The sequence below is a fragment of the Ruegeria sp. SCP11 genome, from assembly GCF_040329455.1.
Classification (GTDB): Bacteria; Pseudomonadota; Alphaproteobacteria; order Rhodobacterales; family Rhodobacteraceae; genus Ruegeria; species Ruegeria atlantica_E.
In genome coordinates this window covers 1-112,808 of the sequence record NZ_JBDZYG010000007.1, presented here as the reverse complement: position 1 = coordinate 112,808, position 112,808 = coordinate 1, and the positions used below count along the sequence as shown (strand labels likewise).

116 protein-coding genes and 1 tRNA gene (1 of these 117 running past the window's edge) are annotated in these 112,808 nt (G+C 57.6%); 48 read left to right on the top strand and 69 right to left on the bottom strand.

Translation table 11 applies throughout. The features are described from left to right. The 3 genes from ABLN94_RS12530 to ABLN94_RS12520 form a co-directional block, all read left to right on the top strand. A protein-coding gene (locus tag ABLN94_RS12530; protein ID WP_352992807.1) for a VOC family protein crosses the window boundary here: on the top strand, window positions 1-166 show its 3' end. 215 nt of this gene lie to the left of the window's left edge; only the last 166 of its 381 coding nucleotides appear in the window; its start codon lies off the left edge, out of view; the stop codon is at window positions 164-166. A 140-nt stretch (window positions 167-306) separates the two neighbouring features. Continuing rightward, on the top strand, window positions 307-777 hold the full coding sequence (gene greA, locus ABLN94_RS12525; protein WP_170488630.1) for a transcription elongation factor GreA: 471 nt from the start codon (window positions 307-309) through the stop codon (window positions 775-777). 12 nt (window positions 778-789) lie between these two features. Next, window positions 790-1,782 (top strand): hypothetical protein, encoded by a 993-nt coding sequence (locus ABLN94_RS12520; protein WP_352992805.1) that lies wholly within the window; start codon window positions 790-792, stop codon window positions 1,780-1,782. On the opposite strand, the gene glp is transcribed toward ABLN94_RS12520, so the two are convergent. From glp to fdhD, 5 genes are all read right to left on the bottom strand, one after another. Further along, entirely contained in the window at window positions 1,779-3,854 is a 2,076-nt protein-coding gene (gene glp, locus ABLN94_RS12515) for a gephyrin-like molybdotransferase Glp (RefSeq protein ID WP_352992803.1), read from the bottom strand. The two genes, ABLN94_RS12520 and glp, sit on opposite strands and share 4 nt — an antisense overlap. Beyond that, entirely contained in the window at window positions 3,851-4,342 is a 492-nt protein-coding gene (gene mobB / locus ABLN94_RS12510) for a molybdopterin-guanine dinucleotide biosynthesis protein B (protein WP_352992801.1), read from the bottom strand. Before mobB ends, glp begins: the two co-directional genes overlap by 4 nt. Beyond that, window positions 4,339-4,983 (bottom strand): molybdenum cofactor guanylyltransferase MobA, encoded by a 645-nt coding sequence (gene mobA, locus ABLN94_RS12505; protein WP_352992799.1) that lies wholly within the window; start codon window positions 4,981-4,983, stop codon window positions 4,339-4,341. The genes mobB and mobA overlap by 4 nt, the downstream gene beginning before the upstream one ends. 59 nt (window positions 4,984-5,042) lie before the next feature. Next, the gene (locus ABLN94_RS12500) at window positions 5,043-5,996 is read right to left on the bottom strand and encodes an AEC family transporter (protein WP_352992797.1); all 954 of its coding nucleotides are present in this window, start codon (window positions 5,994-5,996) and stop codon (window positions 5,043-5,045) included. A 111-nt stretch (window positions 5,997-6,107) separates the two neighbouring features. Next, on the bottom strand, window positions 6,108-7,049 hold the full coding sequence (fdhD, locus tag ABLN94_RS12495; RefSeq protein WP_352992795.1) for a formate dehydrogenase accessory sulfurtransferase FdhD: 942 nt from the start codon (window positions 7,047-7,049) through the stop codon (window positions 6,108-6,110). On the opposite strand from fdhD, the gene ABLN94_RS12490 reads away from it, so the two are divergent. Together ABLN94_RS12490 and ABLN94_RS12485 are read left to right on the top strand one after the other, a co-directional pair. Next, window positions 7,048-7,764 carry an AzlC family ABC transporter permease gene (locus ABLN94_RS12490; RefSeq protein ID WP_352992793.1) on the top strand — a complete coding sequence of 239 codons (717 nt, stop codon included), beginning with the start codon at window positions 7,048-7,050 and terminating at the stop codon, window positions 7,762-7,764. The genes fdhD and ABLN94_RS12490 overlap by 2 nt on opposite strands. Next, entirely contained in the window at window positions 7,761-8,093 is a 333-nt protein-coding gene (locus tag ABLN94_RS12485) for an AzlD domain-containing protein (protein WP_170489021.1), read from the top strand. Before ABLN94_RS12490 ends, ABLN94_RS12485 begins: the two co-directional genes overlap by 4 nt. On the opposite strand, the gene ABLN94_RS12480 is transcribed toward ABLN94_RS12485, so the two are convergent. From ABLN94_RS12480 to ABLN94_RS12450, 7 genes are all read right to left on the bottom strand, one after another. After that, window positions 8,082-8,714 carry a hypothetical protein gene (locus tag ABLN94_RS12480; protein ID WP_352992791.1) on the bottom strand — a complete coding sequence of 211 codons (633 nt, stop codon included), beginning with the start codon at window positions 8,712-8,714 and terminating at the stop codon, window positions 8,082-8,084. The genes ABLN94_RS12485 and ABLN94_RS12480 overlap by 12 nt on opposite strands. 18 nt (window positions 8,715-8,732) lie before the next feature. Beyond that, the gene (locus ABLN94_RS12475) at window positions 8,733-8,867 is read right to left on the bottom strand and encodes an aa3-type cytochrome c oxidase subunit IV (RefSeq protein WP_170488616.1); all 135 of its coding nucleotides are present in this window, start codon (window positions 8,865-8,867) and stop codon (window positions 8,733-8,735) included. 68 nt (window positions 8,868-8,935) lie between these two features. Continuing rightward, window positions 8,936-9,496, bottom strand: a complete 561-nt coding sequence (locus tag ABLN94_RS12470; RefSeq protein ID WP_352992789.1) for a hypothetical protein — start codon at window positions 9,494-9,496, stop codon at window positions 8,936-8,938. Further along, window positions 9,483-11,321 carry a glycerophosphodiester phosphodiesterase gene (locus ABLN94_RS12465; RefSeq protein ID WP_352992787.1) on the bottom strand — a complete coding sequence of 613 codons (1,839 nt, stop codon included), beginning with the start codon at window positions 11,319-11,321 and terminating at the stop codon, window positions 9,483-9,485. The genes ABLN94_RS12470 and ABLN94_RS12465 overlap by 14 nt, the downstream gene beginning before the upstream one ends. 62 nt (window positions 11,322-11,383) lie before the next feature. Next, window positions 11,384-11,836: a DUF6173 family protein gene (locus tag ABLN94_RS12460; RefSeq protein ID WP_170488611.1), complete on the bottom strand. Its 453-nt coding sequence runs from the start codon at window positions 11,834-11,836 to the stop codon at window positions 11,384-11,386. Window positions 11,837-11,840: 4 nt separating this feature from the next. Then, complete coding sequence (locus tag ABLN94_RS12455) at window positions 11,841-12,887, bottom strand: MBL fold metallo-hydrolase (RefSeq protein ID WP_352992785.1); 1,047 nt, start codon at window positions 12,885-12,887, stop codon at window positions 11,841-11,843. Further along, entirely contained in the window at window positions 12,887-14,590 is a 1,704-nt protein-coding gene (locus ABLN94_RS12450; protein ID WP_352992783.1) for an acyl-CoA dehydrogenase, read from the bottom strand. Before ABLN94_RS12450 ends, ABLN94_RS12455 begins: the two co-directional genes overlap by 1 nt. A gap of 138 nt (window positions 14,591-14,728) precedes the next feature. On the opposite strand from ABLN94_RS12450, the gene ABLN94_RS12445 reads away from it, so the two are divergent. Next, a complete protein-coding gene (locus ABLN94_RS12445; protein ID WP_352992781.1) occupies window positions 14,729-15,679 on the top strand; it encodes an L-threonylcarbamoyladenylate synthase in 951 nt (316 codons plus the stop codon). Here ABLN94_RS12445 and ABLN94_RS12440 read toward each other — a convergent pair whose 3' ends face one another. Then, window positions 15,680-16,234: a YqgE/AlgH family protein gene (locus ABLN94_RS12440; protein WP_352992779.1), complete on the bottom strand. Its 555-nt coding sequence runs from the start codon at window positions 16,232-16,234 to the stop codon at window positions 15,680-15,682. A gap of 147 nt (window positions 16,235-16,381) precedes the next feature. On the opposite strand from ABLN94_RS12440, the gene ABLN94_RS12435 reads away from it, so the two are divergent. After that, entirely contained in the window at window positions 16,382-17,194 is an 813-nt protein-coding gene (locus tag ABLN94_RS12435) for a protein-disulfide reductase DsbD domain-containing protein (protein WP_352992777.1), read from the top strand. A 3-nt stretch (window positions 17,195-17,197) separates the two neighbouring features. Beyond that, window positions 17,198-17,608 (top strand): NUDIX hydrolase, encoded by a 411-nt coding sequence (locus ABLN94_RS12430; protein ID WP_352992775.1) that lies wholly within the window; start codon window positions 17,198-17,200, stop codon window positions 17,606-17,608. Here the strand turns inward: ABLN94_RS12430 and ABLN94_RS12425 are convergent. The 6 genes from ABLN94_RS12425 to ABLN94_RS12400 all read right to left on the bottom strand — a co-directional run bounded on the left by ABLN94_RS12425 (window position 17,603) and on the right by ABLN94_RS12400 (window position 25,106). After that, the gene (locus ABLN94_RS12425; protein ID WP_352992773.1) at window positions 17,603-21,016 is read right to left on the bottom strand and encodes an efflux RND transporter permease subunit; all 3,414 of its coding nucleotides are present in this window, start codon (window positions 21,014-21,016) and stop codon (window positions 17,603-17,605) included. The genes ABLN94_RS12430 and ABLN94_RS12425 overlap by 6 nt on opposite strands. A gap of 5 nt (window positions 21,017-21,021) precedes the next feature. Further along, window positions 21,022-22,470 (bottom strand): efflux RND transporter periplasmic adaptor subunit, encoded by a 1,449-nt coding sequence (locus ABLN94_RS12420; protein WP_352992771.1) that lies wholly within the window; start codon window positions 22,468-22,470, stop codon window positions 21,022-21,024. Between the two features lie 106 nt (window positions 22,471-22,576). Beyond that, window positions 22,577-23,119 (bottom strand): molybdenum cofactor biosynthesis protein B, encoded by a 543-nt coding sequence (moaB, locus tag ABLN94_RS12415; protein WP_170488594.1) that lies wholly within the window; start codon window positions 23,117-23,119, stop codon window positions 22,577-22,579. 6 nt (window positions 23,120-23,125) lie between these two features. Beyond that, on the bottom strand, window positions 23,126-23,746 hold the full coding sequence (locus tag ABLN94_RS12410) for a LysE family translocator (protein ID WP_352992769.1): 621 nt from the start codon (window positions 23,744-23,746) through the stop codon (window positions 23,126-23,128). Further along, entirely contained in the window at window positions 23,746-24,342 is a 597-nt protein-coding gene (locus ABLN94_RS12405; RefSeq protein ID WP_170488590.1) for a metallophosphoesterase family protein, read from the bottom strand. The genes ABLN94_RS12410 and ABLN94_RS12405 overlap by 1 nt, the downstream gene beginning before the upstream one ends. After that, window positions 24,342-25,106 carry a uracil-DNA glycosylase gene (locus ABLN94_RS12400; protein ID WP_352993081.1) on the bottom strand — a complete coding sequence of 255 codons (765 nt, stop codon included), beginning with the start codon at window positions 25,104-25,106 and terminating at the stop codon, window positions 24,342-24,344. Before ABLN94_RS12400 ends, ABLN94_RS12405 begins: the two co-directional genes overlap by 1 nt. An 85-nt stretch (window positions 25,107-25,191) precedes the next feature. Here ABLN94_RS12400 and ABLN94_RS12395 point away from each other — a divergent pair, with 85 nt between their 5' ends. The 10 genes from ABLN94_RS12395 to ABLN94_RS12350 all read left to right on the top strand — a co-directional run bounded on the left by ABLN94_RS12395 (window position 25,192) and on the right by ABLN94_RS12350 (window position 31,780). Then, the gene (locus tag ABLN94_RS12395; protein WP_352992767.1) at window positions 25,192-25,821 is read left to right on the top strand and encodes a scavenger receptor class F, member 2; all 630 of its coding nucleotides are present in this window, start codon (window positions 25,192-25,194) and stop codon (window positions 25,819-25,821) included. Window positions 25,822-25,880: 59 nt separating this feature from the next. Next, the gene (locus tag ABLN94_RS12390) at window positions 25,881-26,816 is read left to right on the top strand and encodes an aspartate carbamoyltransferase catalytic subunit (protein WP_352992765.1); all 936 of its coding nucleotides are present in this window, start codon (window positions 25,881-25,883) and stop codon (window positions 26,814-26,816) included. Further along, a complete protein-coding gene (locus tag ABLN94_RS12385) occupies window positions 26,813-27,331 on the top strand; it encodes a hypothetical protein (RefSeq protein ID WP_352992764.1) in 519 nt (172 codons plus the stop codon). The genes ABLN94_RS12390 and ABLN94_RS12385 overlap by 4 nt, the downstream gene beginning before the upstream one ends. Further along, a complete protein-coding gene (locus tag ABLN94_RS12380) occupies window positions 27,316-27,702 on the top strand; it encodes a hypothetical protein (protein ID WP_352992762.1) in 387 nt (128 codons plus the stop codon). The genes ABLN94_RS12385 and ABLN94_RS12380 overlap by 16 nt, the downstream gene beginning before the upstream one ends. Beyond that, window positions 27,699-28,160, top strand: coding sequence for a hypothetical protein (locus tag ABLN94_RS12375; protein ID WP_352992760.1), 462 nt, complete (start codon window positions 27,699-27,701; stop codon window positions 28,158-28,160). The genes ABLN94_RS12380 and ABLN94_RS12375 overlap by 4 nt, the downstream gene beginning before the upstream one ends. Then, entirely contained in the window at window positions 28,157-29,437 is a 1,281-nt protein-coding gene (pyrC, locus tag ABLN94_RS12370; protein WP_352992759.1) for a dihydroorotase, read from the top strand. Before ABLN94_RS12375 ends, pyrC begins: the two co-directional genes overlap by 4 nt. Continuing rightward, window positions 29,437-30,042 (top strand): glycerol-3-phosphate 1-O-acyltransferase PlsY, encoded by a 606-nt coding sequence (gene plsY, locus ABLN94_RS12365; protein WP_352992757.1) that lies wholly within the window; start codon window positions 29,437-29,439, stop codon window positions 30,040-30,042. The genes pyrC and plsY overlap by 1 nt, the downstream gene beginning before the upstream one ends. Then, on the top strand, window positions 30,039-30,314 hold the full coding sequence (locus tag ABLN94_RS12360; RefSeq protein ID WP_352992756.1) for a hypothetical protein: 276 nt from the start codon (window positions 30,039-30,041) through the stop codon (window positions 30,312-30,314). The genes plsY and ABLN94_RS12360 overlap by 4 nt, the downstream gene beginning before the upstream one ends. A 188-nt stretch (window positions 30,315-30,502) precedes the next feature. Next, entirely contained in the window at window positions 30,503-30,976 is a 474-nt protein-coding gene (locus ABLN94_RS12355; RefSeq protein WP_352992754.1) for a YHS domain-containing (seleno)protein, read from the top strand. A 270-nt stretch (window positions 30,977-31,246) separates the two neighbouring features. Beyond that, complete coding sequence (locus ABLN94_RS12350; RefSeq protein WP_170488571.1) at window positions 31,247-31,780, top strand: porin family protein; 534 nt, start codon at window positions 31,247-31,249, stop codon at window positions 31,778-31,780. Window positions 31,781-31,829: 49 nt separating this feature from the next. On the opposite strand, the gene ABLN94_RS12345 is transcribed toward ABLN94_RS12350, so the two are convergent. Beyond that, a complete protein-coding gene (locus ABLN94_RS12345; RefSeq protein WP_352992752.1) occupies window positions 31,830-32,813 on the bottom strand; it encodes a quinone oxidoreductase family protein in 984 nt (327 codons plus the stop codon). A 192-nt stretch (window positions 32,814-33,005) separates the two neighbouring features. Here ABLN94_RS12345 and ABLN94_RS12340 point away from each other — a divergent pair, with 192 nt between their 5' ends. Further along, entirely contained in the window at window positions 33,006-33,863 is an 858-nt protein-coding gene (locus tag ABLN94_RS12340; protein WP_352992750.1) for a DUF2189 domain-containing protein, read from the top strand. A 34-nt stretch (window positions 33,864-33,897) separates the two neighbouring features. Here ABLN94_RS12340 and ABLN94_RS12335 read toward each other — a convergent pair whose 3' ends face one another. Together ABLN94_RS12335 and ABLN94_RS12330 are read right to left on the bottom strand one after the other, a co-directional pair. Beyond that, the gene (locus tag ABLN94_RS12335; RefSeq protein WP_352992749.1) at window positions 33,898-34,884 is read right to left on the bottom strand and encodes an NAD(P)H-quinone oxidoreductase; all 987 of its coding nucleotides are present in this window, start codon (window positions 34,882-34,884) and stop codon (window positions 33,898-33,900) included. A gap of 56 nt (window positions 34,885-34,940) precedes the next feature. After that, window positions 34,941-35,633, bottom strand: a complete 693-nt coding sequence (locus ABLN94_RS12330; RefSeq protein WP_352992747.1) for a COQ9 family protein — start codon at window positions 35,631-35,633, stop codon at window positions 34,941-34,943. Between the two features lie 111 nt (window positions 35,634-35,744). Between ABLN94_RS12330 and rpsU the strand changes: the two genes are divergently transcribed. Next, window positions 35,745-35,951 (top strand): 30S ribosomal protein S21, encoded by a 207-nt coding sequence (gene rpsU / locus ABLN94_RS12325; RefSeq protein ID WP_005614280.1) that lies wholly within the window; start codon window positions 35,745-35,747, stop codon window positions 35,949-35,951. Between the two features lie 294 nt (window positions 35,952-36,245). Further along, entirely contained in the window at window positions 36,246-37,196 is a 951-nt protein-coding gene (locus ABLN94_RS12320) for a CAP domain-containing protein (protein WP_352992740.1), read from the top strand. Window positions 37,197-37,338: 142 nt separating this feature from the next. Here ABLN94_RS12320 and ppk2 read toward each other — a convergent pair whose 3' ends face one another. Further along, window positions 37,339-38,262, bottom strand: a complete 924-nt coding sequence (gene ppk2, locus ABLN94_RS12315) for a polyphosphate kinase 2 (RefSeq protein ID WP_352993080.1) — start codon at window positions 38,260-38,262, stop codon at window positions 37,339-37,341. 285 nt (window positions 38,263-38,547) lie between these two features. Here ppk2 and ABLN94_RS12310 point away from each other — a divergent pair, with 285 nt between their 5' ends. Further along, window positions 38,548-39,387, top strand: coding sequence for a CPBP family intramembrane glutamic endopeptidase (locus ABLN94_RS12310; protein WP_352992738.1), 840 nt, complete (start codon window positions 38,548-38,550; stop codon window positions 39,385-39,387). Window positions 39,388-39,390: 3 nt separating this feature from the next. Here the strand turns inward: ABLN94_RS12310 and ABLN94_RS12305 are convergent, their stop codons facing one another. Beyond that, window positions 39,391-39,849: an Lrp/AsnC family transcriptional regulator gene (locus ABLN94_RS12305; RefSeq protein ID WP_170488558.1), complete on the bottom strand. Its 459-nt coding sequence runs from the start codon at window positions 39,847-39,849 to the stop codon at window positions 39,391-39,393. Between the two features lie 138 nt (window positions 39,850-39,987). Here ABLN94_RS12305 and ald point away from each other — a divergent pair, with 138 nt between their 5' ends. Beyond that, window positions 39,988-41,103, top strand: a complete 1,116-nt coding sequence (gene ald / locus ABLN94_RS12300; RefSeq protein ID WP_352992736.1) for an alanine dehydrogenase — start codon at window positions 39,988-39,990, stop codon at window positions 41,101-41,103. A 192-nt stretch (window positions 41,104-41,295) separates the two neighbouring features. Here ald and ABLN94_RS12295 read toward each other — a convergent pair whose 3' ends face one another. Further along, window positions 41,296-42,102, bottom strand: coding sequence for a mechanosensitive ion channel family protein (locus ABLN94_RS12295; protein WP_352992734.1), 807 nt, complete (start codon window positions 42,100-42,102; stop codon window positions 41,296-41,298). Between the two features lie 213 nt (window positions 42,103-42,315). Between ABLN94_RS12295 and ABLN94_RS12290 the strand changes: the two genes are divergently transcribed. Then, window positions 42,316-43,014 carry a glutathione S-transferase family protein gene (locus tag ABLN94_RS12290; protein WP_352992733.1) on the top strand — a complete coding sequence of 233 codons (699 nt, stop codon included), beginning with the start codon at window positions 42,316-42,318 and terminating at the stop codon, window positions 43,012-43,014. Window positions 43,015-43,078: 64 nt separating this feature from the next. Here ABLN94_RS12290 and ABLN94_RS12285 read toward each other — a convergent pair whose 3' ends face one another. From ABLN94_RS12285 to ABLN94_RS12240, 10 genes are all read right to left on the bottom strand, one after another. Next, complete coding sequence (locus ABLN94_RS12285; RefSeq protein ID WP_170488550.1) at window positions 43,079-43,528, bottom strand: YtoQ family protein; 450 nt, start codon at window positions 43,526-43,528, stop codon at window positions 43,079-43,081. Between the two features lie 104 nt (window positions 43,529-43,632). Then, window positions 43,633-46,029, bottom strand: a complete 2,397-nt coding sequence (gene pheT / locus ABLN94_RS12280; protein ID WP_352992732.1) for a phenylalanine--tRNA ligase subunit beta — start codon at window positions 46,027-46,029, stop codon at window positions 43,633-43,635. Between the two features lie 78 nt (window positions 46,030-46,107). Next, entirely contained in the window at window positions 46,108-46,902 is a 795-nt protein-coding gene (locus tag ABLN94_RS12275) for an alpha/beta hydrolase family esterase (protein ID WP_352992731.1), read from the bottom strand. Window positions 46,903-46,982: 80 nt separating this feature from the next. Beyond that, window positions 46,983-47,561 (bottom strand): hypothetical protein, encoded by a 579-nt coding sequence (locus tag ABLN94_RS12270; RefSeq protein ID WP_352992730.1) that lies wholly within the window; start codon window positions 47,559-47,561, stop codon window positions 46,983-46,985. Continuing rightward, a complete protein-coding gene (gene pheS, locus ABLN94_RS12265; RefSeq protein WP_352992728.1) occupies window positions 47,558-48,631 on the bottom strand; it encodes a phenylalanine--tRNA ligase subunit alpha in 1,074 nt (357 codons plus the stop codon). The genes ABLN94_RS12270 and pheS overlap by 4 nt, the downstream gene beginning before the upstream one ends. An 86-nt stretch (window positions 48,632-48,717) precedes the next feature. Beyond that, entirely contained in the window at window positions 48,718-49,785 is a 1,068-nt protein-coding gene (locus ABLN94_RS12260) for a Hint domain-containing protein (protein WP_352992727.1), read from the bottom strand. A gap of 106 nt (window positions 49,786-49,891) precedes the next feature. Then, window positions 49,892-51,262, bottom strand: a complete 1,371-nt coding sequence (locus ABLN94_RS12255) for a glutamate--cysteine ligase (RefSeq protein WP_352992725.1) — start codon at window positions 51,260-51,262, stop codon at window positions 49,892-49,894. Between the two features lie 65 nt (window positions 51,263-51,327). Beyond that, window positions 51,328-51,855 carry a hypothetical protein gene (locus ABLN94_RS12250; RefSeq protein WP_352992723.1) on the bottom strand — a complete coding sequence of 176 codons (528 nt, stop codon included), beginning with the start codon at window positions 51,853-51,855 and terminating at the stop codon, window positions 51,328-51,330. Then, on the bottom strand, window positions 51,852-52,700 hold the full coding sequence (locus tag ABLN94_RS12245; RefSeq protein ID WP_352992722.1) for a GNAT family N-acetyltransferase: 849 nt from the start codon (window positions 52,698-52,700) through the stop codon (window positions 51,852-51,854). The genes ABLN94_RS12250 and ABLN94_RS12245 overlap by 4 nt, the downstream gene beginning before the upstream one ends. Continuing rightward, entirely contained in the window at window positions 52,697-53,422 is a 726-nt protein-coding gene (locus ABLN94_RS12240; protein ID WP_352992721.1) for a 16S rRNA (uracil(1498)-N(3))-methyltransferase, read from the bottom strand. Before ABLN94_RS12240 ends, ABLN94_RS12245 begins: the two co-directional genes overlap by 4 nt. A 12-nt stretch (window positions 53,423-53,434) precedes the next feature. Here ABLN94_RS12240 and ubiA point away from each other — a divergent pair, with 12 nt between their 5' ends. The 4 genes from ubiA (at window position 53,435) to ABLN94_RS12220 (ending at window position 57,405) form a co-directional block, all read left to right on the top strand. Beyond that, window positions 53,435-54,397, top strand: a complete 963-nt coding sequence (gene ubiA / locus ABLN94_RS12235) for a 4-hydroxybenzoate octaprenyltransferase (protein WP_352992720.1) — start codon at window positions 53,435-53,437, stop codon at window positions 54,395-54,397. A gap of 64 nt (window positions 54,398-54,461) precedes the next feature. Next, complete coding sequence (locus ABLN94_RS12230) at window positions 54,462-56,378, top strand: OmpA family protein (RefSeq protein WP_352992718.1); 1,917 nt, start codon at window positions 54,462-54,464, stop codon at window positions 56,376-56,378. 1 nt (window position 56,379) lies between these two features. Beyond that, entirely contained in the window at window positions 56,380-56,700 is a 321-nt protein-coding gene (locus ABLN94_RS12225) for a hypothetical protein (protein WP_170327275.1), read from the top strand. A 174-nt stretch (window positions 56,701-56,874) separates the two neighbouring features. Continuing rightward, entirely contained in the window at window positions 56,875-57,405 is a 531-nt protein-coding gene (locus ABLN94_RS12220) for a hypothetical protein (protein WP_170488528.1), read from the top strand. A gap of 50 nt (window positions 57,406-57,455) precedes the next feature. On the opposite strand, the gene ABLN94_RS12215 is transcribed toward ABLN94_RS12220, so the two are convergent. Genes ABLN94_RS12215 through pgsA form a run of 3 tightly spaced genes read right to left on the bottom strand, consistent with a single transcriptional unit; the run spans window position 57,456 to window position 58,818 of the window. Continuing rightward, entirely contained in the window at window positions 57,456-57,899 is a 444-nt protein-coding gene (locus ABLN94_RS12215; RefSeq protein WP_352992715.1) for a molybdenum cofactor biosynthesis protein MoaE, read from the bottom strand. 1 nt (window position 57,900) lies between these two features. Further along, window positions 57,901-58,146, bottom strand: coding sequence for a molybdopterin converting factor subunit 1 (gene moaD / locus ABLN94_RS12210; RefSeq protein ID WP_170488525.1), 246 nt, complete (start codon window positions 58,144-58,146; stop codon window positions 57,901-57,903). Between the two features lie 3 nt (window positions 58,147-58,149). Next, window positions 58,150-58,818 (bottom strand): CDP-diacylglycerol--glycerol-3-phosphate 3-phosphatidyltransferase, encoded by a 669-nt coding sequence (gene pgsA / locus ABLN94_RS12205; RefSeq protein ID WP_352992713.1) that lies wholly within the window; start codon window positions 58,816-58,818, stop codon window positions 58,150-58,152. A 182-nt stretch (window positions 58,819-59,000) separates the two neighbouring features. Here pgsA and ABLN94_RS12200 point away from each other — a divergent pair, with 182 nt between their 5' ends. After that, window positions 59,001-59,885 (top strand): DMT family transporter, encoded by an 885-nt coding sequence (locus ABLN94_RS12200; protein ID WP_352992711.1) that lies wholly within the window; start codon window positions 59,001-59,003, stop codon window positions 59,883-59,885. On the opposite strand, the gene uvrC is transcribed toward ABLN94_RS12200, so the two are convergent. The 7 genes from uvrC to ABLN94_RS12165 all read right to left on the bottom strand — a co-directional run bounded on the left by uvrC (window position 59,882) and on the right by ABLN94_RS12165 (window position 66,578). Next, window positions 59,882-61,756, bottom strand: coding sequence for an excinuclease ABC subunit UvrC (uvrC, locus tag ABLN94_RS12195; RefSeq protein ID WP_352992709.1), 1,875 nt, complete (start codon window positions 61,754-61,756; stop codon window positions 59,882-59,884). The genes ABLN94_RS12200 and uvrC overlap by 4 nt on opposite strands. 290 nt (window positions 61,757-62,046) lie before the next feature. Beyond that, window positions 62,047-62,826: an SDR family oxidoreductase gene (locus ABLN94_RS12190; RefSeq protein ID WP_352992708.1), complete on the bottom strand. Its 780-nt coding sequence runs from the start codon at window positions 62,824-62,826 to the stop codon at window positions 62,047-62,049. Window positions 62,827-62,847: 21 nt separating this feature from the next. Further along, window positions 62,848-63,810 carry a calcium/sodium antiporter gene (locus ABLN94_RS12185; RefSeq protein ID WP_170488515.1) on the bottom strand — a complete coding sequence of 321 codons (963 nt, stop codon included), beginning with the start codon at window positions 63,808-63,810 and terminating at the stop codon, window positions 62,848-62,850. After that, window positions 63,807-63,977 carry a hypothetical protein gene (locus ABLN94_RS12180; protein WP_352992706.1) on the bottom strand — a complete coding sequence of 57 codons (171 nt, stop codon included), beginning with the start codon at window positions 63,975-63,977 and terminating at the stop codon, window positions 63,807-63,809. The genes ABLN94_RS12185 and ABLN94_RS12180 overlap by 4 nt, the downstream gene beginning before the upstream one ends. A 1-nt stretch (window position 63,978) precedes the next feature. Next, window positions 63,979-64,776 (bottom strand): S49 family peptidase, encoded by a 798-nt coding sequence (locus ABLN94_RS12175; RefSeq protein WP_352992704.1) that lies wholly within the window; start codon window positions 64,774-64,776, stop codon window positions 63,979-63,981. Between the two features lie 114 nt (window positions 64,777-64,890). Further along, entirely contained in the window at window positions 64,891-65,652 is a 762-nt protein-coding gene (locus tag ABLN94_RS12170) for an ABC transporter permease (protein WP_352992702.1), read from the bottom strand. Then, complete coding sequence (locus ABLN94_RS12165; protein WP_352992700.1) at window positions 65,649-66,578, bottom strand: ABC transporter ATP-binding protein; 930 nt, start codon at window positions 66,576-66,578, stop codon at window positions 65,649-65,651. Before ABLN94_RS12165 ends, ABLN94_RS12170 begins: the two co-directional genes overlap by 4 nt. Window positions 66,579-66,749: 171 nt before the next feature. Between ABLN94_RS12165 and ABLN94_RS12160 the strand changes: the two genes are divergently transcribed. Next, complete coding sequence (locus tag ABLN94_RS12160; protein ID WP_352992698.1) at window positions 66,750-67,859, top strand: CaiB/BaiF CoA transferase family protein; 1,110 nt, start codon at window positions 66,750-66,752, stop codon at window positions 67,857-67,859. 56 nt (window positions 67,860-67,915) lie between these two features. Here the strand turns inward: ABLN94_RS12160 and hemE are convergent, their stop codons facing one another. Continuing rightward, the gene (gene hemE, locus ABLN94_RS12155; RefSeq protein ID WP_352992696.1) at window positions 67,916-68,950 is read right to left on the bottom strand and encodes a uroporphyrinogen decarboxylase; all 1,035 of its coding nucleotides are present in this window, start codon (window positions 68,948-68,950) and stop codon (window positions 67,916-67,918) included. A gap of 107 nt (window positions 68,951-69,057) precedes the next feature. Between hemE and hemC the strand changes: the two genes are divergently transcribed. Further along, complete coding sequence (hemC, locus tag ABLN94_RS12150) at window positions 69,058-70,017, top strand: hydroxymethylbilane synthase (protein WP_352992694.1); 960 nt, start codon at window positions 69,058-69,060, stop codon at window positions 70,015-70,017. A 224-nt stretch (window positions 70,018-70,241) separates the two neighbouring features. Here the strand turns inward: hemC and ABLN94_RS12145 are convergent, their stop codons facing one another. The 8 genes from ABLN94_RS12145 to ABLN94_RS12110 are packed head-to-tail and all read right to left on the bottom strand — an operon-like array spanning window position 70,242 to window position 79,218. Continuing rightward, window positions 70,242-71,519 carry an aspartate aminotransferase family protein gene (locus tag ABLN94_RS12145; RefSeq protein ID WP_352992693.1) on the bottom strand — a complete coding sequence of 426 codons (1,278 nt, stop codon included), beginning with the start codon at window positions 71,517-71,519 and terminating at the stop codon, window positions 70,242-70,244. 1 nt (window position 71,520) lies between these two features. Beyond that, window positions 71,521-72,624 (bottom strand): mandelate racemase/muconate lactonizing enzyme family protein, encoded by a 1,104-nt coding sequence (locus ABLN94_RS12140; protein WP_352992691.1) that lies wholly within the window; start codon window positions 72,622-72,624, stop codon window positions 71,521-71,523. Then, window positions 72,621-73,727 (bottom strand): mandelate racemase/muconate lactonizing enzyme family protein, encoded by a 1,107-nt coding sequence (locus tag ABLN94_RS12135; RefSeq protein ID WP_352992689.1) that lies wholly within the window; start codon window positions 73,725-73,727, stop codon window positions 72,621-72,623. Before ABLN94_RS12135 ends, ABLN94_RS12140 begins: the two co-directional genes overlap by 4 nt. Further along, entirely contained in the window at window positions 73,724-73,981 is a 258-nt protein-coding gene (locus tag ABLN94_RS12130; RefSeq protein ID WP_352993078.1) for a cupin domain-containing protein, read from the bottom strand. The genes ABLN94_RS12135 and ABLN94_RS12130 overlap by 4 nt, the downstream gene beginning before the upstream one ends. A 23-nt stretch (window positions 73,982-74,004) precedes the next feature. Further along, the gene (locus ABLN94_RS12125; protein WP_352992687.1) at window positions 74,005-75,111 is read right to left on the bottom strand and encodes a mandelate racemase/muconate lactonizing enzyme family protein; all 1,107 of its coding nucleotides are present in this window, start codon (window positions 75,109-75,111) and stop codon (window positions 74,005-74,007) included. Beyond that, window positions 75,108-75,686, bottom strand: a complete 579-nt coding sequence (locus ABLN94_RS12120; RefSeq protein ID WP_352992685.1) for a dimethylsulfonioproprionate lyase family protein — start codon at window positions 75,684-75,686, stop codon at window positions 75,108-75,110. Before ABLN94_RS12120 ends, ABLN94_RS12125 begins: the two co-directional genes overlap by 4 nt. Beyond that, window positions 75,683-76,765: an alcohol dehydrogenase family protein gene (locus tag ABLN94_RS12115; RefSeq protein WP_352992683.1), complete on the bottom strand. Its 1,083-nt coding sequence runs from the start codon at window positions 76,763-76,765 to the stop codon at window positions 75,683-75,685. Before ABLN94_RS12115 ends, ABLN94_RS12120 begins: the two co-directional genes overlap by 4 nt. Beyond that, complete coding sequence (locus ABLN94_RS12110; RefSeq protein ID WP_352992681.1) at window positions 76,765-79,218, bottom strand: FAD-dependent oxidoreductase; 2,454 nt, start codon at window positions 79,216-79,218, stop codon at window positions 76,765-76,767. The genes ABLN94_RS12115 and ABLN94_RS12110 overlap by 1 nt, the downstream gene beginning before the upstream one ends. A gap of 68 nt (window positions 79,219-79,286) precedes the next feature. Between ABLN94_RS12110 and ABLN94_RS12105 the strand changes: the two genes are divergently transcribed. The 3 genes from ABLN94_RS12105 (at window position 79,287) to ABLN94_RS12095 (ending at window position 82,160) form a co-directional block, all read left to right on the top strand. Further along, a complete protein-coding gene (locus ABLN94_RS12105; RefSeq protein WP_170488492.1) occupies window positions 79,287-80,174 on the top strand; it encodes a MurR/RpiR family transcriptional regulator in 888 nt (295 codons plus the stop codon). Next, complete coding sequence (locus tag ABLN94_RS12100; protein ID WP_352992680.1) at window positions 80,171-81,262, top strand: aromatic ring-hydroxylating oxygenase subunit alpha; 1,092 nt, start codon at window positions 80,171-80,173, stop codon at window positions 81,260-81,262. Before ABLN94_RS12105 ends, ABLN94_RS12100 begins: the two co-directional genes overlap by 4 nt. Window positions 81,263-81,776: 514 nt before the next feature. Continuing rightward, complete coding sequence (locus ABLN94_RS12095; RefSeq protein ID WP_352992678.1) at window positions 81,777-82,160, top strand: carboxymuconolactone decarboxylase family protein; 384 nt, start codon at window positions 81,777-81,779, stop codon at window positions 82,158-82,160. Window positions 82,161-82,174: 14 nt separating this feature from the next. Here the strand turns inward: ABLN94_RS12095 and ABLN94_RS12090 are convergent, their stop codons facing one another. The 10 genes from ABLN94_RS12090 to ABLN94_RS12045 form a co-directional block, all read right to left on the bottom strand. Beyond that, window positions 82,175-83,185, bottom strand: a complete 1,011-nt coding sequence (locus ABLN94_RS12090) for a DUF2955 domain-containing protein (protein WP_352992676.1) — start codon at window positions 83,183-83,185, stop codon at window positions 82,175-82,177. After that, window positions 83,175-84,239 (bottom strand): HlyD family secretion protein, encoded by a 1,065-nt coding sequence (locus ABLN94_RS12085; RefSeq protein ID WP_352992674.1) that lies wholly within the window; start codon window positions 84,237-84,239, stop codon window positions 83,175-83,177. The genes ABLN94_RS12090 and ABLN94_RS12085 overlap by 11 nt, the downstream gene beginning before the upstream one ends. Then, complete coding sequence (locus ABLN94_RS12080; RefSeq protein ID WP_352992672.1) at window positions 84,236-85,315, bottom strand: AI-2E family transporter; 1,080 nt, start codon at window positions 85,313-85,315, stop codon at window positions 84,236-84,238. Before ABLN94_RS12080 ends, ABLN94_RS12085 begins: the two co-directional genes overlap by 4 nt. 170 nt (window positions 85,316-85,485) lie before the next feature. Beyond that, window positions 85,486-85,812: a potassium channel family protein gene (locus ABLN94_RS12075; protein ID WP_352992671.1), complete on the bottom strand. Its 327-nt coding sequence runs from the start codon at window positions 85,810-85,812 to the stop codon at window positions 85,486-85,488. A gap of 542 nt (window positions 85,813-86,354) precedes the next feature. Next, window positions 86,355-86,975 (bottom strand): autotransporter outer membrane beta-barrel domain-containing protein, encoded by a 621-nt coding sequence (locus tag ABLN94_RS12070; RefSeq protein ID WP_352993076.1) that lies wholly within the window; start codon window positions 86,973-86,975, stop codon window positions 86,355-86,357. Window positions 86,976-86,984: 9 nt separating this feature from the next. Then, entirely contained in the window at window positions 86,985-87,125 is a 141-nt protein-coding gene (locus tag ABLN94_RS12065) for a hypothetical protein (RefSeq protein WP_352992669.1), read from the bottom strand. Further along, complete coding sequence (locus tag ABLN94_RS12060) at window positions 87,125-87,310, bottom strand: hypothetical protein (protein ID WP_352992667.1); 186 nt, start codon at window positions 87,308-87,310, stop codon at window positions 87,125-87,127. The genes ABLN94_RS12065 and ABLN94_RS12060 overlap by 1 nt, the downstream gene beginning before the upstream one ends. Beyond that, complete coding sequence (locus tag ABLN94_RS12055; protein ID WP_352992666.1) at window positions 87,271-87,717, bottom strand: hypothetical protein; 447 nt, start codon at window positions 87,715-87,717, stop codon at window positions 87,271-87,273. The genes ABLN94_RS12060 and ABLN94_RS12055 overlap by 40 nt, the downstream gene beginning before the upstream one ends. A gap of 230 nt (window positions 87,718-87,947) precedes the next feature. Further along, window positions 87,948-88,157: a hypothetical protein gene (locus ABLN94_RS12050; RefSeq protein WP_352992664.1), complete on the bottom strand. Its 210-nt coding sequence runs from the start codon at window positions 88,155-88,157 to the stop codon at window positions 87,948-87,950. Continuing rightward, a complete protein-coding gene (locus tag ABLN94_RS12045) occupies window positions 88,154-88,489 on the bottom strand; it encodes a hypothetical protein (RefSeq protein ID WP_352992663.1) in 336 nt (111 codons plus the stop codon). The genes ABLN94_RS12050 and ABLN94_RS12045 overlap by 4 nt, the downstream gene beginning before the upstream one ends. Window positions 88,490-88,754: 265 nt before the next feature. Here ABLN94_RS12045 and ABLN94_RS12040 point away from each other — a divergent pair, with 265 nt between their 5' ends. From ABLN94_RS12040 to ABLN94_RS12000, 9 genes are all read left to right on the top strand, one after another. After that, on the top strand, window positions 88,755-89,825 hold the full coding sequence (locus ABLN94_RS12040) for an agmatine deiminase family protein (RefSeq protein WP_352992661.1): 1,071 nt from the start codon (window positions 88,755-88,757) through the stop codon (window positions 89,823-89,825). A 243-nt stretch (window positions 89,826-90,068) separates the two neighbouring features. Then, on the top strand, window positions 90,069-91,172 hold the full coding sequence (locus tag ABLN94_RS12035) for a branched-chain amino acid ABC transporter substrate-binding protein (protein ID WP_352992659.1): 1,104 nt from the start codon (window positions 90,069-90,071) through the stop codon (window positions 91,170-91,172). 200 nt (window positions 91,173-91,372) lie between these two features. Further along, the gene (locus ABLN94_RS12030; protein ID WP_352992657.1) at window positions 91,373-94,426 is read left to right on the top strand and encodes a response regulator; all 3,054 of its coding nucleotides are present in this window, start codon (window positions 91,373-91,375) and stop codon (window positions 94,424-94,426) included. Next, window positions 94,423-94,800, top strand: coding sequence for a response regulator (locus tag ABLN94_RS12025; RefSeq protein WP_352992656.1), 378 nt, complete (start codon window positions 94,423-94,425; stop codon window positions 94,798-94,800). The genes ABLN94_RS12030 and ABLN94_RS12025 overlap by 4 nt, the downstream gene beginning before the upstream one ends. Next, a complete protein-coding gene (locus tag ABLN94_RS12020) occupies window positions 94,797-95,840 on the top strand; it encodes an adenylate/guanylate cyclase domain-containing protein (protein WP_352992654.1) in 1,044 nt (347 codons plus the stop codon). The genes ABLN94_RS12025 and ABLN94_RS12020 overlap by 4 nt, the downstream gene beginning before the upstream one ends. Before the next feature lie 680 nt (window positions 95,841-96,520). Then, window positions 96,521-96,790 (top strand): spike base protein, RCAP_Rcc01079 family, encoded by a 270-nt coding sequence (locus tag ABLN94_RS12015; protein WP_352992652.1) that lies wholly within the window; start codon window positions 96,521-96,523, stop codon window positions 96,788-96,790. Then, entirely contained in the window at window positions 96,787-97,674 is an 888-nt protein-coding gene (locus ABLN94_RS12010) for a phage head spike fiber domain-containing protein (protein ID WP_352992650.1), read from the top strand. The genes ABLN94_RS12015 and ABLN94_RS12010 overlap by 4 nt, the downstream gene beginning before the upstream one ends. Before the next feature lie 1,487 nt (window positions 97,675-99,161). Then, the gene (locus tag ABLN94_RS12005) at window positions 99,162-100,466 is read left to right on the top strand and encodes a lipopolysaccharide biosynthesis protein (RefSeq protein ID WP_352992648.1); all 1,305 of its coding nucleotides are present in this window, start codon (window positions 99,162-99,164) and stop codon (window positions 100,464-100,466) included. A 4-nt stretch (window positions 100,467-100,470) separates the two neighbouring features. Continuing rightward, window positions 100,471-101,697 (top strand): glycosyltransferase family 4 protein, encoded by a 1,227-nt coding sequence (locus tag ABLN94_RS12000; protein ID WP_352992647.1) that lies wholly within the window; start codon window positions 100,471-100,473, stop codon window positions 101,695-101,697. Between the two features lie 63 nt (window positions 101,698-101,760). Here the strand turns inward: ABLN94_RS12000 and ABLN94_RS11995 are convergent, their stop codons facing one another. Continuing rightward, window positions 101,761-102,624 (bottom strand): sulfotransferase family protein, encoded by an 864-nt coding sequence (locus ABLN94_RS11995; RefSeq protein ID WP_352992645.1) that lies wholly within the window; start codon window positions 102,622-102,624, stop codon window positions 101,761-101,763. After that, the gene (locus ABLN94_RS11990; RefSeq protein WP_352992643.1) at window positions 102,621-103,679 is read right to left on the bottom strand and encodes a glycosyltransferase; all 1,059 of its coding nucleotides are present in this window, start codon (window positions 103,677-103,679) and stop codon (window positions 102,621-102,623) included. The genes ABLN94_RS11995 and ABLN94_RS11990 overlap by 4 nt, the downstream gene beginning before the upstream one ends. An 891-nt stretch (window positions 103,680-104,570) precedes the next feature. Here ABLN94_RS11990 and ABLN94_RS11985 point away from each other — a divergent pair. Continuing rightward, window positions 104,571-105,755: a tyrosine-type recombinase/integrase gene (locus ABLN94_RS11985; protein ID WP_352992641.1), complete on the top strand. Its 1,185-nt coding sequence runs from the start codon at window positions 104,571-104,573 to the stop codon at window positions 105,753-105,755. Between the two features lie 189 nt (window positions 105,756-105,944). On the opposite strand, the gene ABLN94_RS11980 is transcribed toward ABLN94_RS11985, so the two are convergent. Next, window positions 105,945-107,708 carry an AAA family ATPase gene (locus tag ABLN94_RS11980; RefSeq protein WP_352992639.1) on the bottom strand — a complete coding sequence of 588 codons (1,764 nt, stop codon included), beginning with the start codon at window positions 107,706-107,708 and terminating at the stop codon, window positions 105,945-105,947. Between the two features lie 213 nt (window positions 107,709-107,921). Here ABLN94_RS11980 and ABLN94_RS11975 point away from each other — a divergent pair, with 213 nt between their 5' ends. The 4 genes from ABLN94_RS11975 (at window position 107,922) to ABLN94_RS11960 (ending at window position 110,727) form a co-directional block, all read left to right on the top strand. After that, window positions 107,922-108,689, top strand: coding sequence for a hypothetical protein (locus ABLN94_RS11975; protein ID WP_352992637.1), 768 nt, complete (start codon window positions 107,922-107,924; stop codon window positions 108,687-108,689). 120 nt (window positions 108,690-108,809) lie between these two features. Continuing rightward, complete coding sequence (locus ABLN94_RS11970) at window positions 108,810-109,049, top strand: helix-turn-helix domain-containing protein (protein ID WP_352992636.1); 240 nt, start codon at window positions 108,810-108,812, stop codon at window positions 109,047-109,049. Between the two features lie 122 nt (window positions 109,050-109,171). Then, window positions 109,172-109,390 carry a hypothetical protein gene (locus tag ABLN94_RS11965; protein ID WP_352992635.1) on the top strand — a complete coding sequence of 73 codons (219 nt, stop codon included), beginning with the start codon at window positions 109,172-109,174 and terminating at the stop codon, window positions 109,388-109,390. Between the two features lie 188 nt (window positions 109,391-109,578). Continuing rightward, on the top strand, window positions 109,579-110,727 hold the full coding sequence (locus tag ABLN94_RS11960) for a hypothetical protein (protein WP_352992634.1): 1,149 nt from the start codon (window positions 109,579-109,581) through the stop codon (window positions 110,725-110,727). Between the two features lie 146 nt (window positions 110,728-110,873). Here ABLN94_RS11960 and ABLN94_RS11955 read toward each other — a convergent pair whose 3' ends face one another. Beyond that, window positions 110,874-112,352 carry a leishmanolysin-related zinc metalloendopeptidase gene (locus ABLN94_RS11955; protein WP_352992633.1) on the bottom strand — a complete coding sequence of 493 codons (1,479 nt, stop codon included), beginning with the start codon at window positions 112,350-112,352 and terminating at the stop codon, window positions 110,874-110,876. 345 nt (window positions 112,353-112,697) lie between these two features. Continuing rightward, window positions 112,698-112,774, bottom strand: a tRNA-Met gene (locus ABLN94_RS11950). Between the last annotated feature and the right edge of the window lie 34 nt (window positions 112,775-112,808).

Here is a 112,808-nt window from a genome sequence, read left to right as displayed (position 1 = left end):
CGGGCTGAACCATGTAGGTGTTCTGGTCGAAGACATTGACGCCACCGAGCAGAAAGTAATCGACGCAGGCTTCACGCCCAAATCCCACGCTGACTACGAACCCGGCAAGCGGTTCTATTTCGATGATGACAATGGCATCGAGTTCGAGGTGATTAGCTATAACTAGGCCGTAATCCGCGCGTTGTGCGGTCAAGCCCTCTTGCAATTCACGCCTCATTTGGGTCAGGTATTTGCCAACCCATCAAATCGCCCCGACGCTAAACTTCTGCGGCGGGGCGCGTCAATTTATGCGTGGACGACAAGAATATGGAAAAAATTCCAATGACGCCTGCGGGCAATGCCGCGCTCGAGGCGGAACTGAAAAACCTCAAATCCGTCGAGCGCCCAGCGATCATCGAGGCGATCGCCTCGGCGCGCGAACTGGGTGACTTGAAGGAAAACGCCGAGTATCATTCGGCTCGTGAAAAACAGGGCTTTATCGAGGGCCGCATCAAAGAGTTGGAAGGCATCCTGTCGTTGGCCGATGTGATCGACCCGGCCAAACTGTCGGGTGCGATCAAGTTCGGCGCCAAGGTTACGTTGGTGGATGAAGACACCGACGAGGAAAAGACTTGGCAGATCGTAGGTGAATACGAGGCCAATATCGAAAACGGCCTGCTTAACATCAAATCCCCTATCGCCCGCGCCCTGATCGGCAAGGACGAAGGTGACAGTGTCGAAGTACGCACCCCCGGTGGCGTGCGGTCCTACGAAGTTCTGAATATCGAGTACGCTTGATCGGAGCATACCATGTCCGAGCCCACACCTGAGTACGAAACCGAGCGGCCGACTTCGTTGGGCGTCTACGACAAGCCGTCCGAGCCGTCCGTGTCCTCAATCGAGATCGCGGCCTTTGTGCTCAGCGTGATCTGGCTGGTTGTGGCGGTTTTGTTCCTGGTGCTTCCCGACAATGTTCAGGGAGGCGGGTTCGTAATCACGCTACTGGCCGTGTTCATGCCGGTGGCGATGATTTGGGTCGCTGCGATGGCGATGCGCGCCAGCCGCATTATGCGCGAAGAAAGTGAGCGTCTTCAGACCGCCGTTGACGCACTGCGACAGGCCTATGTGGGGCAACAGCAGCGCGCTGCCATTTCCCAGGAACCGACCGTCAGCAAAAAACTGGACGAAATCGCGGAATCCGCAAAAAAGACCGAAAGCGCACTGGCGACTTTTTCGACCAAGCGCACCGAGCCCATGCCCGCGGCAGCGCCAAACGGGGCAGGCGACCAGACTTCACTGGAATTGGGCACCCAGGCCGAGGACATCGCACCGCCTCTAAGCACCGATATCTTCATTCGCGCGCTCAACTTTCCCGAAACACAGGAAGATACCGAAGGCTTCAACGCCCTGCGCATGGCGTTGAAAGACCGAAAGACTGCGCAGCTTGTGCAGGCTTCGCAAGACGTTCTGACCCTGCTGAGCCAGGAAGGCATCTACATGGATGACCTTCGTCCCGACATGGCAAGGCCCGAGATTTGGCGGCAATTCGCCCAAGGGGCTCGTGGCCGCTCGGTGGCGGCATTGGGCGGTATTCGCGACCGGTCCTCGCTGGCGCTGACGGCTGCGCGGATGAAACAGGACCCAATCTTTCGCGACGCCGCGCATCATTTCCTGCGCCGCTTCGACCACATGATTGTGGCTTTTGAACCCGAAGCAAGCGATGCAGACCTTACGGCCCTTGGTGAAACCCGCACCGCGCGGGCCTTCATGCTGTTGGGGCGTGTGGCGGGAACTTTCGACTAAAGCCCGAAACTGCCGTATGGGATAAACCGGACCGCATCGCCCGGTTTGATATGACGCGCGCCGTCCTCAATCTCAACCAGCCCCTCGGCCCAGCTGAGCCCGCTGATCCGCCCCGACCCTTCCGAGGCAAACACCTCGGCCCGGCCATCGCGGACGCGAGCACGGAGGTATTCGCGACGCCCCGGCTTCTTGCGTTTCTCAAAGGCGGCGGGCAGGTCAAACCCCTGCGGCTCCTGCCAACCTTCGCCCGCCATCAGGCCCAGAGCCGGGCGCGCAAAGATCAGCGCGCAGACCATGGCCGCCACCGGATTTCCCGGCAGGCCAAAGACCGGTGTGCCGTCCCACAGGCCCAGCGCCAGCGGACGTCCGGGTTTCAGTGCAATCCGCCATTCCTGCATCGCGCCTACCTCTCGCAACAGGGCCGAGACGTGATCCTCATCCCCTGCCGATGCCCCACCGCTGGTCAGGATTACATCCGCCTGCTTTGCTGCCGCGTTCAGGCAGTCACGCAGGGCTTCGCGGTCATCGACCACGCGCCCCATATCCACCGGGTAAAATCCCATCCGGTTGATCAGGGACAACAGCATCGGACGATTGGCATCGAATATCTGGCCCGGCCCGGCAATTTCTCCGGGTTCAACCAGTTCATCACCAGTCGACAGCACCGCCACGCGCAACGTCTTGCGCACGGAGACTTCTGCAATCCCGGTGGCCGATAACAACGCGAGATCGGCCGGCGTCAGCCTGCGCCCAGCGATCAGCACCAGATCGCCCTCGGCCACATCCTCACCGGCGCGACGTGTGTTGGCGCCGTGTTTCAAAGGACCGTGAAAGGCGATGTGATTATCCTGAAGGTTGACATCTTCTTCCAGGATGACTGTATCCACCCCAGTGGGCAGAGCCGCGCCGGTCAGAACGCGCAACGCGTGACCCTCTGGCACTGTCCCGTCAAACGGAATGCCCGCCGCGGCGCGCCCCGGATGCAAAGGCATCACCTGTGCACCTTCTGGCGCGGCACCTGCAAATCCATAGCCATCCACAGCCGTATTGGGCTGCGGCGGGTTCGAACGTCGCGCGACGATATCTTCAGCCACAATACGCCCCGCAGCCTGCGCCAACGGCTCGGTTTCCGCAGGAGCGATCACCGTCAACCTCTCACGCAGCAACGCCAGGGCGTCGTCCACTGGTGTCCAGTTCACCCCGGCAGGCAGCGCAAAACAATCATTGCGCAGAGGTGGCGGTGCTATATCCGGTTTGCGTTGTGACACTCCCAAAATCCAGCCTTCTTCTGGTGCGGTTACATTCAATTGATTTGCGAGATCTTCGACCGGCATCGCGGCCAGTGACAGCGCTATCTGCTCAACCTGCCAAGCATCTTTGATCCGGCCGTCTGGCCCAGCCCCCAGGGTAAGCGAGGGCCAGATTTCCACGAAGGCAACCGGCTTGTCCAGCACCTCAAACGGCCAAACAGAGACCTTTCCGGCAAAAGCGCGACGCAAGCGAGTCAGCACCGGCAAGCCGGTCATCACCTGACCACCCACCGCTCCGGCGCCTCCCATTTGCCAGCACGAAAAGCTGCCCTTGGTTTCTGGCGCCAATTCCACAACCCGACGTTCTGGGAAAGGGTTTTGATAGTCGGATTTGTCCTTGGGCAAACCGTCAATGCTGCGCTGCAAACCATTGAACCAGAAGGGACCCTTACCGCCAAAGCGGCGGTTGATCTCACCGGCCAGATCGAAACGATTATTGGCTTTGGGTGTGTCCTCTATCCGGCGCTCAAACCACTCCCACAATTGCATCGGATCATCCGATCCGGTGAGCGCGTTGGCAAAACCCCTTGGGTAGCCGAAGGGGAAATCAAACCCCAGACACAGCCGCCGCCCAGTTGCAACTTCACTTGCGATCAAATCACACAGCCATTGCTCGGCGATCTCGCGGTTTCTGAAGTAAGTCGGTTCCTCTGCCCTGCCATTGCGCACAACGCAGGCCCAGATCGCATCCTTGCGCGGTCGGGGACCAGTGTCGTTGCCACCGGACCAGTCGACCATGGCAAAACTGTCGAAACCGGTCACAAACCGACCTCTTGCAGGATGAAATCCGCAATCGATGCAGTGTCGTTCAGATCGAAGGTTGGCACCTGTACGTCCAGCGCGGTATCGCTGGCCACGGCTCGGATCGTTTCGTTTTCCGGTGCCATCAGAGCATTGCCCGCCTCGGCCCGAAACGCCTCGACCTTGGGATGGGCTTCGCGTTTGAACCCCTCGATCAATACCAGATCGACCGGAGACAGTCGCGTCAGCAAATCCGCCAGAGACGGCTCGGGTGCACCACGCAATTCCTGCATGATCGCGATACGCTGACCCGAAGCCAGCAACACCTCGGACGCGCCCGCAACCCGATGGCGGTAACTATCGGTGCCGGGTTGATCGACATCGACGCTGTGATGAGCATGTTTCAAGGTAGAGACGGTAAAGCCACGCCTGGTGATCTCGGTCACAAGCCGCTCCATCAGACCGGTCTTACCCGCGTTTTTCCAGCCGGTGACGCCGTAAACCCTCATGCCTGCTCCGCCAGTTTTTCTGCCCGCGCCAGATCCTCGGGCGTGTTGACGTTGAAAAACGGATCGAACGGATCAGCCGGGAACAGAGCCTCGCGCCCGTCATGCTTGTCAGTCCACAGCACAACCTTGCGCAGCCCACCCTTCAACGCGTCCCGCAAATCATCGCGCAGCGCTACGGGCCATAGGCCAAAGGTCGGGTGCCGGTTGACCCGCTTGCCTCCGCCCGACTTCAGCGCCTCCGCGCCAGTGCGGGGGGTCGTGGCCAGAACCAGTGGATGCGCCTGCCCTGCGGCGGCAAGCGTCAACCGCGCCACCAGATCGCGGGGGAAGAACGGCGTATCGGCGGCAGCGGTGACGATGCTCTCGCCCCCTTGCTCCGCCGCCCAGTCCAGCCCCGCCAGAACACCTGCCAGAGGGCCGGCGAAACCTTCGATCGTATCCGGTAGAACGGGCAGGTTCAGATCAGCGAACCGTTCGGGATCACCATTGGCGTTAAGCGCAAGCGCGTCCACCTGCGGGGCCAGCCGGTCGATCACATGCGCCAGCAGGCTTTGCCCGCCAATCTGCAACAGGCCCTTGTCGCCGCCACCCATCCGGGTAGCGAGACCGCCTGCGAGGATAACACCCAAGGGGTTGCTCATTTTCGCACCTAGTATCTTCTATCCGAGCGATCAGTCATCCGCGACTTTGTAATTCGAACTTAGTTCAATTGAAACGCGGTTGGATACAGATGGTGCAGGACAAACAGCCACAGGATCAACGTCCCCACTGACAGGAACGATGTCGCGGATACAATGTGGGCTGCAAGCTGAGGTTCTTGATCGTAGTGCTTGGCCAGCAGAAATATGTTCTTGGCGGTCGGCACCGCGGAGGAGATGGTCGCCGCGATGGTCCATAGCGGGTCGAGCCCTATGAGGTGCGCAGCCAACAAAACAAGTCCGGGCGCAATGATCAGCTTCACCAAGGTCAAAGACAGGATCAACGGACCTGTCTGAACGATTGTTCGCACACTGGTAGTGAATCCGATCGCAAACAGCGCGACAGCCGCCAATGCCTGACTAAGCAATTCCAGGTAATCCGAAACAGAATCTGAGAACCCTATGCCAGTAAAGGAGTAAGCGACCCCCAACAAAGTCGCCGCAATAATCGGGTTTTTCAGGACATTCAGGAAAATCTTGTAGATTGGGGTTTTGCTATTTGCCTTGTGCCCGGCCACGCTTTCGAGAACCGTAGTCATCAACAGAAGCAAAATCGCGACAACAAGGTTGGCCAGTACAGCCGGCAGTGCGCCTTTGGACCCGAAGATCGCGTGAAGAACTGGCAATGCCACCAGCGCAGTATTCGATGCGACAGCGGCAAACGCTGCCACCGTTGCCGAGCCCACCTGAAAATTCACCACGGACTTCAAACAGACGAACAGCACAGCGAACAAAATCAACAGCGTGCCGCCGTAAGAAAGATAAAACCCATAGTTCAGAAGGTTCTCAAACTTCTCCTGCCCGATCAGATAGAACATGATCGCCGGGATCAGAACATACACTGCAAATTGCACCAGCGCGTCCGATGTGTCTTGGCCCAGAAGTTTGGTCCACGAAAACGCATATCCGGTCAGGATTACCGCAAAGACCGGCGCAATGAGGTTGATCAGTTCCATCGCTCTCCCAAACGAAAATCATTTCAAATCCCAAGTCGTTGCGCCTGATGATAAGACACATCTGTCAGAATTCGCAGGATTTTCTGGGAACATCCTCTCAACGACTGAAATTCAGGACCGAGAGCTTTTTCTTCTGTGCTTTTTATCCTCGACCGCCACACTTGCCGGATCCACGTCGCGCATCAGCCGGTCCTCACCCGACAGACATACAAACCTCTGCCCGCGCATGCGGCCAATCAAGGTTAGGCCAACCTCACGGGCGATCTCGACGCCCCAGGCGGTGAAGCCTGAGCGCGAGGCTAGCACCGGAATGCCCATCATGGCCGTCTTGATCACCATCTCGGATGTCAGACGGCCAGTGGTGTAGAGGATCTTGTCCTCTGCCGCCTCGCCCTCGGACAGCATCCAGCCCGCGATTTTGTCGACCGCGTTGTGGCGGCCAACATCCTCCATATAGACCAGAGGACGGTCTTCGCGACACAGCACGGTACCGTGGATCGCCCCGGCCTCAAGGTACAGCGACGGGGTGCGGTTGATCTTGGCGGCCAGATCGTAAAGCCACGAGGTCCGCACCTGAACCTGCGGCAGGCGCACGTCCTCCAGCCCCTCCATCATGTCGCCAAAAACCGTACCGACCGCGCAGCCACTGGTGCGGGTCTTTTTCTTCAGTTTGTCTTCATAAGAGGTCTCGCGCGCGGTGCGGACCACCACAGTTTCCAGATCATCGTCATAGTCAACGCGGGTGATCTCATCATCTGCCAACAACATCCCCTGATTGCGCAGAAAGCCCAGCGCCAGATACTCGGGGTAGTCGCCAATGGTCATCGCCGTCACGATCTCTTGCGAGTTCAGGAAAATTGTCAGGGGGCGCTCCTCGACCACCGAGATTTGGCTGACCTCGCCATTCTGGTTCACGCCTTCGACAGCACGGGTCAAGCGAGCCGCGCCGGGGTCGGGGGCGATGATGTAGTCCGAGACATCCAGTTCCGTAGCCAATTGAAACCCTTTCCCAAGACCGCTACTGCTGCGGTTGACACCATAGGATTTAGCCATGGCAGACACCACATCCAAGTCATACTATTGGAAGGGTTTTCGCGACGGGACCCCATTCATCTTTGTCGCTATTCCCTTTGGCACCTTGTTCGGGGTCTTTGCCACTGAAACAGGGCTGACAATTGTACAAACGATGGCCTTTACGGCCACTGTCTTTGCCGGGGCGGCACAGTTTGCGGCGCTGCAACTGCTGCAGGACAATGCGCCGACAGTCATCATTCTGGCTTCGGCTCTGGCGGTGAACCTGCGGATGGCGATGTATTCAGCCTCGCTGACTCCTTATCTTGGGGCGGCCCCGCTTTGGCAGCGGGCTTTTGGGGCCTATCTGGTCGTGGATCAATCCTACGCCAGTTGCATGGTCCGGTTCGAGAAAGAGCCCAACATGACCGTGCCCCAACGCATGGCCTATTTCTTTGGTTCGGTCTCACCAATTACACCATTGTGGATATTAGCCACTTATCTGGGGGCTGTGTTGGGCACGCAAATTCCCGAAAGCTGGGCGCTTGATTTTGCGTTGCCAATCACCTTTCTGGCGATGATCGGGCCGATGATGCGCACCATGCCTCATGTGATTGCGGCTTTCGCAGCAATCGTTGTCTCGCTGTTGACGGTTGCGGTGCCTTATAACCTCGGGCTGCTGGTCGCTGGATGCGCTGGCATGATGGCCGGGGCCCAGGCGGAATTGTGGGTCGAACGCAGAAAGGCCACGGCATGAACTCGGTCGATCCGGTCACCATGTGGATCATCATCGTCGGGCTGGCGCTCGGCAGCTATGGCCTGCGATTCGCGTTCCTCGGGTTGGTCGGAGACCGCCCGATGCCGCCTTGGGTACTGCGCCATCTGCGCTATACCGCCGTGGCGATCCTGCCAGCACTGATCGCGCCGCTGGTTGTCTGGCCGACAGCAACCGAGGGCCAGCCGGACATTCCGCGCATGGCGGCGGCATCAGCAGCCTTGGTTGTCGGATTGATCACAAAGAACGTGCTCGCCGCCATCTTTTCCGGAGCTGCAACGCTGTATGGGCTACTATACCTATTGGGATAGCGCACCGTCTTTCTGGTTGAGCAATGCGTTGTTCGCCGCCAAACCCTTTTGCAGATCGGCATCGTCATTCTCGCGGTACTCGGTGGTGGAAACCCCCGGTATCTGACCGAATTGTTCGGACAGTTTAATCGGGTAAAACGTGGTACCGATCCGTTCGAACCCCGGCACCTGCTGCAACAGCCGGGATGTTGAGTTGGCGCAATAAGCACTCGACACCGGCCCCATCTGCTTAGCCAGCTGTAGCGCAACCTCGGCCTGTTGTGGGGTAACCTCGATGGTCTGGATTCGCGCAAAATGCGTCTCGCGCGCGTGGCTGCTACGATAGGCACGTTCCACAGCCGGAGTAATCCCGTACAGCACGTCATTCTTCACCGGCACGATATCCGCACGGAATGAGCCCGCCGGGTCAAAAATCACCCGTTCGCTACCGCTGATCATTAGTGAAGTGTGAGCGCCCGAACCCGTCCGCGTGTTGATCATGGTATACAGGGTCAGCGTCGACGGCCCAGGGTCGCGGTAGGACCGAGCCACGACTTCCGACCGATCTGCCTGTGGGCGCTGCGAACCAGTGCAGCCCGCCACGGTTACTGCCAGAAGGCAGGCAAGCAAAATCCTGATCACGGTCGACCCCGGTATGGATTAAGAGGCGAAGACAGCCAGGAACAGGCAGATGAAGGCGATAGCAACCACACACCATGTGGTGGCCTTGATAAATCCGTGGAAGGTTTTTTCCTGAACGGTAATGTCCATTTCGCCGTGCTTGTGTTCAGCCATAACTCAGAGATTCCTAATTCGCGTGTTTGAGATGTTGGATAATCGAAAATCCAGGGGCTGTCACCACGTCATTCGCGCGCAGAGGTCACAGGTTTGAAAACCGAGCAGCCCGGATATCCGAAACCCCACCGCCATGGCAGGCCCGAGCACGGCCCGCCACCCAGTCGCACTGCGGTATACATGGCCTCGGCAGTCACCGAATGGGCCGTGCGAATCTGGTCGGGCGCCATGTCATAGCGGGCAGCGTATTCGTCGGCGTTATCCTCACCGTGCTGTTTGACGCAGACGCGCAAGGCATCGTCCGCAGACAGACGTGCCTCAAAGCTTTCCTCGGCCTGCGATGCGCCCCCTGCGTTGTGATAGGCATGGTCATGGGTCACGCAACAGTACTCCCAAGGAGGGTGCGCCTCGTAGAGCGCACTGAACTTGGGGAAAGTCTCGGCCACGAAACGCCAACTGGCAGACAGTCCGCCAGAGCATCCGTCGGTTTCGAACGGGATTGGCTCGACATCGCCCCGCTGTGCGAACAGGGCACGGTGGGCGGGCATCTCGATGTTGCGCATGATGTCCTGTGCCATCGCCGGTGCAGCTATCAATCCGAAGACAACGCCTAGGCTACGGGCTTTCATCGCGCATCGCCTGAGTATCAACGGACATCCCAAAGGTGGTTGCCAGCCACAGCAGCAGCCGCTCCGCCGGACCCATCTCGGCGCGCACCCGCAGCACCTCATTGGCCATCGCAGGGCGATCGGTGATTAGCCCGTCCACGCCCATCGATGCCATTGCGGACATCTGCAACGGATCATTGACTGTCCAAACATAGATATCCTTGCCCGCTGCGTGGACCGAGCGCACCAGCCCCGGCGTCGCCATCGCAGCATTAACGGCGATAAAGTCACCTTCCAGCCCCGTCAGATCGCCAACAGCCGTTGCCGCCAAAACCCCGGCGCGCCAGTCGGGGCGAATGGACTTCATCTTTTGCACCGCCGGATATTTCAACGACATGGTGGCGATGTCGTCCTGCATCTCCATTTCTTCGACAATGGCTGCAACGCGGTTTTCCAGATCGACATCATGGCCGTAATACTTCAGCTCGATGAGGACCTTGGATTTCCCTTTTGCGGCCTCAAGCACCTCGCGCAGGGTCGGCGTGCGTTCATCCGCGTATTCAGGCCCGAACCAACTGCCGATGTCGATCTGGGCAATGTCCTCCATCGTTGCATCCCAGACCTTGAGGTTCACGCCCGCCAGTTTCATGAAGTCACTGTCATGAGCGACGATAACCACATCATCCGCTGTCTCTTGCACGTCGATCTCGACCCAATCCGCACCGTCCTCGATCGCCTTCAGCACCGCAGCCATGGTGTTTTCCGGACGCAGCGCTGCGGCACCCCGATGCCCAATCACCTCGGCCCGGTCAGGGGCCTGTACGCGCTCAAGCAAGTGCTGACCAAACCACAACCCGATCAGAACGGCCACTGCAGCCGCGCCCAGGGCCGCGAACAAGGGAATGCGCAGGCTTCCGGGTTCGGGGTGCGGCGGCTCTGAGGTCTTGATCTCAAAAAAACCGTCCAGCAGCACCGCCAAAGCGCCCAGCGCTGTCGCCGCCAGCACCAACCCGGCCAGAGACCAGATCCCTGCTACCAGCAAGCTGTAAGTCATTGCCAAACGTAGATGCGCAGCCTCCTGCAACGGCACCAACGCAAACAAAAGGCCCGCCACCCAGGCGATCAAGCCTGCGATGAGCACCTGCAGGATCAGCCAAATCGCCAGTTCGATCTTGAGGCGCCCGCGTTTGCCCTCCATCCGCGTGGCGCTGATGTTGAACGCATGCGCCGGGTGAACGTTTTCGAAAAGCACCAGATGCAGAGACAATGCCCACGCCGACAGGCGTCGGATCAGCACCCAGGCCATGACCAGGACCACCGCACCGATCAACACCACCGCTATCCAAAAGGATGGCGGGTGGAAGGTCAGGTAATAGTTGATGTCGTATTCAGTCAGCGTCCACCACGCGATCAGCGCGGATACCACTGCAAAGGGCAGAACCAGCAGCAAAACCCGAAGGACAAACCGCACCGCAAAGCCGAACAGTGCAGGCAGGCGCGACAGGATCAGCCAAATGGCGGAACTGCCAGCACGCCACGGGTCAGATTCTCCCATACGCAGGGATCCTGCCATGACCGAGAAAACAAACACCTCGGCCAGCAAGAACAGGCTGAGCACCACAACCGCCGCAATAAACCCGGCGGGTGACAGGATGAAGGCAGCGATGGCTTGATCCGTCAGTGCAGTCTGGTTCGACAGCGATACGGCAAGGTTCACAGTGATCGCGACGCCCGGCGCAATCAGCGCCACCAGCAGCAGGCGCACGGCGATATAGATCGGCACAAAGACGCGGCGACGCGCCCACGCGCGACTGTACGCGGTTGTAACGGCTGAGAAACTGGTCACGTGGCCCCCTTGAATGTTGCACTCATTCAAGGCTGCGCAGACGTGAATTGCAAGTCAGAGGATCAGCTTTCTTCCAGATCCTTGGCCAGCCGGAACCCAATGCGATTGGCGGGCTTGTCCTCGACCGATTTGGGCAGCGCACGCAGCATCACGTTCAACTGGCTGACATGCTGCACAAGCTGGGTTCGCGCCCCGGTCGCATCCGAGCCGTAAAAGGTGATGATATCGGGATCGAAATAACCCATGCCTTCGATCCGCATCACACCCGCATCGCCGCCGGTGAATCCCATGGCGACTTCTTGATCGCCGGTTAGCGTTTGCTCGAAATTCTGGATGTACAGGATCAGCCGCTCATAGGCCCATTGCGCCGGGCTCTTGGTCGCAACCGGTTTTTGCAGTTGCCCGGGCAAATCCTTTGCACCGGACTTGGCATTCGGGTTGGCATGCACCTCATAACACCGGGGCAAAGCCGCCGCTTCCGCCGCCTCGGCCGATGTTTCGATCTGATCTTGCATGGCTTTACCCTTTGCGCTGAAACTCCCACGCCCCATCCGCACGCCGCGTCCGGGTGACATTTCCAATGTGGTAAAGATGGTTCAGATGTGCAACCGCCTCGACCAAGGCAAGCCCATACTCACCTGCGCCGATCTGGCGTTTGAACAAGGGTAGAAAGCACTCAGCAGCAGTTTTGGGCTGGTCGAGAAACTCCTGAAGGCGGCGCAGCGCGCCATGGTGATTGTCGATCAATTGTTTCATCCGTGTGGGCAGCCCGGTGAAGGGCAGTTTATGGCCACCCAGAGCCAGATGGTCGGGACGCGCCAACTCTTGCAACCGCTCACACGCCTCGAGCCACTCGGCGACCGGGTCGGCCAGAGGTTCCGTAACGTAAACGCCCAGATTGGGGCTGATAGAACTGAGGATCTGATCACCGGTGATCACCAGATTGTCGTCGCGGCTCCAGAACGTGGCGTGTTCGGGCGCATGGCCGTTGCCCATATGCACATCCCAGTCGCGCCCACCCATGCGGATCACACTGCCCTGTTTAATACGGGTAAAGCCCAGCGGCATTGGATAAACCGTATCGCAGTAGTTGAACGGGCGCTCGGACATCCGTTTGGCCAGAATCTCGGGCGCCATGCCCGCGCTGCGGTAATAGTCCAACGTTTCCTGCGGCCAGCTTTCCTGCACATCCAGTTGAAGCATCCGGGAAAACAGCCAAGCGGTCCGCGATGCTACTAGTTCCACGTCGTGTTCGGACTGAAACCAACCTGCATTGCCCACATGGTCGGGGTGGTGATGCGTCACCACAACCCGATTGATCGGCTTGCCGCCCAGTGGGCCTGACATCAGTTTTTCCCAGATGCGCCGGGTCTTGTTCGATGACATACCGGTGTCGATCACCATCCAGCCATCTCCGTCATCCAGCGCATAGATATTGACGTGATCAAGCGCCATGGGCAGCGGTAGCCGCATCCATAGCACGCCTTCGGCAACCTCAATCGCTTCGCCCGAGGCCGGAGGTTCGGGCCATGGATACCGGATGGCCAAAGGATTATCCCCGTCCATTAGGCTACCAACTCCTCGGCACTGAGGGCATAGAGATCATCGGCTCCGTTCTGCGCCTGCGCCAACAGACCTGCGTATTCCGGCAACAATGCGTTGATGTAGTACCGCGCCAGTTTGAAACGCGGCCCTTTGGGTTCAGCCTGCGCCGCCTTGAGGTGATAGTGTGCTCCCAATACACGAGCGAAGGCGTGCAGATAAGGCACAGCTCCGGCGAAGCGGGTGTTCATGTCAGATTGCGCCACGAACCACTCGGTGGTTTCCCGCAGGCTTTCGGTCGCCTCCCAAACGGGTCCGGCCAAGTCTGGCAGGGTGGCGCGGGCTTGTTCGGCGTGATCTTCAATCTCATCCAGCAGGCGCGAGGCCGCCTCGCCCCCGTCCATCATCTTGCGGGCCACAAGATCCATGGCTTGAATACCGTTGGTACCCTCATAGATCGCGGTGACGCGAACATCCCGGTAATACTGGGCCGCGCCAGTTTCTTCGATAAAGCCCATACCACCATGCACCTGTACGCCAGTCTCGGAGACGCGCATTCCGGCCTCGGTCCCGAAGACCTTGCAGATCGGGGTCAACAACGCGGCACGTGCGCTCCACTCGGAGTCGCCGGTGGCGTTGGCCATATCGATGGCGGCCGCATTGGCAAGCATGATCGCCCGTGCAGCAAAAGTATCGGCGCGCATACCCATCAGCATCCGGCGCACATCTGCGTGGTCGATGATAGTACCAGACGGCGTTTTGCCCTGTTTGCGCTCCAGTGCATAGGCCAGCGCGTGCTGATAGGCCCCTTCAGCGGCTCCCACGCCCTGACCGCCAACGCCCAGACGGGCGTTGTTCATCATGGTGAACATCGCCGCCATGCCACCATGTTCCTTGCCCACGAGCCAGCCCTTGGCACCGTCATACTGCATCACGCAGGTCGGCGAGCCATGCAGGCCCATCTTGTGTTCCAGCGAGACTACTTTCAGATCATTCGCCACGCCGGGATTGCCGTCTTCATCCGGTAGGTACTTGGGTACCAGGAACAACGAGATCCCCTTTGTTCCGGGCACCCCATCGGGCAGGCGCGCCAGCACTAGATGGCAGACGTTTTGGGTGAAGTCGTTGTCACCCCACGAAATGAAAATTTTCTGCCCTGTCACCGCATAGGTACCATCACCATTGGCTTCGGCCTTCGAGGTTAGCGCACCCACATCCGACCCGGCCTGAGGTTCGGTCAGGTTCATGGTGCCAGCCCACTCACCTGAAATCAGCTTGGGCAGATACAGTGCTTTCAGCTCGTCGCTGGCATGATGCTCCAGCGCCTCAATCTGACCCTGAGACATCAGCGGTGCCAGTTGCAGAGACAGGCATGCGGCCGACATCATCTCATTCACTGCCGTTGTAAGAGCTATCGGCAAACCCATGCCGCCATATTCGGGATCACCGCTCATCCCAACCCAACCACCTTCGGCAATTGCTTTCCAGCCGTCGGCGTATCCAGGCGAAGTCCTCAGCACACCATTTTCCAGACGTGCAGGTTCCAGATCGCCGGGGCGCTGCAGCGGGGCCATCACCTCTTCGCACATTTTGCCGGCTTCAGTGAGGATCGCGCTGACCACATCCTCGCTGGCTTCCGAGAATTTTTCGGTTGCCGCAATCTTATCGAATCCGACAACGTGGCGGAACAACAGTTCATAGTCGGAAATCGGCGCGCGGTATGGCATGTCTACCCTCGGGGTTGTTTGTTCGGTTTTTCGCGGGTGGGGTTGGAAATTGCAATGCCCACCTTTATGCATCCTTGATGTATTCGATTACCTAGCCAGCCAAATGGTACAAGCAATCAAAACGCGGCGTCACCAGATATGATCCCCAACGGCACACAGGAACTATCCGCCGATCCGGACGGAATTGCGCAGGCAGCAGACCTGCTGCGGCAAGGCCTGCTGGTCGCCTTCGCCACCGAGACAGTCTACGGGCTGGGCGGCGACGCGCGAAACGGAGAGGCCGTGGCAAGCATCTATGCGGCCAAGGGGCGGCCCAGCTTCAACCCACTGATCGCGCATGTGGCATCTATCGAGGCCGCACAGCGATACGTGGAATGGTCCGACAAGGCCGAAGCGTTGGCCGCAGCATTCTGGCCCGGCCCTCTGACGATGGTACTGCCGTTGCGCGAGGGGCACGGCATTTCAACACTGGTTACGGCTGGTTTGGACACTTTGGCGGTGCGGGTTCCTGCGCATGGTACAGCCCGCGCGCTGCTGTCCACGTTTGATGGCCCTGTCGCGGCCCCATCAGCCAACCCCTCGGGCCAGATCAGCCCGACAACCGCCGATCACGTGCGCGCCGGTCTGGACGGGCGCATCGCGGCGATTCTCGATGACGGCCCCTGTGGTGTCGGGTTGGAGTCCACCATTGTCGGATTGGCTGGAGAGCCTTCTCTGCTGCGCCCCGGCGGCGTGGCGCTGGACGAAATCGAATCCGTGCTGAACACGCAGCTGCATCTTCATCAGGCCGGAGACCTGTTGACGGCGCCGGGCCAACTGCAATCCCATTACGCGCCAGACGCGCCCGTTCGGCTAAATGCCGAAAACACACAAGGCGATGAGGTGTTGATGGGGTTCGGTCCTGTTCCATGTGATCTGAACCTGTCGGAAAAGGGCAATCTGACCGAGGCTGCGGCAAATCTCTTTTCGGCCCTTCACACGCTGAATGCCACGGGCCGTCCGATTGCCGTCTCACCAATTCCGGAAAGGGGCTTGGGTGCAGCCATCAACGACCGCCTGCGCCGCGCCGCAGCGCCGCGCGACAGCTGATCAGGCGCGTCCGGCGCTGGCCGACAAGGTCAGCGGGTCAACACCCAACGTCGCCAGCGCGGCCTCCCATTTTTCATCATCCGGCACATCGAACACCAGTTTCGAACTCGCCTCGGTGGTCAGCCAGCCGTTCATGGCGATCTCATCCTCCAACTGGTCGGGCCCCCAGCCGGAATAGCCCAGCGTCAGCGTCGAATTCAAAGGTCCGCGACCCGAGGCCAGATCCTCAAGCACATCCAGCGTTGCGGTCATACTGAAGTCGTCCGAGATTTTCATCGAGTGCAGGTTGGCATCATAATCGGCGCTGTGCAGGACAAATCCGCGCGACATCTCAACCGGGCCGCCAAAATGAACCAGACGCTCGCCCACCACCGGGATGCGGCAGGCGATGTTCAATTGGCTCAAAAGGGTTTTGATCCGCAGGTCCGACGGTTTGTTGATGATCAGGCCCATCGCCCCGTCATCGCCGTGACTGCAGATGTAAACCACCGAATGATCGAAGCGTGGATCACCCATGCCGGGCATCGCAATCAACAGTTTTCCGGTCAGATCCATGGAATTACAACTCTTGCTTCGTCCCCTCTCAACAATGAACCCGGCATACAGGGCTTGGCAAGGGATCAGGTCAATTTTCGCCAGATTTCATGCCGGTGACCGGAACGTGACTTGGAATCGCGGCCCAGACGGCGCATTTATAAGGGCATGAAGCGTTATCTGAAGTCGACTGCGATCGCCCTAACTGCTTGTTTCGCCGTAAACGCCCCTGCGCAGGCGCAGGCGGTGGATGGGGTTGTGCAATTAGATGTGCTGGATGGCGGGCGCACCGCCCAAGGCACCTATCTGGGCGCTCTGAGGCTAACGCTAAAGGACGGGTGGAAAACCTATTGGCGTGCGCCCGGTGATGCTGGCATCCCGCCACAGTTTGACTGGGACGGCTCGCAGAATGTGGGTGATGTGTCGATAACCTGGCCCGCACCCGAAGTGTTTGTGCAGAACGGCCTGCAATCCATCGGTTATGCTAATCAACTGGTGTTGCCGGTCGAGATTACCCCCCGCAACCCGGCAAAACCCGTGCGACTGCGTGGGGACATGGATCTGGGCGTCTGCAAGGACGTCTGCATCCCCGAGCGGCTGGATTTTGACCATACACTGGACGCTGAGGCGGGCCGCAATCCGGCTATAGCGGCGGCATTGGCACAGCGGCCCTATTCCGCCAAGGAAGCCCACGTGACAGCCGCAAGCTGCCACCTGACCCCGACCTCAGACGGCATGAAGATCGAGGCCCGCGTAACCATGCCCTCTGCCGGCGGGCGCGAAGTTGCCGTCATCGAGCCTGGCAATCCAGCGCTTTGGGCTTCGCAGCCTGAAACCACGCGGCAAGGCAATACACTGGTGGCCACATCCGAGGTGGTCAGCGCTTCGGGCGGACCCTTCGCACTGGATCGGTCCGAGATTCGGATCACCGTGTTGGGTGCAAATCACGCCGTAGACATTCAGGGCTGCAGCGCGGGCTAAACCATGACGAAAACCCCTAAGATCGGCGCGCTGGCCGTCGTGGTTTACGATGCACGCGTGTTGCTGGTGCAGCGCAGTAAGCAACCCGATGCCGGGCTCTGGGGCTTTCCAGGTGGCCATGTGGAGTGGGGAGAAACCGTCATGCAGGCCGCCCAGCGGGAACTGCATGAGGAAACCTCGGTCCTCGCCGAACCGCTGCGTTACCTCGACAATCTGGACTTGCTGCGCCGCGACGAAGAGGGCACCGTGCAGTCGCATTACCTACTAGTCGGAGTCGCTTGCCAATATCAATCAGGGACACCGGTGGCCGGAGACGATGCGCTGGATGCCCGCTGGTTCCCGGTTGAGCAAATCCGGCAAGGTGACCTGCCCATGAGCGACCGGGTCATCGATCTGCTGGAAACCGCTTTATGACTCGGCTAAGTCGCTCGCCCCCCTGAGACGCGCGTAGAGCAGGCTGGACAATACGACACTCAGCAACAGGATCGGCAGGGCTCCTGCGATGAAGGCGCCCAGCCCCATTTGCAGGGCCGCAACGCTCTCTGCCCCTCCGTAGAGCCCCGACAGCAGGCCAAAGGGCGCACCGGTTATCGCAGGCCACACCATAGTCAAACCGAACCAAAGCAACAGGACCAACCCAGTGGCGACTACAGCACCTTGCACAACCCGATCCGGTGCCCGCATTGCCCGGCGCATCGCCGTCATCGGGCGTGACAGGTCGTTCAGAATGGCCAGAAGCGCGGGCACCAGCAACAGTACCAACAACATCCCAAAGCCTAAACCGTAGACCAACGTGATCACCGACGGCTTGAGGAATTGCGCCTGTTGCGAACCCTCGTAGAGCAGTGGCGTCAAGCCCAGTACCGTCGTCAGCGTCGTCAACATCACCGGGCGCAACCGGTCGGCCGTGCCCTCGACGATCGACGGCACCAGCCCGCGTTCCTGCTGATAGGCGTCGATGGTCGTCACCAGCACGATCGAGTCGTTGATGATGATTCCGGTCATTCCCAACAGGCCGATGACAGTGAACATGCTCAGCGGCACATCCCAGATGTAATGCCCCCAAATTGCGCCCACCAACCCGAACGGGATGATCGCCATTACCACCACTGGCCGCGTCCAGCTGGCAAAGACCCAAGCGAGCACCAGATAGATCCCGGTTAAACACAGGATCAGCCCTGTGCGCGCCTCGGTCAGGAATTCATCCTCCTGCTCGCTCAGGCCTGCCATCTGCCATTCAACCTGCCGTTCGGCGGCGATATTTGGAAGTATCTCTTCACCCAAGGCACGCGCAATTTCCGTCGCTCGGGCCGGATCATCCTCAGAGATATCGCCGATCACGGTAATTACCCGCAGGCCGTTTTCACGTCGCACGGTCGAAAATCCTGATTTGCGCTCAACCGAAACGATATCGGCCAATGGCACATAGACCCCATCTGGTGTGCGCATAAGCGTACGCTCCAAGAAATCGGCCGTCAGTTCGCCGTCAGGCAGCTCTACGCGAATTTCGGCACTGCGTGGCCCGTCCGGGAAGGTAGCGGCCTCAATCCCGTTCAACCTGTCGCGCAGCACGCGGCCGAGCGTTTCGATGCGAAAGCCCAGCGCCTGCCCCTTGGCAGTCAGGTCCAGAATAAAATCTTCCTTGTCATAGGCCAGGTTGTCCTCCAGCGCCGAAACCTCAGGGTACTTCGACAACTCGGCCTGTAAGTCCTCGGACGCAGCCTTGAGCGTGTTTACGTCGGCGCCATAGAACTGCACATCAATCGCATCGCCACCGGGGCCAGAGCGCCAGCCGCGGAAGGTCAGCAACTCGACTTTGGGATGGCGTGGCACGAAATCCTGCAGCTCACCAACAAACTCAAAGCTGGAATAGGGGCGCAGATCGGCGTCGATCAGTTCGATTGAAATCCCGCCCAACAGGTCCTGATCCTTGCCGTCCGCCGCGGTCAGGTTGAACCACCCGGAATTGCCGCCGACCTCGGCCAGCACATATTCAATCGGGTTTCGGCCGTGACGCTCTTCGTAGATCTCACCCAGCTCTTCGGTGGCACGCTGAACTTGATGCATCATCGCCAGCGTGTCTTCGCGGGTGGCGCCTTCGACCATGATGAAGTTGCCGGTGACCGAGCCGCGCTCGGGCGCGTTGAAGAACCGCCAGTTCACGTCACCTTTGATGAACAGCGCAATTTGGCTGGCCAGGATCACCACCATCATCGCCACAACCACGTAGCGCGCCCAGACGACCCAAGCGATCAGCCTACGGAACAAATGATCTCGCACCCAGCGGAATCCACGATTGACCACGCGGTTGGGCCAGTCATACCAGTGTTCCTTGGCTGAATGCGCGATGGCATGGGCCATGTGGTTGGGCAGGATCAGGAAACACTCGATCAACGAGGCAATCAGTACCGCGATCACGGTAAAGGGGATATCACGGATCAATTCTCCGAACCGGCCCCCGATGGCGGTCAGACCGAAAAAGGCAATTACGGTGGTCAGCGTCGCGGCAAAGACCGGCATCGCCATGCGCCGTGCGGCGCGTTCGGCGGCCACCATCGGCTCTTCACCTAGTCGGCGAGAGCGGAAATCGGCATGTTCACCCACCACGATGGCGTCATCGACCACGATGCCCAGCGTGATGATCAGACCGAACAGCGAGATCATGTTAATCGACAACCCGCCGATATACATGAACGCAATCGCCGCGGACATCGCCACCGGAATACCTGCTGCGACCCAGAACGCGATGCGCGCGTTCAGGAACAGAAACAGCAAGCAGACCACAAGACCCAACCCCATCAGCCCGTTGTCGACCAGAATATCGAGACGATCAGTGATCGCCTGCGCGCGGGTGCGGATCAGTTCGATCGTGACACCTTCGGGAAGGCTGGCTTGAAGCTCGGCCACCACATCCTCGACCGTATGCTGGATCTTGATGGCATCGCCAAGGTTCGAGCGATCCACGCGCACAGACATGGCAGGGTTCTCGCCGACAAAATAGCTGCGGATGCGATTGACGCCTTCGACCCTGATTGTCGCCACATCGCCTACAAAGAGCTTGGACCCATCGGCGTAGTTGCGCAGAGCGATGCCCTCGATCTCTTCGGGTGTACGCTTTTCAGTGCCGGTGCGGATGCGCGCGTTGGCCCCGGTGACGTCACCCGCCGGGTTGGCCATGGCCTCGGCTGCGATAGCCTGGGCAATCTCGTTCAACGTGATGTCATTGGCGATCAGTTGCGCCGTTGGCACCTCGACGACCACGCGCGGCGCGGCGAGCCCCCGGATCGTGGTACGAGTCACACCAACGGCGAACAGGCGATTGATCAGCTCGTCGGTGAACTTGGCCAGTTGGTCTGGGTCGACAGGGCCGGTCAGGACCACATCCGTTACCCGATCCCGCCATGCCCCGCGCCGGATCGAGGGTTCTTCGGCATCCTCGGGCAGGTTGGTCACACTGTCGACAGCCGTTCTGACCTCATCTACGGCGCGTGACATGTCCCAGTTGGGCTCAAACTCCAGACGGATGCTGGCCCGCCCTTCGCGCGAGGTTGAGGTCGTGCTGGCCACACCTTCAACCGCCAGCAGCGCGGGTTCCAGCAACTGGACTATGCCGTTGTCCACATCTTCAGGACCGGCACCCTCCCATTCGACGTTCACGTCTACACGTTCAAGGATTACGTCCGGAAAAAACTGCGCACGCATGGCCGGGATCGCCGCTGCGCCCAGAACCAGCATCACCAACAGCAGTAGGTTGGCCACCGTCCGGTGGCGGGTGAAGTAACTTAGGATACCTCCCGCCGCGCCGGGGATCTCGCGCATCATAGCGGCTAACCCCCTGCCCGGGTCTCGATGCTGCGCACCAGTGAGGCAGGAACTTTAGCCTCGTTCAATTGCCCCAGAACGCGGGCCTTGACGTCATTGGGCATCTGATCGCTGGCCTCGACCTGCGCCATCAACTGGGCGCGCTGTTCGTCGGACAACTCAACCATATCGGGATCGGCACTTGCCTCGATCCGCAGTGGACGCACCCGAACCCCTCCACCCAACAGAGGCGTCCGGCCAATCACCACTTCGCGCCCGACCAGTCCCTGCCCGCGCAGCAAAACCTCGTCGCCCTGACGGCGGATCAGTTGCACAGGCAGCGCTTCGAGCCGATCATCCGGGCCTAGCACCAGAACCGTGCCCGCCGCATCCAGAACCGACGCAGGCAGGCGCACCACATTGTCCAGCGCCTGTTCTTCGACCGTGACCGTGACGAAATCGCCGGGTTTGAACCCAGGCGCATCATCCAGACGAGCATAGATCAGGCGACCTGTCTGCCCTTCACCTGCCGAACCACTGTCGCGGCTGATCCGGCCATGGGCCATCAAATCGGTGCCCGTCACCTCAAGCGATACGGTGACAGGAGCATTGATCAGCTCACCCTCGGTATCCAGCAGACGCACGAATTGAGCAGTCGAGACACGGAACGCGACCTCAAGCGCATCGGGGTCGACAAGTTCGGCCAGCTTTTCATTTGCCGAAACCAGCCGTCCTTCGACCAGAGTCACATCCGTCAGCGTCCCGCCGAACCTTGCGCGGACGGTCATGTCATCCAGATCGCGTTCAGCGGCCTCAAGCGCGATGCGGGCGCGGGCCAGCAGGGTGGTGGCCTGATCCACCCGCGATTCCGCCTGTGCCAGCGCGATGCGACGCGCCAGAACTGATTGCTGGGCGGCGGCTTCGGCCAGTTCGGCCTCTTCCACGGCAGCAGGCGTCCCAACCCCGCGGGTTTGCAGATCCTTCTGACGTTGCAAGGCCCGCCCACGCAGACCCGCCTGCGCCTCCGCCGAGTTCAACTCGTCCTGCGCCAACAGCAACGACCGTTCAGCATCACGCTCCTCGAACTGCGCATCCAGCAGATCCGATTTCGCCCGATCCAGGGCCGATTGCGCGTCAGCCGGGTCAAGTTCGACCAGAACCTCACCGGCGGTGACGACACCGCCATCTTCGAAATCCTCGGCCAATGAGATCACCCGCCCGCCCAACGCTGCACGCAACTCCAGACGGCGGCGGCTCTGCACCTCGCCAAAGGCTTCCAGATAAGGGGTCACAGTCTCAAGCTCAGCCAGCTCAACGCTGACGGCGAAGATGCGTTCGCGCGCCTCGGGCGGCTCGCTTTCACGATTCAACGCCTCTTGCACCGCTCCGGTGATCAGTTGCACCGCAACAAATACCAAGGCCAGCGTCAGAAACGCCAGAAAGACACCAACAAGGCTTTGCCTCAGAAATCGCATCTATCACTTACCCCGGTCGCATCAGGCTGCCATGTGCAAAAGGTAGCCGGGCACAGAAAAATGCCAAGCCACAAAGCGGTTACGAACAGTTACACGCGCGAACAGTCTACTTCCGTCGCAGATGTTCGTCCAATCGAGGCATTATTTCCACGAAATTGCAGGGGCGGTGGCGATAATCGAATTGTTTCTCCAGAATCCCGTCCCACGCGTCCTTGCACGCACCGGGGCTACCCGGCAGCGCGAACAGATAGGTGCCCTGTGCCACACCACCCGTGGCACGGGACTGCACTGCAGATGTGCCAATCTTTTCCATCGAAATGATGGTAAAAACGGTCCCGAATGCCTCGATTTCCTTTTCGTAGACGTCCCGATGCGCCTCGACTGTCACATCGCGGCCCGTCAGCCCGGTGCCGCCAGTCGAGATCACGACGTCAATGTCAGGATCACCGGCCCAAAGGCGCAGTTGGGCCGCGATCTCGCCACGTTCATCCCGGATGATCTTGCGGTCGGCCACCGAATGGCCCGCGCGCTCGATTCGGTCGACCAACGTCTGGCCCGAGCGGTCCTCGTCCAGCGACCGCGTGTCCGAGACCGTCAGAACTGCAATCCGAACCGGGATAAACTCTTTGTTTTCGTCAATACGTGACATGTAGCGTCAGGCCCTTTCCATAATGGCAAGCCGGACGGCGAGAGCGGTGAAAATTCCCCCGGTCACCCAGCCCATGATACGAGAGGCGCGCGGGTTCGAGATCAGAACCTTCCCCGCGCCCCCGGCAAAAATACCAACCAGCCCGTTCACCACGAGCCCGCCCAGCGCGATGATGACGCCAAGGATCAGGAACTGCGGTAAAATTGGACCGGTGGCGGGGTTTACGAATTGCGGGATGAAGGCAAGTACGAACAGGATGACTTTGGGGTTGGTCAGGTTCACGACCAACCCGTCCCGAAAAGCGAACCGTGTGGGTTGCGCAGGCGCATCGGCAGACACCGCCCCGTTCCGGATCGCGCCCCAAGACAAGTACAGCAGGTACGCAACACCCATCCAGCGGATCACATCGAACAGCCAAGGCATAGTTGCCACGGCGGCTCCGAGACCGAGTCCCGCCACAAGAACGTGAACCATCATTCCGACAGAAGTCCCCGCACTTGCGGCAAATGCCGGTTTTGCACCAGAACGCAAACCTTGCCCAAAGCAGAACATCATATCGGCGCCGGGTGTGAAATTCAGCGCCAGAGCTGCTGGGATGAACGCCAGCAGCGTAACCGTTTCAATCATCAGGTGGCCTCAAACCAGTTTACGCGGGGTCCCAGATTGGCGATCTGAGTGCGGCCGATCGTACCGCGATAACCCCAGCTGTCGTGAATATGGCCACAAAATGTGAATTGCGGCTGCAGGCGTTCGATTGCGTCTCGCACGGCCACCGATCCTACCGCAATGCCCATCGAGGTGACATCGCCATGCCCCTTGGGCGGGGAATGCGCAATCAGGATATCCGCGCCGTCGCAGCGGTCCAGCAACTCGGTGGCCTCGGCATCTGTCATATCGCAGGACCAATCGCCAAAGGGCGTGACCGGCACGCCGTATCCCAAGCCGAACAGGCGCAGGCCATCAACGGTCATGCCAGTACCGTGCAACACGTGCACACCCTCGGGCGCGGCATCGGTGAGCTCTCCGGCGCTTTCGGCATTGCCGGGGATCAGCACGAGCGGCGCGGTGATACCCGACAGCATCTCCATCGCCTCATCCAAACCCTGCCGCATATTGCAATAGTCTCCGGCCCCGATCACCAAATCGGCTTCGGCGCTGGCGGCCACGACCTCAGCCGCACGATTGCGCGCCATATGCAGATCGGAAAACGCCAGAATACGCATCACTTGCCCTCCAACCGAGCTTTCAGTTCAAGCAGATCCTCCCAGGCCTGCCGTTTCATCTGCGGCTGGCGCAACAGGTAAGCAGGGTGGAACATCGGGATAACCGGCAGATTCAGCGCCTGATCCCACTGTCCACGAAGCCGGGTGATACCGCGTTTGCCCAGCACCGCCTGACAGCTGATATTCCCCATGATGACAAGCACCTCGGGCTTTGCCAGCGCTACGTGCCGTTCAAGGAACGGCTTCATCATCCCGATCTCTTCGGGTTTTGGGTCCCGGTTCTGCGGAGGCCGCCACGGCAGGACATTGGTAATATAGACGTTTCGCGTGCGATCCAGATCTATCGCCGCCAGCATCCGATCCAACAACTGCCCGGCGCGTCCGACAAAGGGCTTGCCCTCGCGGTCTTCCTCACGGCCCGGAGCCTCACCAATGATCATAACCCGTGCGCCCGGCGTGCCATCGGCAAAGACAAGTTGCCGCGCACCGCGTTTCAACTCGCAATGCTCAAACGCGTCCATCGCCGCGCGTAGCTGGTCCAGCGATTCTGCACCCTGAGCTGCTGCTTTCGCCACCTGAACCGGATCGACCTGCTTGGGCTTTTCCGGCGCGGCCTGCACAGCTGCGGGCTTTTTGGCCTTGGGCGCAGTATCGGGCAACGCATAACGGTCAACCGGCGCGTCGCCGATTGCATCCGTTGCGCCCAGTTCGATCTGCCATTCCAGCAGCGCCCGCGCAGTATGATAGTCCAAAGCCGATTCCATACCCCTCAATCTAACCAGCTTTTGAACGAGGGAAAGCAAATAGGCCTTGATCGCCGCGGCCCGCGCACGGACCATTGCAACATTCATGACTGTTCTGTTGCGATTCCTTCTGATTTCCCTGCTGCTGACAACAATCAGCGGCCCCGCTTTTGCGCAACTCTTCGACCGTAACAGCCAGTGCCGCGGCGGTCAGTTTCAATGCGGCAGCCGCTGCTGCGCGGCCGGGCAAAGATGCAGCTTTGACGGCCACTGCATTCCACTGGGTGGCACCTATTGCGGCGGCGGGCGCACCTGCGGCCCGTTCGAACGCTGCGTGGCCGGGGGCACCCGCTGCGCCCCTGCGGGAGCGAACAAATGCACTTCACGCCTTGATTGTCCGGGAGGAACGTTTTGCAACGCACGCGGCGAATGCCAGCGGACCTCGCCCGAGTTTGACCCGAACACTGCGATCGAAGGTTTGCCCACCCTTTGTGACGACGGACAGACCTGCGCGGCGGGCTCATCTTGCCTGCCGGGCGGTGGATGTTCGCGCCCTGGCTGGTTTTTGTGCGAAGAAACAGAATCACAATGCCGCCCCGGTTTCAAATGTTCCGAACATCAGGGCTGCGTGCCGATCAAGGCCGTGGATTGCGGCTATGGCAAGTGGTGCAAACCCGGCGAGCAATGTCTGCCCGAAGGCGGATGTGAGAAACTGCCCGAAGGATCTGATCCTTAGGTTGCCTAGGCGCGCGGACCTTCCTATAAGCGGCCCGATTGTCAGACAGGAGCCCGCCCATGCGTTTCGCCCATCGTCACCTTCTTGGCATCGAGCATCTGTCGCAGTCCGATATTACCGCCATCCTCGATCTTGCCGAGAAATATGTCGACATGAACCGGCAGTCGACCAAGCATTCCGATGTGCTGTCGGGGCTGACGCAGATTAACATGTTCTTCGAAAACTCGACCCGTACACAGGCGAGTTTCGAAATCGCGGGCAAGCGTTTGGGCGCGGATGTGATGAACATGGCGATGCAGGCCAGTTCGATCAAAAAGGGCGAGACGCTGATTGATACGGCGATGACGCTGAACGCGATGCATCCCGATCTGCTGGTTGTGCGGCATCCGCATTCAGGCGCGGTCGATCTGCTGGCGCAAAAGGTGAACTGCGCCGTACTGAACGCAGGCGATGGCAAGCATGAACACCCCACTCAGGCCCTGCTGGACGCGCTGACCATCCGGCGCGCCAAGGGGCGCCTGCATCGCTTGAACATCGCGATTTGCGGAGATGTGGCTCATTCCCGCGTGGCACGTTCGAACCTGATCCTGCTGGGCAAGATGGAGAACCGCATTCGCCTGATCGGCCCGCCAACACTGGTACCCGGTCATTTCGCCGAGTTCGGAGCCGAGATCTACGACGACATGAACGAGGGTCTGAAGGACGTCGATGTGGTAATGATGCTGCGCCTTCAGAAAGAGCGGATGGACGGCGGGTTTATCCCCTCGGAACGCGAATATTATCACCGCTATGGTCTGGACGCCGCCAAGCTGGCGCAGGCCAAGCCCGACGCCATCGTCATGCACCCAGGGCCGATGAACCGAGGGGTCGAGATCGACGGCACACTGGCCGATGACATCAACCGGTCTGTCATTCAGGAACAGGTCGAAATGGGCGTCGCTGTACGCATGGCCGCGATGGAACTGCTGGCCCGCAACCTGCGCGAGGCCGCATGAGCAAGCTGACCGTCGCCCCCCATGAACGCGGTGTGATCCGCCTGTTCTCGCTGAACATGCGCCCGGAAGAGGCGAAGTTCCTGCGTGAACCGGGTGCCGCCGATCAGGTTCTGGGGGTCGCGGGATTGGATCCCGAACAGATCGACATCTTCCCGGTCTCCGACCTCGAAGACCTTGGGCTTTACGGCTATCTGAATGATGGTTGCGGTGTGTCCGCAGATCAGTTGGACCGTAATGCTTTGGCAGCCATTGAAGGTTGGGTCATGGTCGTCCGCAGTGCTGCTTTTGGCGGGCACGCGACCACTCTGACCCCCGACCGGCGGCTGCGCCTGATCGGCCTTTACACCGAAGAGGCCACCAACTGGACCGGTGGCCCGATAGAGACCGAAAGCGCCAAACCCTACTCAGCCCCAAAACCCGCGCCGCAAGATGACAAACCCCGCCGTGTCGGCTCGGCCATTCTGGCGCTGGTGATCCTGATCGCTATCGGAGGCGCCCTGTGGCTGATCCTGTGACCTTCGCCCCTGACAAAGGTGCCTACATCCGCACCAACGCATGGCTGGCCGCTGTGGCGATGGCCGGTGCAATGATTATTCTATGGTTGGTCGGCAACCCCTACCCCTGGACCGGCGCGCCCGCCGGGCTTGCCGCCATTGGCTTGCGCGCTTGGTATCTGGCCTCAGAAGAACTGGTCGCCACGTGGGAGATGACGGACTCCACCCTCACCGGCCCCGGCCCACGCAAAGTTGCGCTGAATCAGATCAATGCCGTCAACATCATGGGCAGTTTCGTACAGATCGTCACAAAGGGCGGCGACAAGCACCTTATCAAATACCAAGCGGACCCCGCAGCCACCAAAGCCGCAATCGAAAGGGCCATTGCATGACGGTTGGCCAAGCAGATTGGTGGCGCATGCATGTTCCCGAAGGGGAAGACGTGTTGTGGTCGGGCCGTCCGGATCAGGGGTATTTTCCACCACGATATGGTTGGGCCTATAAGGCCCTCCTTCTTGGACTTTGCGCGATGTGGTTGACCAGCCCGTGGATGCTGGAAACTGTCAGAGATTTCTGGAAACTAACCTGTGTCACTGCATTGCTCGCTTTCACATTGTGGGCGGATCGATTTGTCCGGGCGCAGCGGGTTTATGTTGTGACCTCGAAGAACGCGCGACAATTCAACAAAAACCTCAAGTCGAAAACTTTAAAAATTGACTGTTTTTTGAACTTCAAGCCTGGGCGTCGAGCGGTCGTGTTTGATCGCCACCCTTTTTTCCGATTTGACCATCTGTCCGACCCCGATGCCGCTTTGAAGGCACTGAACCAAGCCCGAGAGGCCTCGACATGACATCTGTAGTTTTCTCAAATGCCCGCCTGATCGACCCCGAGACCGGTACGGACAGCACCGGCTGGCTGAGCGTCTCCGATGGCCGTATTGTTGCACGTGGTGAGGGCAAAACCCCAGCGTCGGGCGCGCAGGTCGTCGATTGCGGCGGGCATTGCCTCGCCCCCGGCATTGTCGATATCGGCGTCAAAGTGTGCGAGCCGGGCGAGCGCCACAAGGAAAGCTACAAATCCGCCGGTCTGGCAGCAGCAGCCGGGGGCGTGACCACCATTGTCACCCGCCCGGACACAAGCCCATCAATCGACACGCCGGAAACACTGGAATTTGTCACACGCCGCGCACAGGCGGATACGCCGGTCAACGTGCTGCCCATGGCTGCCCTGACCAAGGGTCGTGAAGGTCGTGAGATGACCGAGATCGGCTTTCTTCAGGATGCAGGTGCGGTCGCTTTTACAGATTGCGACCATGTCGTTGCCAACACCAAGGTGTTTTCTCGCGCGCTTACCTATGCGAGGTCTTGCGGCGCGCTGGTAATCGCCCACCCACAGGAACTCGGTCTCAGCGCGGGCGCGGCAGCCACCGGCGGCAAGTTCGCAACCCTGCGCGGCCTGCCCGCCGTTTCTCCCATGGCCGAGCGTATGGGCCTGGACCGCGACATTGCCCTGCTCGAGATGACCAGGGCGAAATACCACGCCGACCAGATCACCACCGCCCGTGCCCTGCCTGCGCTGGAACGGGCCAAGCGCAACGGGTTGGACATCACTGCCGGAACCTCAATCCATCACCTGACGCTGAATGAGCTGGATGTGGCCGATTATCGCACCTTCTTCAAGGTGAAACCGCCTCTGCGGTCCGAAGACGACCGTCAGGCGGTTATTGAAGCGGTGCGAACAGGTTTGATCGACATCATCAGTTCGATGCACACACCGCAGGACGAGGAAAGCAAACGCCTTCCGTTTGAAGAGGCGGCCTCGGGGGCCGTTGCACTGGAAACGCTGCTGCCAGCGGCACTGCGCCTGTATCATTCGGACCAATTGGACCTTCCGACCCTGTTCCGGGCGATGGCGCTGAATCCGGCGAAACGACTGGGGCTCGACAGCGGTCGTTTGGCCGAAGGCGCTCCCGCCGATCTGGTGCTGTTCGACCCGAATGTCCCCTTCGTGCTGGACCGGTTCTCACTTAAATCAAAATCACAGAACACACCGTTTGACGGTCAGCGGATGCAAGGTAAGGTCACGGCAACTTATGTTGCAGGCCAAGAAGTTTACCGGAGATCTTGATGCCCCCCTTTGACAGTTCGATGACCCAGTTGATCCTCTGGGCCGCGCTTGGCTATCTGATGGGGTCGATCCCCTTTGGCATGATCATCGCCAAGGTCATGGGGCTGGGCAATCTGCGCAATATCGGGTCCGGCAATATCGGCGCGACCAATGTTCTGCGCACCGGCAACAAGGCCGCTGCCGCACTGACGCTGATCTTCGATGCTGCCAAAGGCGCACTGGCTGTGCTGCTGGCCCGCGCGTTGGTCGGAGAAGACGCCGCTCAGATCGCCGCATTGGCTGCGTTTCTGGGGCATTGCTTTCCGGTCTGGCTGGGCTTCAAGGGCGGCAAGGGCGTGGCCACCTTTCTGGGCTTGTGGCTGGCGCTCGACTGGCGCGTGGGCGTGGCGTGCTGTCTGACCTGGTTGGTCGCAGCGGCGATCTGGCGAATATCCTCGCTGGGCGCACTGATGGCGGCCGCGATGTCGGTTGTCTGGGTGCTGGTGCTGACAGATAGCTCGACCTTCGCGCTGAGCATCGTCCTGACCCTGCTGGTCTTTTGGCGCCACAGTGCCAATCTGGCGCGGATCAAGGCCGGGACCGAGCCCAAGATCGGCCAGTCTTGAGCGCCTCGGACGCTTTTCTGACCGCGTTCTTTGCCATCCCGCCGGGATCATCCACCGGTCACAGCCATGGCAGACGTTATGTCGTCAGCCGTATTGAGCTGGCCGGGGGCAGATCCCACAAGCTGGTGGCGCATGAGCTGGGCGGTGGCGATTACATCAGCCTGAACCTCTATCTGACCCGTAACAGCGGCGCGCTGCTGCGCCCCTGCGAGATGCCTGCGGAAAAAGTGGTGGAATTCGTGCTTGGCTTCGTGCCCGATCCGCACCGCTGATCTGCGCGTTTTTGAACAGAGGCTCTTTGCCTCTGCACAATCACAATTGATTGCTTTGAACGTGAATGGGTGGCTTCCCAGCTTGGTTGCGTGCCGGTCAATTACCGACCGTACATGACAAAATCCAAGGGGTACCAATGCGCAATTTCAGCGTCCTGAGGTGTCTCAGTTCACGAAAGGTGAAACCAATGAACAAGTTCAAATCCATTCTGGGCGGCGTCGCGCTGTCTGTCGCAATCGCAAGCTCGGCTCTGGCTGCAGGCGTTGAACTGAACGCAAGCTCAACCGGTCTGGCAATGCAGGGCTATGACCCGGTCGCCTACTTCACCGCAGGTGAGCCGACCAAAGGCGACTACCGTATCACCGCGTTGCACAACGAAGCGCTGTACCGCTTTGCCAGTGAAGAGAACAAAGCGGCCTTCGAAGCGAACCCGGAAGCATACCTGCCTGCATATGGTGGCTATTGTGCATTTGGCGCGGCGATGGGCTTCAAGTTCGACGGTGACCCGACCTACTGGAAAATCGTCGACAACAAGCTTTACCTGAACCTGTCACAGGACATTCAGGAACGCTGGGAAGGCGACATCCCCGGCTTTATCGAGCAGGCCAGCACCAACTGGGAAACCATTGCCGACAAAACTCCGGCAGAGCTGCAGCAATAATTCGCTGACAGGAACTCTCAGATCGGCGGCAGAACACTCTGCCGCCGATTGCTATTTGAAACGCCCCTGTAGCAAAACTACATCTTCAGCAAACAAAGTGTTCGGTTTTAACGGACCAACCCCGCCACAGAACACAACCGTGGCGCTTTCCTTCGGGTCGGAATGTGCAAACGAACTGTGATCCGGTCGTGAGACCGGGCCGTAGTGAAAAATAGAGACGAAAGAGCAGCACAAAACTGCAGTAGACCAATTCGAACGAAAGGTTACGCAATGACAGGTAAATTTCTTCTAGCTTCCGCTATCGCAACCCTAGCGGCTGGCTCGGCGATGGCACAATCCTCGGGCGATTGGACCGGATTCTACGGCGGTGGCCAGATTGGTTACGCCGATATCGACACCAATATCTCGGGTGTGGATGGCTCCGGAACCATCGGCGGTATCATCCTTGGATATGACTATGATCTGGGTGACTGGGTCGTTGGCGGCGGCTTTGACTATGACTGGACCGGCATCGACCTGGCTCCAGGCGTCGAGGTCGAGGACGTTTGGCGCATCAAGGCGCGGGCGGGTTACAACGTGATCCCGGAGGGCCTGCTGTACGCGGTCGGCGGCTACGCCGAGGCCGGAACCGACAATCTTGGCAGCGATAACGGCTGGTTCATCGGCGCAGGCTACGAACAGATCGTTGCCCCGAATATCAGCGTCGGTGGCGAAATCCTGTATCACGAGTTCAACAATTTCAATTCGACCGGCATCGACGTGGATGCGACAACCATTCAGTTCCGCGCAGCCTATCGGTTCTGACACCTTGCGAAGATTGGCCCGGCGGATTTCGCGCCGGGCCTGACGTGTTTTACAACTCCAGCACCGTACTACCCGTGGTCTGACGTGCCTCAAGGGCGCGGTGGGCGTCAGCCACCTGATCCAACGGAAACCGCTGGTCGATGTGAATTTTGACCTCTCCACCTTCAACCTTGCCGCACAGACGCCGGGCCATTGCCTGACAGGCGGCATGATCGGCAATATGAGTGAAGAGCGTTGGCCGTGTGATTTTTAGCGAGCCCTTCTTTGCCAGAATTGCGAGATCCATAAGCGGAACCGGCCCTGAGGCATTGCCAAAAGAAATCATCATCCCCAGTGGTTTCAGGCAGTCCAACGACCCGTTGAACGTGTCCGCTCCGATCGAGTCCATCACAACATCCACGCCCTTGCCGCTGGTAATTTCGGCTACCTTGTCGGCAAAGTTCTCTTTACGATAGTTTATACAATGGGCTGCGCCATTGAATTGCGCCAAGCTGCATTTTTCATCGGTGCCAGCAGTGCCGATCAGGGTAATCCCCTCGGATTTGGCCCACTGGCAGGCAATCAGCCCCACTCCGCCGGCAGCCGCATGAAACAAGACGGTATCGCCGCGTTTCAGGGGCGTAGTACGGTGGAACAGATATTCGACCGTCATACCCTTGAGCATCATTGCCGACGCCGCATCGAAGGAAATACCGTCGGGCAACGGGCAGACCTGTGCCGCATTCATTACGCGCGCTTCCGAATAGGCCCCGGCAGGCGCAGTGGCATAGGCCGCACGCTGACCGGGCTCAAGATGGGTCACACCTTCGCCGACGGCTTCAATCACACCGGCAGCTTCCATACCCAATGGGTGCGGCAGGCTCAGCGGATAAAGCCCCGTACGTTGATAAACATCTATGAAATTCAGCCCGCAGGCGTGATGGCGAATGCGGACCTCTCCGGGGCCGGGATCGCCTACGGGGCGGTCTTCGATCTTCAGAACTTCGGGGCCGCCGTGTTCGTGAATGACGACGGTTCTTGCCGTTTGCTGCATGCTGACCTCCTGTTGCCTGAGGCCAAGCTAACACGCCTGAAAATAAGGGCAATCGGCACAAATCCGCATCGCGCAACCGCAAGGTGAAAAAATGTGCTATACTAACGGTCGGGCGTTGCCGGCTGGTCCGGCCAAGGGCAACCCATGCCGGATTCACTCTGCTGCGCTGATACGCAAAGGGAGAGGAGAAAGATGGCCAAAACGATTGGAAATCCGATCAGCTGGGCCGCTCAGAACATCAGTGCGACCGGCGATCACATAGCAGAAAGCGTCAACCGCATCGGCAGCGCGGATACGCGGCACCTGCCGGTGGTGCAGACCCTGACGATGCAGGACCTGAAAGCCTGTTTGAGGGCAGGGTATAACGATTTTCTGGAAACCCGGGCCGATGCCATATTCATCGTACTGATCTACCCCATAGCGGGGTTGCTGATGTTCGGCTTCGGTCTGAACCGAAACATGGTGCCGCTGTTGGCGCCTCTGATATTGGGCTTTGCCCTGATTGGCCCAGTCGCTGCGGTGGGATTGTACGAGATCAGCCGCAAACGCGAACAAGGCGGCGATGTTCACTGGCTGGACGCGTTTGGCGTGTTCCGGTCACCCTCATTCGGAGCGATTCTGATGCTGGGCTTCTATTTGGTCATGTGGTTGCTGATCTGGCTGATGGTCGCGCAGAGCATCTATGTCCACACATTAGGCCCTGATCTGCCCACATCCATTGGCGCGTTCGTCACGCAAGTCTTCACCACTGGAGCTGGGTGGACGATGATCATCTTTGGCAACGCTGTTGGATTCCTGTTTGCTCTGGTCGCGCTGGCGATCAGCGTGGTCAGTTTTCCGTTGCTGCTGGACCGCAAGGTGGGGCTACCGGTGGCGGTTGTGACCTCGGTGCGGGTGCTACGGCACAATCCCGGCGTCATTCTGGCCTGGGGTTTCATCGTCGCTTCGCTGCTGGTCATCGGCTCGATACCGATGCTGCTGGGACTGATCGTTGTGATGCCGGTTCTGGGCCACGCCACATGGCATCTGTATCGCCGGGCCGTCGCCTGACGGGCTGGCGCGGGGCTTACCCCGCGCGCTTGTGTTAACCTGAGACCTTCAGGACGATCTTGCCAATATGGCCAGAGCTTTCCATCCGCGCATGCGCTGCTGACGCCTCTGCCAAATCGAACTCGCTGTCCATGACGGGGGCCACCCTCCCGGCCTCCAGCAACGGCCAGACCGCCTCGCGCAGTTCCTGAGCGATCTTCGCCTTGGCCAGATCGCTTTGCGGACGCAGGGTGCTGCCGGTCAGTGTCAGGCGTTTGACCATCATCAGGGCAAAGTTCAGCTCGACCTTCGGCCCCTGCAGAAAGGCGATCTGCACCAGACGGCCATCCTCGGCCAGCGTTTTGACGTTGCGGGGGATATAATCGCCGCCCACCATATCAAGGATCAGGTTTGCGCCGCCTTCGGCCCGCATGACGCCGACAAAATCCTCATCGCGGTAGTTGATCGCCCGCTCGGCGCCCAGTTTGACGCAGGCCTCGCATTTCTCATCTGATCCGGCGGTGGCAAAGACCCGGGCGCCAAAGGCATGGGCCAGTTGGATCGCCGTTGTGCCAATGCCGCTCGAACCGCCATGCACCAGAAACCGCTCTCCGGCCTTTAACCCGCCACGCATGAAGACGTTGGACCAGACGGTAAAGAAGGTTTCGGGCAGACAGGCGGCCTCTTTCATTCCCATTCCAGTCGGAACCGGCAGGCAATGTGCGGCGGGGGTGGCTACGTATTCCGCATATCCGCCACCGGGTAGCAGCGCGCAAACCTGATCGCCGACCGAAAGCCCCTCGACACCCGCGCCGACGGCGATCACTTCGCCCGAGGCCTCAAGCCCCGGCAGATCGCTGGCGCCCGGGGGCGGGTCGTAAGCCCCGGCCCGTTGCAACGCGTCGGGGCGATTCACCCCCGCATAAGCAACCTTGAGGATCACCTGGCCGTTTTGCGGCTCGGGCACGGGGCGTTCGGTCAGTTGCAGAACATCCGGGCCGCCGGGCTGCGAGATTTCTACGGCGCGCATCGTCTGGGTCATGGGCAAATCCTCCTTTGCCCAATGCCTAGCAGGCAATTTCCGGAAGGCCCAGATGCTTACTTGCGCGGGTTCAGCATTCCCGGCAGATCGGCCCGCATCTTCATCGGCGGCTTCACCTGCTTGGCGAACCAGTTCGGCACCGCAAGGAACGGCTTGAACAGCGGATTGTCGTTCACCTGTGCCTTGAGCTTTTCGAACTGCATGACGTTGTCGATGCGGCGATCCAGAAACTCCCACGTTTTTTCATGATCCGGAGAATCATCGCCCAACCAGAACAACAGGGTCGAAGAATAAACCCCAGACAAGGTCGCGCGCTTAGTGTACCAATTCACGTCATCCGAAGTATCGCCGAGTGTGTCCCAGATCAGATCGCAGGTCTGCCACAACGCCTTTGCCCCGTCCGCCGCGTGGGTGGGCAGAGAAAACAGCGTCATCCCTCGGCGCACCAATTCCTTGTCCGACACAGCCTCAAGCCGGAACCGGACGGCAGCGGCAACACGTTCGCGGAATTTCAGCTCGCTCAGATCTGTGGACTTCAGGCGTTCTACCATCTCGGCATCACCGCGCGCATGAAAGGCCAACGCCAGATCAACCGCGCCACGGGGGCAGATCGCCCGCGCCAGACCGTCATCCATATCGCAATCGGTAATGGCGGCACGAAAGCTCGCCTCAGACCAGCCATCGAAGGGCACGTGGATCAGAATCGCGTCCAAAAGTTGTTGTTTTGCATCTTCATAGGTAACGGTCATGGCGGTTCTCCGGTTCTCGGACCCAGTACTAGACAAGATAGACCGGCTTTGCTATACGGCCAATTCCTGCAATTTCCTTGCAACTCTATCTAGAAAGGTGGTGACAACCACATGCAGGTTAGTGTTCGCGACAATAACGTCGATCAGGCGCTTCGTGCCCTGAAGAAAAAGCTGCAGCGCGAAGGCGTGTTCCGTGAAATGAAGCTGAAGCAACATTTCGAGAAACCGTCCGAGAAAAAAGCGCGCGAGAAAGCTGAAGCGATCCGCCGTGCCCGTAAACTGGCACGCAAGAAAGCCCAGCGCGAAGGTCTGCTCTAAGATCTTGCTCGTCCAGCTTTGGATGACACTATTTGACGACCCCCGAGGCCCCGCCCGGGGGTTTGTCGTTTCAAACACCGGTTGTATTTCGCCGAATCGGCCATAGTGATCGGCGACAACCTGCCAATTTCGACCCAGCAGCATTTTGACCGGCGTTTTGCAGCGCAACGAATCTCGTATCGGTAGCACGCACCTGCTGAAATTCGCTCAAAAGTACTACTGGCCTATCCGTTTTTTCCGTCTCCCCTGTAATTGGCCCAGTCTATTCAGACGACCACTCAAACGGAGACAAAAATGTCGACTGCAAGTACTTTCGAGCAGGAAATGCTGGCGCTGATAAACGAAGAGCGCACATCCCGCGGGCTGAACCCGCTGCAACTGGAAACCCAACTGAACGACTCGGCCGAGGATCACAGCACTTGGATGCTGGACACGGACACGTTCAGCCACACTGGGGCGGGCGGTTCCAGCGCGACCGAGCGTATGCGAGATGCCGGATTTGATTTCACCGGCAGCTGGCGGTCGGGTGAAAACATCGCCTGGCAATCGGAACGCGGTCCGGAAGGCATCAGTGACGACGTCGAACAGCTGCATCAGAGCCTTATGGACAGCCCCGGCCATCGGGCCAACATTCTGAACCCCGATTATGAGTATATCGGAATCGGGATCGAAGAAGGGGAGTACAACGGCTGGGACGCCGTCATGGTGACCCAGAATTTTGCCACCACCGATGCCGAAGTGATGCTGGACAGTGGCGTCGCGCCCACACCGCCCACGGACGTCATTGCAGAGCCTGAAGAGCCTGTGGTTCAAGAACCGGTCGAGGATACACCGGATACGGACGTCACCGAAACCGAGGAACCGGTCGAGGAAACTCCAGACATCGACGTCACCGAAACAGAAGATCCGGTCGAGGAAACGCCTGACACCGACGTCACCGAAACAGAAGATCCGGTCGAGGAAACGGAAATTACCGAAACGAACAACCCAGCTGGCGATTGCTTCGACGTCGAGGCCTTCCTTGCTGCGATCGACGACTTCGTGAATGATTTGCTGGTTCTGGTCGACGACTTCAGAATGAACCCCTACCAAGCACCTGAGAAGGACGACTTTAGGCTGACTTGGAACAAGTGCGACGATACCCCGGTCGCACCCGAGGTCGCATCAGATGCGGACGCCAACCAAATGGAGTGGGAATTCGTATCTTTTTCCTACAGTGGCAACTGCATGATGGACTTTGTCTAAGGTTTCATGCCACACGCGGCGCGCCATCAGGGTGCGCCGCAGCTATTTTTCAGACAAACCGTGCCGTGTTTAACGTGACACCAGCAACGGCAACTCTCTATGAGCTGTGTTTGTGAGATGGTTCCGTTGCGCCTTTTTCTGATCAGTAAATCTTGGGCACGTGCAACTCATCCGGCAGGATGCGCCGCTCGTATTCCGGATTGTACCTACGATCCGGCAGATCGACCTTTTCCTGCGGTACATCCGTGTACGGAATCTTGGTGAGCAGGTGTTCGATACAATTCAAGCGCTCGCGTTTTTTGTCATTGCCTTCGACGATGTACCAAGGCGCTTCGGGGATATTCGTGCGGAAGAACATATCCTCTTTGGCCTTGGTGTAAGCCTCCCAGCGGATGCGGGATTCCAAATCCATCGGTGACAATTTCCACTGCTTCATCGGATCGTGGATACGCATAAGGAATCGCAGCTGCTGCTCCTCGTCGGTGATTGAGAACCAGTATTTCAACAGAATGATCCCTGAACGCACCAGCATGCGTTCGAATTCGGGAACGTCCTGAAAGAACTGTTCAACCTGATCTTCGTTGGCAAACCCCATCACCCGCTCGACCCCAGCGCGGTTGTACCACGATCGGTCGAAGAACACGATTTCTCCAGCTGCGGGCAGGTGCGGGACGTATCGCTGGAAATACCATTGGCTCTGTTCCCGACGGCTGGGTGCGGGCAACGCGACCACGCGGGCCACCCGCGGGTTCAGGCGCTGGGTGATGCGTTTGATCACGCCCCCCTTGCCGGCACTGTCGCGCCCTTCGAACAGGATGCACACCTTGGCCCCGGTATGCTGCACCCAATCCTGCACCTTGATCAGTTCGGCCTGCAGACGCAGCAGATTGCGGAAATAGACCTTGCGGTCCAGCATGTCGGGGTGCTGGTCCTTGTAGATCTTGCGTATTTCCATCGAGAGCATGGGTTCGCTGAATTCGATCTCGAAATCTTCGTCCAGCGTGTCTTCCAACTCGGCTTCCAGCCAGTCTTTGGGGGCGTCGTTATTTTCGTAAGCCAAGGTCATATCCTTATCGTCTATCGGGTTCGGACCATACAGGGCGCGTGTAACCACCTGATGTCATCAGACTAATTGATGAACGCCGCGCCCTAAGCGAAACCGCTTATCGCGGTCAGGTCAAGGCGGCGCAAAAGTGGTGTGGTCTTGTCTCATATTTGAACTCACATGCGCTTGGATACAACCGTCAGAATTGCCGCATTGCCAACAGTTTGGCGTAATCCTGCCATCTGTGCCCTTGCCACCGGCTGTATTCTGACGGCATCAATGGGACCAAAACCCCATGAGGCGGCCGTGGCACATTTCCTTTCCCTTTTGCCCGTAGTTTGGCCCTGGTTCATTCTGATTGCTGCGCAAATCAGCGCGGTGTCAAACCGCCACTGGCTGGGCCTGACCCTATTGGCGACGTTCGGGGGCATCACGCTGGCACTGGGGCTGGTGACACCAATGGCCATCGCAATTGCGGCGATAGGACTGTTGGGTGCCGCGGGGCTACCCCGTCTGAGCGGAACTGCAGCCTTTGCAGGACATCTGGTACTGATCTTCTGGAGCCTGGCGTTGGGGGCGCATCTGATCCCTGGCTTCCACAACCTTTTGGTACTTGATCAGGTGAGGGCCGGGCCAGATAGTTCTGCCTTTACGATGTATCTCAACCTGGATAAACCGCTGATTTTATTCGCTGTTCTTCTGGCCTGGCCCGGTATGACCCGCGGCGCGAAGCCGATCATGGTCGTACCGTTGACAATCGGCCTCGTGACATTGCCTGCTTTGTTCGCGTTTGGTCTCATCACAGGTGCAGTACGACCCGAGATTGGTTTGCCCGAATGGTGGCTGATCTTCGCCTTGACGAACCTGTTTCTGACCTGCCTGACAGAAGAGGCCTTTTTCCGCGGATATCTGCAATCGATGTTTGCCTCGAAAATCGGCACCGCCTTGGGGATCGCAGCAGCCAGCCTGTTGTTTGGTCTGGCCCATGTGGGCGGCGGCCCGGCGTTGGTAATCTTTGCTTCAATCCTCGGGGCGGCCTGTGGTCTAGGGTATTACGCGACAGGGCGGCTTTGGGTGCCTGTACTGATGCACTTCGGGTTCAACGCCACGCATCTGGCCCTGTTCACCTATCCCAGTCCAGCCTGAGCGCTAAACCGGCAGGGCAGTGGTTTTGAACACAGTGCGCAAGGCAAAAGAGCTTTGCATCTGCGCGACCCCCGGCAGCCGCGACAGGTATTGCCGGTGAATGCGGGCAAAATCTTCGGTGTTTTCGGCGACGACCTTCAGAATATAGTCCGCAGTTCCGGCCATCAGGTGACATTCCAGCACGTCGGGAATACGTGCCACCGCTTTTTCGAATGCATCCAGAAGTTCTTCGGCCTGCCCCTGCAGCGTGATCTCGACGAACACGGTCGTCGGCACATTCATCTTTCGCGCATCCAGCAGCGCCACATAGTTGCGGATATAACCGTCCGCCTCCAACCGTTGAACGCGCCGATGGCAAGCCGAGGGCGATAGATTGACCTGCTCAGACAGTTCCGCATTCGACATCCGACCGTCCCGCTGAAGGGCCGCAAGAATCTTTTTATCTGTCGTGTCGAGGCTCATTCACGCAATTCCTTTGCGAGTTTTCGGCAATATATAGGAAAATCTCGCAAATAAAAGTTCGATTGCGGGCAGAGTTTCACAGAAATTGCGCCTCAGAATGCCCATTATTTAAGCAGTTTATGAATGGAGGAGCAAAAAATGAAAATCGGTTGCCCCAAGGAAATCAAACCCCAGGAATTCCGCGTCGGCATGACTCCCAATGCCGCACAAGAGGCCGTAGCACGCGGCCATGAGGTTCTGATCGAAACCAATGCTGGTCTCGGTTCGGGCTTTGACAATGACGCCTACATCGCCGCGGGCGCAAAGATCATCGACACAGCGGAAGAGGTATTTGCCACCGCCGACATGATCGTCAAAGTCAAGGAACCGCAAGCGATCGAGCGCAAGATGCTGCGCGAAGGTCAGCTGCTGTTCACTTATCTGCACCTGGCACCGGACCCAGACCAGACGCATGACCTGCTGGAATCGGGCTGTACTGCAATCGCATATGAAACCGTGACTGACTCCAAAGGCGGCCTGCCGTTGCTGGCCCCGATGTCCGAAGTTGCCGGTCGTCTGGCACCTCAGGTCGGCTCGTGGACCCTGCAGAAGGCAAATGGTGGCCGTGGCGTTCTGATGGGTGGTGTTCCTGGTGTGGGCCCAGCCAAGGTGATCGTGATCGGCGGTGGTGTTGTTGGCACGCACGCAGCCAAGATTGCAGCCGGCATGGGCGCAGATGTCACCGTTCTGGACCGCTCGCTGCCGCGCCTGCGCTATCTGGACGACGTCTTTGGTGGTCAGTTCAAGAACCAGTACTCGACAGCCGGTGCAACTGCTGAGCTGATCCAGGATGCCGACATGGTCATCGGTGCGGTTCTGATCCCCGGCGCTGCTGCTCCGAAGCTGATCTCGCGTGAACAGCTGTCGACCATGAAGCCCGGAGCAGCTCTGGTTGACGTTGCGATCGACCAGGGTGGTTGCTTCGAAACCTCCAAAGCCACCACTCACGCCGAACCGGTCTACGAAGTTGATGGCATCATGCACTACTGCGTCGCCAACATGCCCGGCGCGGTTGCCCGTACGTCTACCATCGCACTGGGCAACGCGACCATGCCGTTCATGCTGTCGCTGGCAAGCAAGGGCTGGAAACAGGCCTGCAAGGACGATGCGCACCTGCTGGCAGGTCTGAACGTCCACGCCGGTAAGCTGACCTACGAAGCCGTTGGCACCGCACTCAACATCGACGTTGTCGATCCGACAACTCTGCTGAACTAAAAGCACTCCCGCCTCTAAAAGCGTCCTTTTCCAAAGGGCGCTTTACAGGCTTGGGCATAACGCCGCGCCAAAAGCGCGGCGTTGTTGTTTCTGGCACCACGGTCTCACAAACGAAACGGCGCCGCGCTGATCGCGCGGCGCCTAGCTCGACCGGAGGAGGGCATTTCAATGCCCGATCGACGGGCGGGAGGCTTACGCCTGCTTGTGAATCTCCACCGAATGCGGATACGGGATCGACACGCCTTTGGTATCGAACGCCTCTTTCACCGCTTTGGTGACTTCAAACTTTACATCCCAGTAGTCCGCTGCCGCGCACCACAGGCGCGCAGTCAGGTCAACCGAGCTGTCACCCAGATTGGTTACACGCACCCAAGGCTCGGGATCGCTGTGAATACGTTCATCGGCTTTGGCCACATCCAGAATGATCTTCATCGCTTCGTCCGCGCTGTCGCCATAGTCGATACCAAACACCAGATCGACGCGCCGCGTATCATGGGCCGAATAATTGGTGATGATCGAGCCCCAGCTTTGTCCGTTAGGTACGATGATCTGCACGTTGTCCGGCGTCACCAGTTCTGTGGTGAAAAGGTTCAAATCCTTCACCGTCCCTGCTGTACCGCCAATATCCACGTATTGACCCAGCTTGTACGGGCGGAAGACCACCAACATGACACCGGCCGCCAAATCGCTGAGCGTTCCTTGCAACGCCAGACCAATGGCCAGCGATGCAGCACCCAGTATGGCAACGATGCTAGTGGCTTGGATTCCGAAAATCCCAAGAACAGCAACCAGCACCATGGCCAAAATAGCCCATTTGATCAGGCTGGCCATGAAATTGCCCAGCGTCGGATCAATCTGCGGGGTCGCGTTTATCCGACGGCGCACAAGGCCTCCGACCGCTCCGGCCACGATCCACCCCAAGATAAGAACGATCAGCGCCTTGACGGCATTCATGATCAGCGGGGCGAAGGCACCCACCTGTGTTACGACCTCATCCACGCGTTTATCCTTTCAAAACCAAGAAGCCCGCGTCTTTCGCGCGGGATTCGTTAACTTGTGAGCCAAAATCACGCTTTGGTCTAGGTGTCAGATGCGTCGGAATTCCCCGTTGTTCGCATGCAAACACCCACTGACCGGCAATGCACAACGGTGAGGGCTTACAAGTTGCCCCGACGCGCCCTACCTTCAGGGGAAATCCACACAGGAGCCCCCATGCTGGACACCAAGTCTCACCCGATCATGAACCGCTGGCCTGCTCAGTTTCCGGACCGGATTCAGCTCTACTCCTTCCCCACACCCAACGGTGTGAAAGCCTCGATCATGCTGGAAGAAACCGGCCTGCCCTACGAGGCGCACAAGGTCACTCTGTCAGATGCGGATGTCAAAAGTGCCGAGTTCCTGTCACTGAACCCCAACAACAAGATCCCCGCGATTATCGACCCCGACGGCCCGGACGGAGAGCCCATTGGCCTGTTCGAAAGCGGTGCGATCCTGCTGTATTTGGCCGAAAAGACCGGCAAGTTCATCGGTCAGACCAAGGCCGACAAGCACCGCGTCACGCAATGGCTGATGTTCCAGATGGGCGGCGTTGGCCCGATGTTCGGACAGCTTGGCTTTTTCCACAAATTCGCCGGCAGCGAGATCGAAGACCCCCGCCCCCGCGAGCGCTACGTCAATGAAGCCAAACGCCTGCTGAACGTCCTCAATCAACAGCTTGAGGGGCAGGACTGGATCGCCGGAGACTATTCGATTGCCGACATGGCCATCGCCCCCTGGCTGCGCGGATTGGATTTTTACGAAGCCAAGGATTTGGTCGGCTGGGACGATCACGCCAACGTAGCGGCCTATCTTGACCGCTTCCTTGAACGGCCCGCCGTGCAAAAAGGGTTGGTGACACCCGCTCGGGACTGATCGTCAGGCAACCTATTGAAACAGGGCTTGCAGCCATATCGGCGCGCAAGCCCTTTTCGTTTTCTTAGCCCGGAAGCTTGCCAGTCAGCACATAGCGCAGCACCTCGACCACTTGTCGCGGTTCTTCGGCCACGGCCAGCGCGGCGGCATCCACCTCTTTCAGCGCGTGCTGGTGATCGGGGCCGTGCAGCACGATTAGCGACTTGCCCAGCGCCGCCGCATAGCCCGCGTCAAAGGCCGCGTTCCATTGCTTGTACTTTTCGCCAAACCGGACCACGACCACATCGGCATCTGCGATACCTTTTCGAGTCCGGATCGCATTGACCATCGCGCCCTTGTGGTCATGCCAGTATTTGTTCGGCTCAGCCCCCAGAATGGCCACGCCGCAATCATCGCTGGCGTCGTGATCGGTGACGGGGCTGTTGAAGGTGATGTCCAAACCCTGCGCGCCGTCGATGATCTGTTCGCGCCAGTCGGTGTGAATTTCGCCAGAGAGGTAAACGTTCAGGCCCATGGGTATCTCCGCTTTTGTTCCCACGCTTACTTATGCTGCGATCCGGGAAAGCCCAACGAAAAACGCGCCCGAAGGCGCGTTGATCTCTTACCGGAATTCAGGTTTTAGCCGCGCAGAACGCCGCCAGTTGCCTTGGTGACCTTGGCGATGATCTTATCGGCCACCGCTTCAATGTCTTTTTCTTTCAGCGTCTTGTCCGTCGGTTGCAGGCGGACGGTGATTGCCAGAGATTTCTTGCCCTCACCCAAGCTGCCGCCGATGAATTCGTCAAAGACGCGCACATCTTCGATCAGCGCTTTATCAGCGCCAGCAGCGGCGTTCACCAGAGTCAGCGCCTCGACACTCTCGTCAACGACAAAGGCAAAGTCACGCTCGACCGCTTGCAGGTCACGCAATTCCAGTGCGGCGCGGGTGGCGCCAGATTTACGGGGCAGAGGCACTTCGTCCGGCCAGATGGTAAATGCCATCGCCGGGCCTTTGACATCCATCGCCTGCAGGATGCGCGGGTGCAGTTCACCAAAAACGCCCAGCACCTTTTTCGGGCCTAGGCAGATTTTGCCGTGACGCCCCGGGTGCCACCAGGCATCCCCGTCGCGAAGGATCTGAACCTTGGCTGGCGCGCCGATAGCAGCCAGAACGGCCTCGACATCTGCCTTGGCGTCGAACACGTCGATCGCACGCGAGGCACCGTGCACGTCCTTGGGACCGTTGCGACCAACCAGCAGGCCGGTGATCTGGGTTTTCTGATCGCCGGGCTCTCCGTCATGGAAGACCGGGCCAACTTCGAACAGGGCCACATCCGCATAGCCACGCGCCTGATTGCGGGCAGCGGCCTGTAGCAGGCCGGGCAGCAAATCGGGGCGCATGTGGCTCATCTCGGAGGAGATCGGGTTTTCCAGCTGTGTCGCCTCGTCCCCACCACCGAACAGAGCCGCCGAGGCCTGATCAATGAAGGTGTAGGACACGCATTCATTGTAGCCCAACGCGGCACAGGTGCGGCGTGCCATCGACTGACGGCGTTGTGTCGGCGTCATCACCGGCTTGGGGATGCCATCGGTGACGCGCGGCAGCGGCTTGCCCTGCAGCTTGGTCAGGGACGCGATCCGCGCGACCTCTTCCACCAGATCGGCCTCGCCCATGATATCGGGGCGCCAGCTGGGGACATGCGCCATCTCACCTTCCAGACGGAAGCCTAAACGGGTCAGGGTCTGGCGCTGTTCGCTTTCGGGAATGTCCATCCCGACCAGAGACTGCACGCGCTCGGCATCCAGCTTATAGGCGCGCGCATGGTTTGGGGCTTTTCCGGCCTCAACCACCTTGGACACCTCGCCACCGCAGATATCCAGAATCATCTGCGTCGCCTGTTCCAGCCCTTCCAGCGTGTATTCAGGGTCCACGCCACGTTCGAACCGATACCGCGCGTCCGAGTTGATCTTCAGCGCACGCCCGGTCAGCGCGATCTGCACATGATCCCAGAACGCGCTTTCGAGGAAGACGTTCACGGTCTCTTCAGTACATCCGGTTTCCTCGCCACCCATGATACCGGCAATGGATTCCGGACCCTTGTCATCCGAAATCACCATCATGCCGGGCTGCAGGGTGTATTCCTTCTCATCCAGCGCAACCAGCTTTTCACCACCCTTGGCGCGATGCACCCGCAGGTTGCCCTGCACCTTGTCCGCATCGAACACGTGCAGCGGGCGGTTGCGGTCGAAAGTCATGTAGTTGGTGATATCCACCAAAGCCGAGATCGGACGCAGACCAATCGCCTTCAACTGATCCTGCAGCCATTGTGGGCTGGGGCCGTTCTTCACGCCCTTGATCAGACGACCGGTGAAATGCGGCGCGCCGTCCAGAGTATCCTCGTCGATTGTCACCTTGATCGGGCTTTCGAAATCGCCTGGCACCGGCGCGTAATCGCGCTGTTTCAGCGTACCGATCCCACGCGCGGCCAGATCGCGGGCAATTCCCTCGACCCCCAAAGCATCGGGACGGTTCGGAGTGATCGCTATCTCGATCATTGGATCAATCTTGGACGGCTCATTCTCGGCCAGCCAATCGACGAATTTGTCACCGACCTCGCCCGAGGGCAGCTCGATGATGCCGTCATGCTCGTCCGACAGTTCCAGCTCGCGCTCAGAGGCCATCATGCCAAAGCTCTCGACACCGCGAATCTTGCCAACGCTGATCGTCAGATCCAGGCCGGGGATATACATGCCCGGTTTGCAGACCACGACAGTGATGCCTTCGCGTGCGTTGGGGGCACCGCAGATGATCTGCAGCTCACCCTCGTCCGTATCAACCGTGCAGACGCGCAGCTTGTCGGCGTCGGGGTGTTTCTCGGCATGCTTCACATGGCCCAGCGTAAAGCCCTTCAACCGGTCCGCCGGGTTCACGATCTCTTCGACCTCAAGCCCGAGATCGGTCAGCGCCTCGGCGATCTCATCAACCGAAGCGTCAGTGTCGAGGTGGTCTTTCAGCCAGGACAGAGTGAATTTCATTGCACGGGGCCTTTTTTGGCAAACATCCAGTCGGCACAGGCAATGGCAAAGAATGGGCCGGGGTGCAAGCGCTGGACGTCACGGATAGGTGGGGGTGCGGCCCAAAAGCTCATCCAACTGCCGCCCGATCCAGCCATGGGGGATGAAATGCCCGCCCGGATGGGTGTCCAGTACCACCTGCCCCTGCGCGCAATCGGTCCACTCCACCCGGCTGAGCGTCAGGATCGGCACCACGCTCCAATCACCGCGCGGGGTGGCGTCATGGCAATCGTATTTCTCGCGCCACAAAGCCACCGGATAGGTCGTGTCGCCATTTGTCCCGTAAGGAAAATCCATCACCGTATCGCTGAGGCCATGCACATGGCGCACCTCACGAGGGGCTTGCGGGCAGTGCTCGGTCTGACGGATCGAGCCGGCAACGGCCAGCAGCGCCGACGTGTCATCGCCCGACTGGCAGACATAACGCCACGCCATCGCGCCGCCGAAGGAATAACCCGAGACGTAAATGCGTTCCGGATCAATCGGATAACGCTTGGCCACATCCTCCAACACCCGGTCAGCAAATGGAACGTCGCCGGTGTCCGAGGTCCAGAAATCCCAACTTTTTCCCAGCCCGTTCGGGGCCACCAGCAACACGCCGCGCAGCTTGGTCGCGCCTGCGATCCGCTCGTGATTCACCACTACGGTTCCCTGCCGCGCCCAGCCGTGGAAATGCAGCAGCACCGGCAAAGGCGTTTCGCCATCCCACCCGTCCGGTTCCAGCACATGATACGAGCGGTCGCCGACCTGACAGGCGGTATCGCCGTGGCAGGTTTCGATAGCCGTGGCTTGAGTGGCGGTCAGCAGGAGGAGACAGAGCAGTCGGTAAATCATCTGTCGAACCCTAGCGAGCCTGCGCCCGCTGTCACGTCACAACCCCGTGGGGCAAAACCCAATATATATGCTATTTCAGGTTAGCTCTGATCCGCCTGAGACGCTGACAAGACTGCTAGATTAATTCTTAATTCGAGCTCAGCCAATCCAAGTTCCTTTCTTGCGGCGTTTATTGCCGACCTGAAGCTTGCATCTGCTGCATCCTTGGCATCCCTGACTAAGCTATAATCGATAGCTCCTTCTTGAGGAAATTGAGACAATTCCGCTGCGTATTGAGAAACATTTTCATATAGTTCCCACATTTTTTTTGCGGTTTCAGGGTCCGAAAAAATAAGCACTTCGTTTAGTGCAGATTTAAATTCTCTGTACGCGTCAATCTTCGAAACAGTTTCATTGTACAATCTTTGGTTGATGATCATATCAACGCTTTTTAGAAACTCGCGAAATACAACTCGCTTTTCTTCGTCAATTTTTATTTCCCTGTCTTTGTTTTTTTGGACTGGGTAAACGCTCTTAGCAATATGGAGCGTTACAATTGCTGCAATAATAGCAGCGCCGACCGTCAGCATTCCTTGGATTACTCTTGGATCGGCGTTCAACAACCAAAAATAGTCACGGCACACATTTTCGCATGCCGTGATCACTTCAACTTCACTCAACGCGACAAACCACCATGCAGGTTGGGCATATCCAGTGCCGCAAACCCATAGTGGCGCAGCCAGCGCAGGTCGGAATCAAAGAACGCCCGCAGATCAGGAATGCCGTATTTCAGCATCGCCAGACGGTCGATGCCGATGCCAAAGGCAAAGCCCTGATAGACCTCGGGGTCGATGCCACCGGCGGCGATCACCTTGGGGTGGACCATGCCCGAGCCCAGAATCTCCATCCAGTCGTCGCCCTCACCGATTTTCAGCTGACCATTGTCCCAGGAACAGCGGATATCGACCTCGGCCGACGGCTCGGTGAAGGGGAAATGCGAGGCGCGGAAGCGCAGTTCGACGTCGTCGACCTCGAAGAACGCCTTCACGAACTCTTCCAGAACCCATTTCAGGTTCGCCATCGAGATATCCTTGTCGATGGCCAGCCCCTCGACCTGATGGAACATCGGTGTGTGGGTCTGGTCATAGTCGGCGCGGTACACGCCACCCGGGCAGATCACACGGATCGGCGCGCCCTGCAGCTCCATCGAGCGGATCTGAACCGGCGAGGTATGGGTACGCAGCACATGCGGCGGGCGATTGTCGCCCTCGGCGCGGTGCATATAGAACGTGTCCATCTCGGCCCGCGCGGGGTGGTGGCCGGGGATGTTCAGGGCGTCGAAATTGTGCCAGTCGGTCTCGATCCGCGGCCCTTCGGCCACCGAGAAGCCCAGTTCGGCAAAGATCGCGGTCAGTTCCTCGGTCGCCTGGCTGACCGGATGGATCGAGCCCTGACCGCGCGCGCGGGTCGGCAGGGTGACGTCCAGCCATTCGGTGCGCAGACGCTCATCCAACGCAGCATCGGCCAAAGCGGCTTTCTTTGCTGACAGCGCCGAGTTGATCTCATCCTTCAGGGCATTTAGCGCAGGGCCTGCGACCTGACGTTCCTCGGGCGTCATCTTGCCCAGTTCGCGCATTTTCAGCGCCACTTCGCCCTTCTTGCCGACAGCGGCAACGCGGATCGCCTCGAGCGTGTTTTCGTCGCCTGCATCGGCGATCTGACCGAGATATTTTGCCTTAAGATCGTCCATGACGCTTCCTGACCGTGGCCCCTGAATTCTGTTCAGGCCCTGCTATCACAGCAGTCCGCGAAAGCAAGAGGGGGACAGCCGCCCAATCAGGCAGAGCGCAACAATGCCACGGTCCGGTCCTGACGAACCGGGCGGGCAGCGGCGCCGTAAGCCTCGGGATGCAGGCGCAGCTCGGGGAACAGGGCGAACAGTTCCTCGGCCGTGTCCGAAGGAAGGCCGGCTAATCCTTCTTGCCCCGGAAAAAAGCTTTCCGACACGAGGCCGCTGGTCGAGACCAGTTGGTGACGATCAAACAACAGGTGAACATAGGTGACAACGTCGCGCGGCGCTTCGGCCACAGAGGTTCCGTTGACCAGAGATTTGGCGGGCACCAGGATCTCATCTTCGCCGAACATCAATTCAGCCTGCCAGCCTGAAATCAGGACGCGGTGCTGCGGAGACACCACCACATCGGCGCTGGCCCCCAGAGTGCCGGCACGGAACCGGATCGGAGCAAAGCGACCCCGCCCGTACACCGTGCGCCGCCCAACCCAGCGCACGGGCTGCGCACCAGCATCCAGCGTGTCGACCATATCACCCGGCTGCAGCGTTTCGATCAGCCGGGGCCCATCCGGAGTATCCACCAGCGTTCCGGCTGTGAAACAGGCGGCTCCGGAATCTCCGGGATCGACGGAACCGTAGACCAGCGTATCCGGGTCCGGCTGGTTGAATTGCAATGTGGTGGTGGTCTGGTTCGGCCCGACCAGAACCGGCAGGTTCACCGAGGTTTCACCCGCCGCCAGCCCGTTTTGCGCCACGATGTTCTGAGTACCGCCACCGATGTCATAGAAATCAATGACCTCGCCGGTATCGGTGTTAGTCAGCGCATAGGCTTCGTAGTTGGTCGACCCGCCGCCATTAGGATCGGTCAGCAGGATCGGAAAGTCGTCTGCCGATATGACATAGACTTTCTCGTTGTTGTCCGGGTCGATTGTAAACTGAACGTCCGGGTGATCCAAAGGGATCTCAATCCCGACCTGACCGTTGGCCTGATAGAAGGACACCGTGAAGTTTTCCGGCAGCTCATCTGATCTAAGCGCAACCTCCAGAAACTCGCTTTCACCCGAGCTTGCCGCGTAGGCATTGGAATAGTGCAGTTCGCTGATGCGGGCCATGGATCAGTCCAACAGATTTATACTCGCTGGTACCCTGCAACCAGCCGAGTTTTCAACCCGAGACGCAAACCTTGGCAAAGACTGTCTTAAATCCGCTGCGCCACTCTCAATAACTGTACTCGGGAAACACCCGTGTCAGATCGCCATTCCAATCGCCGCTATAGTGATCCAGCAACTCATCCGCCGGAACCTTACCGGATTCGATGCTGTCTTTCAGAGCGTTCAGGAAATGCGTCTCATCGGGCACCAAGCCGCCTGCACCGGGGAAGGCGCGGGATTTCAGACCGGCCTCGGATATCGCGACCACCTCGCGCGCCAGATCGTGCATTTTGATGTTGCCAACCTGCGCCTGCAGCCCGTCTTTGGCGGCTTCGATCCGCAAGGATTCGCGGGTTTCCGCATCCCAGCCTTTGACCAGATCCCAAGCCGCATCCAGCGCACCCTGATCATAGGTCAGGCCAACCCAGAATGCGGGTAGCGCACACAAGCGGCGCCACGGGCCGCCATCGGCGCCGCGCATCTCCATGAATTTCTTGATCCGCGCTTCGGGGAAAGCGGTGGTCAGGTGGTCGGCCCAATCGGACAGGGTCGGCGTCTCACCCGGCAGAGCGGGCAATTTGCCCTGCAAGAAATCGCGGAAGGACATGCCCAACGCGTCGATATACTGGCCATCGCGGTAGACGAAATACATCGGCACATCGAGCGCGTATTGCACGTAACGCTCGAATCCAAAGCCGTCTTCGAACACGAAAGGCAGCATTCCGGTGCGCGCATCATCCAGATGCCGCCAGATATAGCTGCGCCAGCTTTTCTGGCCGTTCACCTTACCCTCAAAGAACGGGGAGTTCGCAAACAGGGCCGTTGCGACCGGCTGCAGCGCCAGCGCCACACGCAGTTTCTGCACCATGTCGGCCTCGGACCCGAAGTCGATATTGACCTGAACCGTGCAGGTGCGCCGCATCATGGCGCGGCCCATGGTACCGACCTTCTCCATGTAGTCGTTCATCAACCGATAACGCCCTTTGGGCATCAACGGCATCTCGTCATGGGTCCAGATCGGGGCCGCGCCCAGACCGATAAAGCCCACGCCAATCTCGTCGGCGATATCCTTCACCTCACGCAGGTGAGTGTTCACCTCATCGCAGGTCTCATGGATCGTTTCCAGCGGAGCGCCCGACAATTCCAAAGCGCCGCCGGGTTCGAGGCTGACGTTGGCGCCGTCTTTCTCCAGACCGATCAGCTTGCCAGCTTCGCGCACTTCGGCCCAACCGTGGCGGTCGCGCAGCCCTTCAAGCACCGCCACGATGGAGCGGGTGCCCTCGAAAGGCAGAGGTTTCAGGGTATCTTTGCAATAGCCGAACTTCTCATGTTCGGTCCCGATACGCCAATCCTGCTTGGGCTTGCAGCCCGATTCCAGATATTCGGCCAGTTGCTCATGGCGTTCGATCGGTCCGCCGCCGGACTGGGGGATGGACATGAATCGCGCTCCGATCCTGATGTGTCTGTCTAGTTGGTCAGTCGTGGGGGCAAACCGCGCCAGTGTCAATGCAGCCTGAGATGTGCGGGGCGCGATGGCGTGCGTTCCCAGATCACCACCGGATGGGCCGCTCCGCCATTCAGTTCGGCCAACATTTGTTCGGTTTTCAGGCCCGGAAGCGCCGAAAAGACATCGAACAGCGCCTCGGCTCCTTCGGCATTCACAGGAATGTGAAGCACCGGCTGGCCCGGTTGTTCCAGCACCCAGTGCGCAGGGGATGAGGTCGGGTCCAGCGCGAGCCGTTCGATTTCCCGCGTGGCGACCATGCCTCCGTCCAGTGGGCCAAGATAGGTGATTTGCCCTTCGTCGATGGTCACGACACCGGGACCACCGACACCGGTACGGAAACGGGCGCGTTGGATTCCTATGACGGCGAGCGCCACTGAGACCAGAACCAGCACCCAGCCCAACCAGCCGAGCAATCCGCCTGGACCGCTAATCCAACTAAGGCCAACCAGCAGAACAAGTCCCGCGACCAACACCTCGCGCCAGCGCCACAGTGTCAGTTTGGCTTCGGGTCGGATGAAACTCATGCCGGGTCCTCGGGATTTGTAAACAGGATCAGCGAGTAGTGACCCGCCGGTTGGAAACCAATAGCGATATAAGCACGCGCGGCGGATTCGGAAGCCGCGAACAGAACCGCGCGGGTCGCTCCGGCGTTGCGCGCCTCAAGCAGATGCAATGCGACGGCTAGTTTTGCATGGCCTTGCCCGCGAAGCTTGGGCGGTGTGTAAACGCCTCCTATCTGCACGATCTCGGGCAGGCGGGCGTTGAAGCCGGTCATAGCAACCGGCTGTCCGTCGATCAGCAGCGCCCGGTGCGAGTCGCGATCCAAATAGGCAGCAATATCTTTTTTCGCCTGTTCCTGCGCCCTGTCTGGAGCGAAGTCCATGGCCTCGATCAGATAGTTTTCCCGCCACGCTTCGGCGATGGTCCTTTCAAGCGCTCCCAAAGGCACAAGCTCAGCACCGTCGTCATCGGGCAGCACCAGCTTGTCCAAATCCAACGAGAAGCCGGGCTCATCACTGTTCAGCGTCGCGGGGCGGCCTTCCCAACCGGCCAGCCGCATGATCCGGCGGGCCTGAGTCGCTTCGGCCGCCAGACCAAACAGCTGGTGGCCACGGATCAGGTCAACCGCGTCCGAGAGTTCTGTGTCGGTGCAGTCGGGGCATTGCGGCAGGACCATCCCTTCGTTGGTGATCGAAAACACGGCACTGGGCTCACCTCCCATAAGCCAGGCATTCAACGCGCGGGGATGCGCAGCCTGCAAACCATGATCACGAAGATTGGCAAGCGGAAACATCGAGGTCTGAATGTGTTGTGACAGGAACGCGTCGATCAGGGGCACGTCCTTGTCCGTCGCGACTCGCCACGTCACGACCAATCCCCCAGCGCTTGCTGCCACATGGTCAGCGCTGCAACAGCCGCCGTATCGGCACGCAGGATGCGCGGGCCAAGGCTGACCACATGAGCATAAGGCAGCGCCGTCAGCCGTGCGCGTTCGCGATCCGAGAACCCACCCTCAGGACCGATCAGGATGGCCCATGGCTGACCCTTTTCGTTCGCCGCCAAACGCAAGGCGGAGCCAACTTCGGCCTCATTGCAAAACATCAGGTGCCGACCCTCGGGCCATGCATCCAGAAGGCGGTCGAGCCGCTGCAAATCGGCCACCTCGGGCACGAAGGTGCCGCCGCATTGCTCGGCGGCCTCAACGGCGTGGGCTTGCAGACGGTCCTGCCGGATGCGCTCGGAATTGGTGAACTCGGTTTGCACGGGCAGTATCCGCGCCGCGCCCATTTCCGCTGCTTTTTCAACGATGAAATCGGTGCGCGCCTTTTTGATCGGGGCAAACAGGAACCACAGATCCGGCGGCAGCTGCAACGGTTTGGTCTGTTCCACACAGCTCAGAACGCCACCGCGCTTGCCGGCCTCGGCCACCTCGGCCAGCCATTCTCCGTCCTTGCCATTGAACAGGGCAACTTGCCCGCCCACAGCCAGCCGCATGACGCCAAACAGGTAATGCGCCTGCTCGCGCGTCAAATCTACCGATTGCCCCGGACCCAGAGGGTGCTCTACATACAGTCTGATCTTTGCACTCATGAGACGTTACATATGCAAGGCAACGCCCCAACACCAGACGGTCAGGTCGCCGATGCGGTCAGTGGCAACTGGGTCGACACACACGCACCCGCTTTCGCCCGCCCCTATCTACGCCTGAGTCGCGCGGATCGGCCCATCGGCACATGGCTTTTGCTGATTCCCTGCTGGTGGGGTCTCGCGCTGGCAATCCTCAGCGACGGCAATCCCCGGTGGGAAGACCTGTGGATCGCTATCGGCTGTGCCATCGGCGCTTTCCTGATGCGCGGCGCAGGCTGCACCTGGAACGACATCACCGACCGTGAGTTTGACGGGCAAGTGGAGCGCACACGCTCGCGCCCGATTCCATCCGGTCAGGTCAGCGTTAAGCAGGCCGTGGTTTGGATGGGTCTGCAATGCCTGCTGGCGCTCGGAATTCTGCTGACCTTCAACCAGGCCGCAATTGCCATGGGTGTGCTCTCCCTGCTGCCTGTTACAATCTACCCCTATGCCAAACGCTTTACATGGTGGCCGCAGGTGTTTCTGGGACTGGCCTTCAACTGGGGCATCCTGCTGACCTGGGCTGCCCATACCGGGACAGTTGGCGTTCCAGCGATCACCCTGTACCTGGCCGGGATTGCCTGGACGCTGTTCTATGACACCATCTACGCCCACCAGGACGCCGAGGATGACGAGCTGATTGGGATCAAGTCCACCGCCCGGCTGTTTGGCAAAGATACCGCGCGCTGGTTAAAATACTTCCTTGTGGCCACGGTCTTCTTGATGGGGCTGGCCATCATCGATGGAGCGCTATCTCAGGCCTCTCTGTTGGCATTGGCCGTCGCGTTGGCCGGACCATGGGCTATGGGCTGGCACATGGCTTGGCAATTGCGAGGGCTGGATACCGAAGACAACGCGAAACTGCTGCAATTGTTCCGCGCCAACCGGGACACTGGCCTTATTCCGCTGATCTTCCTCTGCGTCGCGCTGCTGCTCTGATTGCACCTTGGCGCGGCGCTCTGTAAGAGTGCGCACAATCGCTTGAGGAGTCGATAACCCACACATGCGTTTGCCCTATTTCTTTGCCGTTGCCCTTATCTTCCTCGTGTCGGCGGGCCTGTGTCTGCTGGCCGCCAGCTTTGCGGTGACAAAGGTAGAAGAAACGTCCGAGTTTGCCGTGCGTCGCGCACTGGACCTGAAGGGGCATGACTGGGCCGAAGTGCATTCGGACGGCTTGCGTGTTGTGCTGACGGGCACTGCTACCGACGAAGCCACCCGATTCAACGCGTTGACCGCCGCTGGTACTGAAGTCGACACCTCACGCGTGATTGACGAAATGGAGGTGGCCCCAACCACAGAGCTGGCTGCGCCTCGTTTTTCTGCCGAGATTCTGCGGAACGACAGCGGCATCTCGGTAATCGGCCTGATCCCAGCCAGCGAAGACCGCGACGAGCTGATCGATCGGTTGAGCGATCTGGACAGCGGCGGTCACGTCTCGGACTTGCTGGAGACCGCCGACTACCCCAAACCCAAGGGATGGGACGACGCGGTCAGCTATGCCCTAGAATCCCTAACCCGCCTGCCCCGCGCCAAAATCTCGGCCAGCCCAGGATTGGTCAAGATAACGGCAATTGCCGACAGCCAGCAGGAAAAGGAACAGCTGGAACAGGACCTGACTCGCGCGGCTCCGCCCAGCCTGCGGATTGGCCTGTCGATCTCGGCCCCGCGCCCGGTGATCACACCCTTTACCCTGCGCTTTTTGATCGACGAAAACGGCAGCTATTTCGACGCCTGTTCTGCCCAGGATGAAAAGGCCCGCGCAGCGATTGTTGCCGCCGCGCAAGAGGCTGGCCTGACTGGCCCCTACAGTTGCACCATCGGGCTGGGCGTACCCTCGCCCCGCTGGTCCGAAGCCGCCGCACTGAGCATTCGCGCGGTGGCCGAACTGGGCGGTGGCTCTGTTACGATGTCGGATGCGGATATCACTCTGGCTGCGGCACAGGGCACCGATACCGGAACCTTTGACCGCGTAGTAGGTGAGCTTGAAAGCGCGTTGCCCCCGGTCTTTGCCCTGCACGCAATCCTGCCGCCACCCGAAACCGACACAGGGTCCGGCCCACCCGAATTCACGGCGACACGCAGCCCCGAAGGGCTGGTGCAGATACGTGGGCGTCTGGGCGACGACACCCAGCGCAACATGGTCGACAGCTATGCCCGTGCGGCATTTGGGTCGGAACAGGTTTACACAGCAACCCGCATTGCCCCCGATGGGCTTCCGATGGGCTGGCCGGTGCGCGTCCTGACCGGGCTCGAGGCGCTGGCTCAGTTGCACAACGGCGCACTGAGGGTCACGCCGGATGATCTTGTGCTGAACGGTGTCAGCCACGACCCGGACACAAAGGCTCATATCGCAGGACTACTGTCCGAAAAACTGGGCGACGCGCAGGAATTCACCCTGTCCATCACCTATCAGGAGCCGACCGAACCCGAGGACAAACTGCCCGACCCCGAGGTCTGCGAGGAGCGCATTGCCGAGGTTCAGGCAGGTACCAAGATCGCTTTTGAGCCGGGTTCGGCTACGGTTGCCACCACCTCACGCGATACGGTGAACCAGATCGCGGACATCTTGCGGGAATGCGGCCCGATCCGACTTGAGATTCAGGGTCATACCGACAGTCAAGGCCGTGAAGAAATGAACCAGCAGCTTAGCCAGGCGCGGGCACAGTCCATCCTGAATGAGCTACGCGGGCGTCGGGTGCCCACGGCCAGCTATACCGCCGTGGGTTATGGCGAGACCCAACCCATCGCCGACAATGACACCGAAGAAGGCCGCGAAGAGAACCGCCGCATTGAATTCCGCCTGATCCGGCCCGAGCCGATCGAGAACCCGGAAACCGGGCTGGACGCGATCGAAGCGGAGACGATCAAGGCCGAACAGACGGACACGACCGCCTCAGACGCGGATGCAGGGGACCAGTAAGTTGAACCGAATCGAATTCATCATCGCCACAGCCATCATCCTGTTCGCGGCCTTCTGCATGGGTTGGTTTGCCAACTGGTTGGCCCACCGCCTGTCCCGCGTGCGTCAAAGCGACGTGGCAGATCTGGATCGCATGAGCCAAGAGTTGCACGAAGCCGAAGAAACCCGCGATCAGGCGATCACCTATCTGCAACAGCGCGAGGCCGAGCTGACCAATCAACTGACTCAGGCCGAGGCTGAACTGGCCGCTGCCATGGACGGCCTGCGCGCCGCCCGGCAAGAGGCCGAAGAACTGCGTGGACGCATCAACAACGCGGACTGATTCCGCAGAACCGAATTCTGTGCTCAACTTGTTTGCCTAGCAGTCAGGTTGGATCGGCAGGTTTTAGCCGGTCAGATTCTACATTCTTCAATTTTCCAACAAATTCAATATTCTGAATTGGTGTGTTTTTGCCTGCACACACACTGTCCACTATCCAGAAAATTGGAGTGTACTATGAATTTCCAAACTTCTTTGAAAACCGCCGCAATCCTCGGCCTGTTTAGTACGACCGCTGCATTCGCCTCGAGCGATGTGATCCCGTCAGAGAATGATACCTTTACAAAATGGGGCGAAGAATCCGGCTGGACCATCTATGTAGATGATACCCGCGGTTCCTGCCTGATCGAACGCGTCGATGCGAACAACAACGTCGTTCAAATGGGCCTGACCAAAGATCACGAAATGGGCTATCTCGGTGTCTTCACCCAAAACGACATTGGCCTAAAAGGCAAAAAGGAAGAGATCATCCTGTCACTGGATGGCAACGTCTACTCAGCAGAGGCGCGGAAGAAAACCAAGCACCTCGCGGATGGGTACACTGGCGGCTATATCCTGGCGAATAATCCCCAATTCGTCGATGACGTCATGAAGAAATACGAGATGACCGTATTTCCGGAAAAAGAAACCGGCTTCACCGTAAACCTTGATGGTACCCTGAAGGCTATCGAAGCCGCGCGGACCTGCAACTCAGAACAGAGCAGCTGAACCGACTTGCCCAAATCCGGTACCCGACAAACGGGTGCCGGAGCCAGTCTTTACCAACGATTCAGCGCGTCTTCGTCTTCGTCCTTGGCAGCAACCCATGCTGCGCCTGACTTGGTGATTTCCTTCTTCCAGAACGGCGCGCGGGATTTGAGGTAGTCCATCAGGTACTCGGCCGCCTCAAACGCATCCTTGCGGTGCCGCGCAGCAGTGGCCACCATCATGATACGATCCCCCGGTGCCAATCGTCCGTGACGGTGGATCACCAGCACATCGCCCAGTGACCAGCGTTTCTGCGCCTCTTCTGCGATTTTGGTCAGAGCGCGTTCGGTCATGCCGGGGTAGTGTTCGATCTCCATCACGTCCAGATCGCCCGAGGCCAAATCGCGTACGACACCGGTGAAGGTCACAATTGCCCCGTTGGCGTCATTTCCGGCGGCAAAGGCATTGGCCTCGGCCCCCAGATCGAACTCTGCTTCCTGAACCGCGATACGCATCTCAGCCACCGGTCATGGGTGGAAAAAACGCCACCTCACGCACACCGGACAGCGAGGCGTCAAAGTCGGACAGTTCCTGATCCAGAGCGACACGAAGCGCGGACAGATCTGCGAAGGCGGCGGCATAGCGGTCTTCGCGCGCGCTGAGTTCGGCCACCAGATCGGAAACCGTTGCCGCATCAGTCTCGACCTTTTCTTTCGGCAGGCCGATCCGTTCGCGCACCCAGGCAAAATACAGCACGTCCATCGCTTAACTCTCCTTCAGATGGGGCATGGCTTTACGTAGGTAGTCATAGCCGGTGATCAATGTCAGAGCCGCAGCAATCCACAACAGCCACAGCCCGACCCGACCAGACCAGAACATCCCTTCCAGATGCCACCGCAGGTGGTTCACGTCCTCAATCTGCCCGGTCAGCGCCTGATCAATCAGGTCCGGGTCCATCCCGAATGTGCCCATTACGAAGTAGTGCTCAAATATCCCCTGCGAGAACAACACCGCGATTGCCACCATCTGCGCAGTGGTTTTCCATTTCGCCAGCTTCGTCACCTTTAGCGTTCCGGCGGTATCACCCAGATATTCGCGCAGGCCCGAAACGAACACTTCGCGGAACAGGATCACGGTTGCGGGCAGCACCAGCCACGGCGTCCAATGTTCGGCGGAATATCCCACCAAAATCATCAGCGCGATCACCACCATCGCCTTGTCAGCAATCGGGTCCATCATCGCGCCGATCTTGGTTTCCTGTTGCCAGGCCCGCGCCAGATAGCCATCGAACCAGTCGGTTATAGCAGCCGACAAAAACAGGATCAGAGCGAACCAGTCCGCGTATGGTCGGGTGAAATACAAAAACATCACGGCCAGACCGGGGGCTGCAAGAAGGCGTAGCACGGTCAGGATATTGGGCAGGTTCCACTTCATGGTTCGGACATTACAGTGCCGGTTGCAGACATAAAAGGCGGCCAATCAAAAATCTAACCCGATCACAGGCAGTTGCGGCGCTGTTGGTCAAAGGGTCGCAAGCTAGAACTCTCAGTCAGATACCCCTTGGCGTGAGGGTGCTTTGCGGTCAGATTGGCGCCCGATTCCAAAGCAGCAAAGTAATGACAGCCCATATTCAAACCGACCCCCAATCCAACCTGATCGGCAGCGCCTGGATGATCGCAGCCATGGCGCTGTTTGCACTGGAGGACGCGCTGCTGAAAGGCGCATCTGCGGTTCTGCCGATCTGGCAGATCCTGCTGTTATTCGGCGTAGGCGGGTCGGTTATTTTTGCAGCTGTGGCCGTGCTGCGCGGAACGTCTCTGTTTCATCCCGACGTGCTGTCGCGCCCGATGAGGGTGCGGGTGCTGTTCGAAATCCTCGGTCGGTTATTCTACGTGCTGGCGATCACGTTGACGCCTTTGTCTGCGGCCACCGTGATCTTGCAGGCCACGCCTTTGGTCGTCGTTGCAGGCGCGGCGCTGTTCTTTGGCGAGATGGTCGGCTGGCGACGGTGGAGCGCCATTCTGATCGGCCTGATCGGCGTGGTGATCATCATCCAACCGACCGGAGACAGTTTCTCAGTGCTCTCCATACTGGCCGTGCTGGGGATGCTGGGCTTTGCCGGTCGCGATCTGGCCAGCAGAGCAGCGCCAGCGACGCTGGGAACCGAGGCGCTGGGGTTTTACGGCTTTCTGTGCATCATCGTAGCCGGTCTGGCCTATCGGTTCTGGGAGGGTGCGCCGATGGTTTCTCTGGACCTGCACACCAGCCTGCATGTGGGCGGAGCCATACTGATGGGCACCGCCGCCTATGCCTCGCTGATGAAAGCGATGCGAACCGGTGAGGTCTCCGCGGTCACGCCCTTCCGGTATTCCCGATTGCTGTTCGGCGTCGCCTTAGGCGTAGTGATGTTCGGTGAGCGGCTGGACCAGACCATGTGGATCGGCAGTGCCCTGATCGTGGCCTCGGGGCTGTATATCCTTTGGCGTGGACGGCGGGCTTAGCCCTTGTCGTGGAAGAAGTCATAAACCTTCTGCGCCAACCCGGCTGAGATGCCATCCACCGCTTTGAGATCTGCCAGATTGGCCCGGCTGACCGCCTTGGCACTACCGAAATGGGTCAGCAGGGCACGCTTGCGCGCCGCCCCGACGCCAGGGATTTCGTCCAAAGGCGTCGCACCCACGGCTTTGGCTCGTTTCGCACGGTGGGTCCCTATGGCGAACCGGTGCGCCTCATCCCGCAAACGTTGGACAAAGTACAACACCGGATCGTTGCGTTTAAGGGCAAAGGCGCGTTGGCCGATGCGGTGGAACTCTTCCTTGCCGTGGTCGCGATCGACACCCTTGGCGACACCGACCATCGGGATGTCCTCAACCCCATGTTCAACCATGATCTCATGTACAGCACTGACTTGCCCCGCACCGCCATCGATCAACAGAAGATCGGGCCATAGGCCCTTTTCGCGGTCGGGGTCTTCTTTTTGCAGGCGGGTGAAGCGGCGTGTCAGGACCTCTTTCATCATACCGAAGTCATCGCCGGGGGTCAGATCATCACCACGGATGTTGAACTTGCGATATGCGTTTTTCATGAAGCCCTCAGGGCCTGCCACGATCATACCGCCCACTGCATTCGTCCCCTGAATGTGGCTGTTATCGTAGACCTCAATCCGGCCCGGAGGCGCGTCGAGATCAAATGCCTCGGCCACACCGCGCAGCAATTTGGCCTGCGTGGCACTTTCCGACATGCGTCGGGCCAGCGATTCACGTGCATTGCGCAAGGCGCCCGCGATCAGTTCCTGCTTTTCACCGCGCTGGGGCACCAGGATTTCCACCTTGCGTCCGGCTTTTTCCGACAATGCCTCCTGCATCAGATCGGCATTCTCGATTGCATCAGACAGGATCAACTGCCGGGGTGGTTCCTTATTGTCATAGAACTGGCCCAGAAACGCTTCCATCACCTCAGCCGTTGACACATCAGCCCCGACCCGAGGATAGAAATCCTTATTCCCCCAGTTCTGGTTCGCCCGGATGAAAAACACCTGCACACAGGCCTGTCCGCTATCCATATAGAGACCGATCACATCCGCCTCGGTCACGCCGCGCGGGTTGATACCCTGCGAAGTCTGCACCTGCGTCAGCGCCCGGATACGGTCGCGCAGACCTGCAGCGCGTTCGAACTCCATCGCCTCGGATGCGGCCATCATCTGTTCGGCCAGCTCCTCCTGCACCTTGGTTGACCGGCCTGACAGAAAGCGCTCCGCATCCTTGACGCTTTCGCGATAGTCCTCTTCGGAGATCAGCCCGACGCACGGCCCGGAACAGCGCTTGATCTGATACAGCAGACAAGGCCGCGTCCGGCTGTCGAACATCGAATCCGAACAGTTACGCAGCAAGAACGCCTTTTGCAGTTGGTTCAGCGTTCGATTCACTGCCCCGGCGCTGGCGAATGGGCCAAAATAAGCGCCCTTCTCTTTCTTTGCCCCGCGATGTTTCTTGATCTGCGGAAAGGCATGATCTTTGGCGACCAGAATGTTCGGGAAACTCTTATCGTCCCGCAGCAGCACGTTGTATTTCGGCTTGAGCTGCTTGATCAGGTTCTGTTCCAGCAGCAGCGCCTCGGTTTCGGTCCGCGTCGTCAGGAACATCATCGAAGCGGTTGAGGCGATCATCCGTTCGATCCGACCCGAATGACCGGGACGCGCATAGTTAGACACCCGTGCCTTCAGGTTGCGCGCTTTGCCTACGTATAGAACGCGGCTATCCGCATCCAGCATCCGGTAAACACCGGGCGAGCTGTCCAGCGTTTTCACATAACGCTGTATGCAATTGTACCCCGTGGGCTGGGCGTCCGGTGTCTGGTCGTTTTGGATGGTCATGGGCCTGAGATATGATTCTCTGACTATGGCTGCAATCTTGAGGCCTGCAGATCAAGAGAAAACAAATCCACGGCTTCTGTGGATAAGTATGAAGATAAGTTTCCCGGGACTGCGAAATTCCCTTGTTTCATTAAGAAATCCTTGATCTGCATAAAAAATAGGCACTTATGCAAAGCATTGTTTTTAAATGAAAAAAAATCGTGCACATGACAAGTGTATGAAAAAAAAGACATTTTTGTAACGCGCAGGTAACGAGAACGGGAGCGGTGCAAAACTTGCACCAAATTTACCTATTCTACACCCAGAACGTCGGGCGTTTGCCAGCCAAGATGCTGCCCGCCATCCACGCAGAGAAGTTGCCCAGTAACCGCATGGGCGTCCAGAAAATACCCCAGCGCCGCGGTGATATCCGAGGGGTTTGCCCCCCGCTCCAGAACCGTATTTGCGCGCTGCGCTTTGAAGTGATCTTCGCTTTGGCGATGGCCCTGTATCGTTGGTCCTGGCCCGATGGCATTGACTCGGATCGCAGGAGTCAGCGCTTGCGCGGCGGTGCGGGTCAGGGCCCAAAGGCCCATCTTGGCGATTGTGTAGGACATGAACTCGGGCGTCAGCTTGCGCACCCGCATGTCGACCATGTTGACGATCAGGCCAGTGGCGACAGGTTCCCCCACCTCATCCGTGTCGGGTACCAGCCCTTGCTCGGCCATTGCCTGCGTCAGCACGAAGGGCGCGCGCAGGTTGCTGTCCAGATGCCGATCCCAGCTTTGCCGCGTGGCGGTGTGGATGTTGTCATATTCAAAAACCGAAGCATTATTGATCAGACAGGTGATCGGCCCGCCCAACGCCTCAGCCGCGCGAGGTAGGAGGGCTTGAACCTGAGCTTCATCTAAAAGGTCAGCCTGCAGTGCGACAGCGTTACGCCCAAGAGCCTGAACTTTGGCCACTGTCTCTAGCGCCGGCTGTTCAGAAGTGGCGTAGTGCACCGCCACATCGTAGCCGCGTCGCGCCAGATACAATGCCATGGCCCGGCCGAGGCGAATTCCGGCACCGGTCACTAAAGCTCGGGTCATGGATGCTCCCTTTCAGTCAAATCACGCCAGCAGAATGACCACATAGACCGCATACAAAAGTGTCAACACAAAGCCCCAGAGCCGCGTGATATCCTGTTTGTAGAACACGAACGGGATCAGCAGCAACGATGCACCCAACATGACCCAAAGGTCGAATTCAAGGAATTCTGGATCAACAGGAATGGGGCCAACCAGCGTAGCAATCCCGACGATGGCAAGCAAATTGAACATGTTTGAGCCGATCACGTTGCCCAGTGCCACATCCGCCTGTCGCCGCATCGCAGCCATGACTGTAGTTGCTAGTTCAGGCAGAGACGTGCCCACCGCAACCAGAGTCAAACCGATCACCGTTTCGCTGACCCCATAGGTCAGGGCGATCACGGTCGCGTATTCGACCAGCAGATGCGCCCCCATTGGCAGGCCGATCAGACCCAGAACCAGATAGATCGAGATCTTCCAGTAGGGCATGTCCGGGTCAGCCTCTTCCAGGCCGTCCAGTTCCTCATCATCAGCGCAAGCCTGACCACAGGCTCTACGATGCGCTTTGGCCTCGCGAAAGGCATTCCACAGAATGAGAGCCAGCGCCGCCAGGAGGATAGCCCCACTCAGCAGGTTGAACACGCCGCAGAAGGCCAGGCCGATGAACAGAACCGAGGCCAGAAGCATGAAGATATAGTTCCTACGGCTGTCGCATTCGCTGGTGTGCAGCGTTGCCAACAACGCCGGCAGACCCAGAACCAGCAGGATATTTGCCGTGTTCGACCCGACCACGTTACCAAGCGCGATCCCCGGTGCATTTTCCTTTATCGCGCTAATCGCAATCAACAGCTCGGGCGCCGAGGTACCAAAGGCTACGATCGTCAGGCTGACAATCAGCGCGGGCACACCCATGCGCAGACTCAGGTTCACTGCACCGCGCACAAGGGCATCGCCCGCCAGCAACAGGATCAGCAATCCAAGGCCGGATAACAGCCATGCCGTCATTTACGGCCTCCTTTTTCGCAGGCACAGGGGCCTTTACCGATCCTGAAGCGTCCGCAGCGCGGACATCTTGCCGATTGCAAGCGCTTCTGGCCCGGAAAGCGCAGCTTTCCAAACATCGCCAATACGACCATGGCGATCAGAAACAGGGTGACGATTTTGATAATCACGTCACAAACCGAAACGCGCGTAGGCTGCGCGCTCCTCAAGCCCGGCAATGGCGTCCTGCGCCAAAGACGCTCCGAACCGCGACCACAACGGTTTGCGCAGCCCGTAGCGGCGGAATTTGACCTTGTCGCCAAACCGCTCCTGCATTTTGGGCTTCAAATGCGCGATGCCGTCGATCAAACCCAGTTCCTGCGCGCGTCGGGCCAGCCAGATTTCCCCTGTGAACAGATCCTGACTTTCATCCAGCTTGTCACCACGCCGGTTTTTGACATGGGTGATAAAGTTCTCGTGTATATCGGCCAGCAGCCCTTCCAGCCGGGCGACATCCTCTTTTTTTTCAGGCGAAAACGGATCGAGCATGGACTTCGACTCGCCTGCCGTATGCACGCGGCGTTCGATACCCTGACGTTTCAGCAGCACATGCGCGCCAAAGCTCGACGAAATCACACCAATCGACCCCAGCACCGAGCTGTCATCGGCATAGATCTCATCCGCGGCCGCGGCTAGCCAATAGCCACCCGAGGCCGCCACGTCCTCGACAAACGCGATGACGGGAACGTCCAGCTCTTCGGCCAACCGCCGAATACGCGCTCCGATCAGGGAACTTTGGACCGGTGATCCACCGGGCGAGTTGAGCTCAAGCGCGACAGCAGCAGGTTTACCCTTGCGAAAGGCTTTCTCCAGAACCGGGGCTAGCGCGGTGTCGGACATCGACCCACGCCCGGCCATTCCGATGGCTCCGGACAGGCGCACAATGGCCACGCAAGGTTGTTTTTTGAGAAACGGCAGGCTGAGTTTCATGGGTGCCGATGTAGAGTGCACCCAACCGGTAAACAAGGGACCGATTTGTCGATAGACGCAACGGGAACACATTTCCTGAAGGCGGTGGGCAAAAATGCAACGCCCGCCTGCCGCTTAGCTGCGGATGCGCCAGCCGGTTTTGAAGATCCACCAGATGATGCCCAAACACATGCCGGTAAAGGCCAGAATGGCCATCAAACTAAGCCCAATCGGCACGTCAGCCAGCCCATAAAACGACCAACGAAAGCCCGAGATCAGATAGACCACCGGATTGAACAGAGTGATCGTCTGCCAGACCGGAGGCAGCATCGAAATAGAATAGAACGTGCCGCCTAGAAAGATCAGCGGCGTCACCACCAACTGCGGCACCAGTGACATCTGTTCGAAATTACTGGCCCAGATGCCGATGATGAACCCCAGCAGGGAAAAGCTGAGACAGGTCAGGATCAGAAACGCCGCCATTGCAATCGGGTGCTCGATACGCAGATCCACAAAGAAAGACGCGGTGGCCAGGATAACCAGACCCACGAACAAGGCCTTGGTCGCCGACGCCCCCACATAGCCGATCACAATTTCGATAAAATTCACCGGAGCGGACAGCAGTTCGTAAATCGTGCCCAGAAATTTTGGAAAGTAGATTCCAAACGAGGCATTCGAGATGGCCAACATAACAACCGATAACATGATCAGCCCTGGCACGATGAACGCGCCATAGGATACGCCTTCGACTTCTTGAATTCGGCTGCCGATGGCGGTTCCGAAGACCACGAAATACAACGACGTCGACAGAACCGGCGACACAAAGCTCTGCGCAAGCGTCCGAAAGAACCGGGCCATTTCGAACCGGTAGATGGCGGCAATGGCGGACCAGTTCATGCGGGCTCTCCCGACACCAGATTGACAAAGATCTCCTCGAGACTCGACTGGCGGGTCTGTACATCACGCAGTACCAAACCGGCTTGCGCCACGTCATTCAGCAACGAGGTGATGCCGGTGCGGTCGGCATGAGTATCGTAGGTATACACAAGCGCATCACCGTCGCCATTCAGCACCAGATTATGCGCTGCAAGACAGTCCGGAATGGCTAGGATCGGTTCGGTCAGCATCACTTCGATCTGTTTCTTACCCATCTGCGCCATCAGAGTGTCTTTATCCTGCACCAACAGCAATTCACCCTTGTCGATAACACCAACGCGGTCGGCGATGGCTTCGGCCTCTTCGATGTAATGGGTGGTAAGAATGATGGTGACACCAGCCTGCTTCAACTCGGCCACGATCTCCCACATATCCTTGCGCAATTCGACGTCCACCCCGGCGGTGGGCTCGTCCAGAAACAGCACCTGCGGTTCATGCGCCAGCGCCTTGGCGATCAGCACCCGGCGCTTCATGCCACCGGACAGTTCCCTGATCGCGTTCTTGCGCTTGTCCCACAAAGACAGCTTGCGCAGAATTTCCTCGATCCTTGCGTCGTCGCGACCATAACCGAACAGCCCGCGTGACAGACGGACCGTATTCCAGACCTTCTCAAACGGCTCCAACGCGATCTCCTGCGGCACCAGTCCGATCATCCTGCGCGCGGCGCGGAAATCGGCCTGGATATCGTGGCCGCCCACAGTCACCTTGCCCGAGGTGGGAGTGGTAATGCCACAGATGGTAGAGATCAGTGTCGTCTTGCCGGCCCCGTTGGGACCAAGCAGAGCCAGTATTTCGCCTTGTTCGATATCCAGCGAGACACCTTTGAGTGCCTCAAACCCATCAGCATAGGATTTGCGCAGATCCTTGATTGAGAGAATGGTCGTCATGCGTGTTCCCCGTTCTGGCGGCGACCCTACCCCGCTCGTTCGGCACAGAACAGGTCAATTTCGCACAAGCCCCTGCGCTTTTTTGCGGTCCTTGATCTTAGTGTTGACCCCAATTCCCACCTTGCATTTCGCGGGTGATCCCGAAACCTTGCAGCGAAAGGGAGAAACGCGATGCTGAACGGTTCTCGGATCATCGAAATCGAGGGGCTAGGTCCAGCCCCCTTTGCCGCCATGATGCTGGCGGATATGGGCGCGGACGTGATCACCATCCACCGCAAGGGGCAGGCAGTTACACCAGGCATGCCCGAGCGCTCGGTTCTGGATCGCGGTAAACGGTCAATTGACCTGGATTTGAAGGACGCAGGTGATCTTGAGATCGCAAAACGACTGATCTCGTCAGCCAACGCGCTGATCGAAGGGTTCCGCCCCGGCGTGATGGAAAAACTCGGCCTTGGCCCCAATATCTGCCACGAGGTGAACCCCAAGCTGGTTTACGGACGGATGACGGGATGGGGTCAGGATAGTCCTCTTTCGGACACGGCAGGTCATGACCTGAACTATATCGCCCTGTCCGGTGCTCTCTGGTACGCTTCACTACCCGGGCAACATCCACAGACCCCCGCCACGCTTGTTGGCGATATCGGTGGAGGCGCCATGTATCTGGTCGCTGGCCTGCTTGCCGGGATGCTCAACGCGCAAAGAACAGGCAAAGGCACCGTGGTTGACGCTGCGATCTACGACGGCTCGGCGCATATGATGAACTTGCTGATGAGTCTCGGCCAGACCGGTAACCTGTCGGACACGCGCGGCCAGAGCTTGCTGGACGGTCCGCATTGGAGCCGCACCTACTCTTGCGCCGATGGTGGGTTCGTCACGGTTCAATGCCTCGAACCCAAATTCTATGCGGAGTTTCTGGATAAGATGGGCCTGTCCGACGATCCAGACTTCCAACAGCAATACAACCGCGCGACGTGGCCCGCGCTAACCCAACGCCTGACAGGAATCTTCGCAAGCAAACCGAGGGATCATTGGGCGGATCTCTTTATCGGCTCTGATGCCTGCGTCACACCGGTTCTCAGCCCGAGCGAAGCGCAAACCCACCCGATGAATGCCGCGCGCCAGACATGGCGCAGCACAGATGGTTCGCTGCAAGCCGCCGCCGCACCCAGATTCTCAACCTCTGAATGGCAGGCGAAACCTAGCCCATCCCGCGGAGAACACCGTCAGGAAATCCTGACCGAGCTTTCCGGTCAAAAATCGCCTGCCTCTTCATCTGGCTAAAAAATCCCCGAGGATGAATTGGCCAAAGGCCAAGAAGGGGGCTGGCCCCTTCCCTTTTACCGTCCGCGCACCGTATCGATCATCAGTTGCACATTCTCCGGATCCGCATCCGGTGTTATCCCGTGGCCGAGGTTAAAGATATGCGGCCCTTTCGAGAACGCTTCGACGATCCGACGCGTCTCATCCACCAACGCCTGCCCGCCGGTCACCATGTGCGACGATGCCAGATTGCCCTGAACGCAGCCATCCGCCTGGACATGCTCGGCTGCCCACTCCGGTGACACAGAATTGTCCAACGCTACACAGTCCACACCGGTTTCGTCAGCAAAGCCGATATAGCCGTCCCCTGCCTCACGTGGGAAACCAATTACCGGGATGCCGGGATGACGCTCTTTGACAGCCTGCGTGATCACACGACATGGTTCAACGGCGTATTTCCGGAATGCCTCGCCCTTCAGCGACCCTGCCCAGCTGTCAAAAATCTTGACCACCTCGGCCCCGGCCTCAATCTGGGCCGAGAGGTATTCGATAGTGGCCAGTGTAATACGATCCAACAGCGCCTCGAAAAGAGCGGTGTTTTCCTCGCGCAGCGCGTGCGCCGGACCCTGATCCGGTGTACCGCGTCCGGCGATCATATAGGTCGCCACGGTCCACGGCGCACCCGCGAAGCCGATCAAAGTCGTCTCGGACGGCAATTCACGCGACAGGATGCGGACCGTCTCGTAGACCGGTGAGAGGGTTTCGTGGATATCCTCGACAGATTTCAGCGCCTCGAACTCGGATTGCTGGGCGATGGTCGACAGTCGCGGGCCTTCGCCGGTGACGAACCACAAATCCGCGCCCAGCGCCTGCGGCACCAGCAGAATGTCAGCAAACAGAATCGCCGCATCGAACCCATAGCGGCGGATCGGCTGCAAGGTCACCTCGGCAGCCAGTTCGGGATTATAGCACAGCGACAGGAAATCACCGGCCTGCGCGCGGGTCGCGCGATACTCGGGCAGATACCGCCCGGCCTGGCGCATCATCCAGATCGGCGGAACGTCCTGTACTTCACCCGCCAGTGCCCGCAGCAGTTTCTTTCTCTCGGCCATCTATGTCCCCAATCGTCTGGTTTGACGCAACGGGTCTTCCTTCGGCGGCAATTTGTCAAGCTCTGCCCCCATTGTCAGGGCAATGTGACGCGACTAAAGCTTGGCGCATGACACTGACCCTGCCCACACCCGACTCACCGCTGAAAATCGGCACCCGTGGTTCACCCCTGGCGCTGGCGCAAGCCTATGAAACCCGGCAACGGCTGGGCAGCGCCTTTGACCTGCCTGACGAAGCGTTCGAGATCGTGGTGATCAAGACAACCGGTGACAACCGCGCCATGATCGATGCAGATCGCCCGCTGAAAGAGATCGGCAACAAAGGTCTGTTCACCAAGGAAATCGAAGAGGCGATGCTGCGCGGCGACATCGACATCGCGGTGCATTCCACCAAAGACATGCCGGTGGAACAGCCCGAAGGCCTGGTGCTGGACACGTTCCTGCCGCGCGAGGATGTGCGCGATGCGTTCATCTCGCCCAGCCTGAACTCGATCCACGATCTGCCACAGGGCGCAGTGGTCGGTACGTCGTCGCTGCGCCGTCGGGCGCAATTGCTGAATCGGCGCCCCGACCTGAAAGTGGTTGAATTCCGTGGCAACGTTCAGACGCGCCTGAAGAAACTGGCAGATGGCGTGGCGGACTGCACCTTTCTAGCTATGGCTGGCATCCGACGCTTGAATATGGAGGACGTCCCGGCCACCGCCATCGCGCCCGAAGACATGCTGCCTGCCATCGCACAAGGGACCATCGGCATCGAACGCCGCAGCGGGGATTCCCGCGCAGCGGGTATGCTTGAGGCGATTCATCATGCCGAAACTGGTCAACGTCTGTCGGCTGAACGTGCACTGTTGGCGGCGTTGGACGGATCCTGCGAGACCCCTATCGCCGGGTTGGCTGAAGTTCAGAACAACCAACTGCGCCTGCGCGGAGAAGTGCTACGCCCCGACGGATCAGAGGCGATTTCCGAAGATATTACCGGCACGGTTGCCGACGGTACTGAAATGGGCCGCGATATGGCACAAACGCTATTGAAACAAGCAGGACCGGGTTTCTTCGACTGGAGGAATTAGGAAAAATTTTAGCAATGTGAACTACTTCACTGTGGGGATCGTGGCAATCTGGCATCAAGGTTGCATACCGGTCGAGGTGAAGGGTTGATCTCGATAAAGTCGAAAATTTTTTCTGTATGTTCGCTTAAGTGGTATTCGAGGGGGCGAGAACATACCTGGTTTACAGATCGGTTAGGGCCGCTGTCATATTTTGACAGCGGCCCATTTCTTTTCAACACCGAGTGTCACGAAGTGCTGATGGCTTGCACGGCCTTGTCGACCGCCAGACGGGTCTGCTCCAGATCAGCCTCGGTCACCGCAAGTGACGGGTAGAGCTTGCCGGGGGATTTGAATATCCCATGTACGCGCAACGTATCGTTGTACACCACATTGCGACGCGGATCGTTATGTTTGGCACTGCGGTAGTCACGGCAGACGGCATCTGTAAAGTAGATGTCGAATAGGGTTTCATCCCCGACAATCTGATGCGGTATCCCCGCCCGAGTCAGTGCATCCACTTGCATCTGCTGCAAAGCGGCCCCGGTTGCACGCAGCTGTTCATAGACTCCGTCGCGCCGCAGAATCTCCATAGTTTTCAGGCCCGCGACCGAAGCAACAGGGTTGCCTGACAAGGTGCCGAGCTGCATCAACCAACCTTCCTCACCCACCTTGACCTTGTCGAAATGCTTCATGATTTCGGCACTTGCGCCCAGCGCGGCCAGAGGGAAGCCGCCGCCCGTGATCTTGCCCAAGGTGCAGATATCGGGCGTGACGCCGTATTTCTCTTGCGCACCGCCATAAGCCAGACGGAACCCGGTGACGATCTCATCGAAGATCAGCAGGACATTGTGCTTGTCGCACAGCCCCCGCAACCCCTGCAGATAGCCGGGCATGGGCGGAATGATTCGCTGCAACGGTTCGACCATGATCGCGGCGATGTCGTCATGTTCGTCCAGCAGGGCGGCGACTGCTTCTAAATCGTTGTAAGGCGCGATCAGCATCTGCTCGGCCACGCCCGCGGGGATACCGGCGCTGTCCGGTACGGCCTGCGGGAAATTGACCTGACGGCTGGGGGCCAGACTCATCTGAGCCTCGGCACTCATACCGTGATAGCCGCCTTCGAACTTCAGAATCTTGTCGCGGCCGGTGTAGGCGCGGGCCAGACGGATCGCATACATATCCGCCTCACCGCCCGAGGCGACAAAGCGGATCTGTTCACAACAGGGCACCGCATCGATGATCGCCTCGGCCAGCTCGATACCCTTGGCGTTATTGGCGAAGAAGGTCATGCCTTTGGGCAGTTGCTCAAGCACGGCCTCCATCACCTCTGGGTGGCCGTGGCCCAGTAGCATCGGGCCGGAACCGATCAGGTAATCAATATATTCGTTACCGTCCTCGTCCCAGACACGGCTGCCTTCGCCGCGCGAGATGATGATACCGGGGTCGAAATTACCAAACCCTCCGGCGGGCAGTACTTCGTTCGCGCGGGCGATCCATTCGGATTGAGTATTGATTTTCAGCATCTCACACGATCTCCAATATTGGGGAACCTAGGACATCCGGGTCAGGTGTAACACCTAACCCCGGCCCGTCCGGCGGGGCAATCCTGCCGTTGTCACGGTTTGGTGCGTCAGGGCATAGGCGCGGAGCCACATAGGACGACAGATCACATGTATTCATAAGCGATCCATGCGGGGTCGAGACCGCAAAATGTAGTGAGGCGGCGGTCACGATGTCCGACCCCCAAGTGCATTCGGCGCAGATCTCGGCCCCCAGATGCACGGTCAAGTCCCGCGCCCGGCGCATCGCCGACAACCCGCCGAACTTTGACAGTTTCAGCGCCACCGCATCCATGCAACCCAGCTCATGAGCCCGGATCAACGAGGTCAGATCATAGGCGTTTTCGTCGATCTTCATCGGCAAACCGGTCGCCTGTCGAACTGCGGCGCAGTCTTCCAGTGTTTTACAGGGCTGTTCCAGCATTACATCCACATGAGCCACAGCCCGCCCCGTCCGCGTAGCCTGCAAGCGTGACGCGCCGCAGTTCCAATCGCCGTAGACTAAGGGTCCCGGCCCTACCGCTTCGCGCACCTTGATCAGACGTTCGGCGTCGGCCTGCCAGTCGCCCTCGACGCCCAGCTTGACCTGAAACTGACGCATACCGGATTGGTAGGCAGTCTGGGCGATCCGCGCCATCTCATCCGGTGCGATGCAAGTGATCGAGTGGTAGAGCGGCATGTCCTTCCGCGCCCGACCGCCGAGTAAAGCATAGACCGGCTGGCCCGTGGCCTGCCCGAACAAGTCCCACAGGGCGATGTCCACAAGCGATTTCGCGTAGAGATGCCCCTGTAGAAACGCATCCAGCTTTCGCATCGGGGCGTCGACACCAAACGGGCACATACCCAAGATTTCCGGTCCCATCTCCGCTACCGCGCCCGAAACGCCCCCTGCATAGGCGGGTAGGTAATGAGGGATCGGGCAGACTTCACCCCAGCCCTTCAGGCCACTATCCGTTTCCAGGCACAGGATATGTGAGGTCACGGTCGCGCAGGTCTTTCCCTCGGCCATGTGATAGGTTTCATGGCTGGTCAGATCGACGGACCAGAGCGTTATCTTGTTGATCTTCATTGATATACTCCAACCGGATCACCCAGTGCATCCTCATCCGGATGCACGCCAAGACCCGGTGTTTCCGGCAGATACAGATGACCGTCGATGTTGCGCGGCCCGCGACCACCCGCGATGTCGACGGTGATCATGTCTTGGCAGGCCCAAACAGCATGACAATTGTCGTCCGGGATTGTGGCGGCCAGATGCAGCGCCTCGGTATCGGCCAGAACCGAGCCTCCGGTCGCCATCACGAACATGTCGATCCCATGAGCCAACGCGATGTCCCGCATCCGCGCGGCCTTGGTCAGGCCACCGACGCGGTTCAGCTTGATCCCGAAGATCTCGGCCAGCCCATCGCGCGCGATACGGGCCGCGTCCTGCAACGTCACAAGGCTTTCGTCCACCGAAACGGGCGAGGCATGAAGGCCCGAGATCGCAGCGATATCGTCCAGCGTCTCACCCGGCTGTTCGAACATCACGTTCAAATCCTCGCAGGCGCTCATCACACGCAAGGCCTGCTGGCGGGTCCACCCCCGGTTGACGTCGTAAAGGACAATCTCACCTGGCCGCCGGATGCTTTCGACATCGCGGACACGGGCAATGTCGCGCTCTACATTGCCTCCGATCTTCACCGAATGCGCAATATAGCCCCGGCTGCGATAACGCTCCATCACCTCGCGGGTTTCCTCGATGGTCTTGGCTCCAACCGAAGAGGCAATCGCGCGCGGTGTGCGTGACCCGCCACCCATCAGATCAGCAATTGGCAAACCCGCCGCTTGACCCGCAATATCCCAGCACGCCATGTCGATCGGACTTTTGGCGTACAGATGTCCGGGCAAAGCAAGATCCATCACCCGCTCTACATCCAGAACCCTGCGCGGATCGAGGCCCAGAACGAACGGGGCCATCGTCTGGATTCCAGCACGGATACCCGGCCCATGCGCGGGCACATAGGTATGGCCCCACGGTGTCCCTTCGCCCCAACCGACCAGCCCCGCATCGGTTTCGATTTTCACAATCGTCGCATCAAGCGTTTCGAACTTCAGCCGCCCGCCGGACAACCAATACGGATGCTCCAGCGGCAGGTTCACATGGTAAACAGAGATACGGGTGATTTTCATTTCAGTTCCACTTCAACAAAGGACATGGGTTCGTCCCCTGCATTGATCACGTTGTGCTCGACCCCTTCGTTGCGGCGGTATGAGGTTCCGGCTGTGACCGTCACCTCGTTTTCCGCACCATCCGGCAACTCCAGACGCATGTGGCAATCCGTGACGGCGGTGATGACGTAATCCATGTCGTGACGGTGCCATCCCGTTTCCGCACCGGGGGCAAAATCAAACCGAGTCACCCGCACGCGGGCGTCGTCAATCATCTGAGTTGCAACAGCCTGCGGTCTCACAATGTGTACTCCGCCACCGGTGCGCCGAGGCTTTCGAAATCAGGCGTCACGCCCAATCCAGGCGTATCCGGGGCGTAAAGCTTGCCATTCCGCGACACGGGACCGCCAATTCCGGTTGAACGGGTGTTGTAATTCATAAGATCGGTTGTGTTTTGCAGGTATTCGGGCGGGGTCGATGCCGCGAAGTGAGCAACAACCGAGGTTGTGATCTCTCCGCCCCAGGTATCCTCGCTGACCACGGGAATACGATTGTCGACCAGATAGTCCCGCACCCGCCGTGCCTTGCTGATGCCACCGAGATTCGAGATTTTCAGGCAACAGATTTCGGCACCACGATCCGCGACGATCCGCTGAGCCATGTGGATGCCGGTGACGCATTCGTCCAGCTTCATCGGTTGCTCGGCCACACGGCGCACCTGTTGGCACTCCTCATAAGTGCGGCAAGGCTGTTCCAGAATGAAGTCCAGATCGCCCGTCGCACGAGCCACCCGGATCGCATTATCGACACGCCAACCCTGATTGGCATCCGCCATTGCCTTTTCACCCGGCTGCAACATAGGCACCGTGGTTCGGATACGGTCAATATCGGTGGCCCAATCGCCGCCGACCTTGACCTGAAACTGTCGGTATCCTTGCTCGCGATAAGCGTTCATTTCGGCAACGGTCTCATCCACCGCCTTCTGCGGCGCCACTCGGTACATCGGTGCGCCGTCCGTCAGTTTACCACCCAGCAACATCCAGACTGGTTGATCACAGGCCTGGCCCAGAATATCCCAGCAGGCCGCATCGAATGGGGCCTTGGCATAGCCATGCCCCTGAACCAGATGATCCATCAACTGCTCAATCCGCCCAACCTGCCGCGGGTCTTCCCCCAACAGTTGCGGGGCGACCAGACGCGCCAGCGCCGCCACACCTTCGGAGTGGGCAACCATGTAGTTCTCGCCGCAGGGTGTGAACTCACCACAGCCCTGCAGTCCTGCATCGGTGTCGATCACCACAACCGAGGCAATCGCGGTCTCGATCGCATTGCCCGCGCCCCAGACATAAGCCCCGCCAACGTAGGGCAATCCGGTTTGGTAAATGCGTATGCGGGTAATCTTCATGCGGCATCCATCTGGGGCAAATCACCCATCCCTTCGCCCCGCCAGAGGACAAAGGTCAGGATCGGTTGGTCTGTCGTGGTCATCGCGTGGCTCTGCCAACTGCTGTGTTGGCGGGTTTGGTTCGGGCCGACATAGGTGTCGTCCCCGTCGACACGAAACACCGCTCCACCCGCCAATGTCAGGTACAACTCTTCAGCCTGGTGGCTGTGCCAGTCATAGTTCAGACCGGATCCCCAATAGCCCACGTACCCCCGCAACTGGGTCGAGTGGAAATGGCCAGTCGGGCCAAACAGTTCGTAATACCCATACTTGCTCAGGAAGTCCGCGCCGACTTCCTCTTCGGTATAGGTATGCTTCCATTGAGCCAGATGTGCGGTTGCTTTGATCGCCGCGGTCAGGTCGCGTGTTGGCGCACCTCCATCAACGTCAATGTCGCGCACCAGATCACTGGCGGATATGGGCGCTGGCCGAAGATCCGTCGCTGTCAGATCGTCGGGCCAAGCCGCAAAGGCACCTAACTCGGGATGCGCCAGATGCAGCTGCCGTGCGGCCTCGAGAACATCATCCAGCGTCATGGCATCACCACTATATTGCCAGTGTGTTCCTTGGCGATGAATGCGGCCTGCGCTTCGCGCAGTTCTTCCAAAGGATACGTTGCTGCAAGGGCAGGTTTGATCTCACCGGCCTCGATATACTTCACGAGGTTACGCATCACCTGCGGGTCGATCACGGTCGAACCAGTAAAGGTCAGGTCACGCAGGTAGAAGGTACGCAGGTCGAACTCGACCATCGGCCCGGCGATGGCACCCGAACAAGTGTACCGCCCGCCGCGCTCCAGAATGTCGATCAGGTGCGGCCAATAGAGCCCACCGACCACGTCAGCCACAACGGTTATCTTTTCGTCGCCCAGCGCCGCACGCAGGTCTTCCGGTGCGCGAGGCAGGATCATGTCGGGGCCGAGTTGAGCTACATCGGCGTGTTTCGCCTCGGACGCCAAGGCGATCACCCGCGTGCCGCGGCGCTTGGCCAGTTGCACCAGAGCGCCGCCTACACCACCCGACGCTCCGGGAACCAGAACGGTGTCTTTTTCGGTCACGTTGGCGCGGGTCAGCATCCCTTCGGCGGTGGAATAGGAACAGGAGAAGGTCGCCAGTTCGGCGTCCGACAGACCCGAGTTGATCGGCACGGCATTGATCGCCCGCGTGGTCGCATATTCGGCAAAACCGCCATCCCGTTCCGAGCCGAAATAGCCGGTTTTGTCCATGTTTTCAGGGTCAGTCGGGTCCCGCAGCCAGCCGTCGGTGATGACACGCTGGCCGATGCGGGCGCTGTCTACGCCCTCACCTACAGCTACGATTTCACCGCAGATATCGGCCCCCTGGATGCGCGGGAAGGTGATCGGCGCTCCGCCCCATGTCGGGTCGTCCTCGCCAACCTCTTCGAACGCGCCGCCAGTGGTCGCATCGGTAACCGTTTTGGAGTACCAGCCGGACCTCGTGTTCACATCGGTGTTGTTCAGACCGCAGGCAGCAACCTTGATCAGCACCTCTCCGGCGGCTGGCTCAGGGCGCGGCCAGTCTTCGTGCAACACCATCTGCTCCAGCCCGCCATGGCCCATCGTGACCATGGCTTTCATTGTATCGGGCAGGCTCATCACGCGGTCTCCAACACGGCGCCGGCGCGGGGCAGCAGGCTTTGCGGATCATAGGCTGGTTCTCCCAGCACACGCGCCGCGCGAGGCTTACCGTGGATCACCAACTGTAATTCGGTGCCGGGTGTAGCAGCCTCGGGCTTGATATAGGCAAAGGCGAGGATTTTGCCGACCGTATGCCCGTAGACCACCGAAGCGGTAGACCCTACGACACTGCCGTCCAGCATCACCGCCTCGCCACCGTGGCCGTCAATCTCACCGTCCGGCTCGATCTCCAGATAGGCGCAGATCCACGGCAGATCAGTGTTCAGGGTCCTGTCCTTGCCCAGATACTCCTTGTCGGCGCGGGCAAAGCGCAGCACATCGGCCTCGGCCAGAGTGACCTCGTTGGTCAACTCGCCTGCGCCCTTAAAGCCCTTCTCCATCCGCATCACGTTCATAGCAAAGCTGCCATAGTCGGTGAGGCCGTGCGGCTCACCCGCGGCCCAAAGCGCGTTGTAGACGTCGAGACAGGCGGCGTTGGGCATGTGCAGCTCCCACCCCAGTTCCCCGGCATAGGACATGCGGAAGGCCCAGACCTTGTGACCCGCGATGTCGATTTCCTGCGCCGAGAGCCAGCGGAACCCGGCATTGGTCAGATCGGCGTCGGTGCAGCGTGCCAACACGTCCCGCGACCGGGGGCCGTTCAGCGACAGCGCCGACCAATCGGAGGACAGCGCGGTGATCTGCACATCCTCATCCGCCCGCTGTTGAGTCAGGTGATCCAGAAGGCGCTGTTCGAAGAACGCTGCACAAACCAGATAGAAGCGATCTTCGGCCATACGGACGATGGTTGTTTCCAACTCGATCCGGCCCCGGCGGTTCAGCATATGGGTCAGCGTGATCGAGCCGACCTTTTGCGGCATCCGGTTGGCAGTCAGCCGGTCCAGCAGGGCATAGGCGTCCGGCCCCGAAACCTCGACCTTGGTAAAGGCAGTGACATCCATGATGCCAACGCGTTCGCGCACCGCTTTGACCTCGGCCGCGACCATGTCGTCGGCGGGCGTGCGGCGGAAGGAATAGTGATCGCGTTGCTCAACCCCGTCGCGGGCGAACCAGCGGGGGCGTTCAAAGCCAAAGACCTCTTCATGCACCGCGCCCTTGGATTTCAGCAGCTCATACAGCGGCGACGGCTTGATCGGGCGCCCCTCCAGACGGTTGAAATGTGGGAAGGGGATTTCGTGACGCAGGCAATAATCCTCTTCGGCCTTGATCACCTGCCAATCCTTGGTGGCATAGCTGCCGAACCGGCGCGGATCATACTCGCGCATCGAGATATCGGCAGCCCCATGCACCATCCAGCGCGCCAGTTCGCGGGTCAGACCCGGCCCCCAGCCGATTCCGATCTGCGTCCCGCAGCAGCACCAGTAATTCTGCACACCCGGCGCAGGCCCGATCAGTGGGTTGCCATCGGGCGGATGCGAAATCGCTCCATGTACGTCGCGCTGAATGCCTAGCTCGGAAAAGATAGGCATCCGATTGAGGCTCTCCTCAAGCCACGGCATCACCCGGTCGTAGTCCGCATCAAACAGCCAATTCTCATATTCCCACGGGCAGTGATCATGCCAGACCGAGTTCGGGTTTTCCTTCTCATAGATCCCGATCAGACCGCGCTGTTGCTCCATCCGGATATAGCCCGAGACTTTGCGGTCATCGCGGATCACCGGCAGTTCCTTGTCCAGATTTTGGAACTCGGGCACCGGTTCGGTCACGAAATAATGGTGCGTCATCGAGGTCATCGGCAGCTGCAGCCCGGACCATTCGCCCATCTGGCGGGCATAGGTACCGCCTGCGTTCACCACATGCTCGCAAGTAATGGTGCCCATTTCGGTTTCGACCACCCATTCGCCATTGTCGGCCTGCGTGATGTTGGTGGCGCGGCAATTGCGGAAGATGCGCACGCCCTTCTGACGCGCCCCGGTCGCCATTGCCATTGTCACGTTGGTCGGATCGACATGCCCGTCATCCGGCGTGTGCAGCGCGCCCAATACGCCTTCGAGATTGTAGAAGGGATGCAGCTCGGCCACTTTCTCAGGCCCGACCAATTCAATGTTGAAACCCAGCGATCGACCCACCGACAGGGTGTGGCGTAGCCAGTCCATCTCGTCCTCGGTATAGGCCAGACGGAAGGACCCGCAGCCATGCCACGTCACCGGCTGACCAGTTTCAGCCTCTAGCTGACCGGAGTACAGGCCAATGTTGTAATCCACGCATTTGCCCAGCCCAAAGCTTGAGGTCGAATGCGTGATCTGACCCGCCGCGTGCCAGGTGCTGCCGCTGGTCAGCTCAGCCTTTTCCAGCAGGACGGTATCATCGCCCCACCCTTCATGCGCCAGATGATAGGCCAGACCGACCCCCATGACACCTCCACCCACGATGACTACGCGGGCGTGTGACGGCAGATTCTTCTCGGACATGATTTTTCCTCTTCCCGAGTCGCGTTTCTGCTCGACAGGCTAATTCCACAAATGTACCATCGTCAATCATGAATGACACAAATGTATCATCAATCGTTCTCGACCGCCTCACAGAGGAGTGGGATGCCCTCACCCCCGAGGCGCAGAAAGCCGCGCGGTATGTGCTGGAAAACCCAACGGATGTTGGGGTTTCAACCGTGCGTGAGATTGCCGAAGCGGCGAAGGTCAAACCGAACACGTTCGTGCGCATGGCACGGCAGGTCGGCTTTGATGGATACGAGGATTTCCGCGCACCGTTCCGTGATGCGATTCGCCAGGGTAGTGTGTCGTTTCCAGACCGCGCCCGCTGGTTGCAGGACATTGGCAAGTCGGGGGAACTGGGCGGCCTCTACGCTGACATGATCGGCGCCGCGATCCGTAATATCGAAGAGACCTTTGCCGGAATCGATGCTGTCAGCCTGAAGTCGGCGGCCGAGGACATCTGGAACTGCCGCCAGATTTTCACGCTGGGCGTGGGCGTCAACAATTCGAACGCGCGTAATTTCACCTATCTTGCGTCAACGGGGATGAAGCAGTTTCACGCCATCCCCCGCCCCGGCTCGACCCCGGTGGACGATCTGGCCTGGGCCGATGAGCAGGACGTGCTGATTGCCATCACATGCCACCCGTACCGCACTGAGGTGATCGACGCCATCAAACTGGCGCGTCAACAGGGCCTGACCGTCATCGGTATCTCGGACAGCCCGGCCAGCCCGGTCATCCTGAACGCGCAGCACGGTTTTGTCGTTGCCGCAGACACCCCGCAATTTTTCCCGTCTTCCGTTTCGACCATTGCTTTGCTGGAAACGCTGCTGTCCTTCGTGATCGCGGTTTCCAGCGATGAAATCGTCGAACGGGTGGAACGGTTTCACCAACGCAGACACCAACTTGGCCTCTACGCGGAGGAGCCCGAATGAACGCACCCCTGACCCACTCACTGGACGCGCGCTACTACACCGACCCTGCGATATTCGAGCAGGAGATGCAGGGCCTTCTCGCCCGAACGTGGCAATTTGCAGGCCACGTGGCGCAGGTGCGGGAACCCGGCGACTATTTCGCCTTTGAGATCGCGGGTCAGAGCCTCTTCTGTATACGGGGGCGCGACGGAGAAATCCGCACCTTCTACAACGTCTGTCAGCACCGCGCCCATGAGATGGTAACGGGCGCGGGCAACACGCGGGTCGTTGTGTGCCCTTACCATGCCTGGACCTACGAATTGTCCGGCCAGTTGCGCGCCGGTCCCAATATCAAATCCGTCCCGGGCTTTGACCGCAGTGCAATCTGCCTAACCTCAGTTCGGACCGAAGTGTTCAACGGCTTCATCTTCGTCAACCTCGACGATGACGCCGCGCCGATGGACGAATGGTACCCCGGCGTGCGCGAGGAAATCCGCGCCTTCGTTCCGCATATCGACGAGCTGGAACCGCTGGAATGGGTGGAAATCCCGGAAAGCTGCAACTGGAAGGTCAGCATCGAGAACTACTCGGAATGCTACCACTGCCCGACCAACCACCCGACATTTGCCGAAGGTGTGGTCAAGCCCGAGACCTATGACATCCAACCTGACGCTGGCGGTGGCTATGTGCTGCGCCACACGACCGAATGTCAAAGTCTCGATAAGATGACCTATCCCATCGACCTGTCGGTACCGCATGCGGGCGACTATCAGTCGTGGTTTCTGTGGCCGATGTTCTCATTCCAATGCTACCCGGGCAATGTGCTGAACACCTATCACTGGCGTGCAAACGATCCCGACCACTGCACCGTCTGGCGCGGTTGGTATACCGAGGGCGGATCGGAAAGCGCTGTAATTCGGCAACTGGCTGTGCAGGACCGTGAAACCACCGTCGAGGAGGACATTCGTTTGGTCGAAAGCGTCCACCGTGGCCTGAAATCGCGCGGCTACCGCCCCGGTCCGCTGGTGCTGGATCCCGGCTGCGGGGTAATGTCGGAACACTCGATCGCCCGGCTACAACAATGGATGCGCGAGGCGGTAGATGTGTAGATTTAGTGTATTTTCTTCCGCATTGGCGGTTGCAACTTGGCTGACCACTCCCGCGGCCGCATGTGGTGTTTTTACGGGAGAACGGACATTTCTTGAGCATTTGCCAACAAAAGCTCAGCAATCCGAGTTTATAGCGTTCGTCGAGATATCCGAGCTCACATCTGAGCCTACGTGTTTTTCGGGCGAACGTCCGTGCGTAGCCGAAATAGTTAATGTGAAAGTCATCACCCCTAAAAAAGGTGCGGCTTCAGAACAACTCGTGCAGGTTGCTCAAGTGAAGAATAGCTGCGTTGTCGATGAAAACGTTCGTCCTGGGGGACAATATTTTATTGCAGGTGAAATAATCGACGGCGTAGTTTGGAGCGGCCCAGCAGGAACACAGGGGTGGGATCGGACATGGCGACCGCCTTGGGATTAACTAGAACTTGCATTGCGTACCACTCCTGTAGCTGATGAAATCAAGACAGAGTCAGTTCTAGTTACCGTCTGACGCCTCAACCGATCGGAGACCTCCATGGCAGATATTTTCGACGAAGACCTTTTCCTCAAAGGGCTTGAGCAACGCAAAGGCACTCTTGGTGCTGAATATGTGGAAAAGAACCTGGCGGCAGCTGATGACTTTACCCGGCCCTTTCAAGAGGCGATGACCGCCTGGTGCTGGGGCTTCGGCTGGGGCGACGATGTAATCGACGCCAAAACGCGTTCGATGATGAACCTCGCGATGATCGGTGCGCTTGGGAAAATGCATGAGTGGGAAATTCACTGCAAAGGCGCAATCAACAATGGCGTCTCGAAAGAGGAAATCCGTGCCATCATCCACGTCGTCGGCATTTATTGCGGCGTGCCACAGGCTTTGGAATGTTTCCGCGTTGCCCGTAAGGTGTTGGAAGCCACATAACGCTCGCGCTGCCCTTAAACTGAGTTCTGGCGCTCTCTCTCGGGCCAGAACTCATCCACCACGATATATGCAACGATTACAAAAGTTGCCGCGCTGGCGACCTGTAGAACGCGCGTGATGCTTTTTACATCAGCTTCATCCGAGAAGGGTGCAATCGAGCCCCCGTAGACGATCAGCGCTGTCGTGATTGCTGATCCTGCCGCTGCTGCCAGAGGGATTTCGGATTTCCCCAGCGCGCCAAGAGTTAAGCAGACGAAAAAGCACAACAACACTGGTGTCAGGAAGACCGGTGCGATGACGTTGACCTCGTAACAGATGATCGAAACTGCCGCGCCCAACAGATTGGCGGTGAGCATGGCTTTGGCAACAGCTTTCCCTGCTGACGGCATCGCCGCAAGTTGTTGGCTTAGGAGCGCCACGAAAAACAACACCAGCAATGCCGACGCGCCGGATACGAAGAATGCCAAAGCGAAGGGGACGGTCACCAACGACATGCGGAAAATGCGGCGATGCGAATCGAAGTCTTGCGCTGACGCCGCTTTCTTCTGCGCATCGGTAGGGGGTTCGGCCGGAATAATCACGAACATCAGCGTCGACACAAAGCCCGCAAAGAACAGATTCAACGGAATCCAGAACACCAGCACCAAGGCCAGGTCCTGCGATTGCAGAACAAGGTTCGGGATCATCAACGCACCCATAAGGGCGATGACCCCAGGCAAGACCCCGGCGCCCGACACGGACCACGTGAAGGACAGGATAATCCCGATGGCCACGAGAATCAGAAAGACAACGGGGTATGGCGAAAAGACCGAGGACAGCAGAAAGGAGATGAACATCAGCCCAATCGAGAACACGAACAGTTTGCCAAAAGCGGCCAATGGCAACGCGGACGGGGCTTGAAGAAACAAAGCAGTAAACACCGCCCCCACGACGGCCAGAGGCCATCCCAAAAACAGTCCAAGAGAGAAGACGCCGGTCACCCCCAACGCCAGCCGCAAGACTGAGTTTCGGTCCTCAGTACGCATAGGACAGGATTGAGACCACGCGGATATAGGCGCGGCCCACCATGTTCAGCAGCGAATTATCACTGAGATACATGATCACGTCCGCTTGCCCGTTCAATTGAAACCGTAGATCATCTTCGGCGCTTCCTGCCTCATAGCCCGGTAATATGATCCGCACCGGGAACCGTTCGGGTTCGCGCAGAAACCCTTTGGTGCTGGGTGCACTGGCCAATTGGCCGGGCTCATCCCCGCCGCTCAGAGACACAGCTGCGCTGAAGCTTTCGATCACGCCCGGGACAATCTGACCGGGGTGCATGTCCAGCACGACATTCACCGGAGAGCCGACAGAGGCGCGACCAAGGTTGTTTTCGGTGAAATACGCCTCGATCCAGACATCTGTTGCGTCAAGGAACGTCAACAGGTCCTGCCCGGAGCGCGCATACGTTCCGGGTGCAATCAACAAATTGGAGATCACACCTGTTGCTGGCGCTCGCAACTCGGTCCATTCAAGGTTCAGCTCCGCATCCGCAAGGGCGGCCAATGCCCGCTGAATTTTGGGGTTCTCCACGCCCTCCTCACCCAGCCTCTGTTTCGCTTTTTCCAGATCGGCCATAGCGTTATCCAGATTGGCCTCGGACTCAGCCAATTGCCCTCGGGCATCGTCGGCCTTCGAGACCGCAATCAGACCCTTCTTTTCCAATGCGAACACACGCTCGGTTTGCAGACGCATCGTGTCCAGATCGCTCTGAGCGCGGGCCAGTTTGGCCTGTGCTGCGCTCACCTCGGCCGAGGACGCACCGACCTCTTGGGTTGCGGCCTCAAGATCCGCTTCGGCCTTGTCGCGTTCAATCTCGTACGGGCGGCGGTCAATCCGCACCAGTACGTCACCGGCCGAAACGACCTGACCGTTTTCCACCAGAACTTCGGTAACCGTGCCGGTGACCTGCGGGACGATCTGGGTCGCCACGGCTTTCACGCGGGCATTTCCTGTAAAAGGTGTTTTTCGATCCGCGACCAGATACCAGACAAGAAAAATCAGTATGACCGCCAGCGTCGTCCAGATCGTTTTCCTCATTCCGCCGCCCCTTCTACAGCTTCGGCAGTATCAGGTGATGCGTCGATCCAAACCTTGAACAGTTCGTAGAAGACAGCGAACAGAACGGGGCCCATGAATATCCCGATCAGACCGTATGCCATCATCCCGCCAAGCACTCCGATCAGGATCACCAACATCGGAGTCTCAAGACCCTTTGAGATGAAAACCGGCCGGAGGAAACTGTCCATGATGGCGACCGGAACTGCCAGAATGGTAAACACAAGGGCCCCGCCACCGGACATGGAACTCCACGCGTAGATAGCAACGGGCAACAGGACCAGACCGGGGCCGATCTGAATGATCGAGAGGATCAGGCAGACGAAAGCAAGCGTGGCCGCCGACCCTATGCCGAACACCGCCAGCAGAATCCACACAACGACGGCCTGAATCGCGGCAACCCCTATCACTCCCTTGGTGACATTTCGGATCGTGGCCCCGGCCAGAGTGACAAACTCACCGCCACGGGGTGCAAACACACGGTTGGCGAACCTTTGCAGCCCTTGCACCAAATTCGGCCCGGGGCTGAAAAGCGCACCCATAATGATGACGGACAGCGCAAGACCCAGTAACCCGATGCCAATTCCCAAAACTCTGCCGAACAAAGACTTAGTAACTTCCAGAAGTTGCGCGCCGTATTTTGCCAGCGCACCATCCAGATTCCGTTCGAACATCGTCCAGACATCGGCAATTTTGCTGCCAACCAGCGGAAGTTCCTTGATGCCTTCGGGTGCAGGTGGGATTTTCAATTCGCCGCGATCGGCCTGTTCGGCAAAGTCGGACCCAAGTTCGGCGGCACCCGAAATCGCCGTGGCGATCGGGCCCAATGTAAGCACAAGACCCAATAGAACCAGTATTGTCGCTGCCAGAGATTTACGTCCACCCAACTTGCCTTGGAGCCAGTCAAAGACGGGATAAAGCGCAACGCACAGGATCGTCGCCCAGATAACCACGCTTGCCAGTGGTGCAACCATGACCAATGCGCTGTAGAGGAATAGTCCGAGGAAAAGTAAGCGTATTGCAAGATCGACAATCTTTGCATCCTGGGTCTTTTCCATTCCATCCCTCCCACATTTTGTTTTTTGAATTTTAGACTCAAAAAATGAGATATGTATATATCTTTAAATCTTGGGTTCGGTATGGGCTTGGAAAACAACGAAAAGGGCGGGCCAACATGTGCCCCGCCTAAGCTTGGCGGATCTGGCACAGAACGAAGAAATGCCTGAAGCTATTTTTTAGCGTCTCCATCATCCTGCGATAGGATGGTATCAGCGACGGTGGTTGCTGCGGTCACAAAAATACCCAGACCAACGATGATGTAGAGCATCGTAAAGATCTTCCCCGCAGCCGTTTCTGGGGAAAAATCCCCGAAGCCCACGGTCGAAATCGTAACAACAGAAAAGTATATTGAATCGAGCCAACTCCACCCTTCAACAAAATGATAAAAAACAGAGGCCCACAAAATCATTCCGACCGTAAAGGCGAGAATGCCTTTCACCCGACCATCCTTGAACGCAACGCCTATCCCTCGTGTAATTCTTGTTAGTGAATTCATGATACCCCCTTCAGTTGGCAGGAGGGGTTATAACAGATATTTCAATAGCCAAGAAAAACCGGCATGCGAGTTTACTACGTTGCAAACCTGTGGTGCTGGATTAATGCGCGGGCAATGGAAGGTGTCGAGCGTTATGTCATCGATTTCGAGGATTAGCCCAGACGGACGGTCAACGTCGATGCCTATGTCCCGCGCCACAAGGCACTGGCCGACGCATGAGTAGAACCTGTTGGCCTAAGTCGTCAAAGGCGCGTAGGACGACATTTTGCTGCCGCTTGCACCTGAGGCCGCCGCGCAGGTTTAAACGTATCATGACAATGTCATGAGTGCCGTTGATGCGCCTGAATAATAATGGTGAGGGTGACGTGCGTTGCCCTCGCAGGCATTGCTGGACGCCTGCGGTCTTTCCAAGAGGACAGGAAGCCGTAGTTCCCTGCATTCGCAAACCACCCGATCAATAGATAGCTTCTAATAAATTTTTAAGAATGGCGGTCGAAAACCGCCATTCTCGGGAGCCTAAGGTCAATCCTCCGCGATATCGATCAATACGACCAACAGATACCGGCCTGAAAATTTGGACCCTGTGCGCCATCGCCAATTTGGTGTTCAGCATTGGCCTCGAACTGCATGTTGGAAACAAACTCGTGTTCATACCCGACTAACACGCTGGCCCTAGTGAAATCGTTCGAAGCAAAGGACAGGCTCTGAGTGGTTGAGAACACCGTAACGGACACATCGGATTCTTCCAGATCGCGCCGCCGCACGCCCGACAGTTGTCCAACTAAAACCCCGCCATTGTTCGCCGCCCTTTCCAAATTGACGTCCAATCGGGCCTCGATCACTTCGGTAGTGCTACCCCCAACCGTTGCGTTGGCCGAGGAGCCGGTTTCCGTATAGCCATCATCCTTTTTGCGGGTATAGCGCACGTCGCCAAAGCCAATCAGCGAGAACGTGTTGCTGATGTCAAATGGTCGTTCGACCCCCAGGTAGACCGTTACCAGCGTACTGACATATTCAGCATCCGCGTCGGCGCTGCCGCTGATTTCGCGGGACCGGTCGGCGGACAACCAACCAAAACCCAGTCCGGCCTCAAGCGTGTACAATCCGATTTGACGACACACAGAGGCATCCAGATAAACGCCATCGGTGTCGAAATCCGTGATGCCTGTGTCTCAGTTCGAACGGGACACGCCCAGGGCCAAGGCCAGACTGTTGTCCAGTTGCCCGGAATACCCCACGCTACCATTGAAAACAATGACGTCCGTATCAATACCGGGCACGTTTTCGAACTGGCGCGGTGCCGCGTCGATCATCACATGGGGCGGAAAGGACCATAGGACATGCCGGAAACGCGACCCGTGGTCGAATTGCGGGTGACCTGCGCCTGCCCGCCATAGTTTAGTGCGTTCATAGACCCGTTGACTGCGCTGCCGTAGAAGGCCGTCATATCAGCCGAGTTCAGCACTTCGGACGCATCGACACTGGCGTAAACCGGCACCTCACCACCTTCGCCCTGCAAATACCAGGCAGAAGGGCATCCGAGGCCGTGATGGTTGACACCCCAACCCCCACCGAGGCGTCTTCGAACCGGAACACCGAACTGCCGCCGTTGGCGTCCAGTTTGACGCCGTGGTCCTGCCCCGGATCAGGCCACCGACTTTGTCTGTCCTGACCAAATTCAATGTACCAGCGCCCGTACCCAAGTGTGTCATTGGCCGTGCTTTGCGTAACAATCGAAACGGTGCCTGAGTTTATGACGTTTGCGTCGACTTCACTGGACAGCCTCAGCCCGATCGCCTCAGCTTCATCTTCGGCGGTGATCTGCATAGTGATTGTGCCACTGTTGCTAACGCCCTGACTGACACCGTCCCGGACACTGAAACCATAGGCGTCCAGATCATCCACTTCGATGGTTTCAACGATCTGGATTGTTCCGTTGTTGGAGAACGCGCCGTCCAGCCATTGTCGATGCGAATACCGTAGACATCGGCCGAGGTCTCGCTGACCACTTCACTGCGGATGAGGCCGCTGTTCTGTACATCCCTAGTGATACCGTCGTGGGCGTAAAGGCCTTACAATTAGGCCTGCTTGTCCTCTCCGATGCCTATAACCGACAGAGAACTGCTGTTGCTGAATCAACTCTGCAGGTGGCCCATGACAACCATCCCCATTACCATGACGTCTTCGTGGTTGGTGCCCGAGGCAGAATCCGCGACAGATAGGCTAGCGGTGTTGGAGAATGCGCCAGTTAGGTCGCCATTGATCTGGAAACCCGCGGCCGTCGCAGTATTCAAGTCTGCGGCTGAATCCGAAACTGAGCCAGCGTTCGTGATGTCGCCCGTCATATCATCGGCGACCCTGACACCGAAAGCCCGGGCGATTTGCCCTCGGCGGTGGTTCGCACCGTGATGGTATCTGAGTTTACAAGTTTCTCGTTCAGTGCACCATCTTCCACATCGACACCGGCCGCCAAAACGGTCGATCCGCCAGTTGCAATGGCGCTGAGGGTTCCGGAATTGCGGATGTTTGTGTTGACGTCATCGCCAAATAGAAAAGCTGCCGTCGAAGCGAGAAACACCGAGGGTGCAATGCTGGCAATCTTGTCTTTCCATTTGACGACACGCCCACCTTTGGCCACGCGTGTTTGCGCGGACAGGCCCGAGCCACCTGTATTCACCGTTTTCGCCCAAAAGGCTTTTTAGTTCTTTCGAGTGGCACTTAGAAATGAACCGGACCTAAATTTGGCGAATAGCGCGAAGAGGCATTGAAACTCCAAGTAAATTGCGGCGATGACCTAACTGCTTTCACCTTTTTTTTTCGCAAGGTTTTGGAGACCCGCTACCCACGGTGTCTTGAAACAAGTGCCAACATATTGGGTTTCCGAAAACCAGTTGCTTCGATAGCTTTCAGTCAGAACGATCAACGATTTGAGAGTTGAGATTATGAGGCGGCGGGAGGTGTTGCTCAGTGGTGGTTCAATTGGTCTGTATGGCCTATTCAGAAGTTCAGCAGTGTTAGCCGGACAAGGGTTCTTTGTTCCGCCCGAAGAGGGGCGCCATAAGCGGACCTTCATGCAATGGCCTGTGAGCCCGAGTGTTTACGGTGACCCTGTTTTCCTTGAAGTGACGCAGCAAACCATCGCCGACATTGCCAATGCAATTGTTGAGTTTGAGCCGGTCACTATGCTTGTCTCATCAGAAGATCAAAGAACGGCGCGCGCCAAACTATCGGGCAAAGTGGAGTTGTGGGATATTCCCACAGACGACTTGTGGTGTCGGGATTCTGGCCCAATTTTCGTCGTCAATGACGCAGGCCGACTGGCTATCATCCACATTCAGTTCAACGGGTGGGGCGGTCGACAAGCCAGCAAACGGGACAACCAAATCGCTGCCCGCGTGGCAGAACGTCTTGGTTTGGAATTAATACCATCCGGGTTGTACGGTGAGGGCGGTGGCGTTGAGCACGAAGGGCACGGTCTGCTCATGGCGCATGAAAGTAGCTGGGTGAATGACAACAGAAACCCTGGTGCGTCCCGAGACGACATCGAGGCCCGTTTGTTAAAGGCCTACGGCGCAAAACGTATGATCTGGTCAGAGGGTGTGTGGGACCAGGACATTACAGATTATCACATAGACAGCCTGGCGCGGTTCACTGGGCAAGGGCGCGTTTTGATGAACCTACCCGATCGACCGGACATGGATGATCCCTTTCACGTTGGCGCACTGGATACCCACGACACATTGGTTGCCGAAGGATTGTCAGTTGATGTTATTCCCGAACCCAATTCTCGCAGGGTCAGGAGCATCGACTTTGTGGCGTCTTACGCCAACTACTATGTTTGCAATGGCGCGGTCATGGTCGCGGAGTTTGGCGATCCAGAAACAGATCACTTGGCACAAGAAACACTCGCGCACCATTTTCCCGGACGCGAAATCGTTGCGCTCAAGGTGGACCCGTTGGGTGAATTAGGTGGCGGTATACACTGTGCAACGCAACAGATGCCGGCGGTTTGAGCGAACGTAACTTTGAAGCAAACTTTCGCGGCAGCGTGAGTTAACGGCCGTTCTCTAAAGATTGAGACATTCAGGGTTCACACACGCCGAAATAGGTTTCTGGGCAATAGCTCTTTGATTTCACGTACATGTTAGTCCGGCACCCGCCGGTTAGTTGTTGGTAAGCCCACAAAACTGTATAATGGCTTGGCCTACCAATAGGCACTGGCAGAGTGCCAAGGTAGCTGGATTGGGAGGGACAGGATGCAATTGTTTCAGACTCTCGCCACCGTCCTAGGTATGTCGACCCTGGCCTTTGTGGGCTCCGCAAAGGCGGAAATCCTTATCGGATCAGGCGCTCCTCTTTCCGGGCAATATGCGTGGGGTGGCGAACAGTATCGAATAGGTGCCGACTTTGCGCTTCGAAAAATAAATGCAAACGGTGGGGTATTGGGAGAACAAGTGCGGCTTGTTCTTGGAGACGATGCGGCGGACCCGGATCAAGCTGTCGCTGTTGCCAAAAAATTTGTGAGTGATGATGTGGTCTTCGTCGTCGGCCATTGGTCGTCCGGTGCGTCGATACCCGCGTCCAAAATCTATGACGAGGCGGGAATATTGATGATTTCGCCTTCTGCTACAAACACTAAACTAACGGATGAGGGCGGGCCTGGGATATTTCGCATCTGCGGTCGGGATGACCGCCAAGGCGCGGTGGTCGGAGATTACATGGCCACACATTGGCCAGAGAAACGCATATCGATATTGCACGATGGTGGGGCGTACGGCCAAGGGCTGGCCGAGGAAACCAAAAAACGTATCAACGAACTCGGCTTGACCGAGGTAATGTTCGAAGGTTTTGCGACAGGAGAGGTAGACTATTCCCCCCTCGTTGATCGCATCCGGGCAGCTGAAACAGATATTCTTTTCGTCGGCGGATACCCTGCCGAAGCAGGCCTTATTCTACGTGAAGCCAGAGACCAAGGTGATGACCTGCAATTCGTATCGGGAGACTCCCTGTCAACTTCGGATTATTGGCTGATTACTGGTGATGCCGGTGAGGGAACCCTGTTCACCTTCTTTCCAGACCCTCGCTACGATCCCAAAAACTCTGCTCTGGTAGAAGAGTTCAGGGACGGCGGCGTCGAGCCTGACGGGTATACGCTATACGCTTACGCTGCGGTCGAAGTTTGGGCTCAAGCGGTGGAAAAAGCCGGAACGCTCGAGCTGGACACAGTAATCGCTTCTCTAAGAGAGAATGAGTTCGATACCGTTTTGGGAACGCTTCGGTTCGACGAAAATGGGGACATCACGGACCCGGGGTTCTCTTGGTACACATGGAAAGGAGGGGAATACGTACCATTGCAATAGCGCTATGTAATTAGGGGGTAATGACATTTTGCTACCACGCAATGAATATACTGAAGTGATTGGCCGACGGCTCGGTTGCCCGCATGTTTGACGGCTTAGGGGTCCGTTGGCGACTTCTCATTGCATTTTTTGGAATTAGCGCCTTTTCGGTGCTTGCTGCTGCTGCTGCGGTATATTCGTTCCTGGCCATAGGAAATGTCATGGATCATATCACGCAGCAACGTGTACCGGCTGCACTTGGATCCCTGGAGCTTTCCCGAGAAGCTGACCGGATCGTAGCGGCTGCACCGGCGCTGCAGGCTGTGTCTACCGATACTCAGCGTATTGAACTGACTGGGGCGATCAGCGCAGGCGTAGACAATCTAAACAAAATGGTTGCGGAGTTGAAAACCCGGGAAACCGATGCTTCCGACCTTGAAGAAATCGAGGCAGCAGTCACGCGCCTCGGAGAAAACCTTTCGGCGCTCGACATTCTGGTGAGCGACAGATTGGCAGTGACTGATCGAAAGAGCGAAATCCTCACCCGGCTTTCGATCACCAACAAAGGGGCGCAGCGGGCGCTTACTCCGGGCATTTCGGTCATGGACGCCAAGCTGTCGCAACTGCGAAGCGCCATCGATAATCCTGACTTGACCGCAGACGAGCGCGAGGCGGCAATGAATGAGTTGACGCGCAGTGTTGCCGCAGCCTTGCCGCTGCAAAAGTTCCAAGTGGAAGTATCCGCGATCAACGACAATCTGATCCTGGCGGCATCGGCCCCTTCCCGTGCAGATGTGGACTTGATTGCATTCCCTTTGGAAAAGTCATTGGAGGCGCTCAACAGGCTGTCTGGCGAATTGCCAGCTTTTCAGCGCCGTTTTTTGCTGCCTCGTATCAAGGAACTAGAACAGCTCGCATTCGGCGACAAAAGCGTTTTGCAAGCGCGTGCCGAAGAACTTGACCTGATTGTCAGGGGAGAGGCTTTGATTGCCCAAAATGCCGCCCTGTCCCAACAATTGACGCAGGCAGTGGATGACCTGCTTGCGCATGCAAGAGACGATATTGCCAGTGCGAATGCTGAGGCTGGCTCGGTTCAGCAGGTTAGCACATATGTCATGATCGCTGTCGTGGTGCTGAGTTTGATCAGTTCAACCCTAATCGTATGGCTCTATGTTGGGCGTAACTTGATCGCGCGGCTCACCGGATTGAGCGACAGCATGCTGGCGATTGCAGGTGGGAATTTACGCGCACCACTGCCAGCCACCACAGGTAATGACGAAATCGCCCGAATGGCCGAGGCTCTATCCGTATTCCGGGATACGGCAATTGAAATCGAGGAAAACAACCTGCGTGAAATTGAAGTGGCGCGTCGAAGGTTGGTTGACGCGATTGAAAACTCTTCGGACGGGTTCGCGTTCTATGACGCCAACGAGAAACTGGTTCTTTGCAATAATCGATACAAGGAACTGCTATATCCAGAAATTGAAGTCACTATAGAGCCGGGAATGTCGTTCGAGACGATTATTCGCAGTTCGGCCAAAGTCGGATTGATCGTCAGTGCGCAGGACAGGATTGACGAGTGGGTCGAAGAGCGCATCGCTTCGCACAGAAACCCAAAAGAAGCACTTGTGCAGCAACGGCGTGACGGCCGTTGGATCATGATAAACGAGCGCAAGACAAGCGACGGCGGCACTGTTGCCGTGTACACTGATATCACTGACCTTAAGCAGCGCGAGCGGGATGCTGAAGAAGCGAACCGAGCCAAGAGCCAGTTTCTGGCTAACATGAGTCATGAACTGCGAACGCCCCTGAATGCTGTGATCGGTATCACTGAAATGCTGGAAGAAGATGCAGTAGATTTGGGGCAAGGCGATTTCATCGAGCCGTTGCAGAGGATTTCACGAGCGGGAAAGCATCTTTTGGAATTAATCAATGAGATCCTTGATCTTTCGAAAATCGAAGCAGGAAAACTTGATCTTAACCTCGAGGAATTCGACATTGTAGCGATGCTGCAAGACACAGTCGCGACGACGATGGGTATAGCAGAAAAGAACGGCAACGTGTTGGAAGCCCTCTGCCCGGATGAGTCGGAGTTGATGTTCGCCGACATGACGCGGGTTCGGCAGGTCATCCTGAACTTGCTGAGCAATGCCTGTAAATTCACTGAGAACGGCAAAATTACCGTCCGCGCGGCCAAGTCTAAGATTGACGACCGACCGTGGCTGGTTCTGGATGTGTCCGACACTGGTATTGGGCTGACGCAAGAGCAGATCGGAAAATTGTTCGAAGATTTTTCTCAGGCGGACAGTTCAACAACTCGCAAATACGGCGGCACAGGTCTTGGGCTCTCAATCAGCAGGCGGCTGTGCCAAATGATGGGGGGCGATATTACCGTTGAAAGCGTGGTTGGCAAAGGCACAACATTCACAGTCAAGTTGCCGTTCCGGGTCGAAGGTCCATCCGCTCCCTACACCGCTGGCAGAGATTTCAAGCCATCCTTGACGGATCAGCTAGGTGCATATTCAGGCACAATCCTTGTTGTCGATGACGACGACACCACACGCGAGTTGATGCGCGTTTTCCTGGCCAAGGAAGGTTTCGATGTTGTTACCGCCGCTGATGGCAAGGAAGCTCTGAACCTGGCGCGCAAAATTCGGCCGTGTGTAATCACACTTGATGTTTTGATGCCTCCACCAAACGGCTGGGACGTCCTTGCCGAACTCAAGGCAGACGAAACTTTGGCCGATATACCTGTTATCATGCTGACAATGCTTGACGAAGCGCGCAAAGGGTATGGGCTTGGCGCCTCAGAATATTTGGTCAAGCCGCTGGACCGGGAAAAACTCAGGGAAACCCTGAACCGTTTCCGACCCAAAGAAGGGGCGCCGCTAGTCCTTCTCGTGGAAGATGATGAGCCGACACGTGCATGGTTGCGCGGTTGCCTGGTGAACGAAGGGTGGCGAGTAACCGAAGGAGAGAATGGGCGCATTGCACTGAGTTTGATCAAAGAACAAACACCGGACCTGATCTTACTGGATTTGATGATGCCGGAAATGGACGGCTTCGAATTTCTGGAAGCGCTTCGCAAAACTACCAAATGCAAGAACACCCCGGTGATCGTTATAACGGCTGCGGACCTGACGAAAGAAGATCGTCAGCGTCTGACCAATGGCGTCGAAAGCATTCTCGAAAAAAGCTCAACAAGTTGTGACACGCTGCTGGAGGAAGTCGGCGGTTTCGTAAAGCGGATGACTGGTGAGGTAGTTAGGCAATGACCAAAATTCTCTATGTCGAAGACAACGACGACAATATTTTCATGCTTAAGCGGCGATTGAGTAAGAAAGGGTATGAGGTATTGGTCGCCACAGACGGTGCCGCCGGAATTGAGATGGCGCGCGTCGAAACACCTGCCCTCGTCCTGATGGACTTAAACCTCCCGGTTCTGGACGGTTGGGAGGCGACGCGACGGTTGAAAGCTGCACCAGACACTGGGAACATTCCAGTTATAGCTCTTTCCGCTTTTGCAATGGCCGGTGACCGGGACCGGGCATTAGAGGCTGGCTGCGACGATTATGTATCGAAGCCAATCGATTTCGACCTACTCCACCAGAAGATAAGCTCGATCCTGACCAGCGGGTCCGTGACATGAACTTAGACGATCCAGCGATTCTCGTTGTCGACGACAATGAGGACAATCGGTACACATTGTCGCGACGCCTGAAGCGCGAAGGGTATTCTAACCTGGTCGAAGCCTGCGACGGGCGCGACGCGCTGGAGAAACTAGCTCAGACTTCATTCGATTTAGTCCTTCTGGACATCATGATGCCGGGCATGAATGGGTTCGAAGCACTGGAATGCATGAAGTCGGACATGGTGTTGCGGGACATACCTGTCATCATGATCTCGGCGGTTGACGAAGTCGAAAGTGTGGTTCGTTGCATTGAGCTTGGCGCAGAAGACCACTTGCCCAAACCCTTCAACGCGGCACTTCTGCGCGCCAGAATTTCCGCCAGCCTAGAGAAAAAGCGGCTTAGGGATCAGCAGGAAACGTATCTTCGCCAGATTGAGATTGAGAAAAATCGCGTGGACGAATTGCTTCACGCGACGCTTCCAAACGCTGTCGTTCACGAATTGAAATCGACCAACACGGTGCGACCACGACGTTTCGAAGATGTGGTGGTTTTATTTTGCGACGTGGTCGGGTTTACCCAGTATTGTGACAAGCATGCGCCGGAAGAGGTGGTGACTCATTTGCAGGAATTGGTGAATACCTGCGAGCAAATCACTGCGCGCCATGGGCTAGAGAAAATCAAGACTATAGGGGATGCATACATGGCGACCGCAGGGTTATTGCAACATGTTGATAACCCGGCTGACGCGAGTGTACACGCAGGGTTCGAGATGATTTCGGCAGTCAAAAACCTTGAAGCTTCTTGGGATCTGCGCGTTGGAATTCACATCGGGCCTGTGGTCGCTGGCGTCATCGGTCGTAAGCAATTTGTGTTCGACCTCTGGGGCGATACGGTGAATGTCGCATCGAGAATTGTTGCTGAAGCTGAACCCTCTAACGTCCTTGTCAGCGCCCCGGTTTGGCGCCTGAACCAAGGCAGTATTCGCGGCAAGTCGATGGGATTAGTGGAATTGAAGGGTAAGGGAACACTCGAGTTGGTCCAGTGCCAGCCGAGATGAGACTACCCACTGGTTCGATCTGAATATTAGCCAGACTGGAACGGCTTGAGTTTTTTGAAATTGGGTTAGTCTTTATTACAAACCACTGGACGATCTGATGTTACAAGCACCCAGCGACCTCGTAGACCTTTTACTAGGATAAAGGACAGCCCGCTCTTTCTAAGCTGGCCGGCCAGTGTCGTCCTTCACTGGCCGCCCTCTTTGGTTCTGACAACAATGCGCTACAGGAATCGAATATTTCGCGCACTTGTCTACGTCGCGCTGAATCTGCTGGTGTTTGCGCGTGGTTCGTATTTAGTAACTGCCATGGATCTTAGGCAAGTATCTCCAAAAAACCGACATCAGTTCCTTAGTCAAACCGAAGCGTCTGCTCATGTTGTCCCACTTGTTTGGGAGCTTGCATCACGCGAACGACCGGACAGTAACTAAATTAGATGTTCCCGTATCCCCCAAAAAGCCCAAACTGCTCAGTGTCCGGAACAGTTTTGCCGCTGTTTTCCTAGTCGTCAGTCGGCGCTGCACCCAACAAACACCAGATACTATACGTAATCAAAATTCGTTTTTAGCCTCCTCGCCAAAATGCGCGTGCGCGATTGGGGGCAACGTACCCTGAGGTTTCCTATCCTTAAAATCCACGAGTCATTAATCGCAAGCCTGACACACAGAACGAGGCTTTGGCTATGAATAAGAGTCCATTCACCAACCGTGTTTCCAGTCTTTCTGGTCCTGCACAGGATATATTGCCTGTCACACCGTCTGACACTAACGATCTGCCAAAAGTTGCCATTAGCCTATACGTTGAAACGGGCGGTACATTGGTCATCACCACTGTACGGGGTGAAAAACGCTCCGTTGAAGTAGATGATTTTTCAATCCTGCCGGTTGGTGCCAAACGTGTGCATGCAACAGGAACCACGGCGTCAGGCATTCATTCGATGGTGCTGTCATGAAACTGACGCGAGATTGTTCCGTTACTTCCAGACAAAACCGCCGGAAAGCGAAGGCCGTTTTATCGCTCGACTTCGCGAGACAGGTTTATCGTAGATCCGGCGCACCCATTGAGTTGGGGTCAATCTTGAATTTTTCACGTGCGACATCTGGCATACGGGTAGGTGAATCAGGCGAGATTGAAACGGCTGCCGTCGATGTACTTCGACGCGATCACGTTTTGGGATCCGGTGTATTTCGCGGCGTCTTGTTCGAACCCGAAGCCACAAACCTTCTAAGCTTTTCGAACGACTTCAACAGTCAGGGCTGGTTTGGCCATTGGTCCAAGCCCAACTTTTCTACCGGCCTGGCCGCACCGGATGGCAGCAACACGGGGATGGGTTGGAATTGTGCTGACACGACCGGCGGGCCGGACAGTTTGCGAGGTGGCCTCATAGCAAAAGACGAAGGTTTCACGGGCACATCAACCGTCAGTATCTGGTTACGGGCCAGCGCACCTGTGGAGATGCGTTTCGGTCAATCCGATGGAAACGCAAAAACTATCAATGTTACAACGGTCTGGCAGCGGTTTACTTATACAGAAACTCTGCCGAATGCGCAGGATCGGGTCTTTGTCCTCAGCGAAAATTCAAGTGCGGAGATCGATGTCGAGATCTGGGGAGCTCAGGTCGAGATCGGCTCGGAAGCGACAACAAATATCTTCACCTATGGTGGCGCTTCGACACGTGGTGCGGATGTTGCTGGCCTTAGTGGTATCAATGGCACATTCGATGTGACACTCACCTATGATGATGAGAGTCAGGACAGGCTCGAAGGTCAAAGTATCGGTGAAGGGTGGTGGCCGATTCTGCGGCGGAAGCACCTAAAACATCTTCTGATTGCATGAGACGGTTGGACGGAAGCTGTAGCGCCCTCCAATAACGTAAATTGGGTGCATTAGCGTTAGAAACGAATCAATCCGAATGTGAAGTCAGCTTTGCTTGCGGTCTTTGTTGCGACGACGGCGGCCGCAGCTTAGACAACTTTGCTAGGCACATAGCTCCTTGGAGTCCTTTTACGACAAAGCAGTACGGTCGGCATGATTTGCCGGATGAACTCTGCTACACTTTGGAGCGATCCACGGGCGATGAACAACACACTCCCAGCGATAACAACAGAAGCAAAGTACGGGATCGTTGCAGAGAGTTCAGGTTTATTTGCCCAAAGCTTTCGCGACACAAACGCCACCGTGCGGAGTTTACTGGATTCAAAAAGGCAAACAGAGTCAGAACCATGACTATGAATAGCCCCAGGAGTATGCTCCTATTTCCGGGATGTGGATCATTACGGACATTATGCCCCGCAATTGAAGCGAAGCCAAACAGCAAAAAAACACCCCTTTGAAGACGCTAAATCGCGGCCCCGCAGCTTCAGACAGCTTTTTCTCAATTAATATTCTGGGTGTCGTTATTAGGTCCAAGCTGGCCTAGGATTATATTAATAAAATAATTGCACAACCCCCAATCAGAATAGGAAAGGATCGCCTTGCCGAGATGCCCAAAAACCGGCCGGTTTCTGGGGGTCGATTGCGACTTCATTCCATAGATTATTTCAACATGCAGACAAATACCAAACAAAAGGCTCATAAATGAAGTATTGCGGAACAACTCTTATGACAACACTTTGCACCGAAGGGCCAAGGGTATATTCCGATATCCGTATAAATTAGCGCTGGAAACAACGCGCCAAAAGAAAAAAAACCGATATTTGTATCGCCACAAATCCCGCATTTGAGTTAGAAACGCAATAGTGAATTTAAAATAGGTATACCCAAAAAATCTATTCCAAGGTTTAAAAAATACACCTTAATCAAAATCACACTGTCAAGAATAATTCAATTCAATATCACCATTGTGGTGACAGACAAAAATACCGTAACGGCGAAGTTGAATAATACTCAATGTTGCGAGGCGAAACTATGGTCATTTCACTGTCTTTTCTGACGAGAATGCTACTCTGCACGGGATATGCATTATCACCGTTTAAACTGGTTGAGCATAGCTCTTCTTCAGGAGTGATTGACACTCACAACTTATAAAGAAATGAACTAAAAACAACAACTTGACCCCACCTATGCAACTGCGAGACTTACAGTGCGCTTTGCCCAAGAATTGGGCTCTCGGTAGCCTGTACTTTGATGCGAATGTTAAGTAGAAGCCGTAGCAGATTTGCCATCCGCATAGCCTACTGAACAACTTTCAAAACATTGAGACAAACCTGAAAAATGGCAGGCACCTGCTCACAGAACCAAAATCTAAGCCTCGTTGTTGATCCTGTTTATCGTTTTTTCAAATGATCTTAGCAGGCTTGATTGGGAAATTTAACAATAAAAACATGAATTTGCACAGCAATCTCTTCAGAGTCACATTCTTCGCTCTGCTCATCAAGCTGGCCAGTGCGCCTTTGAATTATCTTATGCTGATCGCCTTGGCACGCGCCATGGATGTTGAAGGGTACGGCATCTTCGCGTTTGGTTTTTCCGCAGCTTTGACTCTCGGACAAATTGCGCTCATGGGACAGAACCAACTCGTTCTGCGCACGTTACCCGCCAACACCAGTCCAGGGCAAGAATCTGTGCGCAAAGCGGCAATTTCCTATGGGGTGCGCAATGTTTTGGGGGCCGGTCTTTTACTTTCCCTAGCCTTAGCAGCCTATGGCATGACGACTGAGGATAGCCTGTCAATGCTTGCGGCGGCGCTCTTGATCCTGCCCATTGCCTTTGCCGAGTTCCAATCGAGTGTGTTGAGAGCGCAAAACAAGGTCGTTGGCGCGCTTGCGCCCCGAGACATTTTATGGCGGCTCAGCGTAATCAGCGTGACGGGTCTGATTATACTGGGTGTCTTGCCCCCGCTCGAGCCCGCATGGGCCATTCTGCTCTGTACCGGGTCACTGGTGTTTTGGCTAATTGTGCAGGCTCGTTTTGATGCAGCCACAAAATACACTGAGGTTTTCAAAGACCGTCACCCATCGCAGAAGCGAGAGTGGTGGGGCATGACCAAGAGCTTTTGGCTGGCCTCGGTGGTGATCATTTCGGGCCCCAACCTAGCCGTGGTTGCAATCGGCGTGGTCATGTCCCCGGAACAAACAGCGCCATTTTTCGCGGCGCTCAAGACGGCTCAATTGATGACCCTGTTGCTTTTGGCTGCCAACCTTGCCGCTACACCCCTAATTTCGCGCGCCTATTCTGAGGGCGAACATGAGACAGTGCGCAAGATCTGTCAGTCCGTCTCGGCCGCAGCCGGGGGGTTTGCCGCTTTGGGTCTGGTAGCTTTCTGGACCTTTGGCGGAGCGGCTTTAAGCCTGTTTGGTCCGGACTACGCCGTTGCCAAGCCTGAACTTCTGGTTCTTTCTTTGGGATTTGCCGTCAGCGCTGCGGGAGGACTCAACGGAATCCTGATGCAGATGGCTGGGCAGGAAAAACCCTTTGCACGTCTTTCACTGATCTGGAATGCCATCGGCTTAGCAGTATTGATCCCAGTGGTCTGGGTCTTTGGCACGCTGGGCGCGGCTTGGACTGTGGCCTTGACTACGATTTCCTGGAATGTCCATGCTTGGGTACTGTGCCGGCGCAGGATTGGAATCGACCCAAGCCTATTGGGTTTTGCACTTCCGCCCCCACAACTTCCGATGAAGGGTTGAAAAAATGTCAGACCGTACCAAGCGTGTCGTCCTGGTAATGGACTACGGTGACATCCGCGGCGGGCTTGAAAAAGTATGCATCGAGAGCGCCTTGGCGCTAAGAGAAGCGGGCAAGGAAGTAGTTTTTTTCTGCGGGGTAGCCCCTGTGGATCTCCGTCTTGAACAGGCCGGGATCAGCGTCACCTGCCTAGGCGTGCAGGACATCGGATCAGACAGCTCCAAACTCCGCGCGGCAGCAACCGGGCTTTGGAATAAGGCTGCAGCGCGCGAACTCGATCGGGTTATTCGTGACACCGACGATCTGAGTACAACTGTTGTGCACGTACATGGCTGGACCAAAAGCCTGTCAAGCGCCATTGGGCCAGTTGTGACAGCTCCGGACGTTCGGCACGTCTTCACGATTCACGAGTATTTCTTTGCCTGTCCAAACGGTGGGTTCTACGATTATCAGTCCAATGAGATTTGCCGCAGCCCGGCCCTGGGCTCCGGGTGCCTGACCACGAACTGCGATGTCCGGCATCCGGCCCATAAAGCCTACAGGGTGCTTAGGCAGGCGGTGCAAAAGGGTCGTGGCGGCCTACCGGCCCGGGTCAAGAACATAATCTACATCAGCGAGCTGCAGAAAGAGGTCATGCAGCCCTATTTCCCAGCTTCAACCGCCTTTCGACAGGTCGCCAACCCTGCTGTAAGCCAAAAGCGTGCGCCGGTTCAGGTGGCCGAAAACAAAGATTTCTACTTTGTCGGCAGGCTTGTGGAAACCAAGGGGGCCTTGGAGTTTGCACTGGCAGCTCGCGACGCAGGCATTCCGGCGGTGTTTGTCGGCGACGGGCCGCTGCGCGGCGCCATCGAAGCGGCTAACCCCTCGGCAACCATTCTGGGTTGGCAAAATCCCAATGAAGTCATGGAGCATCTGCACCGTGCCCGGGCGCTAGTTTTCCCCAGCAAATGGTATGAATGCCAACCGCTGGTCCCGATCGAGGCGCAAGCGCTTGGTATCCCTGTGATTTGCGGTGACTGGTGCGCGTCGCGCGAGAGCGTCGCACATGAGGAAACCGGTCTGCACATCCGCTCGCTGGATGAAAAAGGCGGGTTTCAGGACGCTCTTGCCCGCCTGTCCTCGGCTGAATACGCCGCCCGGTTGGGGCAAACAGCCTATGATCGCTACTGGAGCGATCCGCTGACGATGGAGCGTCATCTGGATCGCCTGCTCTCCGTGTACGAGCAGACTTGAACTGGATGGCGGTGATCCGGGCACCCGCCCGAAGCCCGTATTACGGCGTTGAAGGGCTTGGCCCTACTCCAGATACTGGCGCAGCAACGCCTTGTCCGCGTCGCTGAAGTGTTCGGTATTGGGTTTAAAATACACCGCTTTCAATTTGCGCTTCAAACTGATGGGCAGCAATTGACGCAGATGGGTCTTTATGCCCGAGGTCATCAGGAAGGCGTTCAGAGCCTTGAACCGCGGCGCGTCGCCTGCGTTCTGGCTGTCGACGGTTGTGTCGAATTTTCCGGGGTCAATATCCAGAAAGACAGCGACCCGCGCCAACGTGGCGTCCACATCCGCGACTAAATCCTCAAAAGCGATTTCCAGCAGATTCTCCTGATCAAAGACATCACGATACCGGGCAACGGCGTCATCGTAACGGCTTTGGCGTAAAAGAAAACGGCCCGGCAGCGGCGTTTCCCCGCTGGCTTCAGCTTCGATTTCCTCGCGCAGAGACCGTGTAGTGCGGCCGGTGCGCGTAGCCAGGCGGTAATGCGACAACGCACGCGCGATCGGATTCCGGGTCAGCAGAATGACCTTAGCGTCGGGAGAGTGGTCGTGAATTTTCCGGGCAGCTTCCGGGCAATGCAGATAAGTCGTTGAGGCGTCCATGCGCCAATGGGCAGTCATCCCTTTAAACAAGTAATCATAGTGCTGGGGCTCTCGGAAAATCGCAAACTGCATCACCTTGCTGGATCTCTGTGCCACGTAGCGGGCGGGGTCCACATCGTTCAGATGATGCTTGGCGACGTAGTCGGCTGGAAACTCGTGCTGAGAAAAGTAATTGGGCTCTTTAATGGGTGGCAGATCCACGTCCGGGTGGGAAGACATCCAGGCAGACAATTGGGTCGATCCAGATCTTGGCGCTGCTACAAGAAAAAGGTTGGCCGTCATTTCAATACCACTCTCAAATCGAGGTGCTGCCGCTGCTGCAAGCGCTTGGCTTTTGCGCGGTCGGCCCGGTACAAGTCATGTAGGCCGCGCAGCGCACCGACACTAAACCCAATGTGAGTTACAATTGCCAGAATTGCCGCCAGCCCCCAAACCGAAAAAGGTGCAACGGGTGTTTCCTTCTGAGCGCCGCTCCACGCCAGGTAGAAGACAAGCGAGAGGTAGCTGATCGGAATTACCAGCGCCCAAGGCACGACCAAAGCAAGCAAGGCGAAGAGTATCAGGATCGGTGCAATGGCCATAGGCAACAACTGCCGTTTTCCCAGTTTTTCCCTGTGCTTAACTGCTGTCCAGACGCGGTATCGCCCATTGCGGAAGAACTGCTTGAAAGTGCTTCGCAAAGTGGGGCGCGGAAAATAATCGATAGCTGCGTCGCTCTCGAGGAAAATCCGCCCATTCGCTCGGACAAGGCGCAAATCAAATTCGGCATCTTCATTGGCCGCAAATTCGGGATCATAGCCACCGACCCGGGCAAATTCTTCGACTCTGAAAAGAGCATGGTGCCCGTGCGCGACCCAACCTCTGTATCCTTCAGTACGGTGGGGCGAACCTCCATTGCCGAGCCATGTAGAGAATAGCAACTTGGCAGCGTTCTGAACCCTGTTTCCACCTTGCGTTCGCATCGACACAACCACGCTACTGGCTTCCGTCCGATGCGCTGTAGCACATAGTTTTGAAATGAAGTCGCAGGGGTACTTGGCGTGGAGGTCAGCCCTCACTAGAAATTCGGCTCCGCGTTCAATTGCGATCCCGGCGGCCATGTTCACGGCATGGGCTTGTAAACGGTAGGGATTATGTACGATTTCGACCCGATCCCCGAAGGCTGCACGTACCTTTTCTTGCGTGCCATCCGTACTGCCCCCATCAAGCAAAAGGATGTCATAATCCACTGCGCCTTTGTCGCCAAGCAAAGAGGAGATGGCCTCTTGCACCCGATGGGCTTCGTTTAAGCAAGGACACGCCACCATAATTTTTCGGTTTGAACTATCTTTCGGCATCTCTGGATTTTTTAAAGCTTTGGAAATAAAAGGTTTTTGGAATAGAACTAGATGGAGTCTTGATCTCTTTTTGAAGAATTAACCCCGGCGGTTTTCGATCTCTACCCATTCAAATATGGCTGTTAAACAACAACACCCTCAATAGTGCTTCAAATAATCGGCGATCCATCGCGTGATAGTAAATACGGTCGACCGATGCCATAGAAAAAATTTGTCTTTTGGCACTAAACTCTAGAACATCCGTCGCGACGTACTCAGGCGATTTTGATTGCCGGAGTTTGAGGCAACTTCAAAATTTGCAGGGCTCCAGTATATAGCCGTTCAGCCAAGCAATCTAACGTTGCGAAGATCCTGATGCTCATTTTCGATTGTGTGTCATGCAACATAGTAAAAAGGTCGTGCTCTAAATTCTTTGGGGAATAGCGAAGTGGTTCAAGCCAACTGCGCAGACAAGATGCGGAAATCAGATGCGCAACTAGCCGGTCCGTTTTTCACACGAGCTGCAAAATCCGAGTTATCCGCTGTGTTGAGATTTTCTGACGCTGGTTGCGGGAGCAGGATTTGAACCTGCGACCTTCAGGTTATGAGCCTGACGAGGTGAAGACGTTAAGCAATTGATCCAGTGGATCAATTGTAATCTGAACGGGCTGTGTTGAGATTTTCTGACGCTGGTTGCGGGAGCAGGATTTGAACCTGCGACCTTCAGGTTATGAGATAGCTTACGCCCACCTGCACCAACTACGCCGGAAAACGCTGATCTACCCTATCTTATTGTAATCCCTGTTTTATTATTGACGACCGGCACGCTCCGTTCCTACCTCATACGCCATAAACCGCTTCCAGTTGCTTCCACAATGCTTCCACGGGGCGATGACAGAGAAAGGATGAGGGATGCCCAAGCTGACCAAACGCGCCGTAGAAGCCTTACCGGTTGAGGCGAAAGACTACTTCGTATGGGACAGCCAGATTGCCGGGTTTGGTGTCCGCGTCATGCCCTCCGGGGCCAAGACCTATCAAGCTCAGTATCGCAAAGGCGGAAGGACACGGCGCGTTTCCATCGGACGACATGGCAAGATCACCGTGGACGAGGCGCGAAAGCTGGCAAAGGAACTCATGGGGCGAGTGGCTAAGGGTGAGAACCCTGCCGAAGAGATTGCCCAGCATCGCCGCGCGCCCACGGTCGCGGCCTTGTGTGAGCGGTTCTTTGACACCCACGTCAAGGAACGCTGCAAGCCGTCCACCCAAGGGGAGTATCGCAGGGCGATTGATCTATTCATCGTTCCGGCCATCGGCAGCTTCAAAGTGGTCGATGTAGAGCGAAAAGACATAGCCGAACTGCACCACAAGTTTCGGGACAAACCCTATCAAGCCAACCGGACATTGGGCGTGTTGTCCAAGATGTTCAATCTCGCGGAAATTTGGGGCTTGCGGCCTGACGGATCAAACCCCTGTCGCCATGTCCCAAAATACAGCGAAGAGAAACGGGAACGGTTTCTGAGCCAAAACGAGCTGCAACGGCTCGGACAGGTCTTGGCAGAAGCGGAACGCGATGGATCGGAGTCGCCCTTTGTTGTCGCCGCCTTCCGGTTGCTGATCCTGACCGGGTGCCGCCTCGGTGAAATCCAAACCCTGCAATGGTCCTTCATCACAGACGCAGGAATGGAGCTTCCTGACACCAAGACGGGTGCGCGGCGCATTCCCCTGCCCCAAGCGGCCCGGGCGGTTCTGAGCGCCCTGCCACGGCTTCCTGACAACCCTTATGTCATCGCCGGGGCTATCTCCGGCCACTACGCCACCGACCTGCAAAAGCCATGGCGTCGTATACGTGAACGGGCTGGTCTGCATGATGTCCGCATTCACGACCTACGCCACACCTATGCATCAAATGCGGTATCGTCGGGAATGCCCATTCAGATGGTCGGGCGGTTGCTGGGCCACAGCCAGATTCAGACCACGATGCGATATGCGCATCTGGCCGATGATCCGGTGCGGCAGGCGGCGGAAGAAAACGCCGCACGGCTCAATACAATCGTAGGCGCGCAGGAACCGAACCATGGGCTGCGTCTAGTTAGGTAAGGCGCTCAGCGCGACCACCCCCTAAACGTATACATAGGCGGGCTACATTACGTAGGGCGTCTACGTATACGATACGTTACATAGCGATTTTCTCCCTACCCGGGGTATAGGCGGGGCCGGGTATACCCCGGGTAGGGAAATCCACGGTGACGAAAGCGAACTCACGGACTGAGAAAAGTAGGGCTTGGCTCAGTTTGCCGTTCTTATGAAATCTACCAGAGCCTCAACGCGTTCTGCCAAGTCTAACACTTCCAGATTTGCAGGTGCTTCGCACACCAGGCGGGCGACCTTCACTTTGTCCACGTCCTTGAAAACTAACTCGCCGTCCTTTTTATCCGCTTCGCCTTTAGTGCGCTTCCTGATGAAATGCAGTGCATGGTCATATTTTCCTCCCCGATGGGGTTTCGAATATCTGGTTGGGCGGACCTTCTGGACGGCCGACTGCAAGACGTCGTGGTCGACGTAGTTCTCAATCTCGCGCCCCTCCGTCACCCAAGCCAAGCCTTCCGCGTCAGCAAATTCGTCAACGACGCGCTGTTTGGTTTCTCGGATTTTCCCGGCAGAGCTGGCAAGATCACTGTCAATCACGACGGCGCTGTGCCGGTTCAATGCCCGCAGATCAATCAACCCCTCAACGTCTTCTTCCTCAGCACTCAGGTGGCTTAGAAGGCGACCGCCGTAGAACATGATTGAGTAGTGCGTGCCTTCCTTCAAAGAGCTATCGACGGCACTTATCCAGTGGCGCAGATAGATACGGTCAGACGGCCCCTCCACCCAAATCACGGCGTTTGCCTGGACAATATCGGACGCCTTGTAACCAAGGTCGTTGCACAACTGTCGCCTCTCCTTTTTGAGGCTAATGTTGCGCACTCTTGTTTGGTTCCCGTCGTTGGTAACGTGGAATACCGACGCATCCGCGCTATCAATGAACGCCGCCGAGTGGGTGGCTATGAAGTACTGGTTCTTGGTGTTCTTGCGCAGGTAGGCGATGAGTTTCCTTTGAAGCAGCGGATGCAGGTGTATTTCCGGTTCTTCGATACAGACAATCGCGTTCTCTTGAAGCGTGCAGTAGGATGCGATCAAGACGACTTCGTGAATGCCGGTACCCAAAGAGGACAAGGGCAGGATTTTGTCGTCCATGTGGACGTGAACGTGTTCTTTGTCGTGTGGGATTTCGATTTCTGCGTCAGGCTTGCCTGTCACATCTCGCAGAAACACGTTGATTTGCTCAAATCGTTTTTTGTCTTCAAGTTTCTCGAAGCTAGGGTTTTGAAGCTCAGCCAGCCGGTTAATCAAACCTTTGCCACCGAAGCCCTCAAATGCATCTGTTTTGGGGCCAAGTTCTCTCTTGGCGGGAATCAAACTGACAGGAGCTGACGGCGTTTTCACATTACTACAAAAGAACTGAACCATCGACTTCGCATAGTCACTGCGCCCGCGGCGTGCGCCCCCGGTCAACGCTCTAGCTGTTAGATCCAGCCAATGGTCTGCAACTTTCTTATAAGCGTGCTCGGGAACATTCGATTTAAGGGGTAACATTTGATTGTGCGAAGGCGAGGGAGGAATAGACCAAACGAGGCCGTGTACTGCTAACGCACTGACCAGTTGCCTTGCCGTGTTAACGCAGTGTTGTTGGTCAATAGCGTCTAGGCCTCTTTTTGCCAACGCCTCAACCGCTGCCCTAAGAACTTCTTCCTTTGGGCTTCCGAAGGCAAAAGATAAATTTCCGCTGCTTTGACCTCTATACCCTTCAACTTGGGAAAGACTGGTAATGTAACGCCCGGAATTGTCACGAGAGAGTAAATGCCCAGAAATGAAGTTCAGAACTGTTGATTTACCTGCGTTGTTGGCACCAACGAAAATGTTCATGTCGCCGAAGGGGGCAATCAACTGCATTTCCGGCCCAATGCCCCGATAAAACTGCAACGCTAAGCCGTGAAGAAAAACGGGCATGCAAACCTCAATACCAATTTTTTATTTATGCTGCCTCAGACCTTGATGTGCTCGATACATTACGGTGCCGCGACAGCGTTTATCGCGACACCCCAACTCAACTTCTCGGAATAGTCAAATATTATTCCTCACCAATTAGTTGCTCGGTTTCATCCCTACCCGGGGTATACCCTGCCCGATGCGTACCTTAATCGGTAAAAGGAAAACCCATACTTGAAGAATCGGAACCCTATTAGATTCGAACACGATCAAAAAGGCAGTCCCATACTTATCGCACCCGACAATCAAGTAGTTCCCCCAAGGTTCTATAAAGACACATACGACGACAACGCCGTCCAATACCTTTGTGAAGTTGGGGAGCTCGCCCCTGCGAACATCGGGGTTTTCGCGGAAAAACTTGAACATAGCGCCGCTATGTACCGCTGGGAAACTGCGAAGTTTGAGAACCTTCCTCGAAACAGCGACGTAGCGCGAGAGTTGAAGGACATAGCGAAACAAGCCAATCGGCTGAAATCTTCACTTGACCAGTTGTCATGGAAAGCACAGTCGGAACTCGACAGGCTCGCTGACAGTGATGCGCAACATGCTATTTCTGGTTCATTGGCCGCACCAAGCGAGCCCTCTCTGGCGGTGTCTTTGAAGCATCTGGAAATTGGCGTCCCATGCGTGGTTATGGATGTTCCAACGCTGCGTTCAGTGATCGAAGGATTGGAAATTGCAGCCACAAGCAAGAGCGCGAATCTCCCGAAAGGAAGACCCGGACAAGTCCGCTCATACGGGTTGCGGCTATGGATGCGTAACATCGCTGATCTTTGGGATGGAACGACCAGTCAGGCGTTTACACGGGACGTTACTTCGACGGGCGAGCCGATAACAAACGCCGCTCGCTTTTGCGCTGAAGCATTTCGAAGTATCGACCCAAGCATTCCAACGTCGCGCGTCATGAGGGAGTTAAAAGATTGCATCCGTGAGCGCGCTTAGCCTACTGGACGAATTGTTGTTCAAATTCGCGGTTAATTCGTCCAGCGCTTTCGCTCGAAAATCGCACCCAAGCACCCCTATGTTCGCCTCATAGCAACTTACGTTGAAAGGTCGAACAGAATGCAACAACAGGCAACTGCCACCGAGCAGACCATCCCCACTTCCAACTATTGGGATGGGTTTATCACCGAGACCGAAGCGGCAGACTATCTCTGCCAAAGCGTGCGGACCATGCAGAAATGGCGCGTCACGGGCTTTGGTCCTTCCTTCTACAAACCGGGTCGGTCGGTGCGCTACCGCCGCCGCGATCTGCGTATTTGGGCTGAAGGTCGCCGCCGCCGTAACACCTCGCAAGCCTAAGTTTTGCCCGTACGGGGTTGGCAGCGCCGTACGGGATTTTGGGGCCGGATTGGCTCTATAGGGGCGCGGGCGAAACGGTCCTGCGCCCCTTTCCCCAAACATCAATAGAAAGACACTGAACTATGGCAAACCAGCCTGCACAGAAATTCAAAATCGGCCTGATCACCGCCACCATCTGGGACAATGACGGCTTCTACTCGGTCGATATGTCCCGCTCCTACAAAACCGATACCGGCGAATGGCGCAATTCGAACAGCTTCCACCATTCGGACTTGCTCAATATTGCGAAATGCGCGGAGCGCGCCGAAATCTGGATTGGCCGTCAAACCAATGCCAAGTGATGGCAGCGCCGGAGCGGTCCCGCTCCGGCCCCAAAACAAATGCTGCCCCGCCGGAGGCACAAAGGGGGCGTAAGTCCCCGCATTCCTTTCCCTCACATCGCCAAATCTCCCAGCGGCAGGGCATGCCGCGATAGAGGGGGGTCTTGTAACACCCCCCTCCACGAATACGAAAGCGAAGGTCAGCGCAAATGGAAGCAACAATCCTGCATTCCGGTTTCGATGGGCTGAGATTCACCATTCAGGCAGATATCCCAGATGACTTTCGCGAAGAACTGGCGTCCGCCAAGCAACATGCCAAAGAAACCTATGGCGACTGCGTCCTCGAATTTGGCTCCGTGTCGCTCAATGTAACTAGCAAAGGTTCACGCGGCTTTACCGCTCATACAGGCGACCATGGGGCCGTGTGGCTGTTCCAAGACCCGCAAGACCCCATTCCCAACAATCCCGGTATCACCGTCGACTTCCGCGCCTTTGGCCTTGCTACAGGCGGTCTTGAGGGGGCTGAGCGGCACTTTCGCGACTGCATGGAAGCGTTTGGGATCAAATATGTAGAGACGCAATTGCGGGTCGCGCGGGCTGACTTCGCAGTGGACTTGCTGGCCCCTTGGTTTGAACCCGACCGTGAAGCCTTGGTTGTTCCGCCCGGCACCAAGGTCACAGAATACACTGGCGTTGATGAAACCGCCACGGTATCCAGCGGCGCGCGAGTTGTCGGCCTACGCGCCGGAGCCGTCGCCAACCGGCAATTGGCGATCTATGACAAGCGGGCGGAAGTGATCCAGCAGAACAAGATGGGTTGGCTGACGATTTGGAACGCTGCGCTTGAAGCAATTGACAAACCACCCCTTGATCTGACCGACCGGACCTCAAGCCAAATCTGGCGCTTTGAGATGCGGCTTGGTTCCAAACAACTCCGCAACCGCTTTGAGATGCGGAGCTGGCAGGACGTTAGCGACATCATCGGAGACGCCTTCACAGACGCGTTGGGGCGCATTCGCTACTGTATGCCCACCGCAGACGGAAACCGCGCCCGCTGGCCCACTCACGAGCTTTGGCGGCAGTTTGAAGCCGTGGTTGGCAATGACCTCCATCAGAACTACGCGGGAGTTCTGCCAAGCGATGTGATCCAAGCCAACCGTGCCGCCAAGATGCGGGACCTGGATGCGCAACTCGCAGGATTGTTTGTCACCCGCGCCGCAATCTCGGAAGTTTCTGCGGACAGTTTTGGTGACTTTTTGGATAGTCATTCTGATGTGTTGCTTCGGCTCGTTGAAGAGCATACCGCATCACTCGAAGAACGGCTTGCCAAGGCGCGTGGGAAGTATCGGTTGTCTTGAGAGGTTGCGTAGCGGCTGTTCGCCGCGTGTGCAGCGCTGTATTTTATTTGAATAACTGCTGTGCGGTCAAAAAACTGTCTTTTCGTTTTAAGCAAACGAAAACCGGCGCAGGAACGCGCCGGTCTCGGTGTCTAAAGTAACGTGCATCAGGCAATCAAAGTGCCGTCTTCATTGTAAAGGACATACGCGTTGTTGGCGACGACCAGAGTCTCCAAAAGATTGATGTCATCAGACAGATCATTCGCGTGGTCCCCCGTCAGAGCGTCTTGATCGACATAGTAGCCGATGTCAGCAAGTGCTGCGATGGACCAGTCAGAAAGATACGCTCCTTCTACGGTATCGAGATAACCGGTCATGAGCTCATCACCGTGAGCATCTTCATCCCAATGCGCCAAAGCCGTACCAGAACCACCCTCTGTTTCGACGATGATTTGGTCACCGTCGGTCCAACTTTCGCTTATATACTCAGCGTTCCCAGCGACACCGTTGTATACGGCAGTTGTTTCATACACATCATCTGTTGGACGACGTGTATCTTGTCCGGCAACCTGTGTTGACGTCTGAGAAATGATGTCAGGGTAGTAATTGTCCCACAGCGTGCCGAAGCCCAACGCATGAAACATCTCATGCAGCACCACGTCATCCCAAGTTCCGTACGTAGACAGGGCCTGCGCATCCGATGTATCGAACTCCATCAGACCTACGACGGCAGTATAGGCATCTAAAGCAGTTGCTTCACGCGCTGAGAAGACATTCGCGCCACCCAAGATGTTACCGACTCCATCAATATCTGTCAGGCGCGCTTCAATAAGCACATCATCGACAGTGAAGATGTTGGTGCCAGTTGGATCAAATGTGTTGAATGACTGTGGATCATCCCAAAGGCCTTGCGTCATGATGGAGCTAATGAACTCTGCAGAAAGAGCAAAAGCGTCCATGTAAGCTTCATAACCGGTCCAATCGCCGTAAAACTCGATTTCGACGTTGAAGTAATCCACACCATTCGCATCCGCGGTGCCGCTGAAGTATTCCGCGAACAGATCGTTTGTACCGTAACCGGAGGATGTGTCGTCATCATCGCCCGAACCACCGCCACCGCCGCCGCCACCACCGAATGGACCACCACCTACGCCGTCCGGTCGCTGAAACGCGAACTCATCATTTTCAAATACATGTCCACTTGACGCGATCACTTTCCCGCTTGCCAAGACACCGTTGTGACCAGCTTCAAAACCTTCGTGTTCATGGTCCTCGTTGTGATCGTGCAGTTCGTTTTCGTTTCCAGTCGCCACAGCAAATACAAATTCGTCATGACTCAGAGACTCGAAATTCAATGGATTGTTCGACAGCTCTTCGGAAAGCCCCTTTGCAGGCACCAAAATTCCTGTGTGACCAACTTCAAAACCTTCGTGGTCGTGACCGAGATCAGACAGTTCATTGGCATTGCCGCCTGACACTGCAGACACAAATTCGTCTAAACTTAAAGGCGCATCGTTCAATAGCTTGTTTGGCACCCCTTCAGCAGGCCCTCTTGCCGACGCTTGTTCGGGAAGAGTGTTGGAAAACAAGTTTTCAAAGACTTCCGTTTTTCTGTAAAAGGGCGGGAATACTGTATTTCTGGACATCACAAACCTTCCTTTACTATTTACTAGAAACACTGGCGGACTCTGTTCGAAATGAACGAGCCCAATTTAAACATCCAATCATCAGAATATAATTTTTAAGTTTAACGAATCAGGAAGTCGTCGTTCACCTTCTATTAATGCTATCGAACGGTAACTCGGCGTTACGCTCGGGGTGGCTGGCTTCGTCGCGACCTATGCGTATTTTTGGTGAAGTTATGCCTGTTGCGGAGCTGCTACAGGTTTTTTTGCATCCGTTTGCTTCCACAGTGCTTCCAGTTGTGTTGGCGGAATGCAAAAAGCCCCGCGAGTTGCGAGGCTAAGTGCTTGATATCTGACTGGAAAGATTGGTTGCGGGAGCAGGATTTGAACCTGCGACCTTCAGGTTATGAGCCTGACGAGCTACCGGGCTGCTCCATCCCGCGTCAGAGTCAGATTTGTATCATCGTTAGAGAGATT

Bases quoted from the DNA above. Each gene is read 5' to 3' on its own strand.
- greA (WP_170488630.1), top strand. From the start codon at position 307: ATGGAAAAAATTCCAATGACGCCTGCGGGCAATGCCGCGCTCGAGGCG.
- ABLN94_RS12520 (WP_352992805.1), top strand. From the start codon at position 790: ATGTCCGAGCCCACACCTGAGTACGAAACCGAGCGGCCGACTTCGTTG.
- mobB (WP_352992801.1), bottom strand. From the start codon at position 4,342: ATGAGGGTTTACGGCGTCACCGGCTGGAAAAACGCGGGTAAGACCGGT.
- mobA (WP_352992799.1), bottom strand. From the start codon at position 4,983: ATGAGCAACCCCTTGGGTGTTATCCTCGCAGGCGGTCTCGCTACCCGG.
- ABLN94_RS12500 (WP_352992797.1), bottom strand. From the start codon at position 5,996: ATGGAACTGATCAACCTCATTGCGCCGGTCTTTGCGGTAATCCTGACC.
- ABLN94_RS12490 (WP_352992793.1), top strand. From the start codon at position 7,048: ATGGCAGACACCACATCCAAGTCATACTATTGGAAGGGTTTTCGCGAC.
- fdhD (WP_352992795.1), bottom strand. From the start codon at position 7,049: ATGGCTAAATCCTATGGTGTCAACCGCAGCAGTAGCGGTCTTGGGAAA.
- ABLN94_RS12485 (WP_170489021.1), top strand. From the start codon at position 7,761: ATGAACTCGGTCGATCCGGTCACCATGTGGATCATCATCGTCGGGCTG.
- ABLN94_RS12475 (WP_170488616.1), bottom strand. From the start codon at position 8,867: ATGGCTGAACACAAGCACGGCGAAATGGACATTACCGTTCAGGAAAAA.
- ABLN94_RS12470 (WP_352992789.1), bottom strand. From the start codon at position 9,496: ATGAAAGCCCGTAGCCTAGGCGTTGTCTTCGGATTGATAGCTGCACCG.
- ABLN94_RS12460 (WP_170488611.1), bottom strand. From the start codon at position 11,836: ATGCAAGATCAGATCGAAACATCGGCCGAGGCGGCGGAAGCGGCGGCT.
- ABLN94_RS12455 (WP_352992785.1), bottom strand. From the start codon at position 12,887: ATGGACGGGGATAATCCTTTGGCCATCCGGTATCCATGGCCCGAACCT.
- ABLN94_RS12450 (WP_352992783.1), bottom strand. From the start codon at position 14,590: ATGCCATACCGCGCGCCGATTTCCGACTATGAACTGTTGTTCCGCCAC.
- ABLN94_RS12445 (WP_352992781.1), top strand. From the start codon at position 14,729: ATGATCCCCAACGGCACACAGGAACTATCCGCCGATCCGGACGGAATT.
- ABLN94_RS12440 (WP_352992779.1), bottom strand. From the start codon at position 16,234: ATGGATCTGACCGGAAAACTGTTGATTGCGATGCCCGGCATGGGTGAT.
- ABLN94_RS12435 (WP_352992777.1), top strand. From the start codon at position 16,382: ATGAAGCGTTATCTGAAGTCGACTGCGATCGCCCTAACTGCTTGTTTC.
- ABLN94_RS12430 (WP_352992775.1), top strand. From the start codon at position 17,198: ATGACGAAAACCCCTAAGATCGGCGCGCTGGCCGTCGTGGTTTACGAT.
- ABLN94_RS12425 (WP_352992773.1), bottom strand. From the start codon at position 21,016: ATGATGCGCGAGATCCCCGGCGCGGCGGGAGGTATCCTAAGTTACTTC.
- ABLN94_RS12420 (WP_352992771.1), bottom strand. From the start codon at position 22,470: ATGCGATTTCTGAGGCAAAGCCTTGTTGGTGTCTTTCTGGCGTTTCTG.
- moaB (WP_170488594.1), bottom strand. From the start codon at position 23,119: ATGTCACGTATTGACGAAAACAAAGAGTTTATCCCGGTTCGGATTGCA.
- ABLN94_RS12410 (WP_352992769.1), bottom strand. From the start codon at position 23,746: ATGATTGAAACGGTTACGCTGCTGGCGTTCATCCCAGCAGCTCTGGCG.
- ABLN94_RS12405 (WP_170488590.1), bottom strand. From the start codon at position 24,342: ATGCGTATTCTGGCGTTTTCCGATCTGCATATGGCGCGCAATCGTGCG.
- ABLN94_RS12400 (WP_352993081.1), bottom strand. From the start codon at position 25,106: ATGGAATCGGCTTTGGACTATCATACTGCGCGGGCGCTGCTGGAATGG.
- ABLN94_RS12395 (WP_352992767.1), top strand. From the start codon at position 25,192: ATGACTGTTCTGTTGCGATTCCTTCTGATTTCCCTGCTGCTGACAACA.
- ABLN94_RS12390 (WP_352992765.1), top strand. From the start codon at position 25,881: ATGCGTTTCGCCCATCGTCACCTTCTTGGCATCGAGCATCTGTCGCAG.
- ABLN94_RS12385 (WP_352992764.1), top strand. From the start codon at position 26,813: ATGAGCAAGCTGACCGTCGCCCCCCATGAACGCGGTGTGATCCGCCTG.
- ABLN94_RS12375 (WP_352992760.1), top strand. From the start codon at position 27,699: ATGACGGTTGGCCAAGCAGATTGGTGGCGCATGCATGTTCCCGAAGGG.
- pyrC (WP_352992759.1), top strand. From the start codon at position 28,157: ATGACATCTGTAGTTTTCTCAAATGCCCGCCTGATCGACCCCGAGACC.
- plsY (WP_352992757.1), top strand. From the start codon at position 29,437: ATGCCCCCCTTTGACAGTTCGATGACCCAGTTGATCCTCTGGGCCGCG.
- ABLN94_RS12355 (WP_352992754.1), top strand. From the start codon at position 30,503: ATGAACAAGTTCAAATCCATTCTGGGCGGCGTCGCGCTGTCTGTCGCA.
- ABLN94_RS12350 (WP_170488571.1), top strand. From the start codon at position 31,247: ATGACAGGTAAATTTCTTCTAGCTTCCGCTATCGCAACCCTAGCGGCT.
- ABLN94_RS12345 (WP_352992752.1), bottom strand. From the start codon at position 32,813: ATGCAGCAAACGGCAAGAACCGTCGTCATTCACGAACACGGCGGCCCC.
- ABLN94_RS12340 (WP_352992750.1), top strand. From the start codon at position 33,006: ATGGCCAAAACGATTGGAAATCCGATCAGCTGGGCCGCTCAGAACATC.
- ABLN94_RS12335 (WP_352992749.1), bottom strand. From the start codon at position 34,884: ATGACCCAGACGATGCGCGCCGTAGAAATCTCGCAGCCCGGCGGCCCG.
- ABLN94_RS12330 (WP_352992747.1), bottom strand. From the start codon at position 35,633: ATGACCGTTACCTATGAAGATGCAAAACAACAACTTTTGGACGCGATT.
- rpsU (WP_005614280.1), top strand. From the start codon at position 35,745: ATGCAGGTTAGTGTTCGCGACAATAACGTCGATCAGGCGCTTCGTGCC.
- ABLN94_RS12320 (WP_352992740.1), top strand. From the start codon at position 36,246: ATGTCGACTGCAAGTACTTTCGAGCAGGAAATGCTGGCGCTGATAAAC.
- ppk2 (WP_352993080.1), bottom strand. From the start codon at position 38,262: ATGACCTTGGCTTACGAAAATAACGACGCCCCCAAAGACTGGCTGGAA.
- ABLN94_RS12305 (WP_170488558.1), bottom strand. From the start codon at position 39,849: ATGAGCCTCGACACGACAGATAAAAAGATTCTTGCGGCCCTTCAGCGG.
- ald (WP_352992736.1), top strand. From the start codon at position 39,988: ATGAAAATCGGTTGCCCCAAGGAAATCAAACCCCAGGAATTCCGCGTC.
- ABLN94_RS12290 (WP_352992733.1), top strand. From the start codon at position 42,316: ATGCTGGACACCAAGTCTCACCCGATCATGAACCGCTGGCCTGCTCAG.
- ABLN94_RS12285 (WP_170488550.1), bottom strand. From the start codon at position 43,528: ATGGGCCTGAACGTTTACCTCTCTGGCGAAATTCACACCGACTGGCGC.
- pheT (WP_352992732.1), bottom strand. From the start codon at position 46,029: ATGAAATTCACTCTGTCCTGGCTGAAAGACCACCTCGACACTGACGCT.
- ABLN94_RS12275 (WP_352992731.1), bottom strand. From the start codon at position 46,902: ATGATTTACCGACTGCTCTGTCTCCTCCTGCTGACCGCCACTCAAGCC.
- pheS (WP_352992728.1), bottom strand. From the start codon at position 48,631: ATGGACGATCTTAAGGCAAAATATCTCGGTCAGATCGCCGATGCAGGC.
- ABLN94_RS12260 (WP_352992727.1), bottom strand. From the start codon at position 49,785: ATGGCCCGCATCAGCGAACTGCACTATTCCAATGCCTACGCGGCAAGC.
- ABLN94_RS12255 (WP_352992725.1), bottom strand. From the start codon at position 51,262: ATGTCCATCCCCCAGTCCGGCGGCGGACCGATCGAACGCCATGAGCAA.
- ABLN94_RS12250 (WP_352992723.1), bottom strand. From the start codon at position 51,855: ATGAGTTTCATCCGACCCGAAGCCAAACTGACACTGTGGCGCTGGCGC.
- ABLN94_RS12240 (WP_352992721.1), bottom strand. From the start codon at position 53,422: ATGAGTGCAAAGATCAGACTGTATGTAGAGCACCCTCTGGGTCCGGGG.
- ubiA (WP_352992720.1), top strand. From the start codon at position 53,435: ATGCAAGGCAACGCCCCAACACCAGACGGTCAGGTCGCCGATGCGGTC.
- ABLN94_RS12230 (WP_352992718.1), top strand. From the start codon at position 54,462: ATGCGTTTGCCCTATTTCTTTGCCGTTGCCCTTATCTTCCTCGTGTCG.
- ABLN94_RS12220 (WP_170488528.1), top strand. From the start codon at position 56,875: ATGAATTTCCAAACTTCTTTGAAAACCGCCGCAATCCTCGGCCTGTTT.
- ABLN94_RS12215 (WP_352992715.1), bottom strand. From the start codon at position 57,899: ATGCGTATCGCGGTTCAGGAAGCAGAGTTCGATCTGGGGGCCGAGGCC.
- moaD (WP_170488525.1), bottom strand. From the start codon at position 58,146: ATGGACGTGCTGTATTTTGCCTGGGTGCGCGAACGGATCGGCCTGCCG.
- pgsA (WP_352992713.1), bottom strand. From the start codon at position 58,818: ATGAAGTGGAACCTGCCCAATATCCTGACCGTGCTACGCCTTCTTGCA.
- ABLN94_RS12200 (WP_352992711.1), top strand. From the start codon at position 59,001: ATGACAGCCCATATTCAAACCGACCCCCAATCCAACCTGATCGGCAGC.
- uvrC (WP_352992709.1), bottom strand. From the start codon at position 61,756: ATGACCATCCAAAACGACCAGACACCGGACGCCCAGCCCACGGGGTAC.
- ABLN94_RS12190 (WP_352992708.1), bottom strand. From the start codon at position 62,826: ATGACCCGAGCTTTAGTGACCGGTGCCGGAATTCGCCTCGGCCGGGCC.
- ABLN94_RS12185 (WP_170488515.1), bottom strand. From the start codon at position 63,810: ATGACGGCATGGCTGTTATCCGGCCTTGGATTGCTGATCCTGTTGCTG.
- ABLN94_RS12175 (WP_352992704.1), bottom strand. From the start codon at position 64,776: ATGAAACTCAGCCTGCCGTTTCTCAAAAAACAACCTTGCGTGGCCATT.
- ABLN94_RS12170 (WP_352992702.1), bottom strand. From the start codon at position 65,652: ATGAACTGGTCCGCCATTGCCGCCATCTACCGGTTCGAAATGGCCCGG.
- ABLN94_RS12165 (WP_352992700.1), bottom strand. From the start codon at position 66,578: ATGACGACCATTCTCTCAATCAAGGATCTGCGCAAATCCTATGCTGAT.
- ABLN94_RS12160 (WP_352992698.1), top strand. From the start codon at position 66,750: ATGCTGAACGGTTCTCGGATCATCGAAATCGAGGGGCTAGGTCCAGCC.
- hemE (WP_352992696.1), bottom strand. From the start codon at position 68,950: ATGGCCGAGAGAAAGAAACTGCTGCGGGCACTGGCGGGTGAAGTACAG.
- hemC (WP_352992694.1), top strand. From the start codon at position 69,058: ATGACACTGACCCTGCCCACACCCGACTCACCGCTGAAAATCGGCACC.
- ABLN94_RS12145 (WP_352992693.1), bottom strand. From the start codon at position 71,519: ATGCTGAAAATCAATACTCAATCCGAATGGATCGCCCGCGCGAACGAA.
- ABLN94_RS12140 (WP_352992691.1), bottom strand. From the start codon at position 72,624: ATGAAGATCAACAAGATAACGCTCTGGTCCGTCGATCTGACCAGCCAT.
- ABLN94_RS12135 (WP_352992689.1), bottom strand. From the start codon at position 73,727: ATGAAAATCACCCGTATCTCTGTTTACCATGTGAACCTGCCGCTGGAG.
- ABLN94_RS12130 (WP_352993078.1), bottom strand. From the start codon at position 73,981: ATGATTGACGACGCCCGCGTGCGGGTGACTCGGTTTGATTTTGCCCCC.
- ABLN94_RS12125 (WP_352992687.1), bottom strand. From the start codon at position 75,111: ATGAAGATTACCCGCATACGCATTTACCAAACCGGATTGCCCTACGTT.
- ABLN94_RS12120 (WP_352992685.1), bottom strand. From the start codon at position 75,686: ATGACGCTGGATGATGTTCTCGAGGCCGCACGGCAGCTGCATCTGGCG.
- ABLN94_RS12115 (WP_352992683.1), bottom strand. From the start codon at position 76,765: ATGAGCCTGCCCGATACAATGAAAGCCATGGTCACGATGGGCCATGGC.
- ABLN94_RS12110 (WP_352992681.1), bottom strand. From the start codon at position 79,218: ATGTCCGAGAAGAATCTGCCGTCACACGCCCGCGTAGTCATCGTGGGT.
- ABLN94_RS12105 (WP_170488492.1), top strand. From the start codon at position 79,287: ATGAATGACACAAATGTATCATCAATCGTTCTCGACCGCCTCACAGAG.
- ABLN94_RS12100 (WP_352992680.1), top strand. From the start codon at position 80,171: ATGAACGCACCCCTGACCCACTCACTGGACGCGCGCTACTACACCGAC.
- ABLN94_RS12095 (WP_352992678.1), top strand. From the start codon at position 81,777: ATGGCAGATATTTTCGACGAAGACCTTTTCCTCAAAGGGCTTGAGCAA.
- ABLN94_RS12090 (WP_352992676.1), bottom strand. From the start codon at position 83,185: ATGCGTACTGAGGACCGAAACTCAGTCTTGCGGCTGGCGTTGGGGGTG.
- ABLN94_RS12085 (WP_352992674.1), bottom strand. From the start codon at position 84,239: ATGAGGAAAACGATCTGGACGACGCTGGCGGTCATACTGATTTTTCTT.
- ABLN94_RS12080 (WP_352992672.1), bottom strand. From the start codon at position 85,315: ATGGAAAAGACCCAGGATGCAAAGATTGTCGATCTTGCAATACGCTTA.
- ABLN94_RS12075 (WP_352992671.1), bottom strand. From the start codon at position 85,812: ATGAATTCACTAACAAGAATTACACGAGGGATAGGCGTTGCGTTCAAG.
- ABLN94_RS12065 (WP_352992669.1), bottom strand. From the start codon at position 87,125: ATGATCGACGCGGCACCGCGCCAGTTCGAAAACGTGCCCGGTATTGAT.
- ABLN94_RS12050 (WP_352992664.1), bottom strand. From the start codon at position 88,157: ATGACGGGCGACATCACGAACGCTGGCTCAGTTTCGGATTCAGCCGCA.
- ABLN94_RS12040 (WP_352992661.1), top strand. From the start codon at position 88,755: ATGAGGCGGCGGGAGGTGTTGCTCAGTGGTGGTTCAATTGGTCTGTAT.
- ABLN94_RS12035 (WP_352992659.1), top strand. From the start codon at position 90,069: ATGCAATTGTTTCAGACTCTCGCCACCGTCCTAGGTATGTCGACCCTG.
- ABLN94_RS12030 (WP_352992657.1), top strand. From the start codon at position 91,373: ATGGATCATATCACGCAGCAACGTGTACCGGCTGCACTTGGATCCCTG.
- ABLN94_RS12025 (WP_352992656.1), top strand. From the start codon at position 94,423: ATGACCAAAATTCTCTATGTCGAAGACAACGACGACAATATTTTCATG.
- ABLN94_RS12020 (WP_352992654.1), top strand. From the start codon at position 94,797: ATGAACTTAGACGATCCAGCGATTCTCGTTGTCGACGACAATGAGGAC.
- ABLN94_RS12015 (WP_352992652.1), top strand. From the start codon at position 96,521: ATGAATAAGAGTCCATTCACCAACCGTGTTTCCAGTCTTTCTGGTCCT.
- ABLN94_RS12010 (WP_352992650.1), top strand. From the start codon at position 96,787: ATGAAACTGACGCGAGATTGTTCCGTTACTTCCAGACAAAACCGCCGG.
- ABLN94_RS12005 (WP_352992648.1), top strand. From the start codon at position 99,162: ATGAATTTGCACAGCAATCTCTTCAGAGTCACATTCTTCGCTCTGCTC.
- ABLN94_RS12000 (WP_352992647.1), top strand. From the start codon at position 100,471: ATGTCAGACCGTACCAAGCGTGTCGTCCTGGTAATGGACTACGGTGAC.
- ABLN94_RS11995 (WP_352992645.1), bottom strand. From the start codon at position 102,624: ATGACGGCCAACCTTTTTCTTGTAGCAGCGCCAAGATCTGGATCGACC.
- ABLN94_RS11990 (WP_352992643.1), bottom strand. From the start codon at position 103,679: ATGCCGAAAGATAGTTCAAACCGAAAAATTATGGTGGCGTGTCCTTGC.
- ABLN94_RS11985 (WP_352992641.1), top strand. From the start codon at position 104,571: ATGCCCAAGCTGACCAAACGCGCCGTAGAAGCCTTACCGGTTGAGGCG.
- ABLN94_RS11980 (WP_352992639.1), bottom strand. From the start codon at position 107,708: ATGCCCGTTTTTCTTCACGGCTTAGCGTTGCAGTTTTATCGGGGCATT.
- ABLN94_RS11970 (WP_352992636.1), top strand. From the start codon at position 108,810: ATGCAACAACAGGCAACTGCCACCGAGCAGACCATCCCCACTTCCAAC.
- ABLN94_RS11965 (WP_352992635.1), top strand. From the start codon at position 109,172: ATGGCAAACCAGCCTGCACAGAAATTCAAAATCGGCCTGATCACCGCC.
- ABLN94_RS11960 (WP_352992634.1), top strand. From the start codon at position 109,579: ATGGAAGCAACAATCCTGCATTCCGGTTTCGATGGGCTGAGATTCACC.
- ABLN94_RS11955 (WP_352992633.1), bottom strand. From the start codon at position 112,352: ATGTCCAGAAATACAGTATTCCCGCCCTTTTACAGAAAAACGGAAGTC.